The organism is Massilia sp. SYSU DXS3249 (genome assembly GCF_053668055.1).
This window is the reverse complement of record NZ_JBSIPX010000001.1, coordinates 395,189-510,531: the sequence shown is the minus strand read 5'-3', so window position 1 is coordinate 510,531 and position 115,343 is coordinate 395,189. Positions and strand designations below refer to the sequence as shown.

Here is a 115,343-nt window from a genome sequence, read left to right as displayed (position 1 = left end):
GTGTGCGCCCTGCTGGGAGCGCGCCAGCGCGAGCAGCTGGTCGAGCATGGTGCGGGTCCGGTGCAGGCCGTCCGTCAGCGCCAGCATGCGCCGGCGGGCTTCGCCGGGCATGTCGGCCGCCGCCAGGCGCTCGGCCTGGAGGCTCATCGCGGTCAGCGGCGAGCGCAGTTCATGGGCGGCGTCGGCGACGAAGCGGCGCTGCGCCTGCATCGCGCGGTCGACCCGCATCAGCAGGCGATTGATTTCGGCCACAAAAGGCTGGACCTCCTCCGGCAAGCCGGCCGGATCGAGCGGGCTCGCATCGTCGTTTCGGCGCTGGCGCGTCTTCCCGGCGAGCCTGCGCATCGGCCGGAACAGTTGCCGGATCAGGAAACGCACCAGCAGCACCAGCACCGGCGCCAGCAGGGCGAAGGGAATGAGCGAGCGCAGCGCGCTCCTGACCGCGACGGCGTCGCGCACCGTGGTCTGCTGGGCCACCGCGATCCGCACGCCGTCGTTGTCGGTCATGACGAAGACGCGCCAGGACTCGTTGCCGACCGGGACCGTCTGGACGCCGTCCGGCATCCGCTCCGGGAACACCGGCGGCCCTTCCGGCCCGGCGTATCCCGCGGCGCCTGACTCGCCCAGGAAGCGCACGACGATGCGCTCCTCGCGGCCGATGCCCTTGATCCGCTGGCGCGCCGCCAGGGTGATCGGCCGCGACTGGACGCGCCCGATGAGATGGGCGGTCTGGCGCAGCTGCTTGTCCTGCGCGAGGTGGGCGTCGCGCCACGAGGCGAGGAAGGACAGTCCTGCCGTGATCGCGGCAACCGCCACGACGGCGACCGAGATCGAGGCCGACAAGCGGTACTGCAGCGAGGTCGTCATGCCGGCTTCGACACCATCCAGCCGACGCCGCGCACATTCTTGATGGCGCTGCTGCCCAGCTTCCTGCGCAGGGAATGGATCAGGAACTCGACGGCATTGCTCTCGACTTCCTCGTTCCAGCCATAGATGCGGCTTTCGAGGTCGGCGCGCGAGAGGATCGCGCCGGGCCTGACCAGGAGCGCCTGCAGCAAGGCGAATTCGCGTCCTGTCAGGCGCACCGGCTTGCCGTTCGCGCTGGCCTCGTGGGTGGCCGGGTCGAGCGTCACCACCCCGTTCGACAGGACCGGTCCGACGGCCGGCCCCTGGCGCCGGGTCACCGCTCGCATGCGCGCCAGCAGTTCGCTCAGCTGGAAGGGCTTGACGAGATAATCGTCGGCGCCGCCATCGAGCCCGGCGACGCGGTCTTCGGTCGCGTCGCGCGCGCTCAGGAGCAGTACCGGGACCCGCCGTCCGCTCGAGCGGATGCTGCGCAGTACGGCCATGCCGTCCTTCTTCGGCAGGCCGAGGTCGAGCAATACCATTTCATAAGGCAGGCAGGCGAGCGAATGCAGGGCGGCGTCGCCGTCCACGACCCAGTCGACGCCATAGCTCGCATCACGCAGTGCCTGCTGCACGACATTGCCGATCATGTAGTCGTCTTCCACCAGCAGGACACGCATTGCCATCTTTCCTTTTATGTTCGAAGTCGCTGCGCGCCGCCTCATGCACCGCGCCATGTGGTGCCCGGGCACCGTCGAATTTTCCGCAGTGGCGAACTTAGCGGAGGAGACTTAGCTCAGCCTTAGCTCGGACGCAAGGTTCGCTGCCGCCGCTCGCGGCTGTTTCATTTAAGCACAGCCATGCCGGCACTAAGTGTTCGCTAAGTGTCGCTGCCTACCATTGCCGAGCTCGCTGATCCGGCGGATGGTCCTGCCGCCGCCCATCGGGATTCATCGCAACCATGCCGGCCATCCAGCAGTGGCCCGGCACCGCTACCCCGACGCATGAAACTGCTCCTCATTCCTGTCCTGGTCCTGTTTTTCCTTGCCGGCCACCTGTCCTTGGCCCAGGCGGCCGCGACAAGCGGCCAGCGCGCGGCACGGCTGGCCACCCTGCGCTCGAGCGCGGTCGTCATTCTCGATCAGCGGTCCAAGGCGGTCTTGTACCAGAAAAATGCCCATGCCGTCATGCCGATCGCATCGCTGACCAAGCTGATGACGGCGCTGGTCGTCCTCGACGCCCGCCAGGACATGAAGGAAATGTTGACGGTCAGCAGGGCCGATATCGACCGGCTCAAGTACTCGTCCTCGCGCTTGCGGGTAGGCACCCGCTTGTCGCGCGCGGACATGCTCCACCTGGCACTGATGAGTTCGGAAAACCGCGCGGCATCGGCCCTGGGACGCTACTATCCCGGCGGGACCAGGAAATTCGTGGCCGCCATGAACGCCAAGGCACGCGCACTCGGCATGAAGGACACCCGCTACGTCGAACCCACCGGCCTCTCGCGCGACAACGTCTCGACGCCGACCGACCTGGCCAGGCTGGTCGTTGCCGCGGAAAAGAACCCGGTCATCCGGCGCTATTCGACCGACCACCGCTTCGTCATCCGCCAGGGCAAATCGAAGAGTGTCTACCGCAACACGAATCGCCTCACGTCGAGCGCGAACTGGCGCATCCGCCTGCAGAAGACCGGTTACATATCGGAAGCGGGCCGCTGCATGGTGCTGTATGCGATCGTCAGGAAGCGCCCCACGGTGATGGTGTTCCTGGACGCACAGGGGAAATTTTCCCATGCGGCCGACGCCAACAGGGTGCGCTCATGGCTGGCCAGGTTCGGGGCACGGGTGCTGGCGCGGGCCAGGGGCTTGTGATGCGCGCCGGGGTGGCCGTACTGCCCTGCGGCGCCAACGGCCTTGCATCCTCGCGCGGCAAGCTCACAGCGCCGGTGCAGCCATGTCGTGTCGGGCGTGCCCCTGTTGGCAGCGTATCGGCATAAGAGAAATCGGAACAAGTCGAAGCCACGGGGTGCCGTCCTGGCATAAAGTCAGCAAGGGCTTCTTTGTCGGGTACCGCAAGATGAGCGAGGGGTCGATGGCGTATGGCTATTTCGTCAATATGGTAGTGACAGTCGCGACCCGCAGACAAGTCTCGGACCGCTGACGCGCTTCGCCAACCACGAGCGCTTCGACCAGGCTGTTGCCCTGGCCCGTCAATTGATGGCGCACGGTGACGACACGTTACCGCTGGCGACCGCCGGCTCCGCCACCGTCTGGGACTTTCCTGCGGGCCTTGTCCATGCTTCCGCTGCGGCCGGGCACACTCGCGCAGCTGTCCGTTGGGATGTCGCCCAAATGACCGAGGTCGGTCATCACGCCATCGCGATAGAATGGACACGGCAGCCGTGCCGCGCAGGAAAATACCGATACAGCAAGAGGACCGCCATGTACAAGACCGTTCTGGTGTATGCCGACGGGAGTCCCCACCAGCACAGCAGGATACTTGCAGCGGCCCGGCTGATGGTACGTGACACCCCCTCCGGCCATAACCGCCACCGCGAACAGGTCGCTGGTGGCGGCGCCCCGGGGGCCGCTCGAGCGCGCCCGCTGACTCCCGGATCGCACCAGCCTACGACGCCCCGGTGATAATGCATACGGACAAGTGCCCATGTACGCCACCTCCCCGCAAGAAGCCCTCTCGCGCTCCGCTCATCGCCGCCTCCTGTCCGGTGGCGCCGTCACCCTGCTGTTCCTGATCGCCCTGCCCGGTGCAATCGCGCAGGACGCGGGCAGGGACGCCCGGTTCGCTGTCGGGATCGAAGGCGAATTCCGCGCCCGGAGCGAGAAAGCCGCGGAGCGCCGCCTGGCAGACGCCGCCCGTGCCGCGCGCGCCATGTCCGCCACCCCGGCCATCGCCGACCTGCTGACCCGGGCGCGAGGCGTGTACATCGTCCCGGCATACGGCCGCGCCGCCCTCGGCGTAGGCGCCGCTGGCGGCTCCGGCGTGCTGATGGCCCGGCGCGCCGACGGCCAGTGGGGCAACCCCGCTTTCTTTACCATGGGCGGGCTCGGGATCGGACTGCAGGCCGGGGCCGAGGGCGGGCCGGTCGCACTGCTGCTCATGAACCAGAAGGCGGTTGACCGCTTTCGTAAGCGCAACAACTTCTCGCTGGGCGCCGACGCCGGGCTGACCGTCCTCAACTACAGACGCATGGCGGCGGGCTCGACTGCCGGGGACGTGGTCGCCTGGTCTGGCGGCAAGGGTGTGTTCGGCAATGCAGCCACAGTCTCGATCAATGATATCCGCTATAATCGGGACCTGACGCACGCCCATTACGGCAAGCCTGTCTCTGCGCGGCAGGCAATCGACGGCGCCCCATCCGACCGGCGGGCCCACGCCCTCAGGACCGCGCTCGGCGAACGAAGGCAGCCGGCGCGTGCCCACGACAATTAGCAGGATCCGGTACACCGCGGCGATCCGTCGAAGGGCTGCGCCGTTGATTCGCGTCACTCCTTGCTGCGCGCACCTGAACCAAACGGCCACGTTCGACTCCAAACCGATAGGTCGACGAGACTGCGATCCGAAGCGATCCCTTGCGGCGGCCGAGCCAGTGCCTGGCGCCCGCCCGGCAAGCCTGGAGGAGACATGAAAAAGCTGCTTGTGCCTTGCGACGGTTCGGACAATGCATTACACGCCGTGCGCCACGCCGCCAGGGAGGCGGCGGACGCCCAGGCCCAGGTCCATTTGCTGCACGTGGTCGAACCGATGACGCCGGTGATACTGGCCGAAGCGTTCTCCGCACCGCAGCTCGATGATCGCTTCCCTCCCCAGGCGGCGCAGGCGCTGGAACCGGCGGCCAAGATCCTCGTGGAAGCTGGCGTCCCATACACGCTCCATTGCCATTTCGGACTGCCCGCGCCCGAAATCGCCGGCTATGCACACTCCACCGCATGCGACGCGATCATCATGGGAACACGGGGACGAGGCGCGTTGGCAAACCTCATGATCGGGTCGGTGGCCACCCAGGTGGTAAAGCTGGTCGACATCCCCGTCACCCTCGTCAAACAGGCCTGGCCGCCCCGCCGGCAAGACGGGGACGTCACGAAAAAAATACTCGTTCCCATCGACGGGTCGGACAGCGCACTGCGGGCCTTGCGCCACGCCGCCGCGCGAGCGCGCGAGAAACCGGGCGTACGGCTGGAGCTGCTGCACGTGCTCGACCCCACAAGCTCACGGTCGTATGCCAGCCTGTCTCCAGCAGAACTGACACGTCTTGCGCCCGACGAATTCGTACGCGTGCTGGGCCCGGCAAGGGAACTCCTCGATTCCGAAGGTATTCCGTATGAAGTGCACTGCCGCACAGGCGATCCGGGCAGGCAGATTGGGCACCATCTCGCGCAGGCCGGCAGTGCGGCAGTCGTCATGGGCACCCGCGGACTCGGGCTGATGGGCAACCTCGTGATTGGTTCCGTTGCGTCGCAAGTCGTCTATCACGCGCAGGTGCCGGTAACATTGATCAAATGATTGTCGGGAGAGTCCGTGTCGGGCACGACAGACCCGACCACAAGCGGCGTCTGTCGTGCGGCGCCATCCGGTGCCCGTTGCCATCCTGCCTGTGAGGACCCTCATGTTCAAGCGGATACTCGTTCCAACTGACGGATCGGCAGCGTCCACAGCTGCGGTCGACGCGGCAGTTGCTTTGGCGCATGACACCGGCGCCGAGATCGTCGGGTTCCATGCCATTCCCATGCGTCCTCTCTTCAGCCACGTGCTCGGCGTCCTCGCCGCTCCTGGCAACCGGGCCCTGGCGCAGGAGTATCTCGGCTATCTGGAACGGCGCGCGGCCCAGGCGGGCGTCGCCGCCACCGTCGCCACGCCAACCTCGGACGCTCCCTACGAACAGATCATCAAGACCGCCCGCGACCTGCAGTGCGACCTGATCGTCATGGGCTCGCACGGCCGCAGCGGCGCGGCAGCCCTGCTGCTGGGGAGCGAGACGCAAGCGGTACTGACACATAGCGCCATCCCGGTGCTCGTCATCCGGCAACCGGCTGAGCCTGCCGCGCCTGCCGTGCAAAGGGGGCATCCATGAACGAACCCGTCTTCCCGCCCGCCGGCGTGCGCGAGCGCGACGCGAGCCCCTGGCAGGGCACTCGCCGCCGATACCCGGAAACCGAGGTCGAGCGTGCGGCGCTCGACCTGCCGCTGCACGCCTGGCTGGGCCGCTTCACGGGCTACGTCTCGCCAGCAGCGCTCGGCATGGCGTGGTTCGACTGGTGCAGCCACCTGCTGCTCTCCCCCGACAAGCAGGTCGAGCTCGCCACACACGCGGCGACGGCGACGCTGCGCTGGCTGCAGTACTGTGCCGGCGCCGCACTGGCGCACCCCGACGAGCCGGTGGTGCCGCTGGCTCAGGACAAGCGCTTCGTCGACCCGGCCTGGCACCGCTGGCCCTGGAACGTGCTGAGCCAGGGCTTCCTGCTGCAGCAGCAATGGTGGCACCGCGCCACCCGCAGCGTACGCGGCATGTCGGCCCACCACGGCGACGTCGTCACGTTCGTGACGCGCCAACTGCTCGACTGCGCTGCGCCGTCGAACTTCGTCCTGACCAATCCCGTCGTGCTGGAGGCGACCTGGAAACGTGGCGGCATGAACCTCGTCGCGGGCTCATGGCGTGCGGCGCACGACGCCTGGCGGGCTGCAAGCGGCGACGCCGGAACACCGGGCTTTCGTCCCGGCCGCGAAGTGGCGGTCACGCCGGGCCAGGTCGTGCTGCGCAACGAGCTGGCAGAACTGCTGCGCTACGATCCGGTCACGCCGACGGTCCATGCGGTCCCGCTCCTGATCGTGCCTGCATGGATCATGAAGTATTACATCCTCGACCTCTCGCCGCACAATTCGCTGGTGCGCTATCTTGTGGAACATGGCCACAGCGTCTACGTCATCTCCTGGAAAAACCCGGGGCATGGCGACCGAGAGCTGAGCCTGGACGACTATCGCCGGCTCGGGATCATGGACGCGTTGGAGGCCATCGTGCGCGAAACGGGTTCAAACCAGGTAAACGCCTGCGGCTACTGCCTGGGCGGCACCTTGCTCGCCATCGCGGCCGCGGCCATGGCACGCGACCACGACCGGCGCCTGGCCAGCCTGACCCTGCTGGCGGCCCAGGTCGACTTCACCGAACCGGGCGAGCTGTCGCTGTTCATCGACGAAAGCGAAGTCAGTTTCCTGGAAGCGGCGATGTGGAGCCAGGGTTACCTCGACACCCGGCAGATGGCCGGCGCCTTCCAGTTGCTGCGCTCGAACGACCTGATCTGGTCGCGGCGGCTGCGCCACTACCTGCTCGACGTCCCGGACCGGGAGACCGACCTGATGTCCTGGAATGCCGACGCCACCCGCATGCCCTACCGCATGCATTCCGACTACCTGCGCCGCCTGTTCCTGAACAACGACCTGGCAAGCGCCCGTTACCTGGTCGACGGCAAGCCGGTCGCGCTGACCGACATCGGGGCGCCGGTCTTCGCGGTAGGCACGCGCACCGATCACGTCGCGCCCTGGCGCTCGGTGTACAAGATCGGCCTGCTCACCGACACCGAAGTCACCTTCCTCCTGACCTCCGGAGGACACAATGCCGGCGTGGTCGCCGCGCCGGGCACTTCCGGGCGCAGCTACCAGATCGCCACGCAGGCACCCGTGGCGCGCTATATCGATCCCGAGCGCTGGCAGCGGGAGGCGCCACTGCATGACGGAAGCTGGTGGCCGGCCTGGGAGGCGTGGCTGGCGCAGCGGGCGGGCGAGCGGATCGCATCCCGGCGGCCGAGCCCGGGGCTCGAGGCCGCGCCCGGGCGCTACGTGCTGGAGCCTTAGGCTACGGGCGAGCTGATCTGTGCCGCCGCGGCCACGCCACCCATCGGCTCTTCAAGATGCCGGCCGGCGGTAGTCACCTCGCGCCCGGCCCCCTGGAGCGGATACGTTGATCGATGCTATCCAGGCGCTCCTCAAGTGCTTGCGCGCGGCCGGCCGGATTCGCCTGCCCCAACCTCTGTATGAGCGCGGGAAGGTCACGGGGCTTCGCCCAGCGCGGAGGATCGAGACGCGCTACGGCGCAGGCCGAGCCACCCGAAACCGGATGGCATACCGTTGCCAAAATCTGAAACCTGTCGTTGATGCTCAGGGGAACCCAGACAGACCACCCGGGCGGCAGGCTGACCAGCCTGTCGAGATTGACCATGCGGCCGGCAAAATAGACGAATCCATATGGGGTATTGTCCTGGAGCCACCCGCGCCCGACGACGACGCCGTAATTGTTGATCGCCAGGGCAAAGGCCTCGTTGCCGCCCAGCGTACCCACATCGATCATGCGGCCTCCGGAATAGAGAAACCCGCGCCAGTTCGAAATCCCCACGACCTGCCCACGCTCGTTGATGTCGAGGCCCTCGCTGCTGCCGCCTCCGAGCGTGCCGAGATCGGTCATGCGGCCCCTGGCGCTGTCGTAGAGGAATGCGTGCTGGCTCTCGCTGCCGTCGGGATTGCGCCGGGCCGCCTGACCCGTTACCTGTCCGCGGTTATTGATGGCATTCGCCTTGCCGCTGCTTCCGCCGAGGGTGGGGAGCACCTGCAGATCGCCGTTGCGGTAGAGAAAAGGCGAGATCGGCGTCGCGTACTGGCTCTCCGCGACTTCGCCGACGACCCAGCCGCGGTCGTTGATCGCATGCGGGAATACCCAGCCGATGTCGGGTGCTGCGGCACTGATGTTGCGCCATTCGCGGTTGATGTAGGCATAGGCGTTATAGCGGCGTTCCGGCGGTCCGTCGTCTTTCATGGCGACGAAGTCGCCACGATTGTTCATGCCGAACGAACCACCGAAACCGGGAAGGATCCGCACGCCCGTTTCATCGGACCAGGTCGCGATGCGCGGCCCGGTGAGCGTGAAGACCATGCCAACCATATTCCCCGCATTGTTCATGTCGGTGGGGCCGAACTCCTGGGGGATCCAGGTCACGGTATAGATTCGCTCGGCCTGTGCATGCGCATGTGGGCTCAACCCCAGCGACATGGCCAATGCAGCCGAGCCAACCATCCCGAGCAGTTTGCGGCAGATGTTCATGGCCTCCTCCATGCGACGAGGCGTTGGGCGAACATCCACCATAGGTCCCGGCGTCGACCCTCGCTTGATCTGCGTCAAACGGCAGCGAGCCCCGTGCGCGCATGGCATCGCCCTCAGCGCGCGGCGGCGCCAAGGCTGCGCAGCTGTGCACACCAGCGCTCGATGCGCTCCGGCGGCATCGCCCCGGCTCCGCCAATCAGCGTCGCGCGCACCGGACGAATGCCGGCAAATCCCAGGATATTGCGCTCCAGCGATTTCAGGCTGTGGGCACGGTAGAACCAGCGGTACACGGGCGCCGGCATGCCCATGGTAACGACGACACGCGCGCTGCGCCCGCCGAGCAGCCCCGCCCGCAGCGGATTGCTTGTCCGTCGCCAGCGCGAATCCGGGCCGCGCCACCTGTTCGAGGAATCCCTTCAGCAAGGCCGGCATCTCGCCCAGCCACATCGGATAGACAATCAGCAGATGGGATGCCCGCCTGATCGCCTCCTGGGCAGGCACGAGTGCCGGCGGCGGCGCTTGCTGCTGCCATTCGTCCGCGCTCCTCAGCAGCGGAAACGCGAGCTTGCCCGGTGCGACCGCTTCGACCTCGTGGCCGGCATCGCGCGCACCGTCCGCGTAGGCGTCGGCCAGGGCATGGCACAGATGCCGGCCGCCGCAGTCGGGATGGCCCTGAATGATCAGGATGCGGGAACGATGCGGGGCACGAGGCGGCACACGTTGCGGCGCGCCCATCATGCCTCCGCGCCGGAGCGCAGCACGCGCCGCATCGTGACGGAGCCGCTGTCGCCGGATGCCAGCGAAAAGCCGAGCCGGCGCGCCAGCGCATGCATGCGCAGGTTGTCGGCGAGCGCGACACCCACGATCTCGCGCAGGCCGCGGCCCGCGCAATAGGCGATCAGCGCCTCCATCAGGACCGTCCCGAGCCCCTGCCCCTTCAGGTCCGAGCGCACCACGATGGCGAATTCACCGACGATATTGTCGGGATCGGCGACGACTCGCGCCACGCCGAGCGTCTCACTTTCCCCGCCCGCGGTGCAGGTCAGGAGGAAGGCCATCTCGCGGGCGTAATCGATCTGCGTAAAGCGCGCGAGCTGGGCCGGCGACAGCTCGCGCGCGCTGCCGAACATGCGGAAATGCACGTCCTCCGGGGTCAAGGCGCGAAAGAATGCCTGGTGCGCGGGTGCGTCCTCGGGCCGGATCGGGCGCAGGGTGAGCAGGCCCACGTTTGTTTCCACCACGCGTTCGAGCGCGTCCGGATAAGGCAGGATCGCCAGCCGCGCCAGCGGGTCGGGTCCCGCGGCTGGCGACAAGCGCATACGGGCGTCCAGCGCGAGCACTCCTGTGCTGTCGGCCAGCAGCGGGTTGATGTCGAGTTCGCACAGTTCGGGCAGGTCCGCGGCCATCTGGCCGACCCGCACCAGCACGTCGGCGAGCGCGTCAAGGTCGACCGGGGGATGGTCCCGAAAGCCCGCCAGCAGGCGCGCCACGCGCGTGCGCCCGATCATGTCGCGCGCCAGCACCCGGTTCAGCGGCGGCAGGCCGATCGACTGGTCGGCGTTCGCCTCCACCGCGACACCGCCCTGCCCGAACAGCACCACCGGCCCGAATACCGGGTCTGTCGTCAACCCGACGATCAGTTCCAGCGCATGCGGCCGGCGCGCCATCGCCTGCACGGTGAAGCCGGCAAGGCGGGCATTCGGGCGCAGGGCGGCGATGCGTTCGCGCATGCCGCGCAGGGCCGCGCGCAGCGAGGGCTCGTCGCCCAGGTCGAGGACGACGCCGCCCACGTCGGACTTGTGCGACAGGTCGGGAGACAGGATTTTCAGCGCAACCGGATAGCCGATGCGCGCCGCGCCCGCCACGGCCCCGGCTTCGTCAAGCGCGATATCGGTCGCCACCGACGGGATGCCGAAACTGGCAAGCAGGGCCTTGGCGTCCGCTTCCCCGACCGTCCCGCCGCCGTCCGCCAGCAACCGGGCCACGCGTGTGCGCGCGCCGGAGCGGTCCGCCGGGGCCAGCACGCCTGCCGAGGGAACCTGCATCAGCAGCGCCTGGTTGCGCCCGTAATCGACCAGCTGCATCAGCGCGCGCACGGCCTCCTCGGGCGTGTCGAAGACTGGCAGGCCGGCGTCGATACAGAGATTGCGTGCCTGCGCGACGCTCGCGCCGCCAAGCCAGCAGCACAGCACCGGCCGCGATGCGCCACGCAGCAGCGGCAACAGTGCGCGGGCGATCTCGGCGGCCGGCACGATGGCCGTCGGCGCGTGGATCAGCAGCAGCGCATCGGCGTCGTTCGAGGCCAGCAGCGTCTTCAGCACCTCGACATAGCGCTCGGCGGGCGCGTCGCCGATGATGTCGACCGGGTTTCCTCTCGACCAGTTAGGCGGCAGGTGCCGGTCGAGCTGCGCCAGCGTGGCCTCGCCCAGCGATGCGAGCGTTCCGTGCGCGGCAACCAACGCGTCGGTTGCCATGACGCCCGGTCCCCCGCCATTGGTCAGGATCGCCAGCCGTCCGGCGCCGGGGCGCAGGCGCAGGCCATCCCCAAGCACCGCCACCGCATCGAACAGCTCGGCGGTGGTGTGCACCCGCAGCATCCCGGCACGGCGCAGGGCGGCGTCGACCACCAGGTCGGCCGCAGCCAGCGCACCGGTATGGCTGAAGGCTGCGCGCGCCGCCTCGGCCGCCCTGCCCGCCTTGACGATCACGGTGGGCTTGGCGCGCGCCGCGCCGCGCGCCGCCGACATGAACTTGCGCGCCTGGCGGATGCCCTCAGCGTACACGAGGATGGCGTCGGTGCCGCTGTCTCCGGCCAGGTAGTCGAGCAGGTCGCCGAGATCGACATCGCTGGCGTCGCCCAGGGAGATGAACGAGGAAAAACCGATCCTGCGCTCGCGCGCCCAGTCAAGCACCGCCGTCACCATCGCGCCGGACTGTGCGACGAAGGCCAGGCGTCCGGGCAAGGCCGACACCGGCGCGAAGCTTGCGTTCAGGCCGATTCCCGGAACCAGCAGGCCGACACAGTTCGGCCCGAGGATGCGCAGCAGGTGTGGCCGGGCGGCATCGAGCATTGCCTGGCGCAGGCTGGCACCGCCGGGACCGGGGGCGTCCAGCCCGGCGCTGAGCACCACCGCCGCCCGGCACCCGAGCTCTCCGAGCTGGGCAACGATACGGGGCACCGTGGCGGCCGGCGTGCACACCACCGCCAGCCCGGGCGCGCGCGGCAGGCGCTTGACGTCCGCAACCACGTCGATTCCCGACAGCTGGCGGTATTTCGGATTGACCGGCCAGATGGGGCCCGTGAACCCGGCGCTGACGAGGTTGGCCAGCACCGTCGCGCCGACGCTGCCGGGACGCGCACTCGCGCCGACGACCGCCACGGAGCCGGGCGCGAAGAAGTGGCCGAGGTTACGGATGCTCATCTGCTCTCCCTGTCCGGTCCTGACACGCCCGTCAGCCGCCACATGCGGCCCCGAGCGCGGTGATCCGGGAGCCAGAATGGCGCCCGGCACCGATAACAGCCTTGACGCACATCAAATCCACCAGGGTGGGCAAATCGCGCGCCGCGGCGTCATGCAATTTTGATGCGCATCAAGGACTCGAGAGGACGTGGCACCCATTCTAGCAGCGCGCCCATCCGGCGCAAGTGAGGATTTCTACAGGGAGAGTCCCATGTACCAACGCATTCTCGTGCCCACCGACGGTTCCGAACTGGCGACCCTGGCAGCCGATGCCGCGATTGCCTTCGCGCAGGTTTGTCGCAGCGAAATCGTCGCGCTCTCGGTTGCGCCGCCGGAACCGGTAATGATGTCGGCGGAAGGTGCGATTGCGACAAGCAGCCCGCTTGGCGTCGACGTCCTGCTGGAGCAGGCAAGCCAGTATGTCGGGCAGGTTGCCGATGCGGCAGCGAAAGCCGGCGTCAAATGTACGGCGCTGACGGCGTACGGCTATTCGCCCGCCGATGAAATCATCAATGTCGCCGAACGCGAGCACTGCGACCTGATCTTCATTGCCTCGCACGGCCGGCGCGGCCTGAGCCGGCTGATCGCCGGCAGCGTCACGCAACGCGTGCTGGCCTATTCGCCAGTGCCGGTGATGGTCTACCGGGCGCGCCCGTCGCAGGCAACAGGGCCAGGCGCAGACGCATTCGCAGTGGCCGCCGGGGAGGCGCCACATGCTGCGCCGGCGGCATCTGCCGGCCGTGCTCCATGAAGTTACCGGGATCGCGGCTGCACGCCATGAATCTTGTGAATGGCACACTGATCGCGTCATGCCGTGTCCGTACCCCTGTCTATCTGCTTCGGCAAGGCTCCTTCGACGACAGGCTCCCGTTTGACCTACATCAAAGCGGCAAATGACCCGGATCGACAGACTTGCCTGCAGGTGTGAGATGCAGAGTGAGACCGATGCGGTGCCGCCACGCCGCACGGACCTGCGCACTAACCATCCCACCGTCCCGGATTGACACCAACGTGGCCCCATCTACCTAAGCGAGTATGCATGCCGTACAAGACCGTCCTCGTCCATTGCGACCTGTCCATCCATGCACCCGCCCGGATCGCGCTGGCTACCGCGATTTGCGCGGAGCACGGCGCGCACCTGGTCGGCGCGGCATTCACAGGTATTGCGCGTCAGATCTTCCCGGGCGGCTACGACGCCGCGCCAGGCAGCCTGCTGGCCAGCTATGTGGAGCCGCTCCACATGGCTGCCCGGGACGCGCTCGACCGCTTCGAGGAAGTCGCCGGGCGCGCTGGCATTTCCCACCAGTCGCGCCTGATCTGCGACCAGGCCCCTGACGGCCTCGCACTGCTTGCCCGGTTCGCCGACCTGGTGGTCGTCAGCCAGGACGACCCGGACGAGAGCCTGGGCTATCGTCCGGCAGCCGAACGCATGCCCGACTATCTCGTGCTCAACGCCGCGCGGCCGGTACTGGTCGTGCCGCGGCTGGCGCCGCCTGCCGCCTGTCCGCGCCGGATCCTGCTGTGCTGGAACGGCAGCAGGGAGGCGGCGATGGCGATGTCTGCCTCGCTCCCCCTGCTCGAGCGCGCCACCGATGTGATTCTCGCCACCCTCACCCCCACCTTTCCGGGCCCATGTGCCGACGCCGAGGAACTGGACGACGCCCTCGCTTTCCTGGAACGCCACGCTATGCGGGTCGACGTGGTGCTGCGCGATCCGCGCCACGATACGGGGCACGCGATCCTCGACCTGGCCGCCGAACAGGGCTGCGACCTGGTGGTGATGGGATGCTTCGGCCGTTCGCAGTTCCACGAACTCCTCCTGGGCGGCGCGAGCAGGACCGCGCTGCAGGAGGCGGCGCTGCCTGTGCTGATGGCCCGCTAGGACAGGCGCGGATGCAGCCCCCCACGCCGCACACACCGCGCACTGCGCCAACTGAACAGGAGGAGCAAATGGGCAACATGAACGCAGCCGTCTTCACCGGTCCCGGACGGATCGTCCTCGGGCGCAAGCCGATTCCGCGTGCCGGGCCGGGCGAGGCGGTCGTCAAGATCACCATGACGACCATCTGCGGGACCGACGTGCATATCCTGAAAGGCGAGTATCCGGTCGCCGACGGCCTCACGGTCGGGCACGAACCGGTCGGCACGATCGCCGAGCTCGGGGCCGGCGTTACCGGGTACGTGGTCGGACAGCGCGTCGTGGCGGGGGCCATCTGCCCGTGCGGGCAGTGCCACTCCTGCCTCGACGGGCACCAGGCCCAGTGTGGCGGGCACGCCATCGGCGGCTGGCGCCTCGGCAATACGATCGATGGCTGCCAGGCCGAGTATGTCAGGGTACCGTTCGCCATGGCCAACCTGGCGCCGATCCCGGACGAACTGACCGACGAACAGGTGCTGATGTGCCCGGACATCCTGAGCACCGGGTTCGGCGGCGCCGAAAGCGGCGGCATCCGGATCGGCGACAGCGTCGCGGTATTTGCCCAGGGGCCGATCGGGCTGTGCGCCACGGCCGGCGCCCGCCTGCGCGGGGCCTCGCGCATCATCGCGGTCGACCGTGTACCCGAGCGGCTCGCGATGGCCCGCCGCCTGGGCGCCGACCACGTCATCGACTACAGCGAGCGCGACCCGGTAGAGGAAATCCTGCGCCTGACCGGCGGCCTCGGCGTGGACGTCGCAATCGAGGCGCTCGGCACTCAGCAGACCTTCGAGAGTTGCCTGCGCGTCCTGCGCCCCGGAGGCACGCTGTCGAGCCTGGGCGTGTACTCCGGCAAGCTCTCGCTGCCGGTGGACGCATTCGCGGCAGGGCTGGGCGACCACCGGATCGTGACCACCCTGTGCCCCGGAGGCAAGGAGCGCATGCGCAGGCTGATGAACGTGGTGGCATCGGGCCGGCTCGACTTGCAGCCGCTGGTGACCCACCGCTTCCGCCTCGAGCAGATCGAGGATGCCTATGAACTGTTCGCCAACGGGCGCGACGGCGTCCTGAAAGTGGCGATTATTCCCTGAGCCGCGATTCTCACCAATTCTCTCGGCAATTTCCAGCGACTTCCGGCAATTTCCAAGGAAAGGAGCAGCCATGTACAAGACCATTGTCGTTCATGTCGACGAAAGCCCGGCGATGGAAGCGCGCTTGCTGGCCGCCGCCCGGCTCGCCGGGGAACACGGGGCGCACCTGGTGGGCTGCGCCGCCACCGGCATGTCCTGGCCGGCGTACGCGATGCTGGCCGGTTCGATGACGAGGGCGGGAGGCGAGGAATTCGAGTCCTTGCGCGTGCTTGGACATGCGAACCTGGAGCGCTTCTCCCTACGCGCGCGCCAGCTCGGCGTGCAATCGCTGGAGGAGCGCCTGGTAGAAGACGAAAACCGCGACGCGCTGCTGCTGCAGTCGCGTTATGCCGACCTGGTGGTGACCGGCCTGGACGCGGGCGACCAGGCAACTGCACGCGGGCTGCCGCAATACCTTGCGCTGCGCGGCCCGCGGCCGGTGCTCGTGGTGCAGCCCGCGTATGCCGGGGAACCGATCACGGACAGCGTCGTCGTCGGCTGGGACGGCAGCGTGGCCGCCCTGCGCGCCATCGCCGGCGCCCTGCCCCTGCTCGTGCGCGCGGGCACGGTACGGCTCGCGCTGGTCAACCCGGAAAGCGAGGCGGGACTGCACGGCGAAGAGCCGGGCGCCGACATGGCGCGCTACCTGGCGCGCCACGGCGTGCCCGTCGAGGTCCTCGTTGAGCGTACCCGATCGCCTGCCGGGGACGCCCTGCTCGGCCTGGCACGCGGCCACGGGGCAGGCCTGCTCGTCACCGGCGCCTACGGCCACAGCCGTTACCGCGAGATCGTGCTCGGCGGCGTCACGCGCGTCCTGCTCGAACGCGCCGGGGTGCCGGTCCTGTTCGCGCATTAGACCGTTCCAGCATCGATGCCGATGAAAAGCGGTGCGTGCCGGGACTAAGACTGGACCTCCCCGCTGGTCGTCGTCCGATTGATGGCCTGGAGCCTCAGGCGTATCTGCTTTTCCGCTTCGATGACGGCGAATAGCGCCGCGCCAGTTCCAATGATCAGCACGCCCTCCCGGAACGGCACGGATACGGTGGCGAAGATCGCCTGCAGCGGCGGCAGATAGGTGATCGCAAACTGTGCGGCGGTGACGATCGCCACGACCGTCCATACGACTTTCGTGCCCCGTACGGCCTTCCACGTCAGCGACGTACCGTAGATATTCCGGATGAAAAACAGGTGGAAGACTTCCATGACGACCAGCGTGTTGACGGCCAGCGTCTGCGCCAGTTCCACCGGGTAGCCGCGGCTGGCCGCATAAGAAACCATGCCATAGACACCCATCAGGAACAGGATCGATACCAGCACGATATGCCAGACCAGACCTGCGTCCAGCAGCGGCTTGTCGCGCGCGCGCGGCGGGCGGCGCATGGTATTTTCCTCGGTCGGCTCGAATGCCAGTGCGACTCCCAGCGTGATGGCCGTAATCAGATTGATCCAGAGAATCTGCACCGGCGTAACGGGTAAGGTCAATCCGAACAGCAGGGCCACGACGATGGTCAATGCTTCGCCCGCGTTCGTCGGCAGCGTCCAGCTGATCACTTTCTTGATGTTGTCGTACACCGTCCGCCCCTCGCGGACGGCGGCAACGATCGAGGCGAAATTGTCGTCTGCCAGCACCAGGTCGGCGGCTTCCTTGGCCGCTTCGCTGCCTTTTTTGCCCATCGCGATTCCGGCGTCGGCGCGTTTCAGCGCCGGGGCATCGTTGACGCCGTCGCCGGTCATCGCCACGATCATGCCGTGCGCCTGCAAGGCCATCACAAGGCGCAGCTTGTGCTCGGGGCTGGTGCGCGCGAAAACATCGCAATCCAGCGCTGCCTGCCGCAGGCGGACATCGTCCATCCCGTCGAGATTGGCGCCTGTCAGCACCGTATGAGGATTGCGCAGGCCGATCTGCCTGGCGATGGCGGCGGCGGTTCGTGCGTGATCTCCCGTGATCATCTTGACCCGGATGCCAGCCCCGTGGCACTCGGCTACCGCGGCAATGGCTTCCGCACGCGGCGGATCGATCATGCCCACCATGCCAAGCAGCGTCAACGAGCCTGCCAATGCGGCATGTTCCAGCACGGTCTGTTCCGGTTCGACCGCTGCCGCCGCGAAGGCCAGCACGCGCTGTCCCAGCGCGGCGACGCTTTCGGCCTTGTCGTTCCAGTATGCCAGGTCGAGCGGTTCCGACCCGCCATGCGCTTCCCGCTGCTGCCGGCACATGGCGATAATCCGCTCCGGCGCCCCTTTCACGAAAACGAAGGCATGCCCTTCGTGATCGTGGTTCAGCGTCGCCATGAAGCGATGCCTGGCGTCGAACGGAATCACGTCCGTGCGCGTCCACACCGCCTGCAGGCTCCGCGGTTCCACATCCATTTTCCCTGCAAAGGCCAGCAATGCGCCTTCCATCGGGTCGCCCTCCGCATGCCACACGCCCTCCCGTTCGTGCAGGGCCGCGTCGTTGCACAGCGCGGCCGCGCGCCCGAGCTCATCGAGTACCGCATGCTCGGCGGGCGCGACCGGCGTCTCCCCGAGAGTGAGGGCCCCTTTCGGTTCGTACCCGGAGCCTTCGAGCGCGAACACGTGCCGGTGCGTGAGCACGGAAGCGACCATCATCTCGTTCCGTGTGAGGGTCCCGGTCTTGTCGGTGCAGATGACGGACACGGCCCCCAGCGTTTCGATCGCGGGCAGGCGCCGCACGATGGCGTTGCGCCTGGCCATTGCCTGTACGCCGAGCGCGAGCGTGATCGTGAGCACGGCGGGCAGCCCTTCTGGAATGGCGGCGACCGACAGCCCGACGACCGCCATGAACATCTCGGTAAAATCGTGCTTTCCGACGTAGTAGCCATAGACCAGCAGTAAGGCGGCAAGCAGCAGGATGAGGATGGTCAGCCACCTGGCAAAGACGCCCATCTGCGCCACCAGCGGCGTCGTCAACACCTCCACCTGCGAGAGCAGCCCGCTGATGCGCCCGATTTCCGTGTCGGTGCCGGTCGCCACCACGACGCCCCTGCCCTGGCCGCCGGCGACCAGTGTCCCGGAAAAAGCCATGCATGAACGGTCGCCCGGCGCCGCATCAATCGCCACCGGATCCGTGTGCTTCTCGACCGGGACCGATTCGCCGGTGAGGACCGCCTCCTGCACCGACATGCCGTGTGCACTGAGCAGGCGCAAGTCCGCAGGGACTTTATCGCCAGCCTCCAGCAGCACAATGTCGCCGGGGACCAGTTGTTCGCCATCGATGCTGATGCGTTCGCCGAAGCGAACCACGTTGGCATGGGGTGCGAGCATGTGGCCGATGGCGTCCATCGCCCGTTCGGCCTTGCCCTCCTGGATGTACCCGATCATGGCATTGGCGATCACCACCGCCAGGATTACCGCGGAGTCGACCGGGTGGCCGAGTGCCGCCGTGATGACTGCACATCCCAGCAGCACGTAGATCAGGATGTTGTGGAATTGCAGGCGAAAGCGCATCAGGGCGCTGCGCCTTGCCGCCTGCGGCAGCCGGTTCGGGCCGTATGTTTCCAGGCGGGACCGGGCCTCCTCCCGGCTCAGCCCGCTAACGGAGGTTCGTACCTGTGCAAGGGCGCTATCGACTGTCGCATGGTGCCACGCGACGCGCGGCCGGTCCGGATTCTCTCGTTTCACTGCCGCCCTCCGTCATGTGTACGTCGTCGCTGGCGAGGTGGAACCGTTCGGCTGCAAGCTGCGGGAGGCGAGCAGGTTGCGCGTGCCCGACCGTCCTCTCCGCCCGGATCAGCCTCGCGTCGCCGGCAACAAGACCGCGGCCCCATCGATACGCCCGGCGCGCAGGTCCGCCAGCGCTTCGTTGGCAGCCGCCAGCGCGTAGGGAACAACGGTGGTGGCCACCTCGCCGTGTGCCACCTCGCGCAGGAACGCTTCGCCATCGGTACGGGTCAGGTTGGCGACCGAACGCAGGCAGCGCTCGCCCCACAGCAGCCGATAGGGAAACGCCGGGATGTCGCTCATGTGGATCCCGGCGCACACCACGGCAGCGCCCCTGGCGGTGGCCGCCAGCGCGGGTGGGACCAATCCGCCGTCCGGCGCAAACAGGATCGCCGCGTCCAGCAGTGCAGGCGGCGCAGCGTCCGCAGGCCCGGCCCATGCAGCCCCGAGCGACCGGGCAAATACCTGCGAACGGGTGTCGCCGGGCCGCGTGAAGGCGAACACCTCGCGGCCGTGCTTCAGCGCGAGCTGGGTGATGAGGTGAGCCGCAGCGCCGAAACCGTATAGCCCGATCCGGTGCGCCTGTCCCGTCATGGCATAGGCGCGGTAGCCGATCAGGCCGGCGCACAGCAACGGGGCGGCGTGCGCATCGTCGTAGATGTCCGGCAGCGCAAAGCAGTAGCGCTCGTCGGCGAGGGTATATTCGGCAAAGCCGCCATGGCGATCGTAACCGGTGAATACTGGACGGTCGCACAGGTTTTCGCGCCCCGTCACGCAATAGGCGCAGGCGCCGCAGCTGCCGCCGAGCCAGGGCACACCGATCCGTTGTCCCGGGCGGAAACGGCGCGCACGCGGTCCAGCCTCCGCAACCAGGCCGACGATTTCGTGGCCGGGCACGAGCGGCAGCAGGTGCGGCGGCAGGTCGCCGTCGACGATGTGCAGGTCTGTCCGGCAAACGGCGCAGGCCGATACCCGGATCAGGATCTCCTGACCGGACGGCCGGGGAACCGGCAGGCGCGCCGCCCGCAGCGGCCGGCCCGGGCCGTCGAGCACCATTGCAGCCATGGTGCCTGGGCCGGTCATGGCGCGGGTGCATCGGAAAACTCGGGTTTCGATGCTTCCCGCGGGTCGCGCAACACCAGCACCGGAACCGACGACCACGCCAGGACATGCTGGGCCACGCTGCCTGTAAACAGCGTATTCGCGTCGAACGGGCCGTGCGCGCCCATGACGATCAGGTCGCAGCCGTGCTCCTGCGCGGCCCGGACGATCTCGCCGCCCGGCGCCGAGGCGATGGTGGTCAGGGTCTCGCAAGCGACACCGTCGCGCGCTGCGATACGGGCTACCGTCTCGACGTGCGCGGCGGCGGCGCCGAGCGCGCGGCGCAGTTCCGCGTTGGCGTCGGTGGACGCGAGCGCATCCGGCGGCATGGAAAAATGTGGCTGGGCGACCGAGAACGCGACGATGCGGCGGCCCGAGGTGCGCGCCAGCAGCACGGCCATCTGCGCCGCGCGAACGGCCAGGTCCGAGCCGTCGGTCGCGACGAGTATCTTCTCGATCAGCATGGTGCAGCTCCTGTCAACGGATCGAATCGTCGTGGATTGCCTGCCACGATGGCGTTTTACTCCCAAAAAAACGGGAGCGTAACCTTCGGTGAAAGAACACGCTTCAACAGATCGTAGCACGCCATATGCCGCGCGAGCGCGCCGAAGCGGTCTCGCGCATACCCGATCATGCATCATGCCATCGTATGTCCTGTGCCCCCCGGCCACGGTGCGCGAGAGCGGAGGGTTTGACGCACATCAGAAGATTCCCCGGCCGCCCAAAACGCTTGGGTACCCGACCCGTACGTGCGCCCGGCTGATCTACCTCAACCTTTTGCGGTATGCACGGCGCATCCTCAACGCCATACTGACTTCTACAGGATGCCGCCATGAAGCTGCGCAAACACCGTGCCGCACTCTTCCTCGCTGCCGGGCTCGCCTGCCCAACGCTTGCGCTGGCCGAGCCGATCTACTCCCTCACATTCCTGCCGTCCGACTTCACCGCTGTTGATATCAACAACGCCGGACAGATCGTCGGCAATACGCGCAACGAAGCCTGGATCTGGAGCGACGCCGGCATCGTTAACCTGAGCCGGATTGCGCCGGGTATCCAGGCCTTCGCAATCAACAACCGGGGCGAGGTCGCCGGCAGCTTCAGTTCCAGGCTGCCGGACGCGCCGGCCTTTATCTATTCGGGAGGGGAGATTCGCGACATCGGGCGTGTGGCCGGCCTGAGCTTCGCCACACCCCGCGCCATCAATGACCGGGGCCAGGTTGCTGGCACCGCCGGTAATTTTCCTGGCGAAACCTCCCGCGGATTCTTTTACGACGGCACTACCATGACCGCCATCGACACCTTCGGCGGCGAGCAGGGCGATGCTTACGGACTCAACAACAAAGGCACGGTCGTCGGCACCAACAGCCTGGCGCCACTCCCGGACCGCCCGCGCGGCGACCCGCGCGGCTTCGCCTACCGCGACGGCCTGGTGCGCGAGCTCGCGGCGCCGGGCGTCGTCACGTTTTCAGCCGACGACATCAACGATGCGGGCATGATCGTCGGCGGCGCGGAATTCGCCGACGCCGGCGTCCACCCCTACCTGTACAGTGGGGGCGTGTTCGCGAGCCTGGGCGCGCCGGGCGGGACGGCACGCGGCATCAACAATCACGGTGCAATCGTCGGCATCCTGGGCGGGCGCTTCGATTCCGAGCTGTCGCATGCGTTTTTCTACGACGACGGCAGCCTGCGCGACCTGAACGACCTGCTCGTTCCCGAGCCGGGCTGGACGGTCACAGAGGCGGCGGACATCAACGACGCCGGGCAGATCCTCGCCACTGCCTGCTTCGGGTCCACTTCCGACTGCCGCTCCGTACGCCTCGACCTCGTGCCGGCCATTCCGGAGCCGAGCACCGTGGCGATGCTGCTCGGCGGGCTCGCCACCTTGTCCGCCGCGCGCCGGCGGCGCAAGTGACCGGTCCGGGCGGCGTCGCGCGGGGCTGCGACGATGGACGCGCCTGACGGCCCCAGGGAAGCCAGGGGGGCCGAGGGCCGCGGACGACCCGCGGGACCTGGCGCCCGGGAGGGACTGACCCTGGCCGAGGCCGCCCGGCGCCTGGCGGCCGACGGTCCCAACAAGCTCCCTGACGCGGCGCGCCGCGGCTGGGGAGCGATCGTCATCGACGCTGCCCGCGAGCCGATGTTCCTTTTGCTGATCGGCGCCGCCGTACTGTATCTCCTGTTGGGCGAGCCGTACGAGAGCGTTTTCCTGCTGCTGATGGTCGTGCTGCTGCTGGGCATGAGCCTGTACCAGGAGGGGCGCACCGAGCGCGCCTTGCAGGCGCTGCGCGACCTCAGCGCCCCTGGCGCAACGGTCGTCCGCGACGGCAAGCAGCTGCAGATAGCGGCAGCGGAGCTTGTCCGGGGCGACGTGATCAGGCTGGCGGAGGGGGACCGCGTGCCGGCCGACGCCCTCGTGGTCGACACGGGCGGGATGCTGGTCGACGAATCGCTGCTGACGGGGGAGTCGGTACCGGTGGGCAAGCGCGCCGGGGACGAGGCGAGCGCCGCGGCCCCGCCGGGCGGCGAGGTACTGCCCTGGGTGTTTGCCGGTACGCTGGTCGTACAAGGCGAAGCGGTGGCGGTGGTACATGCAACCGGCGTCCACAGCGAGCTCGGTCGCATCGGCGCTGCACTCGGCAACATCAAGCCGCCGGTCGCGCGCCTGCAGCGCGAGACCAGCAACCTGGCGCGGCGCCTGGCGGTGCTCGGGTTCGCGGTCAGCCTGCTGCTCGTCCTCCTGCTCGGGCTGCGAAGCGGAAACTGGCTGCATGCGCTGCTGGCGGGCGTGGCGCTGTCGATGTCGATGCTGCCGGCGGAATTCCCCGTCATCCTGACGGTGTTCCCGGCGATCGGCGCATGGCGCCTCGCACGCCGCCAGGTCCTCACCCGCCGCCTGGCCGCCATCGAGATCCTCGGGTCGACATCGGTCCTGTGCGTGGACAAGACGGGCACGCTGACCGAAAACCGCATGGCGCTGCGCCTGCTGTGGCGCGACGGCGCCAGCCACGACATGCAGCGCGACGGCGACCGTCTGCCATCGGCGCTGCAGGAGCTGCTGGCGGTCGCGCTGCTTGCCAGCCGGCCACAGTCGCCGGACCCGATCGACCAGGCCCTGCACTTGGCCGCCGCACGCTGCGGCGTCGACACCTCGCTGGCGGTCCGCTCCCCGCACCTCGAGCGCGAATACGGCCTGAGCGCCGGGCGCCCTGCCCTGATCAGGATCTGGAGCGACGCCGGTGCAACCCGGGCGGCGGCGAAGGGGGCGCCGGAGACGGTCGCCGCATTCTGCCCGCCGGCCAGGCGCGACGAAGCGCTGCAGGCGGCCTCGGCATTCGCGCGCGAGGGCCTGCGGGTGCTCGCGGTGGCCCAGGCGCGCAACGTGGCGCCGCCATGGCCGGACAATCCGGCGACACTGCCCTACGAACTCCTTGGCCTGGTCGCGCTCGCCGATCCCTTGCGCGCCGATATCCCGGACGCGGTGGCCGAGTGCCGGACCGCGGGCATACGCGTGGTGATGCTCACCGGCGACCATCCCGGCACCGCGCGCGCCATCGCACGCCAGGCCGGGCTTGCCGATGGCAGCGTAGTGACCGGGCCCGAGCTGGCGCAGCTCGATGCACAGGCGCTCGGTGCCAGGCTGGATGGGGTGAACGTGTGCGCCCGGATCGTGCCTGGCCAGAAGCTGGACATCGTGCGCGCACTGCAGGCGCGTGGTGCGGTGGTGGCGATGACCGGCGACGGCGTCAACGACGCGCCGGCCCTGCGCGCCGCGGACGTCGGCGTGGCGATGGGAAAACGCGGCGCCGACGTCGCCCGCGAGGCGGCCGAGCTTACCTTGCTGGACGACCGCTTCGCATCCCTGGTGCAAGCCTTGCGCGCCGGCCGGCGCATCTTCGCGAACATGCGCAAGTCGATGCGCTACGTGGCCGCGGTCCACGTACCGATCGCCGTCATGGCCCTTCTTCCCCCGGTTCTCGGCTGGCCGATCCTGCTCTACCCGCTGCACATCGTGTTTCTCGAAATGGTGATCGACCCGGCCAGCTCGCTGGCGTTCGAGAGCGAGCCCGACGAACCGGACCTGATGCGCCGCCCCCCACGTCCGCATGGCGAAGCGCCGCTGCCGGTGCGCGAGCTGTTGACCTCCCTGCTGGGCGGCCTGTGGGCGGCGGCATTGACCGCCGCCCTGTACTCCCTTGCCGTGAACCGGATCCCGGAACCGGAAGCGCGCGCCACGGCGTTCAGCGCACTCATCCTGTGCAACCTGGCCCTGCTGCTGGTGCACCGCCAGGCCGGCGGCGCGGCCCGCGCCCTGCGCGTGTTCAATCCCCTGTTCCTGGCCATCTGCGCCGGCAGCATCGGCATGCTCGCCGCCGCGCTTTACGTGCCGCTACTGGCCGGCCTGTTCCGCTTCGCGCCGCCGCAGCCCATCTGGCTCGCCGGAGCCGCGCTGCTTGCGCTCGGCATGATGCTCGGCCTGCACATCGCGGCGCGCCGGTGACCCGGCGGACGTGGAGATGCCGGCCCGCCCAACGGCGCCGGCGCACCTCAGCGGTACACCAGCACCGGTATCGCGCTGTGGACGAGAACCTTCTGGGTCTGGCTCCCCAACAGGAGGCCGCGGATACCCTTGCGGCCATGCGAAGCCATCAGGATCAGGTCGCAGCCGTCCCGGCGCGCGGTCTCGATGATCGACTCCCAGGTGCTGCTTCCGCTGGCCTGCTCCAGCCTGCACGGCACCCCCGCGTCCTGGGCGGCCTGCTCGACGTCGGACAGGATCATCCGGGCACGCTCCCCCGCCGCGCGCTCGTATTGCTCGGGCGTCGTCTCGAGCATGTCGGCAGCAATCATGACGGGATCGTATGGCGGAATGACCGTCAGCCCCACGACCTCGGCCCCGTTTTGGCTGGCAAAGCCCACCCCTGCCAGGATGGCCCGCTGCGACGCGGGCGAACCGTCGGTGGGAATCAGGATGCGTTTGAACATGGCAGCTCCTTCGGAAACAGGCGTACGTCGCCCCATTGAAGCGCCGGGCGCCAGCTCCGGCCAGGACAGGGCGCTGGATCAGGATGAAGGCCACGTTCCGCAGAACTTTGATCCATATCAAACCTAACGGGACCGCCGAATAGACTGCCAGGGACCTGCCCGATCCCCGCGCCGCAGCCCGCTTGCGTTCGCACAGTGGCCGCCCTGGCCAACTCCCTAAGCTTGGGAGTGGCGTGTCCTGCCTGGCACGGCTTTCCTTGTCGCATGTTGACGTAGCGCACGAACTGAACAGGAGGAACAAATGCACACCAGAACCGCACCCGCCCCGGGACCGACGGCATTGCTGCAGCGATGGCTGCTGTATCCGCTGATCGCCCTGGCGACCGTCAGCGGCGCCGCCCTCGCCGATCCCAGCCGCCACAAGCCGCCGCGGGCGGCCACCTACCGGGTGATCCAGCTCAGCGCCGATCCCATCATCACCTTCGTCGACATCAACGCCCGGGGCCAGGTGGCATTCACCGAATATAACGAAGGCGTCAAAAGGGCCAGGTTCTACGATGGCACCAGCGTGCGCGACCTCGGCACGCTCGGCGGACCGTCCGCCACGGCGGTCGCCGTGAACGACCTCGGCCAGGTTACGGGCAGCGCGACCCTGGACGCCGCCGGCACCGTCTCCCACGCCTACCGGTGGAGCCGGGCCACGGGCATGGTCGACCTGTTCAGGGGCAGCCCGCGCAACTCGGCCGGCGCCGACATCAACAACCGGGGCGCGGTCGCCGGCATCTTCCGCGGCGGGCCTCTCAGCAACGAGACGCCGTTCGCATTCTTCTGGAGCCCGCGCACCAGCGCCATCAACATCGGCACGCTCCCGCTCGACGTCTTCTCGTTCGCAACCGCCATCAACGATGCCGGAACCGTCGTCGGCTACTCCGGAGGCGACGGCCCCTTCGATTTGCGCGGTTTCCGCTGGACGCGGCAGGAAGGCATCCGCGACATCGGCACCCAGCCCAGCGAATTCACCCTGGCAAGCGACGTCAACGAAGCCGGGCATATCGTCGGCGCCACGCTCTTCGCGCCGAACCAGCAGGTCCACGCCTTCCTGTGGACGCCCCGAACAGGCCCGATCGACCTCGGCACCGGCACCGGCAACCGCTCGACCGCCGTCAAGGTGAACGACAAGGGCATGGTCATCGGCAACGTGCTGGACTTTCCCGTCCTTTTCCATGGCTTCGTGTGGACCCGCGAGACCGGCCTCATCGAGATCGGCGCGGACTTGCCGCTGGTCCAGACTTCCGCGGACGACGTGAACAACCGGGGCCAGGTCGTCGGCAGCTTCGGCGGGCGCGCCTATGTGTGGACGCGCGCGCAGGGCGTCGTCGACCTCAACACCCGCATCGTCGGGGCGCCGGAAGGCCTGGTGCTGCAGGGCGCGCGCGCGATCTCCGAGAATGGCGCGATCGTCGCCAGCGCCAACACCGGGCTGGTCCTGCTGGTGCCGGATGGGGGCGCCGCGCAGGCGCCCGCAGGGGCCCCGGTAGTCGCACCGATCGCGCTGACCGGCACCGCGCGCGTGAATGCGGCGCTCACGTTCTCCGCCGCCTTCACGGACGTCGACCTGCGCGAGACCCACACCGCCACCTGGACATGGGGCGACGGCAGCACGATCCGCGGGACGGTCAGCCAGGGCAAGGGCTGCGGCAACGTGAGCGCCCAGCACGTCTATCGCAAGCCCGGCACCTACACGGTCAGCCTGACGGTCACCGACAGCGCCGGCACGAGCACGACCGTACGGCGCAAGCTGGCGGTCTGCGGCGCGGGCGCCTGCGCGGCGGGCGCAGGCGGGCTTTAGCAGGTTCGTGCCGCCGGCCAGCGCACCGGCAGGCGCGGCGCCTGGCCGCAGGTCACCACCGCGCCTTTGATCTGCATCAAAGACCGACGGCCGCGGCCCGCCCATTCTGGCAGCGCGGCCGCGGCGCGTTCGATCACGGCCGCTCATGGCCTCAGGGAGCGCAACATGTATCGACGCATCGTGGTGGCAAGCGGCGGCTCCGGGCTCGCATCCCGGGCCGCGGCGGCAAGGGTGCAGGCGTGATGGACACCTGCCTGCCCGGGCTCGACACGAAGCTCGCATTCCTGCGCCTGCCCGGCAGCTTCCCCGAAGCCACGTCCCGGGTCGAGGCAAGGGAAACCCACATGTCATGGGTGTTCGTGCTCGACACCCATGTCTACAAACTCAAAAAGCCGGTCCGCTACGACTGCCTGGACTTCCGCACGCTCGCCTCGCGGCGCTTCTTCTGCGGCGAGGAACTGCGCCTGAACCGGCGCCTCGCCCCGGACGTCTACCTCGGTGTCGTCGCCCTGAACCTCGACGGCGAAGGCAAGCTCAACCTCGGCGGGCCCGGACGGACGGTCGACTGGCTGGTCAGGATGCGCCGCCTGCCGGGCGAGCGCATGCTCGATGCGCTGATCCGGGAAGGCGGCCTGCGCGAGGGAGACATCGACCGGATCGCCGCGACGCTTGCCGGGTTTTACGGGCAGCTGCCGCCCGAATCGCCCGAACCGCGCCGCTTTCGCCGGCGCCTGTGCCGGCATATCGAAGAAGACGCGGCCGGGCTGCGCGCTGCCGGCGCCGGCGCCGGCTTGCCGGAGAGCCTGATCGACGCCATCGCGCACGCCCAGCTGGGCGCCGTGGCGCAGTTGCGCGATGTGTTCGACGCCAGGCTGCGCGCCGGCCGGGTGGTCGAGGGCCACGGCGACCTGCGGCCCGAACACGTCTGCCTGGAGGGCGTCGTGACGATCATCGACTGCCTCGAGTTCGCGCGCATCCTGCGCGTGCAGGACATCACCGACGAAATCGCCTACCTAGCGCTCGAATGCGAACGACTCGGCGCCCCGGCCGAGGGCGCGCATCTGCTGGAGTGCTTCGCGCAACGGTCGGGAGACCGGCCGCCCCCTGAACTGGTGAGTTTTTACAAGAGTTACCGCGCCACCTCGCGCGCCCATATCGCGATTCGCCACCTGCTGGAGCCGCAGGCGGACCCGGCGCACTGGACCAGGCGTGCGGCGCAGTACCTGCGGCTGGCCGAGTCGCACCTCGGCGCGGTCGCGGGCGTGCCGGCGCAACCCGGGTTCCGGCCCGTGCAATCCGCAGCGGCTCGGCAAGCGGCACCAACCCCATCGAGGCACGCATGAGCGACATCACCCGCATCGAGACCCCTACGGACTACAGGACGATCCTGCTCCACATCGACAGCACGGCGCAGGCGGTCACGCGCATCGCCTTCGCGTCGCAGCTGGCGCTGCAACACGGCGCCCACCTGGTCGGCGCCGCCTTCACCGGCCTGTCCCGCTTCGTCTACCAGGACGGCAGCGTGGACCTGGCGCGCACGGTGCTGGCGCCCTACATGGATGGGCTTTACCAAAAAGCGGAGCGCGAACTCGACGGGTTCCGCCGGCTCGCCGCGAGGGCAGCCCTCCCCTCCTGCGAGGCCCTGTTCGTGGACGACGAGCCCGGGGCCGGGCTGGCGCTGGCGGCGCGCTATGCCGACCTGGTCGTGCTCGGCCAGCGCGAGCCCGGCACCCCGGCTGCCGCCGCGGGCGACCTCGTGGCCCATGTGCTGCTCACCTGTGCCCGCCCGCTGCTCGTCGTTCCATACGCATACGCCGGCGCCGCAACCGGGAGCCGCGTGCTGCTCGGCTGGAACGGCAGCGTCCAGGCCGTGCGTGCGCTGACCGCCGCCCTGCCCTTCATGCGCCGCGCCGCGAGCGTCACCGTGGCCGTGTTCGGCCCGCAGGACACGCCCGATGACGATGCCCAGACACTTGCCTCGTACCTCGAACGGCACGGCATCGGCGCGTCTTTCGTCCACGAATCGGCGCACCTCGACGTTGGCGAAGGCCTGTTGTCGCTGGCCGCCGACGTGGGCGCGGACCTGCTGGTGATGGGCGGTTACGGTCACGCCAGGCTGCGCGAACTGGTGCTCGGCGGCGCCACGCGGACCGTGCTGCAGGCCATGACGGTTCCCGTCCTGATGGCACATTGAGAGCGCGCGAACCTGGAGGTTTTTTCACACACTCTGAGGCTGGCGGCGCGAAATGGCGGCGGCAAGCACCAGTCCCAACAACAACATCGCGCTTGCGGAGGGCTCCGGCACAGGTGGTACCGGGCTGAGCAGCATCGACCCGTAACAGAAGACACCGGTCCGGTCGCACGAGTGCGACAGGATCTGGCTGCGATCGTTGATTTCGTCGCCCGATTTCAGCAGGAGGTCGGCAGTGGGGTCGATGCGCGTGTTCAGGTCGATCAGTTCGCCGTCCGCGTACAGGAAGGCGCGGTCGTCGGCGACGCCGACGACCTGGCCGACATTGTTGATGTCGTAGCCGAAGCTGGACCCGGCCCCGGGCGTCAGGTCCGTGACCGCGTCGCCGTCCCACAGAAACGCATGGTTCCGTCCCTCCGGAGTCGTGAAGTAGCCGGTCACCCATCCTGCATCGTTGATGGCCTGGCCGAACACCTGCCTGCCTCCGACCCGCGGCAGGTCGATCAGCTTCCCGTCGCGGTACACCGCGGTGCGGTAGCCCCCTTCCGCCGGGAAGTACTCGAGCAGCACGTCGCCCCGTCCGTTCATGTCGCCGGGCATGCTGTTCGGAGGGCCGAAGTCGTCGACGACCCCGTTCCTCAGCACCAGGGCGCGCGAGTCCGGGGTCTGTGCGGCGATGTCGCCGCGGTCGTTGATGTCGCGCGGATCGAGGATGCCGTAGCGCGCCGTCAGGTCCTGCATGCGTCCGTCCGAATACAGGAAGGCGTGATACTCGCCCGAGGCCGTGGTCGATACGCCCACCGCCTCGCCGGCATTGTTCAGGGCGCGGATGCGGGTGATAAAACCGCCCAGGCCGGGGACCGATTCCGACATGGGCCCGCCGTTGATCGACGCCCCTTCATACGGCGTTTCCGGCCCGGCGCTATTGACCGCGTAACGCCCGGCGTCGTTGAGCCCGGTCGCGCGCGAGTACTTGCCGCTTGCCGGCGAGTACGAGAAATATTCCGGCGCCGCGCCGGCAAGGGGCGGCAGGATGACCAGCAGTGCTGCGGCACAGGCGCAGCGCAGGTTCCTGATCTTCATATGGACGTCCTCCATGACAGTGGTCAAAGCCGCGCGCCCGATCGATTCCTGCATGAGGGGTATGCGGGCGGCATAGGAACTCGACGATGCCCGTGCTCCGCTTCAGCCCGCCGAGGGCATGCGCGGCGCGATCCCGAGCCCACGCTCCACTTCGAGCAGGTTGCGCACGGTCGCCAGCAAGGAGTCGGGATTCAGGCTGATCGAGTCGATCCCCTGTTCCACCAGGTAGCGCGCCACCTCGGGATAGTCCGACGGCGCCTGGCCGCAGATGCCCACGTGGCGGCCGTTGCGCCGGGCGCCCGCGACCGCCTGGCGCAGCATCTCAAGCACGCCCGGATCGCGCTCGTCGAAGTCGAAGGCGACGATATCGGAATCGCGGTCCACGCCGAGTACAAGCTGGGTCAGGTCGTTCGAGCCGATCGAAAAGCCGTCGAACAGGCGGGCGAACGCGTCGACCTGGATCACGTTGTTGGGGATCTCGCACATGACGAAGATTTCCAGTCCGCCGGCGCCCTGCCGCAGCCCGTGCGCGGCCATGGCGCGCAGCACGCCGTCGGCTTCCTTCACCCGCCGGCAGAAGGGGATCATCAGGACCAGGTTCGACAGGCCCATGTCCTCCCGCACCCGCCGCATGGCGCGGCACTCCAGCGCGAAGCCTTCGGCATAGGCCGGGTGCGCATAGCGCGACGCCCCGCGAAAGCCGATCATCGGATTCGCCTCGTCCGGTTCGAAGGCGGCGCCGCCAAGCAGGCTGGCGTACTCGTTGGTCTTGAAGTCGGACATGCGGACGATGACGGGCTTCGGGTAAAAGGCCGCCGCGATGGTGCCGACGCCCTCGGACAATTCGCGCACGAAATAGTCGGCGGGCGAGGCATGGCCGCGGGTGACGCGCGCGATCTCCTCGCGCTCGGCCGCGTCCCGCACCTGGTCCGGATGCACCAGCGCCATCGGGTGGATGCGGATGTGTTCGGCGATGATGAATTCCATGCGCGCCAGGCCGACCCCGTCGTTGGGCAGGAAGCGGGTGCGGAAGGCGATGTCCGGGTTGCCCATGTTGACCATCATGCGGGTGCGCGGCATGGGCAGGGCCGCCAGGTCGGTGGTCGTCCTGTGGAACGGCAGGCTGCCGGCGTACACGTGGCCGGTGCTTCCCTCGGCACACGACAGGGTGACCATGTCGCCGGTGCGGATCGTTTCCGTCGCGTTGCCGCAGCCCACCAGCGCCGGCACGCCGGTCTCGCGGGCCACGATCGCAGCGTGGCAGGTGCGCCCGCCCCGGTCCGTCACCACCCCGGCGGCGGTCTTCATGACCGTGCCCCAGTCGGGCATGGTGGTTTCGGCCACCAGGATCTCGCCCGGCCGGAACTGGCCGAGCTGCCCGATGTCCATGATGACCCGTGCCGCGCCGGCCGCGACCTTGCTGCCGACCGCGCGCCCCGACGCCAGCACCGCGGCCCTGCCGTCGAGGTGGTACTCGTCGAGCAGCGTGGCGGAACGGCGCGCGGCCACCGTCTCCGGCCGCGCCTGGACCACGTAGAGCTTGCCGTCGATGCCGTCCTGGGCCCACTCGATGTCCATCGGCACGGGATGTCCCGCACGCATGCTGTAGTGTTCCTCGATCCGCAGCGCGGCCTCGGCCAGCTCGAGCACGGCGTCGTCGTCGAGGCAGAAGCGCTCGCAATCGCCAGGGGCGGTCGGCACGTTGCGCGTGGTGCCGGCGTTCCCCGCCTCCGCGTACACCATCCGCACCTCCTTGCTCCCGAGGCTGCGCCGCAGCACGGTGCGCCGGCCCTCGCGCAGGGCCGGCTTGAACACGTAGAACTCGTCGGTATCGACCGTTCCCTGGACCACGTTCTCCCCCAGCCCCCAGGCGCCGGTCACGAGCACGACGTCGCGAAAGCCGGTTTCGGTATCGAGGGTGAAGATCACGCCGGAACAGGCGAGGTCGGAACGCACCATTTTCATGACGCCCACCGACAGCATCACCTTGAAATGGTCGAAACCGTTCTCGATGCGGTAGACGATCGCGCGCTCCATGAACAGGCTGGCGAAGCAGCGCCGCACGCTGTCGAGCAGGGCCGCTTCGCCGCCGACGTTGAGGTAGGTTTCGTGCTGGCCGGCGAAGCTGGCGGTGGGCAGGTCCTCCGCCGTGGCGGAACTGCGCACGGCCACGGTCAGTCCTTCGCCATACTGTTCGCGCAGCTCGCGCCAGCCTTGCAGGATGCCCTGTTCGATCTCGGGAGGCAGGGGCGCGCCGTAGACGATATCGCGCGCGGCCCTGGCACGCCGCGCGAGATCGGCCACATCGACATGGTCGAGCCCGTCAAGGGCCGCGTGCAGCGCGTCCCACGCGCTGGCGCGGTCCAGGGTTTCCCGGTAGGCCGCGGCAGTCACGGCAAAACCGTTCGGCACGCGCACGCCCTGGGCTCCCAGCTCGCGGACCATTTCGCCGAGGGAAGCGTTCTTTCCGCCCACCAGGGGCACGTCGGCAATTCCCAGCTCTGCGAACCAGGAAATGAACTTGCTGGATGTGTCCATGGCCGCACTCCCCGATCGCAGGCATTGCATCTCGACCGATCGTATCGAAGGAATTCGGCTGCCGCTTAATCTCGCTCAATACTGTCTCACATGAGCGCGAGCCCATGTTGACGGTATGAGTAGACGTCAAGCCAACTTTAGCGTAGAACCCCAGCGTCGATTTGATGCGAATCATGCAGATCCGGCGGCTCCCGGCGCATACTCTCCGTCCTGCTTACGGAGGACCACCATGTACAAGCGCATCCTGGTGCCGACGGATGGGTCGCCCATCTCCCTGCTGGCGGCCGACGCGGCGCTCCAGCTTGCCCGGGCCTGCCGCAGCGAGGTCGTGGCGCTGTCGGTCGCCTTTCCCGAGGCCTACCTGGGCGGTGCCGAACGAGGGCTCGTCAGCGACGCCGGTCCGCAGGCCGACAGGCTGCTGGAGCAGGCCCATGGCCACGCGGCCGCCGTGGCCGCCCGGGTGCAGGCGGCCGGCCTGCCCTGCGAGACGCTCGCGATCTACTCGCTCAGTCCCGGCGAGGCGATCGTCGATACCGCAAGAGGTCGCCACTGCGACCTGATCGTCATGGGCTCGCACGGCATGCGGGGACTCACCAGCGAGATCGCGGGCAGCGTCACCCGGCACGTCCTCGCCTACTCGGCGATCCCGGTCATGGTGCTGCGGCCGCCACGGCACGATGCCGTGGTGACGGATACCCGGACCGGCTTCTGACGCCACGCCATCCGGTGCGGCCAGGGCCTGTGCTATCCGTGCATGCAGTCGCCAGTGCGGTCGGTCGCCACGTCATCGACAGTGCTGCCGCATCATCTCCATGTGCCGTTGGCGCATCTCGGGCGACATGCCTTGCATGTGCCGCTCCATCATCGCGTGCCGCGCCTGTTCGTCCGGCGCGCCCCGCATGTCCCGGTGCATGGCGCACATCGCCTCCTTGTCCATGGGCCGCATGCCGCCACATCCAGCCGGCTTGGCGCCGCCCATCATTCCACAGCCGGGGGCGCCTTGCGTCATGGCTCCGCCCATCCCTCCCTGTGCGGGGGACGTGCCGGCTGAAGCCGGGGTGGCCGCATTGACAGAGGTGCCCGGATGATGCCGGGCATGCTGGCCGCCAGGCGGACTGGCGCAGGCAACAAGCAGGTTCGCCGCGGCCAGCACGGCCATGAAGCGTAACCCGGGGAGAGTGTTGGCTGACATGTTTGCGCTCCTTTTCCAATACTTATTGGGGGTATTCATCCATGCCGTTCGCGATCGGACGGCGCTACCGGCATGCCATGACCCGTCATTCGTGTACCGCGAGGTCGCCTTCCGCGAGCCGCGTCCGGTCCGTTGCCGTCGCGGCAGGCGCCAGCGCGTCCGCCGGCGCCGGGCCGTTATCGTAGTCCACGACCTCGGCGCCGGCGGGACCACCGTGGCTGATGCGCACGCGCATCCGGTCGGCGCCCGCCTGGCCCGTGCCGGCGCCATCGCTCGCTTCGGCCAGGAACCGGTACCCGGCGCGGCCATTGAAGCGCCCTGTTCCTTCCAGGCGCACCACACCGCCATTGCGCGCCGGCGCTCCGACATGGTCGCTCTCGAACCGGAAGGGTCCCGCCAGCCTGAACACCGGCGAGCCGGCGGCCGGGGCGTCCGCCGTACCCGCCCGGGCGGCCGCGAGCGGCGCCCAGAGCACGAAACGCAGCGCCTGCGCGCCGCGCGCCATGCCGCTGCCGCCTTCCCGGCCCAGCGCGCCCTGTCCGCTAATGCTCGGCACCCCGGGTTCGTCGACGTAATAGTGGATGCCCACACGGGTGGCCCGTCCGCCCGAGTCGCGCACCTGCACCGTCATCTGGAACGCACCGGCCTTGCAGAAGCGGTGCTGGAACGTGACCTGGCCGACCCCGCCCGCTTCGCGCACCAGCGGCTGCGGCGAGCGGCAGTTGTCGCTCCAGGCGACGACGGCGCGGTGGACCTCGCTGGGCGAGTTGTCGACGAAACCGACACTGCCGCGGACCGCCTGGCCGACCTCGCCGGTGTTGGACAGGCCGGTGACCGGGCCGAGCACCGGGGCGTCGGTACCGCGCGTGCCGGGGCGCAGCATGACGAGGCCGGCGTTCGACTCGGCCAGGATCGTCCCCGCCTCGTTGATCGCCCTGCCCGACTGCAGCACCAGGCCGGCCGGCGGACGGTGCAGGCGCGTGTTCAGGTCGAGCGGTGCGGCCGTCCAGTCCCAGCGCACCGCGCGCGGACGGGCTCCCGGCCGTTCGACCGAACCGACCATCTGGTTGCGGTTGTTCAGGTCCGTCACGTCGGTCACGATGCCGGGGCCGGTCCTGGGCGTCAGCCATTCCAGGCCGCGCGCGCGCGACCAGCGGAACGCCGAGTGGTCCGTGGAAGGAGCGTTCCGTGCCTGGACGATGCCGGCGATATTTCCCTGGTCGTTCAGGTCGCTCACATACAGGTTGCGCATGTCCGGCGAAGCCAGCGAGGCAATGCCGGAACGGGCATTCCAGAAGAACGCCCGCACCGGGTCGTCCTCGCCGCCGTAGACCTGCCCGGCCGCGTCGCCGCGTTCGTTGAGGAAGCCGGCCGATGCCCAGGTGCCGCCCATCGAGCCGAGCGCGGTCTGCCTCCCCGCCGGGTCCCACAGCACAGCCTGAACCGGTCCCTCTACCGCGACGTCGGCGAAGCCGCCGGCGATGCCGCGATTATTGATCGCATGTGCCGTCGATTGCGACGGCGGACGGGGCAACAGCAGCCGGAGGCGTCCATCCGCATCCCAGCGCGCCGCGATCGTCGAGGTGAGCCTGTCCGACGAACTGCCGACGACCTGGTTGCGGTCATTGATGTCGTACGCAAACGCGCCCAGTCCGGGAAGCAGGCGCAGGCCGCCGGCCAGCGTCCAGCTGAACGCGCGCACGTTGCTGAACGGGCGCGCATCGTCGTTCGTCAGGCCGGTCACCGTGCCGCGGTTGTTCAGGCCCCGGATCAAGGTGAGGTCCAGCGAGGCGAAGTCATGCAACTGGTCGCCGTCGAAATAACTGTTCATCGAGCGGACGAAAGAGGAGAAAGCGGCCTGCCCCTGCTCGTTCAGGTAGGCGCCCAGGTTGTCCGGCGCCAGGTTGATGACGCTGTAGACGCGCGGGGCGGCCGGGCCGCCGTGCCACTGCGCGCCGCCCGGCTGTGCACCCGGCTCCTGCGCGCAGGCCACACCGCCTGACATCATGGCGAGCGGCACCGATAGTGCTGCCAGGACCTGCTTGCGCAGCGCCCGCTTTGGGGTCGAAGGCTGGTTCATGATGCGTTTCCTTCCCATGAAATGCTTACAAGAACTTGCTCGTGCAGGAATGCGGGTGCCCGCCATGCTCATCCCTCGATCAGTTCGGCGATCGACCCGCCCTCGTGGATGCAGCGGATCGCCTGGGCGTACAGGCCGGTGCAACTAAGCACCTCGACCTGGCCGGGGCCGAGGCCCGGCGAGCCGGCGAACGGCCAGGCGGAATCGGAGACGACGAGCCGGTCGAGATGCGCTCCCGCCAGCAGGGCCGGCGCCCCGCCGGTGAACAGGCCATGCGTGACGGCTGCGAACACCCTGCGCGCACCCTGGCCACGGCAGGCGGCCGCCGCCCGGGCCAGCGTGGTGCCGCTGCTGATCAGGTCGTCGACGATGAGCACGTCCCGGTCGCGGACATCGCCGACCAGGAGGGCGCCGCTGACGACGCCGCCGCTGCGGTATTTCTCCGCGATCGCCATGCCCACCGGCCGGCCGAGGGCCCGCTCCAGCCGCCGCCTGATCCCCTCGGCGCGCTTGATGGCGCCCGCATCCGGCGCGACCACGGCAATCTCGCCCTGCGCCAGCTGGGGCGCGAAATGGTCGGCGAAGAGGCCGGCGGTGCTCAGGTTCTCGGCGCCGCAGCGGAAGGCGTTCTGGAACGCGGCCACATTGTGTACGTCGGCCGTCACCACCGCGTCCGTCCCCACCGCTTCGAACAGCGCGGCCACGTAGCGCGTGGAGACCGGGTCGCGCGGCCTGGTCCTGCGGTCCTTGCGCGCGTAGGCGAGATAGGGAACGAGCGCCGTCACGCGCGCGGCGCCGGCATCGACCAGGGCGCCGATGAAGAACAGCAGCCGGCACATCTTGTCGTTGGCACTCTGGCGCGCTTCGCCGAACAGCGAATGCAGGACGAACACGTCGCTGCCGCGCACGCTCGCCAGCGGCCGCGCCTTGTGCTCGCCGTCCTCGAATTCCTGTTCCTCGAGCGGTGCCAGCGCGACGCCGAGCTGCGCGGCCACCCTTTCGCCGAACGCCTGGCTGCTCCCAAGCGCAAACAGCATCGGCGCGCGACCTGCAATGAACGACACGCTTCCTCCGGTGGTTGACCCCGCCCCTGCCGCGGCGGTTCCGGCGAGGGGCTGCGCCGCCGCGCACAGGGGGCTCCGTGTTCGATCTTCCCGCTTCTGCATTGGTTCCTTCACCCTGCCCGCATCGCCTTGCCGAACCGCGCCAGCGATGCGCCGAACAGCACGGTGCCGATGCCCAGCAGCGCCAGGAACGGCCGCCACACTGTCTCCAGCCCGGCGCCGCGGAACAGGATGGCCTGGCTCAGCTCGACGAAATGCGTGGTCGGCGCCAGCAGCATCAACTGGCGCAGCGCATACGGAATGCTCTCGCGCGGCGTATTGGCGCCGGACAGCATATTCAGCGGCAGCAGCACCAGGATCACCAGCATCCCGAACTGGGGCATGCTGCGCGCGGCGGTCGCCATCAGAATGCCCAGCGAGCAGGTGGCGAACAGGTGGGCCAGGGCGCCGGCCAAGAACAGGGCCAGCGAACCCTGCACACCCACGCCGAGCAGCGTGCGCAGGATCGCCAGCAGGGCCACCAGTGCCGCCGCCAGCACCACGACCGCCATCGCCCACAGCTTGGCCAGCATGAGCTCGAGCGGGGACACCGGCATCACCAGCAGGTGCTCGACGGTGCCGTGCTCGCGCTCGCGGATCAGGGCGGCGCCGGTGACGATCACCGACAGCATCGTGATGTTGTTGACGATTTCCATCAGGCCGCCGAACCAGGATGGCGCCAGCGAGGGATTGAAGCGGGCCCGCAGCGCCAGCGTGACCGGCGGCGCCGGCCCGGGGCCGTCCTGCAGGAAGGCGGCCACCTCGCCGAGGACGATCGCGCGGATGTAGCCGCTGCCGGTGAAGGCCTGGCTCATGCGCGTGGCGTCCACGTTCAGCTGCAGCGCGGTCTCGCGGCCGGCGAGCACGCGGCGCTGGAAGCCCGCCGGGATCGCCAGCACGAAGGTGGCCCGGCCCCGGTCCAGCCTGGCGTCGACCTGGTCGATGGCGATCGCTTCGGGCGGCATGAACTGCGGCGGCGCGAAGCCGGCGCGGATGCGCAGCGACAGCGGCGACTGGTCTTCGTCGACGATCGCCAGCGCGGCCCGGCTCAGGGTATCGGGCTGGGCGGTGGCGGCGATGTACACGCCGGCCGTGAAGGTGTAGACGATCAGCACCAGCATCACCGGGTCGCGCAACAGGCTCCACCATTCCTTGATGCCGAGGCGCCAGATTTTGCGGACCGACACGGCTCCCACGCTCAGCGCTCCTGGCGCGGCAGCGCGGCAATCGCCAGGCCCAGGATGGCCGGCATGGCGGCCAGCAGGGCCAGCAAATCCGGGGCCAGGTCGGCGAAGCCGAGCGCCTTGCTGAACACGCCGCGCGCGATGGTCAGCATGTGCGAGGCGGGATAGGCTTCGCCCACTACCCTGCCCGCCCCCTGCAGCGCCGTCACCGGATTGATCAGGCCTGCAAACTGGATGGCCGGCAGCATGGTGCCGATCATGGTGAAGAAGATGGCGCCGATCTGGCTGCGCGTATAACTCGAGGCCAGCAGGCCGATCCCGGTCGAACAGATGCAGTACAACAGGGCCGCCGTCATCAGTGCCGGCACGCTGCCCTTGAGCGGCACGCCGAGCAGGGTCACCGCTCCCAGCGTCATCAGGACGGCGCTGAGCATGGCCAGGGCGACATAGGGCGCTTGCTTGCCGAGCAGGAATTCGCTGCGCCGCAGGGGCGTCACGTACAGGTTGACGATCGACCCCAGCTCCTTTTCGCGCACCACCGCCACCGCCGCCTGCATCGCCGGCAGGTTCAGCAGGAGAATCGCGATGATCGCGGGCACCATCGCCGGCAGGCTGCGCACGTCCGGGTTGTAGCGAAAGCGCGTCTCGACCTCCACGGAAACGCGTTCCTGCGCCGCCGCGGCAAACTCGGGACGGCCGCGCAGCCAGTGCTGGTGCAGGCCTTCCACATAGCTGCCGACGGTCTCCGCGCGGACCGGGTTGGCGCCGTCGATCCAGGCCCCGATCTCGACCGGACGCCCGTGCTCGACCGCGCGTGCGAAGCCGGGCGGGATCTCGAGCGCCAGCGCCAGTTCGCCGGAGCGCATGCGCCGGTCGAGTTCGTCGTAACCGGACAGCGGCGGGCGTTCGACGAAATAGCGCGAGCCGGCCAGGCCGGCCGCATAGTCGCGGCTGAGGACGGTCTGGTCGCGGTCCAGCACGGCGTAGCGCAGGTCTTCGACGTCCATGCCGATGCCGTAGCCGATCACCACCATCAGCACCAGCGAGCCGGCCAGCGCCAGGGCCGCGCGTACCGGGTCGCGCAGCAGTTCCAGGGTTTCGCGCCAGCAACAGGCGGCGCTGCGGCGCAGCCAGCCAGCCTGCGGACCACCGGCCGGGACGCCCGGCTGGACGGCTGGCCAACGCAGCGCATCCGTTCCGACGCCGGCGCTCGCGCCTGCGCCTGCGCCTGCACCATCGGCCTCGCGCAGCCAGGCGATGAAGGCATCCTCGAGGGCGGCCGCACGGCGCTCCTCGCACAGGGCCTGCGGCGTTCCGCTGGCCAGCACCTTGCCCGCGTGCATCAGCGCCACCCGGTCGCAGCGCTCGGCTTCGTTCATGAAGTGGGTCGAGATAAAGATGGTCACGCCGTCGCGGCGCGACAGCAGCAGCATCTGTTCCCAGAAGCGGTCGCGCGCCACCGGGTCCACGCCCGAGGTGGGCTCGTCGAGGATCAGGATCTCGGGTTCGTGTACCAGCGCTACCGCCAGCGACAGGCGCTGGCGCATGCCCAGCGGCAGGCGCGCCGGCAACGCGTCGAGCACCGCCTCCAGGTCGAAGCGGCGCGCCATCGCGGCGCAGCGCTCGAGCGCCCGGGCCTGCGGCAGGTCGAACAGGCGCGCATGCAGCAGCAGGTTCTGGCGCACCGTCAGCTCGCCGTACAGCGAAAACCCCTGCGACATGTAGCCGACGCGCCGGCGCGCCCCGGGGTCGCGGTGCGCCTGCGGCCTGCCGAACAGGCGCGCCTCGCCGCTGCTGGGCGCGAGCAGCCCGGTGAGCATCTTCATGGTGGTGGTCTTGCCGCAACCGTTCGAGCCGATGAAACCGAAGATTTCTCCGCAGCCGATGCTGAAACTCACGTCCTGCACCGCCACGAAGTTGCCGAAGCGGCGCCACAGTCCGCGTGCCTCGATCGCCACGTCGCCAGGGGCGTTCCTGGGCGGCGGGGGCTGTGGCAGCGGCCCCGCGGGCGCCGCGCCGTCGCGCCGCGCGGCCGGCAGCAGCGCCACGAAGGCCTGTTCCAGGCTGGCCGTCCCGGTGCGCGCCAGCAGCTCCCCCGGCGTGCCTTCGGCCAGCACGCGCCCGGCATCGAGTGCGATCAGGCGCTCGAAGCGCCGCGCCTCGTCCATGTAGGCGGTAGCCACCAGCACCGTCAGCCCGGGGCGCTCGTTCCGGAGCGTGGCGATCAGTTCCCAGAACAGGACACGCGCCAGCGGGTCGACACCGGTGGTCGGCTCGTCGAGAATTAATAACTCAGGCTCATGAATCAGGGCGCAGCATAAGCCCAGCTTCTGCTTCATGCCGCCTGACAATTGCCCTGCTGGCCGGTCGAGGAAGGCGGACAGGCCCGTACTGCGTGCCAGCAGGTCGATGCGGTCCCGGCGTCCCTGCGCGTCCTGGCCGAACAGGCGGCCGAAGTACTGCAGGTTTTCCTCGACGCTCAGGGTGGGGTACAGGTTGCGCCCCAGTCCCTGCGGCATGTAGGCGATGCGCGGACAGGCCCGCGCCCGGAACGCGGCGCTGCGCATGTCTCCGCCGAGCACCTCGACCTGCCCCTGCTGGATGCGGCGCGCCCCGGCCAGTACCGCCAGCAGGCTCGACTTGCCGACGCCGTCCGGCCCGATCAGCCCTGTCATGCTGCCGGCTGGCAGAACCAGGTCGACCCGGTCGAGCGCGGTCACGCCGCGGTAGCGCAGGCCGAGGCCGGCAACCCGGGCGGCCGCGGGGAGTTCCGCTTTCATTGCGCGCCCTTCACCGCGCCCTCTTCCACACGGCGTAGTGCCAGTTCGGGCGGCCAGGGCCGGTTCGGGTCGAGCCGCACCCAGGCCACCCCCGGCACGCCCGCCTTCACGTGCCGGGCGTAGCGTTCCAGGATCCTGCGGTCGACTTGCGCCTTGACGCGGAACATCAGCTTCTCCCGTTCGCTGGCCGTCTCGACCGACTTCGGCGTGAACTGGGCCACGCTGGCGACATAGCTGATGGCGGCCGGGACCACGAAATCGGGCGCGGCGTCGAGCTGCAGGCGCACCTCGGCGCCGAGCGCGAGGCGGCCGGCGGCGGCTTCGGGCACGAAAAAGCTCATGTAGACATCGGTCAGGTCGATCAGGTTCAGCACCTTGCCGCCGGCTGGCAGCACTTCACCGGGCTGGGCTACGCGGTACTGGATGCGCCCGGCGCGCGGCGTGCTGAGGATGCCTTCCTGCAATTCGGCGTCGATGCGCGCCAGGGTCGCCGTCGCGGCCGCGACCGCCGAACGCGCCCCGACCACCTGCGCCGCGGCGGCATCGCTTGACGCCTGGGCGGCTTCGCGCTGCGCCTGTGCCGCCGCGAGCGCGGCCGCGCTGGCGTCGACGCGCGCCTGGTCGTCGTCAAGCTCCTGGGCCGCGGCGGCGCCAGCGCCCGCCAGCGTGGCCGAACGCGCCAGGCGGCGCTCGGCGGCGACGAGCTCGCTGCGGCGCTGGACCACCAGCGCTGCGGCCGCGGCCTCGTCGCTGCGACGCATGGCAAGCCCGGCCTGCGCGCCGGCGACGGCATCGCGGGCCTGCTGCAGGCGCGCCGCGGCCTCGTCGCGCCCGGCCAGCAAGGCCGGCAGGTCCATGCGCGCGACAACCTGCCCGGCCTGCGCCAGGTCGCCCTCGTCGACCAGGATCTCGGCGATGCGGCCCGCCTGCTGGGTCGCGATGTCGATTTCGGTGGCCTCGATGCGGCCGTTGCCGCTGATCAGCCCGGGGCCCGGGTCCTCGGGACGCATGCCGCGCCAGCCGAGCGCGGCCCCGAGGCCAAGTAGCGCGACGAGCGCAATCAGCGCAGCAATGCCGTAACGGCGTGACGGTGTCCAGTTCATGGGTTCGCGGGTGTCGTCGTTGGACCGCGAACGGCGCCCGCCCGCTCCCGGTTTCTTTGATCTGGATTAAAGAAAAGGAGCATGCCCTCGCCGATGCTTGGACGCTGCCACACCGCGGCGGGCGCCGGCCGCACAGGTATCCAGCGGGGACACCATGGACATGCACACGCCGTCGAGGATGGCCGCCTGGCGCGGCCTGCTCGAGCCGCTGCCCGGCGCAATGCAGGCCGCCTTTGACGCCGAGGTCGACGCGGGCCTGGCGCGGCTGCTGCCGGTGTTCGGCCCGGTATTCGGCCTGTTCGTCATCCTGTTCGCCGCCTGGGATGCCTGGATCGATACGGCGCATGCCGCCACCACCTTCCGTATCCGCGTCGCCACGGTGCTGCTCGGCGCGCTGGCTTATACCGGCGGGCTGCGCTGGAGCGCGACCTCGCGCTGCGCCTGGCTGTATGCGACGCACGCCGGCGCGATCGTGGTGTGCGCTACCCTGCTCGAAGATGGGCTGGTGCTGGCCCTGCCCGGCATGACCGGTGCCCTGTTCCTGCTCGCGCTGGTCGAGCCGCGCCCGCGCCGCTTCGTGCTGGCCAGCCTGCCGCCGGCGCTGCTGCTGGCGCTGCTGGCGGGAGTGAAGCTGGCGCCGCCCCTGTTTTTCCATATCCTGCTGCTGTACGGCTTGTCGTGGCTGCTGGCCATGGCCGTGGCGCTGGCCACCCTGCACCTGCGGCGGCGCGCCTTCGTCGCCGAGCAGGCGGTGCTGCAGGCGGTACGGCACGACAGCCTCAGCGGCGCCCTGTCGCGCGGCTACGTGACGGAACTGGCGACGCACGACCTGGCCCTTGCCCGGCGCCATGGGCACCCCCTGGCGGTGGCGATGCTCGACATCGACCACTTCAAGCGCGTGAACGACACCTACGGCCACGCCGCCGGCGACCGCGCCCTGTGCGCTATGGTGGCGGCAGCCACGGCAAACCAGCGTGCCAGCGACTACATCGGACGCATCGGCGGCGAAGAATTCGTGTGCGTGATGCCTGAAACCGGGCCGGACGCTGCCGTGGCCTGCGCCGAGCGCATCCGCACCGCGATCGGCGCGCTCAGCCTGCCCACCGACGCAGGGCCGCTGTGCTTTACGGTGAGCGCCGGCGTGGCCGTGCTGGCCCCGGAACACGCAGGCTGGGCCGATCTGCTGCAAGCCGCAGACACGGCCCTCTACGAAGCCAAGAACAGCGGACGTAACCGGACGGTGCTGGCGCGGCAGGCACATGCCGGCGCCGGGGCCATGGCGCCGCCACGGCCGGCCTGAGCGCCGGCGCGGCGCGCCTGCGCGCGCCCTCACACGCCGAGCCGGAACGCTCCGCATTCCGCGCTGCTGTCGGCGAGGATGCCGCTCCAGTCGCGGATGATGCGCCGGTATTCGACGCCGGCGCGGCGGATGCGGCGCTCCATGTCGTACAGGCCGTTCTGGTTCACCTGCCCGCGGTCCTCGCGCAGGTCGATGTCCCAGTCGACCTGATCCGTCAGGCTGTACCAGGTGAAACCGATGACCGGGCAGCCCTCCTGCCGCAGGCGCAGCACGTTGGCCCACTGGCGTTCCAGCCAGAAGGCGGCGTTCAGGTGCTGCATCTGGTTGGTTTCGGTGTGCATCACCGGCAGCCGGTAACGCTCGTGGTACTGGCGCGTCAGGCCGTAGTAGCCGAGCACGTTCGAGCCGCGCGTGCTGCGGTCCGGGAACACCACCTGTTCGCTGCCCTCGTAATAGTCGGTCCCCATCACGCACGGCGGACTGGATGCCGGCGCCATGAAGGCGTCGAAGCGGGCCTGGGGCATGCCGTTCGCCAGCAGGTAGTCGACCATCTCCGGGCTCGGCCTGCGGCCGTAGTTCAGGTCGAGCGACAGGAAGCGGCGCTCGTTCAGGTAGGCCGACCAGGCCGACGCATCCGGATTGTGCGGATGGTAGTAGCGCGTCGTTTCGCTCTGGACAAACCACGGGTCGCAAACGCGGCAGATCGCCTCGCTGGCACGCTGGTTCGCATCCACCAGGTGCGTCAGGGCCGTCACGAAGGCGCGGTCGTCGGCCAATTGCTCGTTCCAGTAGCCGCGCAGTGCCGAGTACTCGGCGGTGACCAGCATTTCGTTGACCGGGGTGTACAGCCAGACCCAGGGGTAGCGGCGGGCGAAGGTGTCCGCGTACTCGGCGAAGTACGCAGGGAAGTCGGGATTCTGGAAGTCGCCCAGCCAGTCGGGCAGGCCGAAGTGGCACAGGTCGGCGATCGGGACGATGCCGAGGCGGCGCAGCTCGGCAAACGTTTCGTCGGCGAAGCTCCAGTCGTAGCGCCCCGGCCCGGTATGGGTGCGGTAGTACGGCGGGCCGTAGCGCAGGCAGCGGATGCCCAGTTCGTGGACCAGGCGGAAGTCCTCGCGCCAGCGCCGGTCGTGTCCGGATGCGGCCATCTGGTCGATCCGGTGCCTGCGGCCCTCGCGCCCCTTGAGTACCGGGGCGCTGTTCTCGATGCCGGTGCAGAACGAGAACGATCGGGTGAGGTTGGATGGCGACAAGGGCTCGCAGAGCCGGCCCGAGGACAAGGGGCTCATCGACGGGTCCCCGGAGCGCAGGGAGTAAGGTGGGGGACCGGCATGGCACATCGCGGCAGGCGCTTCATCATCCTCTCCCGTTCGGCACGCCCTATGGAAGAATTGCGCGCATGTGCGGACAGGATGGCGGGTCGCGCCGCGCGGCGTTTGAGGCGGATCAAAGCTGTCCCGTCAACCCACTGACTGCGCGCACATTGAAATAGAGTCGAGCTTGATCTGCATCAATGACGCGGGCTTGGGCTCGCCCTTATCGTGTCCACAACCCGCCCCGCCCGGGGTCCATGCGCCCCTTGAAGATGAGCCTTTCCGAGATACTGTGCGCCGGCATTGCCGGCGTCCGTCGCCTTCCCGTCGTCCTGCTGGTTCTCATGCATGCGGTCGCCGCAGCCGGCCCGGGCGCGCCCGCCGAAGTTGCGGCGCTCCCGCCCGTGGCGCAGGATGCCCCGGCGCCGCAGGGGCCGGCCGCGGGCCACGCGCGCCTGCCCTGGCTGGCCGCGGACGGCGCCCAGGCGCGGCTGGCGCTGCGCCTGCTCGGCGACGCCGCCGCCCACGGGCTCGATCCCGAACACTACGGCTTCGCGGACCTGGCGCACCGCCTCGACGCTCCGCGCGATGCCGCCGCGGACGCCGCGTTCGAGCGCGATCTCGGCAGCGCGATGGCGCGCTACCTGGCCGACCTGCACGCCGGGCGGACCGCCTCCGCCTACCGTGCGCCGGGCAACGCGCCGGCTCCGTTCGACCCGCACGCCGTCCTGGCGCGCGCGCTGGGCGAGGCGCGCCTGGAACAGGTGGTGGACGCGGCTCCCCCGGCCATTCCGCTGTACCGCAGGGTGATGGCGACCCTGGCGCACTACCGGGAACTGGCGCGCCTGCACCCGTCCTGGCGGGCGTTGCCGGCAGTCTCGGGTGCGGGTGTCGCCGCCGGCGACAGCTACGCGGGCGCGGCACTGCTGCGCGAACGGCTGCGCATCCTGGGCGACCTGGACGCCGACGCAGGCGCTCCCTCGGCCGGCGAGGCGCTTTACACGGCCGGGCTTGCGGCCGGACTGCGGCGTTTCCAGGCGCGCCACGGCCTGCCGGACGATGGCGTGCTCGGCGCGAAAACGCTGGCCGCGCTGGCGGTTCCCCTCCCCCACCGCGTGGACCAGCTCGCGCTGACCCTGGAACGGCTGCGCTGGCTGCCGGCGCTGCCCCCGGGGCGCATCGTCGTGGTGAACCTGCCCGCATACCGCCTCTGGGCATTCGACACCAGGAACGGGCAGCCGGCGGCACCGCTCGACATGCGGGTCATCGTCGGCACCGCGGCGAAGACGCCGACGCCGCTGTTCGTCGGCCAGATGCGCTACCTGGAACTGAACCCCTACTGGAACGTACCTCGCAGCATTACGCTGGGCGAGATCCTGCCAAAACTGGCGCGCAACCCTGCTTACCTCAGGCAAAACGACATGGAACTGGTAGCGGCCGCCGGCAAGGCGCTCCCGACGGGCGACGCGGCGGCCGCGCTGCGTTCCGGCAAGGCCAGGCTGCGTCAGCGGCCGGGCGCGCGGAACGTGCTTGGCGGCGTGAAATTCGCCATGCCGAATCCGATGAACATCTACCTGCACTCGACCTCGTCGAAGGAACCGTTCGACCGCACCCGGCGCGACCTGAGCCACGGCTGCATCCGCGTCGAGCGCCCGATCGAACTGGCGCAGTTCGTGCTGGCCGATCCGGACAACTGGGACACGGCACGTATCGAGGCTGCCATAGGCAGCGGAAAGACGCGCACCTTGCAGTTGCCTGAAACGCTCCCGGTAGTACTGTTCTATGCAACTGCCGTCACCGACAGGCAGGGCCGCGCCCTGTTTGCCGACGACATTTATGGGCAGGACCCGCCGCTGCTCCGCGCGCTGCATGCCCCCTGAGCAGGGACGCTGGCGTTCACGTCTGCTATCGACCTGGCAGCAACGTAGCCATTACAAGACGCTTCACAAGCATTCGGGCGTTTTTCCGGCCGCCGACGTTCCGCATTTGACCTTCGCCAGCAGCAGGCTGATTCAGCGATCTTAAGCTGGATGCGGCACGACTAGCATGTTTTCTCACATGCCAGGTTGACGAGGCGCATTAAATGACAGGAGGAACAAATGCAAACAATTACAGAAGCAGGACCGACGCGCGGCGGGCGCTGGGGCAGCCTGGCGATCGGCCCGCTCGTGGCCCTGGCCGTCATTGCCGCGCTGCCTGCGGTGCAGGCCTCGGCAGGAACGGGTCCGGCGCCAGGCGTCTACAATGTCATCCCCCTGTCCGACGACCCCTTGGCCTTCGGCGTCGACATCAACCGCAAGGGGCAAGTGGCATTTACCGAGTTCTTCCCGCAGCCCGAACCCGGCGTCGACCGCGGCAGGTTTTTCGATGGCTACAAGATTCATACGCTCGGTACGCTCGGCGGCAACAACACGCGCACCAGCGCCGTCAATGACCTGGGACAGGTGACTGGCTTTTCGGATACCAATATCTTCGTCACACCCGGCGGCTTGGTTTATTCTCACGCCTTCCGTTGGAGCAAGGAGAAGGGACTCGTCGACCTCACGCCCGGCAGGGAATTCTTTTCCTTCGGCTCGGACATCAATAACAAGGGCGCGGTCGCGGGCATAGCCAGGGGCAACGCGGCGCTCTGGAGCCCGAACAATACCCTCTTTGAGTTCGGCCCGCCTTTTGGCGACGCATCCTTCGCAACGGCGCTCAACGACAGCGGCACCCTCGTGGGGTGGTCGCAGGCGGGCCCGGGATTCCTGCCCTCCCGCTGGACCCGGGCAACCGGCAGACTGCCGATCCCGGGGCTCCTCGAGAGCCCTACCGCGCAAGCTTCCGATATCAATAACGCCGGCTACATCGTCGGCCGTGCGCCGTTCCGGCTGGAAAACCCTGGCGATGCGTTCGGCGTCGACCACGCGTTCCTGTGGACGCCGACGGCAGGAACCATCGACCTTGGCACCGGCAGCGGGACCGCGTCGAGTGCTGACCGGATTAACGAAAGGGGCACCGTCATCGGACAGGTCACCGGGCCGGGGTTCCGGCGAGGTTTCGTCTGGACGCACGGGAGCGGGCTGATCGAAATCGGCAGGCTTGATGGCGCCAACTCCATCGCCTTTGACCTGAACAACCTTGGCCAGGTGGTCGGAAGCATCGGCGGCGCCATCACGGGAGGGAACGTCGGCGAGCGCGCGTTCGTATGGACGCGGGCGAGCGGCGCCATCGATCTCAATACCCGTGTGCGCAATGTGCCGCACGGCCTGGTCTTGCGGCGTGCAGTGGCGATCTCCGACAACGGTTCCATTGTCGCGAACACCAACACGGGACTGGTCCTGCTCACTACCCAGGCGGCCTCGAACCTGCGCCCGCTAGTCGGACCGATCAAGATAACCGGCAAGCTGCGCGCCCCCGCCACGCTCACTTTCACCGCTTTTTTCACCGATGCCGACCCGCATGACAGGCATACGGCCACCTGGGATTTTGGTGAGGGCAGCACGCAGGCAGGCACGGTGAACGAGAAGAACGGCAGCGGCAGCGTGACTGGCCAGCACACCTACCAGAACGAAGGCGAATTCACGATCACCCTGACGGTAACCGACTCACGCGGCAAGCGCACCACGATCAGGCTGGGTATCGACGTGCTTCCGGCCGGTCCTTGCACCTGCGGCCGCGGCACGTTCACGTCGCCGCCGGGCGCATCGGGCGCATCGGGAGTCCTGGCAACCCAACCCGGGCTCGCCACCTTCGCTTTCTCGTCAAGTGCCGGCAAGGGCAGCGTCCGCTTCGATACTGGAGGGTTGCACTTGCGTAGCACCCAGGCGACGCCGGAGGGCCGGAATGGACAGGTACGGTATCGGGGCAGCGGCATCCTCAACGGCGCGCGTGGCTACCAGTTCCTGCTGACCGCGACCAGATCGCCGGACGGTACGGATCGGGTCGGGGTGCGGATCTGGCACCGCGATCCGCGATCGGGAGCAAATGTCGTCGACTACGACAACATGCGCAACCGGGTTGGTGCCGACGCGGCAGGAAGCATCGTCGAGGAAGACGGCGTTTCGGCTGGGGCCGAGTGATTGCCGCACGCGGGCGGCTGATGCTGCCCGCGTAGCACCGGCAGGGGAGGATCGGCAGCGCTCTGGACCGACGACCGGGGCATGGTCATCGGCAATGTCAACAAGCTGCCCGCACCTTTTCGCAGCTGCGCCTTGTGGCCGAAGCCTGTGCGAACACCATCGTCGGGCGCGCACGCCTGATCCAGATCAACTCATGTACTGGCGCCCAGCGCACTCTCGACAAAAATCAACTCATCGGGGTGCTGCCATGAATATCCGTCAATATACAATCGCACTGTCCCTGCTTTCGGCGCTGGGCGTTCCCGCGCTGGCGCTGGCCGATCCCGCGCCGACCAATCCGTCTTACTCGGTCACCTTCCTGCCGCTCGGCTTCGCCGCCTTCGACATGAACAACGCCGGTACCATCGTCGGCAGAACGCAGGAGAACGAGTCGTGGATCTGGTCCGACAGCGGCATCGTCAATCTGAGCCGCCTCAGGCCGGGCATCGAGGCGACGGCGATCAACAATCGCGGCGAAGTGGCCGGCGCCTTCAGCTTCGCCGACTCGCCCGCCTTCATCTATTCTGACGGGCAGATCCGCGACATCGGACGCCCGGCCGGCTACAACTACGCCATTCCCCATGCGATCAACGACCGGGGCGAGGTCGCCGGCACCGCCGGCAACTTTCCTGGCGATACCTCGCGCGCCTTCTTCTACAGCGGCGGCACGATGACCGCGCTCCCCACCTTCGGCGGCGACCAGGGCGATGCCTGGGGCCTGAACAACAAGGGCCAGGTCGTGGGAGAAACCGCGCTGCCGGCGCAGGACACCCCGCGTGGGGACCCGCGTGCCTTCCTCTACCAGGACGGGGTCTTGCGCCAGTTGTTCGCGCCCGGCGGCGAAGTGCTGGGCACCGTGTATGACATCAACGATGCCGGCGCCATCGCGCTCAGTCCGATCGGCCGGGCACGCGGCATCAACAACGACGGCGACGTCGTGGGCATCGTGAGCCAGCCGAATTCCGACCTGACGCACGCCTTCCTGTATGCCGGCGGCATCACGGCCGACCTGAACGACCTGATCGTCCCCGAACCCGGCTGGACGATCACCGAGGCCGAGGACATCAACGACGTGGGCCAGATCGTCGGCAAGGCGTGTTCCGGATCGACGTCGAACTGCCGCGCGGTCCGGCTCGACCTCGTACCCGCGATTCCGGAGCCGGCCGGCCTGGCCATGCTGCTGGGCGGCCTGGCCAGCCTGGCGGCGTTCCGGCGCCGGCGCGATTGATCGCTCCCTCCGCCTCGCCGGGAATTACCCTGTCTCGCTTCCCCTGCGGTGGCGTTGCTGGTCGTGTACGGGAACCCGAACGCCACCGCCCGCAAGGCGCTGGACAGCTCAACGCTACCCACATGACGCTGTTCGATCTGGGAGCACGACTCCAATCGCAGTGCGGCCTTGGCAAGGGCAGTACGCGCGTGGTCGCCTGCGATGCGCTCGTCGTTGGCATGGGTGCGGGCGACTGTCAGCTCGTTCTCGAGCTGCACTGTCCTTCCTTCCGCGGCAGCCCTTTCGGACGCGGCTTGTGCCAGCTGCACCCGCAGAGCATCTACCTCGGGCGAAAGCCGCTCGTTATCGCCGGCCAGGCTGCCACCCTCCTGCCTGCATTCGATCAGCTCATCGGCGATTTTCTCGCGCGCCGGGACCAGTAGAGGATGAAAAAACCCGCCGTCCTATCAAGACGGCGGGTGTGTTGATCCCAGTTGACGACCACGGACTATGCTTCCGTGGAGACGGTTGGATTCATCATCACGACAAGTAGCTCATCCACTGGTGCGACTCGCGTACGCTTCCCAGCGCGCTAGTTATCGAGACGTATGGGCGACAAGCTCCACTATTGTCCAGCAGCGTCCAAGGAGATTTCCCATACTTTTCCCAGACAATGCAAAAAGGGCCTGCAACGCATGGTTGCAAGCCCTTGATTTTCCAACGAATTCTGGTGGGAAGTGCAAGTTTCGAACTTGCGACCCCTGCAGTGTGAATGCAGTGCTCTACCCCTGAGCTAACCTCCCTGACAACGAGGCGTATTATGCCAAATACTTTCTCTACCGTCAAACTTTAGGCGAATAATTTCTCCATACGCATTCGCCCTTCACTCCCTTGTCGAGTCCGGCCAGCACATCCTCATGCGTCGCCAGCTCCTCGGCGCTGGCGGCGACGACGACGATCTCGCCCAGCGGCACTGCGTCGAGCAGCACGCCGTCGTTCGACGTTTCCTCTTCGACGTCCATCGACAGCGAGTTCTGGCCGCGCGTCATGGCCAGGTAGACGTCGGCCAGCAGCTCCGAGTCGAGCAGCGCGCCGTGCAGCTTGCGGTGGGCGTTCGAGACGCCGTAGCGATCGCACAGGGCGTCCAGCGAGTTGCGCTTGCCGGGGTGCATTTCCTTGGCGTTGACCAGGGTGTCGATCACGCCGCTGCAATGTTCGACGAAGGGCGGCAGGCCGAGGCGCGTGAATTCGTGGTTCAGGAAGCCGAGGTCGAAGGGGGCGTTGTGGATGATGAGCTCGGCGCCCTGGACGTAGGCGCGCAAGTCGTCGACGATTTCGTGGAACTTCGGCTTGTCGCTCAGGAACTCGGTGGTCAGGCCGTGCACCGCGAGCGCGGCCTCGTCGGACTCGCGCTCGGGGTTGATGTAGACGTGAAAATTGTTGCCGGTCAGCGTACGGTTGAGCAGTTCGACGCAGCCGATTTCGATGACGCGGTCGCCGGTTCGTGGGTTCAGGCCGGTGGTTTCGGTATCGAGGACAATCTGGCGCATGGGGGTTATTAGTGCTGAGCTATTGAATTAAGGCAAGCCAGCAGTATAGCGCATGCTCCCGCAGATTAACGACGCACGGTGGCAACACCCCGGTTCGCCAGCACGTCCGCGCGCTCGTTGCCCGGGTGGCCATTATGGCCGCGCACCCAACGCCATTCGACGGCGTGCTGCTGCTGGGCCAGGTCGAGCGCCTTCCACAGGTCGTCGTTCTTGACCGGCTCCTTGGCCGCCGTTTTCCAGCCGCGCGCCTTCCAGCCGTGGATCCATTCGGAAATGCCCTTCTGGACGTACTGGCTGTCGGTGTGCAGCACGACTTCGCAGGGGCGGTTGAGCGTGTTGAGCGCTTCGATCACCGCCTTCAGCTCCATGCGGTTGTTGGTCGTGTTCAGTTCCCCGCCAAAAATTTCCTTCTCGTGAGCGTCGGCAACCAGCAGCGCGCCCCATCCGCCCGCACCGGGGTTGCCCTTGCAGGCGCCATCGGTAAAAATTTCCACTTTCGTCATGCCGCCTGGTCTTTCCTTTGGTTCGTTATTTTTGAATCTATTCGCGATTCGTTGCCGGCACCGCTTGCGGCGCCCGGCTCGACTTCTTGTTCCACGCCGGCCCGATCAGGTGCATGCCTTTCACGCGCTTGACGGCATGCACGACATACACCGCGCCGAGATAAGGCCACCAGCGCTGCCCGGCCGCTTCCATGCCGGAAAAACGGTTGATCCACTGGGCGGTGCGAAATGGTGGCGCGTAGCAGCCGAAATGGCTGCGCGTCGGGCCAAGATTCAACAATTTTAACCAGTCTTTCATGCGGGGCATAGAGATGAATTCGCCTGCCGCCGGCAGGTAGCCGCTGCGCGTGACCTTGCCGATACCCTGGCGCATGCCCCACAGGCTGGCCGGATTGAAGCCGCAGATGATGACCTGGCCTTCCGGAATCAGGACGCGCTCGACCTCGCGCAGCACCTGGTGCGGCTCGGCGGCGAACTCGAGCACGTGCGGCAGGACGACCAGGTCCAGGCTTTGCGAGGCGAAGGGCAGCTCGGCAAAATCGAGAGCCACGGCGATCTGCTTGCCGCTGGCGGCGAACTCGAGCTCGTCGAAGGTGGAGGTGCGCGTGGCCGCCTGCCACTTGTTCGGCATGCGGTTCGCGGCCAGGGCGTCGATCTGCGGCACGCCGATCTGCACCGCGTTGTAGCCGAAGATGTCGGCCGTGAGCTCGTCGAGGCAGGCTTGCTCGAAGGCGCGCACGTAGGCGCCTGCCGGCGAAAGCAGCCATTCGTCGAGCGCTATAATGGATTTTTCGGATGCAGCGCTATCCATGACCACCCTCTTTTCGCAAAACCATGACCAACTTGCCAGATGGCGCGTACCCGGCTGACGCCATGCCAGCCGCAGCCCATGATAGAACACATAAGGATTTGAGTGTCCTGACCGTGCCTGCGTTCAAGGATAATTACCTTTGGCTGATCCATGACGGTGTGCACGCCGCGGCGGTCGACCCCGGCGACAGCGCGCCCATCCTCGCCGCCCTGGACGAACATGGCCTGACCCTCACCGCCATTTTACTCACCCACCACCATGCTGACCACATTGGTGGCGTGCCCGGGCTGCTGGCGCGCTTTCCGGTGCCGGTGTACGGGCCGAAGAACGACCGGATCGAGGCCGTGACCCATCCCCTGTCCGAGGGCGAGCGCGTCAAGGTGCCCGGGCTGGCGCTCGAGCTCGACGTGCTGGACGCGCCGGGGCACACGCTCGGCCACATCGCCTATGTGCGGGCGACGCCGGGACTGCACTGGCTGTTCTGCGGCGATACCCTGTTCGCCGGCGGCTGCGGGCGGCTGTTCGAAGGCACGCCCGCGCAGATGGCCGATTCCCTCGGCAAGCTGGCGGCCCTGCCCGAGGATACGGAAGTGTATTGCGCGCACGAGTACACGCTGTCGAACCTGCGGTTTGCCCAGGCTGTCGACGCGGGGAACGCCGCGCTGGCCTTGCGGATGCGCGACGAGGAAGCCAAGCGGGCTGCCGGGCTGCCGACGGTGCCCTCCAGCATCGGGCTGGAGCGCAGGACGAATCCGTTTTTGCGCTACCGGGAGCCGGCGATCGTGGGGGCGCTGGTGGCGGCCGGGAAGTTGGACGAGGGGGCGACGGCGGTGCAGGCGTTTGCGGCTTTGCGGGAGTGGAAGAACGTGTTTTGATGGGGCGGGGGCTGGAACGCCTTTGCCGATGATCCTGCGGTGAAAACGCGTGGACTCGGGAGTCCACCCTACGTTTGCGCCGCAGCGACGCAGGGTGGACGGCTCAACCGCACGTACAGAACTATCGTGCCCCTCCGCGCCGTCCACGCGTTCAACGAACGCATGACACGACGCGGGACCAACGGGGTTCAGATCTCTTCGTAGAGCGGCAGCGTCAGGAATTCCGCGAACTGTTCTGACGTCGACATTTCCTCGAAAATTTCCGCAGCGCGGGCGTAGCTCGGGTTGTCGCCGTTCGGGGCGGCGGCTTTTGCGTTTGCCAGTTCTTCCGGGATCATGGCACGCACCATCTCGGCCGTGACCTTGCGGCCGTCCTCGAGCACGCCCTTCGGTGAGCGGATCCATTGCCAGACCTGGGAACGGCTGATCTCGGCGGTGGCGGCGTCTTCCATCAGGTTGTGGATCGGCACGCAGCCGTTGCCGGCCAGCCAGGCGCCGAGGTAGTGGATGCCGACGTTGATGTTGTAGCGCAGGCCCTCTTCCGTGATCGGGGTTTCCGGCTTGAAGTCGAGCAGTTGCTCGGCGGTGACCTCGACGTCCGGGCGCTGCTTGTCGATCTGGTTCGGGCGGTCGCCGAGCACCTTGGTGAATTCGGTCATCGCCAGCTCGACCAGGCCCGGGTGGGCGACCCAGCCGCCGTCGTAGCCATCGGTGGCGTCACGCGCCTTGTCGTTGCGCACGCCGGCCATGGCAGTCTCGTTCTTCGCCGGATCGTTCTTGATCGGGATCAGCGCCGCCATGCCGCCGATCGCCGGCGCGCCGCGCTTATGGCAGGTCTTGAGCAGGAGCAAGGCATAGGCGCGCATGAAAGGCGCCGTCATCGTCACCTTGGCGCGGTCGGCCAGGCAGAAGTCCTTGTCCAGCTTGAACTTCTTGATGCAGGAGAAGATGTAATCCCAGCGACCCGCGTTCAGGCCGGCGCTGTGTTCGCGCAGCTCGTACAGGATCTCGTCCATCTCGAAGGCGGCGACGATGGTTTCGATCAGCACGGTCGCCTTGATCGTGCCGCGCGGCAGGCCGAGCGCCTCTTGCGTCGCGATGAAGATGTCGTTCCAGAGGCGGGCCTCGAGGTGCGATTCCATCTTCGGCAGGTAGAAGTAGGGGCCGGCGCCGCGCGCCAGCTGCTCCTTGGCGTTGTGGAACATGAACAGGGCGAAGTCGAAGATGCCGCCGGAAACGCGCTTGCCGTCCACCAGCACGTGCTTTTCGTCGAGGTGCCAGCCGCGCGGGCGCACGACCAGGGTCGCGACCTTGTCGTTCAGCTGGTAGCGCTTGCCGTTCTGCTCGAGCGAAATGGTGCGGCGCACGGCGTCGCGCATGTTGATCTGGCCGGTGATCTGGTTGTCCCAGTTCGGTGCGTTCGAATCCTCGAAGTCGGTCATGTAGCTGTCCGCACCCGAGTTCAGGGCGTTGATGACCATCTTGCGCTCGACCGGGCCGGTGATCTCGACGCGGCGGCATTCCAGCGCCTGCGGGATCGGCGCGATCTTCCAGTCCCCCTCGCGGATGTGGCGGGTCTCGGGCAGGAAGTCCGGACGCTCGCCGGCGTCGATGCGGCGCGCGCGCTCGACGCGAGCGGCCAGCAATTCCTGGCGGCGCGGCTCGAACTGGCGGGTCAGCTGCGCGACCAGGTCCAGTGCTTCGGGCGTCAGGATCTGCTCGAAACCGGGCTTGATCTCGCCGCGGATGTCCATTCCTGCGGGGGTGGCGATGGTCATGGCATTACTCCTTCTAGGTTGGTATGCGTGCGCTCAACGCCAGCGCGGCCTGCGACTTGGCGTTTGTCATATCATCAAGTATATTCAACAAAAAGCTTCGAAACGATACATTTACTCACTTTATCTGTGCATATTTGTCACAGATGGAAGGCAAGGATTGGGCAAGTTCAGGGAAATGGCGACCTTCGTCGAGGTCGTGGCACGGGGCAGCCTGTCGGCCGCCGCGCGCGCGGAAGGGATCGCACCGGCGATGATCGGGCGCCGGCTCGACGCGCTCGAGGGCCGGCTGGGCGTCAAGCTGCTGCAGCGTACGACACGGCGGCTGGCGCTCACCGACGAGGGCGCCGCCTACCTGGAGGATTGCCAGCGCATCCTGGCCGAGATCGAGGAAGCGGAAAGCGCCGTGGCCGCGCGCAGCGGCCATGCCAAGGGACATTTGCTGGTGTCGGCGCCGGCCGGCTTCGGGCGCCAGCACGTCGCACCCCTGCTGCCTTCTTTCCTGGCCGAACATCGGGAGGTGACGGTCAACCTGAATCTGAACGACCGCATCGTGGACGTGGTCGGCGAAGGCGTCGACGTCGCAATCCGCATCGCCAGCCTGTCGGACTCGAACCTGGTGGGCGTGAAGCTGGCGGACAACGCCCGCGTGGTAGTGGCCTCCCCCGCCTACCTGAAGCGCCACGGCAGCCCGCAAACCCTTGAGGACCTGATGCGCCACAACTGCCTCGCGATCAGCAGCGAAGGCAGCCAGCGCGGCTGGACTTTCCGCGACGGCGGCAAAACCGTGACGCTGAAAGTGCCCGGAAATATGGTCTGCAACGACGGCGAAGTGCTGCACGACTGGGCGCTGGCCGGACGCGGCCTGGCCTGGCGTTCGATGTGGGAAGTGGGTCCGCAAATTGCGGCGGGAAGACTGGTGACGGTGCTCGACCATTATGCGGCGCCGGGCAACGATATCCATGCAGTATTTGCCCAAAGGCGTCACCTGCCCTTGCGGATTCGTGCGTTCGTCGATTTTCTCAGAAGAGCTTATGCAGAGCGGCTATATCGCGTCTAGCAAAGCCAGCATGGCCGCTTTGTCCGGCGCACTTGCATATTTGAAAGCAGCAATCAACAAAGAGCGGAAACGCATAGTACAGACAAAAAAAATCCCCGGCATGCCGAGGATTTTTTCATCGTAACCTAGACGCTTACAGCGGCTGGATGTTCGATGCTTGTTTGCCCTTAGGACCCGAGGTCACGTCGAACGAGACGCGCTGGTTCTCTTGCAGGGACTTGAAGCCTTGGCTCTGGATTGCCGAGAAGTGCGCGAACAGATCTTCGCCGCCTTCATCAGGGGTGATGAAGCCGAAGCCCTTCGAGTCATTGAACCATTTAACGATGCCAGTTGCCATTACAATTTCCTATTTCAGTTAAGTGGGCTTACGCCCGTTTATGATCGTTTGAAGAAGCAAGAAAGAAATGACAGACAGACTGCACTACTAGCTCGAACCCAACGATCCCGTATTATACCGAATAAAACAGATTGCAAACGGTTTTCGCAAAATAAAAGTGCGGACCGCTTAACAATGCTCTAAACCAATGCTAGAAACCAACTTCGCGCGGCTTGATTTTGAATCGGCAGTAAGGAGAATATAGGGCATGGCCAAAGCGGATGTTTGCGCTGGATCAAACGGTCCGGCGCAATACTTTTGGTTCAGGGCAACAGCGAGAAAGCGGCGCTGTGATACGCGGGCGGGGGGCCTTCCAGGCCGGCGCGCACGAATTCCTCGAGCGCGGCCAGCCAGGCGCGCCAGTCGTCCTCGCTCACGCTCTCGAAAGCCCGCAGCACGCGCAGGCGCTGCTCGAGGGCGCGCGCGCCCTGCCCCAGCTCGCGAAAGCCGAAGGTCACCGCGGCGCCGGCCAGCGTGTGCAGGAGCGTCTGCAGCTCGCGCACCTGCTGCTGCGCGGGCTGGGCCGGCACGAAGCCGGCCTGGGCCGCCCGGATGCGTTCCAGCGTGGCCGGCAGGCCGTCGCGGAAGGCCTGGTTGGCCTGGGTCAGCCGGCTGAAGAAGCCTGCGTCGACGCCCGTCACTTGGTGCCGAAGATGCGGTCGCCGGCGTCGCCCAGGCCCGGCACGATGTAGGCGTGCTCGTTCAGGTGCGAGTCGAGCGAGGCCACGTAGAGCTTCACGTTCGGGTGCGCGTCGTGGAAGACCTTGACGCCTTCGGGCGCGGCCACCAGGGCCAGGAAGATGATGTGCTCGTCCGGCACGCCGCGCTTTTTCAGCACGTCGACCGCATGCACCGCCGAGTTGCCGGTGGCGACCATCGGGTCGCACAGGATGAAGGTGCGCTCCGAGGTATCCGGCAGGCGCACCAGGTATTCGACCGGCTCGTGGGTGTCCGGGTCGCGGAACACGCCGATGTGGCCGACGCGCGCCGACGGCACCAGTTCCAGCAGGCCGTCGCTCATGCCGATGCCGGCGCGCAGGATCGGCACGATGGCCAGCTTCTTGCCCGCGATGACAGGCGCGTCGATCGTGACCAGCGGCGTCTGGATCGGGCGCGTGGTCAGCGGCAGGTCGCGCGTGATCTCGTAGCCCATCAGCAGCGTGATTTCCTTGAGCAGCTCGCGGAAGGTACGCGTCGACGTGTCGTGCTCGCGCATGTGCGACAGCTTGTGCTGGATCAGCGGGTGGTTCAGGATGTAGAGGCTGGGGAAGCGCGGGTCTTGTTTCATGGTCGACATGTGGTGTGTTCTTGGGTTGGTGCTCGTAACCTGCCATTATCCCAGTCGCGGGTCGATTTGTCCCGCCCCGCTTGTAGAAAATTCATCCTAAAGCACCAGCGCCCGCGCCAGGATGGCCTCGACATCGATCCCCGCGGGCAGCCGGCCGAAAGCGCCGCCCACGTCCTGGGCGACGCGCGACGCGAGGAAGGCCTCGGCGACGAAAGGCGGCGCATGCTGCAGCAGGGTCGCGCCCTGCACCGCGGTCACCAGCCGCTCGGCCAGCCGGCGCGCGCCGGATTCGTCCGCGCCGGCGAGCTCGCGCCCCAGCTGCGCGGCATAGCGCGCGAAGCGCTCGTCGAGGGCGGCGGCCGGGGCCAGCTCGGCCTCGAGGGCCGCGCGTGCGCCATCTGGCGACTTGCCGAGCGCGCGCAGCACGTCCAGGCACATCACGTTGCCCGAGCCTTCCCAGATCGAGTTGACCGGGAACTCGCGGTACAGGCGCGCCAGCGGGCCGTCCTCGACATAGCCGTTGCCGCCCATGACTTCCATCGCCTCCGCGCCGAAGGCCGGGCCGCGCTTGCACAGCCAGTACTTGCCGGCCGGGGTCAGAATGCGCCCCAGCAGGTTCTCCATCGGGTCGTCGGGACGGTCGAAGCAGCGCGCCAGGCGCAGCGCGAAAGCGGTCGCCGCTTCCGATTCGAGGGCGAGGTCGGCCAGCACGTTCTGCATCAGCGGCTGCCGGGCGAGGGGCTTGCCGAAGGCGGCGCGTCCGCGCGCATGGTGCAGCGCGTGGCAAAGGGCGGCGCGCATGATGCCTGCCGTCCCGACCACGCAGTCGAGCCGGGTGTGGCTGCCCATCTCGAGGATGGTCGGGATGCCGCGCCCCGCTTCGCCGACCAGCCAGCCGGCGGCGCCGCAGAATTCGACCTCGGACGAAGCGTTCGAGCGGTTGCCGAGCTTGTCCTTCAGGCGCTGCACGCGGATCGCATTGCGCGTGCCGTCGGGCAGGAAGCGCGGCACGAAAAAGCACGACAAGCCCGCACTTCCGCCCTCGTCGGTCTGGGCCAGGATCAGGTGGGCGTCCGATTGCGGCGCCGAGAAGAACCACTTGTGGCCGACGATCCGCCACGCGCCCTCGCCCTCTTCCCCAAAGCGGCTGCTCGCCTCGCCCGGGGCGATGGGGGTGGCGCGCGTGGTGTTGGCGCGCACGTCGGTGCCGCCCTGCTTCTCGGTCATGCCCATGCCGATCAGGGCGCCGCGCTTCTGCTGGACTGGCAGCGAGCGCGGGTCGTACTCGTTCGAGAGGATCTTCGGCAGCCAGCGTTCGCCCAGCGCCCCGGCCCGGCGCAGCGCCGGCACCGAGGCGTAGGTCATCGTCACCGGGCACTGGGCGCCGTTCTCGACCTGGCCGAACAGCAGGTAGGCGGCGGCGCGCGCGACCTGGGCGCCCGGACGCGGCTCGGCCCAGGGCCTGCTGTGCGCGCCGGCGCCGATCATGAGGGCCATCAGTTCGTGCCAGGCCGGATGGAATTCGACTTCGTCGATGCGGCGTCCGCCGCGGTCGAACGCGGCCAGGCGCGGTCCGTTGGCGTTGGCCAGGCGCGCCAGGTCGAGCACTTCGAAGCGGCCTAGCCGTGCGCCGAGCGCGCCCAGCTCGCCGGCGGCCCAGCCTGCGCCTTCGCGCACCAGGGCTTCGCCCAGGGCCGGGTCGCAGGTGTACAGGTTGACGTCCCCGAACGGCGGCGCCTGGTTGAAAACTTCATGGGTGTCGAACTGGTTCATGGCGTCTCCCGGCCTAGCGATGCTACAGATAAACATTAACAATGTTGCGTTAAAGTATCATTCTTTGTGGAAATACTTACCCGGCGCTCCGGCAATCGGCGACAATGTCAGACTGGGACTACAGCGCACGTTAGCGATCCGTCAAGAGGCTAGCGTAAAGCGCGGGTTCCGGCAAGGCGCCACTGCTGTAACGCAAAGGAAGCGTAAATGGCGCCCGCACAGGAAACAGAGGCCGGGATTTTTAATTCCTGCCGGAATTTTTAAGTGATACAGTCACAGGTGGTTTGTTAAACTCGCGCAGTTCCACCCCTTGGGGTGCCAGCAATAAGGCAGATATTCCAACAATGCGCTCCAGTTCCGCCGCCGTGTCGATCGACCCGCCGCGCCAGCCACAGGCAGGTAGCGGCCTCGACAGCCTGATGGAGGCGGCCGGCGATGCCGTATTCCAGCTCGCACCCTCCGGCCAGATCCGCGCCGCGAGCCGGCGCGCCCTGCGTCTCACCGGACTCGACCTGCCGCTCGACGGCACGCCGCTGGCCGCGCTGGTGGCCGACCAGGACGCCCCAGCGCTGCGCACGGCCATCGTCGAAGCCCTCGCGACCGACGAACCGCTTCTCATCCGGGTGCGCCTGCGCTGCGCCGGACACCAACCTTCCGCCGAACTGCGCCCTTTCGAATTGCGCATCACTGCCGGCGGCGACGGCCTGCTGTTCGTGGTCGGGCGCGACACGAGCGCGCAGCACGCCACCGAAGAGCGGCTGCGCCACATGGCCACGCACGACGCCCTCACCGAGCTGCCGAACCGCCTGCTGCTGGCCGACCGCGTACGCATGGTGGTGGCCAATGCGCGCCGCTCGGGCCAGGGTTTCGCGGTTGCCACCGTCGGCCTGGACGGCTTCAAGAAGGTCAACGACGGCCTCGGGCACCAGGTCGGCGACACGGTCCTGCGCCAGGCGGCGGCGCGCCTGCGCAAGGTGCTGCGCGACAGCGACACGCTGGCGCGTCCGGGCGGCGACGAATTCGTCGCGGTCCTGCCGGGCACCGTGACCGACGCCCAGATCAGGCTCGTCACCGGACGCCTGCTGGCGGCCCTGCAGTCGCCCTTCGAGGTCGACGGCCACACGATCTATCTCGGGGCCTCGATCGGCGTCGCCCTCTATCCCCAGCACGCCGAAGACGACAACGGCCTGCTGGCCCTGGCCGAGGCGGCCCTGGCGCGCGCCAAGGAAACCGGCAAGGGGCGCGCTGTGGTCTACAGCGTGCGCGCCGAAGGCCCGCCCCAGCACGACATCTCGCTCGAGGCGGCCATGTTCAGCGCAGTGCGCGAGGGCGAGTTCCTGCTCTACTACCAGCCCATCGTCGACGCCCGCACCCGCCTGATCGAGGGCTTCGAAACCCTGATGCGCTGGAAGCACCCGACGCTGGGCATGGTCCCGCCGGTACGCTTCATCCCGATCGCCGAAACCAATGGCCTGATCAACATGCTCGGCGCCTGGGCCCTGAAGGCGGCCTGCGCCCAGCTGCGCCAGTTCGAGGAAGCGGCCGGGCGCGAACTCTACATCTCGGTGAACATCAGCCCGCGCCAGTTCCGCAACGATAAATTCCTCGAGGTGCTCGACCAGGCGCTGGCCCTCTCCGAGCTGCCCGGCGCCAAGCTGGTGCTCGAAATCACCGAAGGCACGCTGATGGTCGACCCGCAGCACGCCGAGACCATCCTCACCCGCATGGCCGAGCGCGGCGCGCGCATCGCGATCGACGACTTCGGCACCGGCTATTCGTCGCTGGCCTACCTGAAGCGCTTCCCGATTTCGGTGCTGAAGGTCGACCGCGCCTTCGTCAAGGACCTCCCGGGCGCGCCCAAGGAAGCGGCGATCTGCAGCGCCGTGCTCGACATGGCGCGCCACCTCGACCTCGCGGTGGTGGCCGAAGGCGTCGAGACCGAAGACCAGCTCGACTGGCTGCGCCAGCGCGACTGCCGCTACGTGCAGGGCTACCTGACCGGCAAGCCGATGCCGGCCCACGTCGCGCTGGCCGCCCTGCACGACAACCATTACACGGCATTGCTGCCGCCAGACCTGCACCCGACTCGCCGCACTACACCATGACGCTCCCAGCCTCCAGACCCGCCCCCGCTCCGGCCAGCGCCGACGCCACCCTCGCCCTCCTGTGGGAGCGCATCCGGCGCCAGGGCGACATGCCGGGCTTCACGCGCGCGATCAACGCCATCCTGGCCTCGATGCGCGGCGAGGACGAGCGCGAATTCTCGATGACGCAGACGGTCCTGTCGGATCCCGTCCTCACCCAGAAGGTTCTGCGCCTGGCCAACAGCGGCATGTACTCGGCCTTCGGCCAGCGCATCAACACCGTGTCGAAAGCCGTGCTGGTGCTCGGTACCGAAGCCATCGGCCACCTGGCGCTGGGCCTGAAGCTGATCGAGGAGATCTCGAAGAGCACGCCCGATTCGGCGCATGCCCACGTCGAGATGGAAAAGGCGGTGCTGGCCGGGATGGTGGCGCAGCAGGTCGCCGCCAGCGCCGCCACCCGCGACCCGGAAGAAGCCGTGGTCTGCTCGATCCTGCATTCGCTGGGGCGCATGATGGTGACCTTCTACCTGCCCGAGCACTGGACGGCGCTGCAGGCCGCCGCCGGCCCCGGCAACGAAGGCGCGGCCGCGCCCCGCCTGCTCGGCCTGTCGCTGGAAGCCCTGGGACGCGCCACCGCCGAGCACTGGGGGCTGCCGGACAACCTGGTGGCCGGCATGCGCACGCTCGAACCGGGCGAGCGGACCGAGGGCTTCGGCCACGAGGACTGGCTGGCAGCGCTGGGCACGATGGCGACCCGCTGCGCCGACTCGCTCTGGGACGACGACGAAGCCGGCGCCGCCGAAGTGGCCGCACTGGCTGCCGCCTTCGCGCCGATGCTGGGCGTCGAGCCGGAAAACATCATCGGCGCCATCGAGCGCGCCAAAGCCGGCGCCGCGGCCGACCTGACGCTCGCGCCGCTGGCCAACCCGGTCGAGAAGCGCGCGAAGGTGGACGAGGTCACGCGCAAGCGCGCCGCCGGCAACCGCGTCCTGATGAGCGGCGTGGCCGACATGCGCGACGCCGGCGGGGTGAATCCGGGCCAGATGATGTCGATGGCCCTCGAGACCATCCACCAGGGCCTGTCGTTCACGCGCACCTTCGCCTTCCTGCGCAACCGGCGCGAGGGCAAGTACCTGGCCAAGATGGGCTTCGGCGCCGGCACCCGCGCCCTGCTGCCGAACCTGGTCTTCGACGACGCCTACGAGGCCGACGTGTTCCATGCGGCGCTCGCCAGCGACCGCGTGATCTTCATCGAAAACGCGCTCGACCCGAAGTTTTCGAACAAGCTGCCGGGATGGTGGAAGGGCACGTTGTCGGAAGCGCGCAGTTTCGTGGTGGTGCCGCTCTGCCTGAACGGGCAGCCGGTCGGCTTCCTCTACGGCGACTGGGACGACGGCGCCCCGGTGGCGAACCTGAGCCAGACCGAATTCTCGCTGCTCAACGACCTGCGCACCCTGGTGGTGCGCACCGTCGAGCGGCGTGCCGGCGTCGACCTGGCCGCCGTCGGCAGGGCCTGATCGACAGTCACAATCCCGTAAAGCCCGATTACCGCAGCTTCGGCGTGTCGACCTGCACGTCGCCGCACTGGGCGCGGTGCATCAGCGCGTGGTCGATCAGCACCAGGGCCAGCATCGCCTCCGCGATCGGCGTCGCGCGGATGCCCACGCAGGGGTCGTGGCGGCCGAAGGTTTCCACCGTGGCCGGCGCGCCCGCCTTGTCGATCGAGCGGCGCGGCACCCGGATCGAGGAGGTCGGCTTGATCGCCAGCGAGACCGTGATGTCCTGGCCGGTCGAGATCCCGCCCAGCACCCCGCCGGCCTGGTTGCCCACAAAACCCCCGGGCGTCAGCTCGTCGCCGTGTTCCGAACCCTTCTGCGCCACCGAGGCGAATCCCGCGCCGATCTCGACGCCCTTCACCGCATTAATTCCCATCATCGCGTAGGCGATGTCGGCGTCGAGCTTGTCGTAGATCGGCTGGCCCCAGCCCACCGGCACGCCGGTGGCGACGACGTCGATGCGCGCGCCGATCGAGTCGCCGGCGCGGCGCAGCTCGTCCATGTAGGCCTCCATCCGCGCCAGCAGCGCGGCGTCATCGGTGGCGGCGAAGAAGGGGTTGTTGGCGACGTGCTCCCAGCCGCCGAAGGGGATGGCGATCTCGCCCAGCTGGCGCATGCAGCCGGCAAAGCCGACCCCGTGGCGCTCGCGCAGCCATTTCTTCGCCACCGCGCCGGCGCCGACCACGGGCGCGGTCAGGCGCGCCGAGGACCGCCCGCCGCCGCGCGGGTCGCGCACGCCGTACTTGTGCCAATAGGTGTAGTCGGCGTGGCCGGGACGGAAGGTCTCGACGATGTTGCCGTAGTCCTTGCTGCGCTGGTCCTCGTTCGGGATCAGCAGCGCGATCGGGGTGCCGGTGGTGACTCCCTCGTACACGCCGGACAGGATCTGCACGCGGTCCGCTTCCTGGCGCTGGGTGACGTGGCGCGAGGTGCCGGGCTTGCGCCGGTCGAGCTCGGGCTGGATGTCCGCTTCGCTCAGCGCCAGGCCCGGCGGGCAGCCGTCGATGACGCAGCCGATCGCGGGGCCGTGCGACTCGCCGAAGGTGGTAACGGAAAACAGCTTGCCGAATGAATTGCCGGACATGGTAGCGAAAAGGGAAGTGGCGAAAAGACCATTCTACCAGCGCGGGGCGGCGCCGGCAGGGGCGGCCAAAAAGTGGACCCGGCGATGCCGCCGTGCGACGCGGCCGGTCATTTTTTTGCCGTACGGCAATATTTCCCCGCTCAAGTTCATAATGTCCGCTATACTGCCCCCGGTACGAAATGCAGAGCCCATGCCTGGAGACGCAATAACAATGCCCGCATCGATGACGCCGGGAGTCGGTGCCGACCCGCACGACGACCTGGTTTTCCTGGACGAAGCGCCGACGGTGTCAGTCACGCCTACGCTCTCCCTGCGCCCGGCCTGGCGGGTCCTGATCGTGGATGACGATGCCGACGTGCACTCCACCACCACCTTCGCCCTCTCCGGCCTCGACGTCCAGGGACGCCCCCTCGAATTCCTGCATGCCCGCTCGAGCATGGAAGCGCGCGCGCTGCTGGCCGAAGAATCAGATATCGCCGTGGTCCTGCTCGACGTCGTCATGGAGCAGCCCGACGCCGGCCTGCACCTGGTGCGCCACATCCGCGACACGCTCGGCATGCTCGAGGTGCGCATCATCCTGCGCACGGGCCAGCCCGGCTACGCGCCCGAGATGGACGCCGTGCGCGACCTCGACATCAACGATTACCGCACCAAGTCCGAACTGACCCGTACCAAGCTGTACACGACCGTGGCCGCCGCCGTGCGCTGCTACCAGCAGCTGCGCGCGCTGAGCGTGGGCCGCGCCGGACTCGAGCGCATCGTCCACGCGGGGGCCGGGTTCATGACCCTGCAGTGCCCGCGCGAGGTGGCGCGCTCGGTGCTGGTGCAGGCGGCCGCCCTGCTCGGCCAGCCGGCCGACGGCGTGCTGTGCACGCGCGAGCGCGGCCAGCTGCGCGTGCTCGGCGGCGAAGGCAGCGGCCGCGACCTCGAAGGCGGCCCGCCCGAAGTCCACGTCGACACCCGCATCGCGGCCAGCCTGCGGCGCGCCTTCGACGAGCGCTCGCTCAGTTTCGGGCCCGGCTGCCTGGCGCTCTACTTCCCCGGCAAGTCCGGACGCGATTTCGCGGCGGCGATCCCGCTGCTGCATCCCGTGAGCGAAGGCGCGCGCCGCCTGCTGCGGGTCTTCGCCAGCGTGGTCGCCGTCGGGCTGGACAACCTGGAACTGGTCGGGCGCCTGAACGACGCCGCCTTCTTCGATCGCCTGACGCGCCTGCCGAACCGCACCCGCCTGGTGGAGGAGCTCGACAAAGTGGTGGCGGCAGCCCCTGCCGGCAGCCGCAATGCCATCCTGACCCTGGTCGACCTCGACCACTTCGCCGAATCGAACGACGCCCTCGGCCATGGCTTCGGCGACCTGCTGCTGGTCGCCGTCGCCCAGCGCCTGCAGGCCCGGCTCGACCCGCGCCTGCATCTGGCACGCATCGGCGGCGACACCTTCGCCGTGCTCGGCGACGGCGCGCTCAACACCCCGGAAGCAATCCACGCCCTGTTCGAGGCGCCCTTCGCCATCGACGGCCAGGACGTGCAGGTATCGAGCACGCTCGGCATGGTGAAGCTCAATGAACACGACGCCAGCGGCGCCGATGCGCTGAAGGACGCCGACATCGCGCTCAAGCGGGCGAAATCCCAGCAGCGCGGCGGCCACTTCTATTTTTCGCGCGGGATGGGCGTCGAGATCCGCGAACGGGTGCGCATGATGCATGCGCTGCGCGGCGGCCTGGAACGCGGCGAACTGTTCCTGGCGTACCAGCCCCAGGTCGACCTAGCCACCCACAAGCCCTTCGGCGCCGAGGCGCTGCTGCGCTGGCGCACCGCGGACGGGCAAATGATCCCGCCCGACCGCTTCATCCCGATCGCCGAATACTCGGGCCTGATCGTCGAGATCGGCGCCTGGGTGCTGCGCCAGGCCTGCGCCGAGCTGATGCGCATCCGCGCGGCCGGCTACCTGGACTTCACGATGTCGGTCAACGTCTCGCAGGCCCAGTTCCGCCATCCGCAGTTCGTGGAGCTGCTGTGCGGCGCGTTGGCGGCGACCGGCGCGCCGGCCAAATACCTCGAGCTGGAAATCACCGAATCGATGGCGATGGAGGAACCGCAGCAGCTGGTCGAGATGCTGGCGCAAATCAAGCGTACCGGGGTCTCGATCGCGATCGACGACTTCGGCACCGGCTTCTCCTCGCTCTCGCACCTGCAGCGCCTGAACGTGGACCGGCTCAAGATCGACCGCACTTTCGTCACCGAGATCACGGGCTCGGCACGCGGCAGCAGCATTGCGGAAATGGTGATCCAGCTCGGACGCAACCTGGGGCTGTCGGTGATCGCCGAGGGCGTCGAGGACGAGCGCCAGGCGCAGATCCTGCACGCGCTCGGCTGCCCGCTGGCGCAAGGCTACCTGTTCGCGCGGCCGATGTCGCCGCAGGCGATGCTGGAGTGGCTGGGTGGGCAGAAGCTGGAGCGCGCGGCGTAAAACCCAGAGCAAACCCGTAGGGTGGGCACCCCGTGCCCACGCGGAAGCTTGCGTCATGTTGGCGTTTCAGACGCGTCACGATAGCGCTTTACGGTATCGCTTCGGTTTACAGCGATGCGGCGCGTGATCGCTCTGAATGAGCGTACCACTGCGCTGCGTTCCGCGTGGGCACGGGGTCCCCACCCTACCGGTCACGCGCGTGCGTGACCTTCAATCCTCCGCCGCTTCCTGCTCCGCCGGCCAGTCCCGGATATACGCCTTCAGCATGCGGTTCTCGAAGCTCTGCGCTTCCAGCACGGCGCGCGCGACGTCGTAGAAGGAGATCACGCCGAGCAGGGTCTTGGCGTCCATGACCGGCAGGTAGCGCGCGTGCTTTTCCAGCATCATGCGGCGCACTTCGTTGACTTCGGTTTCGGGGGTGACCGTGATCGGGCTGTCGTCCATGTGCTTGCGCACGGTGCCGGCGCCGAGGGCGCCGCCGTTGGCGTGCAGCACCTTGATCACTTCGCGGAAAGTCAGCATCCCGACCAGGTCGCCGTACTCCATGACCACCAGCGAGCCGATGTCCTTCTCGGACATGGTGTTGACCGCGTCCGCCAGCAGCGTCTCCGGGGTCACCGTATAAAGGATGTTGCCTTTCACCTGCAGGATTTCCGAAACTTTCATATTGGCCACCCCGGCGTCAGTTAATGTATTCACTAGTAATTTCTTTAGCTAAGTCTTTGTCTAAGGCATAACACGAATGTAGCCTAAGCCTAGCAGAAAATCCAGATTCACAGGGCGAACAGCCCCAGGTCCGCCCCAGAATGATGCGCATTCGTCAATAAGAGTGCTACGATGCCGCCCATCGTTCTTTCCTTGATGAGTACACCATGAGCGGTCCACGATATCCCGGCTTCGACACGCTGTCGCTGCACGCGGGCGCCACGCCCGATCCGAGCACCGGCGCACGCGCCACGCCCATCCATTTCACGTCCTCGTTCGCCTTCCGCGACTCCGACCACGCCGCCTCGCTGTTCAACATGGAGCGCAGCGGGCACGTGTATTCGCGCATCTCGAACCCGACCAATGCCGTGCTGGAAGAACGCATCGCGGCCCTGGAAGGCGGCGTGGCCGGCATCGCCACCGCCAGCGGCCAGGCGGCCATGCACCTGGGCCTGACGACCATCGCCGGCGCGGGATCGCACATCGTGGCCTCGAGGGCGCTCTACGGCGGCTCGCACAACCTGCTGGCCTACACCCTGAAGCGCTTCGGCATCGAGACGACCTTCGTCGACCCGCGCGACCTCGACGCCTGGCGCGCCGCAATCCGTCCCGACACCAAAGTGCTGTTCGGCGAAACCCTGGGCAACCCGGGCCTGGACGTGCTCGACATCCCGCGCATCGCCGCGCTGGCCCACGAGCACGACCTGCCGCTGATGGTGGACGCCACCTTCACCACGCCCTACCTGATGCGCCCTTTCGACCTCGGCGCCGACCTGGTGTTCCACTCGGCCACCAAGTTCCTGTGCGGGCACGGCACGGCGATCGGCGGCCTGCTGGTCGACGGCGGGACCTTCGACTGGCAGCGGGCGTATGAGCGCACCGGCCGCTTCGCCGAACTGTGCACCCCGTACGAAGGTTTCCACGGCATGGTGTTTACCGAGGAGTCGACCGTCGGCGCCTTTGCCCTGCGCGCGCGGCGCGAGGGCTTGCGCGACTTCGGCGCCGTCATGAGCCCGCACAACGCCTTCGCCGTGCTGCAGGGGATCGAGACCCTGGGCCTGCGCATGGACCGGCATGTGGCCAACACCCGCCGCGTGATCGAGTTCCTGCTCGCCAATCCGGCGGTCGAATCGGTGTCCTACCCCGAACTCGAGAGCCATCCCGACCACGCGCTGGCGAAGACCCTGCTGCCGAAAGGCTGTGGCGCCGTCTTCAGCTTCGTCCTGAAGGGCGGGCGCGCGGCCGGCCGCCGCTTCGTCGATGCGTTGAAAGTGTTCTCGCACCTGGCCAATGTAGGCGACGCCAAGTCGCTCGTCATCCACCCGGCCTCGACGACGCACTTCCGGGTGCCGGCCGAGCAGCTGGCGGCCTCCGGCATCACGGAGGGCACGATGCGCCTGTCGGTCGGCCTGGAAGACGCCGACGACCTGATCGAAGACCTGGCGCGCGCGCTGAAACTGTCGCAGAAAGGAGCCTGACCATGATCGTGGAACTCGACGGCAAGCCCGCGTACTGCTACAGCGGCGGCAAGCCCTTCGACCGGGAACTGCCGACGGTCGTGTTCATCCACGGCGCCCAGAACGACCATTCCGTGTGGGCCCTGCAGTCGCGCTGGTTCGCCCACCACGGCTACGGCGTGCTGGCGGTCGACCTGCCGGGCCACGGACGCAGCGCAGGCCCGGCGCTGGCCAGCGTCGAAGCCATGGCCGACTGGCTGCTGGCGGTGCTGGACGCGGCCGGCGTACGGCACGCCATGCTGGCCGGGCACAGCATGGGGTCGCTGATCGCGCTGGAGGCCAGCCACCGCGCACCGCAGCGGGTGCGGGCATTGGCCCTGCTCGGCACCACCTACCCGATGAAGGTCTCGGACGCCCTGCTCGCCACCGCGCGCGACGACGAGGCGGCGGCGATCGACATGGTCAACATCTGGTCGCACTCGACGCTCGCGCACAAGCCTTCGAGCCCGGCGCCCGGCTTCTCGGTGATGGGCGGCGCCAAGCGCCTGATGGCGCGCATGTCGGCCATCAATCCGGAACAGCTCTTCTACACGGATTTCTCGGCCTGCAACGCCTACGCGAACGGCGAGCTTGCCGCCGCAGCGGTACGCTGCCCGGTGCTGTTCATCTTCGGCAGGCAGGACATGATGACCCCGCCGCGCTCGACCAAGCTGCTGACCGGGGCGATCGCCCACGGCAAGCTGGTGCAGGTCGACGCCGGCCATTCCCTGATGAGCGAACAGCCGGACGCGGTGCTCGATGCGCTGGCCGGCTTCGCGGCCACACTCGACTGACCAGGAGGCTCGATCATGACCTTCGCCGAGTTCTATCCCTGGTACCTGACCCAGCACGCCGACCGCCGCTGCCGCCGCGCCCACTTCATCGGCACCTCGGGCGCGATCCTGGCGCTGGCCACGGCCGTCCTCAGCATGAACGCCTGGTGGATCCTGGGGGCCCTGCTGTTCGGCTACGGCGGCGCCTGGATCGGGCATTTCTTCTACGAGCACAACCGGCCGGCGACCTTCGCACAACCGTGGCTGTCGTTCAAGGCGGACTGGGTGATGTACTGGCAGATGTTGACGGGGAAGCTGAGCTGGTAAGTTGTCCTGTGGACCGCGTGGGCACAAGTGCCCGGTGAAGCCGTGGTCGAGGCCATTGGCCTCACCCACCCCTACAAATACTTCAACCCTCCGAGAAATACCGGCTGATCGGCCGGTCCAGCCCCTGCGCTACCGCGCCCTCGACCTGCTGCGCCAGCGCCTGCGTGTCCAGCGACAGCGGCGACCCCGCCACCTGCCGCGCCGCCGGCGCCAGCGCCGCCCGGGCGCCGCCGAACACGAACAGCCGGTAGACGTCGGCCACGCTCAGCTTGTCGGGGTCGGCCAGCAGCACCCAGGCCTCGACGGCCGCGCCTTTGAGCATACCCGGCGCCGTCTCGGCCTGCACCCGCCCGACCCAGCCGGCGCCCGCCATCTGTTCCAGCAGCAGCCCCAGTTCGTCGTAACCGATGCGCGTATGCGCGCGGATCGCCCCCAGCGGCACCAGCGCGGAACCAGTGGCGTGGGCGCCGCCGTGCAATACCTTGAGCACGGCCATCGCGTCGATGAAGACGCCGCCCGGCGCCGGCACGTGCCACCAGCGTTCGTATTTGACGGTCGGCAGCGCCGCCGCCAGCACCGCGCCCAGCAGCGTGATCAGCCAGGACAGGTACATCCACAGCAGGAACAGCGGCAGCGCCGCCAGCGCGCCGTAGATGATGGCGTAAGTCGGGAACTGGCGGATGAAGAGCGCGAACAGGCGCTTGGCCAGCTCGAAGGCGATGGCCGCCGCCAGCGCGCCCCAGAGCGCGTCGCGCCAGTCGACCGGGCGGTTCGGCACCGCCACGTAGAGCAGCGTGTAGGCGCCGGTGGTGAGCGCGAGCGAGGCCAGCGTGGAGATCACCGTGCCCAGCAGCGGCACCGCTTTCGTCATGCCGCCGGTGGCCGTGAAGAGCTGCGCGGTGAACGAGAGCGAGAGCCCGAACAGCAGCGGGCCGAGCGTGATCAGGGCCCAGTAGACCAGCATGCGCTGCATGAGCGGGCGCGGCCGGCGCACGCGCCAGATCTGGTTGAAGACGCGCTCGATCATGCCCATCATGGTGGTCGAGGTGACGAACAGCAGCACCGCGCCCAGCAGGGACAGGCCCTTGGCCTTGTCGGCGAACTGGGTCAGGTTCGAGATGATGGTGTTCGAGATCGCCTTCGGCATCAGGGCCTGGGCGAAATACGTTTCCAGCGCCGTGCGGAGCTGACCGAAAATCGGAAACGTGGTAAAAATGGCCAGCACAATCGTCAACAAGGGCACCAGCGCGAGGGTGGTGGTGAAGGTCAGGCTGCCGGCCACTTGCGGCAACTTTTCCTCGCGCAGGCGGCGCCGTGCGAAGCGCACCAGGTCGCGCGCCTCGCCCAGCGTCAGGCCGCGCACGCGCTCGGCGCCGAGGGTGAACATCTCACCTGTGGAACGCGAAATCGCGTTCACCGTTTTTGAAAGCATGTTGTCGTTCGATTCGCCCAGGGGCATTCGTTTGAGTAATGCAGCTTGAGCAATATGCTTGAGCGATATATGAAGCAAAGCATTCTATAATACCAACGATGAATCCGACCCTGACCATTCTTGTTCTGTATTACTCGCGCCATGGCGCCACCCGCAAACTGGCCGAGCTGATCGCGCAAGGCATCGAGAGCGTGCCCGGCGCCGAGGCGCGCCTGCGTACCGTGCCGGCCGTCTCGACCGTGACCGAAGCGACCCAGCCCGCCATTCCCGACGGCGGCGCTCCCTATGTCGAGCTGCAAGACCTGGCCGAATGCGCAGGACTGGCGCTGGGTTCGCCCACGCGCTTCGGCAACATGGCGGCGGCGATGAAATACTTCCTCGACGGCACCGCGGCCGAATGGCTGTCCGGCACCCTGTCCGGCAAGCCCGCGGTCGTGTTCGCTTCCACCGGCAGCCTGCACGGCGGCCAGGAAGCGACCCTGCTGTCGATGATGATTCCGCTGCTGCACCACGGCATGATGGTGATGGGCCTGCCCTACACCCATCCGGAACTGATGAACACGGCCAGCGGCGGCAGCCCCTACGGCGCCACCCACTGGGCCGGGATCGACGGCGACAAGCCGGTCACGGAAGACGAAAAGCGCCTGGCGATCGCACTCGGGCGCCGCGTCGCCGAGGCGGCTGCGAAGCTGCGCTTACCACTGCATGGAACACGCTGATGCAAACCCCGAAGCTCTTTCTTGGTGGCGCCATCGCCAGCCTCGTATGGCTGACCGGCTGGCTGGTGGCCTGGGAAATGTGGATCGCCCCGCTGCACCCCGGCGGTTCCCTGCTCGCGCTCAAGGCCCTGCCGCTGCTCGTTCCGCTGCGCGGCGTGATCAAGCGCGACCTCTACACGCTGCAATGGTCGTCGATGGTCATCCTCATCTACTTCGCCGAAGGCGTGGTGCGTGCCTGGAGCGACCGCGAGGAACTGTCGCGCTTCATGGCGATGGGCGAAGTGGTGCTGGTCTGCGTGTATTTCGCCTGCGCCCTGCTCTACCTGCGTCCGTATAAAAAAGCCGCGCAAAAGCTCGCCAAGGAATTGCTCGACAAGGTGAAAGTGCCGCATGACTGAGGACGCATGACTGATGAATTCCTCGGGCGCTGCCGCGGCATCGTCGGCGCGTCCTGGGTGCTGGCGGACGAGCCGGCGATGGCGCCCTACCTCACCGACTGGCGCGGCCGCTTCACCGGGCGGGCGCTGGCCGTGCTGCTGCCGGCCGACACGGCCCAGGTCGCGCAACTGGTCGCGGCCTGCGCACAGGCGCGGGTGCCGATCGTGCCGCAGGGCGGGCGCACCGGCCTCGTGCTGGGCAGCGTGCCCGACGCCAGCGGCACCGCGGTCGTGCTCTCGCTGCGGCGCATGAACCGCATCCTCGAGGTCGACGCCACCAACCGCACCATCCTGGTGCAGGCCGGCGCCATCCTGCAGGACATCCAGGACGCCGCCGCCGCCGCCGGCCTGCTGTTCCCGCTCTCGCTGGCCGCCGAGGGCAGCTGCACCATCGGCGGCAACCTGTCGACGAATGCCGGCGGCACCGCCGTGCTCCGCTACGGCAATACGCGCGAACTCTGCCTCGGGCTGGAAGTGGTCACGCCCCAGGGCGACATCTGGGACGGCCTGCGGGCGCTGCGCAAGGACAACACCGGCTATGCGCTGCGCGAACTCTTCGTCGGCGCCGAAGGCACGCTGGGCGTCATCACCGCGGCCGTGCTGAAGCTCTACCCGCAGCCCAAAGCCTCCACCACTGCCCTGGTGGCGATGGATTCGCCGGCCAGCGCGCTGTCGCTGCTGTCGCTGATGCAGGACGTGTGCGGCTCCAGCCTGACCGCCTACGAACTGATGTCGGATTACTGCCTGCGCCTGGTGGCGGCCCACTTCCCGCACCTGCCGCGTCCTTTCGCGGGCACCCATGCCCAGTACGCCTTGCTCGAAGTGTCGAGCAGCGAATCCGAAGAGCACGCGATCCGGCTGCTGGAGTCCGGCATCGAAGCGGCCCTCGAAGGAGGCCTGGCCATCGACGCCGTGGTCGCCATGTCGAGCGCGCAGTCGGGCGGCCTGTGGCAGCTGCGCGAGCACATCCCGCTGGCCCAGGCCAGCGCCGGCAAGAACATCAAGCACGACGTCTCGCTGCCGATCTCGCGCATCGCCGACTTCATCGCCACCACCGACGCGCGCCTGGGCGAGGCCTTTCCCGGCTGCCAGGTAGTCTGCTTCGGCCACCTCGGCGACGGCAACCTGCACTACAACGTGGCGCCGATGGACGGCGTCGCACACGACGCCTTCCTTGCCAACCAGGGCGCGATCAACCGCATCGTCCACGACAGCGTGGCCGCATTCGAGGGATCGATCTCGGCCGAACACGGCATCGGCGCCCTCAAGCGCGAAGACTTGCAGCGCTACAAGGACCCGGTCGAACTGAACATGATGCGTGCCATCAAGACCGCCCTCGACCCGCTCGGCATCATGAACCCCGGCAAAATCCTGTGAACGGGGAGAGACTATGGGACGGATCATGGTGGTGATGGCGGCATGCCTGCTGGCGGGAAACGCGGCGGCGCAGACGGTCTATAAATGCACGGTGGACGGCAAGGTCAGCTATGGCGAGCAGCCCTGCGCGCGGGGCTCGACCTCGGCGCTGGCGGTGCCGCCCGCGCCCGCCGATGCAGCCGCCGCCGCGGCACGCCTGGAGCGCGACAAGGCGCGGCTGGCCGAGCTGCAGCAGGGCCGCGCCGCGCGGATCCAGGCGGAAGAGCGCGACGGGGCGCGTGCCGCCCGCGCCGCGCAGCAGCAGCGCCAGAAGTGCGAGCGCCTGCGCCTGAAGCAGAAATGGGCCCTTGATGATGTCGCACGCTCGGGACGGGAGGCGCCGGACGCGGCGCGCCTGAAAGCACAACGGCAGGCGGAGGCGCTGGCGGTGGAATGTCCGGCCTGAAGGTCCTGTCGCGCTGGCTGCTGCTCGGGGAATGGCGCGCCCATCCCGTGCGCGCCGTGCTGGCCGTGGCGGCGATCGCCGTCGGCGTGGCGATGGGTTTCGCCATCCACCTGATCAACGCCGCCGCCTTCAACGAATTCTCAGCGGCCGTGAAAAGCCTGTCCGGCCAGGCCGACGTCCAGGTGCTCGGGCGCGAGGCGACCTTCGACGAGACCATCTACCCGGTCCTCGCGCAATACGAAGGCGTGGCCCTGGCTTCGCCGGTGCTCGAGGTGCAGGCCGCCGTCCCCTCGGCCAGGGGCTCGCTGCGCCTGGTCGGCATCGACCCGCTGAGGGCCGGCTACATCGCGCCCGACCTGCTGGGCGTGCCCGCCGAGGGACGGGGCGCCGACGTGCTGGGCGATGACACCGTCTTCCTGTCGCCGGCAGCGCAAAGCTGGCTCAATCTGAACGACGCACCTCTGGTGCTGCGGGTCGGCACGAACGACCTTGCGCTGCGGGTGGCCGGCCCGGTGGCGCGCGCGAGGCCCGGCCAGCGCTTCGGCGTGATGGACATCGGCGCCCTCCAATGGCGTTTTGGCCAGCTGGGACGCCTGTCGCGCGTCGACCTCAAATTGCGCGACGGCGTCAACCGCGCCGGGTTCGAGCAAGCCCTCACCGCCGACCTCGAACGGCGCTTCCCGGGCCGCTTCCGCATCCAGCAGCCCAACGACAGCGAGCAGGAAAGCCGGAACAATAACCTCAGCCGCGCCTACCGCGTCAACCTCACCGTGCTGGCCCTGGTCGCCCTGTTCACCGGCGCCTTCCTCGTGTTCTCGACCCAGGCGCTGTCGGTGATGCGCCGGCGCAGCCAGTTCGCCCTGCTGCGCGTGCTCGGCGTGGAGCGCCGCCAGCTGCTGCGCCAGGTGCTGATCGAAGGCGCCAGCCTGGGCGTGATCGGCTCGCTGCTGGGCGTGGCCGGCGGCTACGCATTGGCGGCCCTGGCCCTGCGCTTCTTCGGCGGCGACCTCGGCGCCGGCTACTTCCCGGGCATCCGGCCACAGGTCGTGTTCACGCCGGTCGCGGCCATCGTCTTCTTCGCGCTCGGCCTCGGGGTCGCGCTGCTGGGCTGCCTGGCGCCGGCGCTGGAAGCGGCGCGCGCCCGGCCGGCCGTCGCGCTCAAGTCCGGCAACGACGAGGCAGCCTTGTCGCGCCTGGCGCGCGTCTGGCCCTCGCTCGTGTGCCTGCTGCTGGCCGGGGCGTTTGCCTTCGCGCCGCCGGTGTTCGAGCTGCCGCTGTTCGGCTATGTCGCCATCGCCCTGCTGCTGATCGGCGGCATCGGCCTGATGCCGCGCCTGGCGTCCGCCACCTTCCGCCTGCTGAACCGGCCGCTCCTGCGCAACCCCACAGCGCCGCCCGTGCTCGCGCTGACGTTGGCGAGACTGGCCAACGCCCCCGGCCAGGCCTCGATCGCGCTGGGCGGCGTGCTGGCCAGCTTCAGCCTGATGGTCGCGATGGGGATCATGGTGGCCAGCTTCCGGATTTCGGTGGACGACTGGATGCGCCACATCCTGCCGGCCGACCTGTACGTGCGCACGGCGTCCGGCGGCAGTTCCGGCTTCTTCGGCAAGCCGGAACAGGCAGCGATCCTGCGCGCGGCCGGCGGCAATCCTGTTCAATTCCTGCGCACCCGCCCGATTTCGCTCGAAGCCAGCCGCCCGGACGTGGTGCTGATCGCGCGCGACATCGATGCCGCCGATCCCGGCCGCCTGCTGTTCCTGGTCGGCGAATCGGCGCCGATTCCGGCGGGCGCTCGCCCGGCCTGGGTGTCGGAAGCCATGCTCGACCTCTATGGCGCCCAGGTCGGCAAGACGATAGCCCTGCCGCTGGGCGGGCGCCCTGCGCCCTTCTTCATCGCCGGCGTCTGGCGCGACTACGCCAACCAGTCCGGCTCGGTCGTGGTGCGCCTATCTGACTACCGCGCCCTGACGGGTCTCGATGAAGTCACCGATGCCGCGATCTATGCCGGCGGCGATGCAAGCGTGGACGGCATCGAGCGCGCGTTGCGCACGCTGCCCTTCGGGCCGGCCCTGCAGCTGGCGCGGCCCGGCGAAATCCGGGCCATGAGCCTGCAGATCTTCGACCGCAGCTTCGCGGTCACTTACCTGCTGGAGGCGATCGCCATCGTCATCGGCCTGTCGGGCGTGGCCGCCACCTTCTCGGCGCAGACGCTGGCGCGGGCGAAGGAGTTCGGCATGCTGCGCCACGTCGGCGTCACGCGGCGCCAGGTGCTGGGCATCCTCGCCTGCGAGGGCGGGCTGCTCACGCTGCTCGGCGTGGCCTGCGGCTTCGCGCTTGGGCTGGTCATCAGCCTGATCCTGGTGTTCGTGGTGAACCCGCAGTCCTTCCACTGGACCATGGGGCTGCACCTGCCCTGGGGACTGCTGGCCACGGTGGCTTCGGTGCTGGTGGCGGCCTCGGTCGCGACGGCGCTGGTGTCGGGGCGTTTCGCATTGTCGGGCGGGCCGGTGCGCGCCGTGAGGGAGGATTGGTAATGCGTGTCGTCGCACTCATGCTGCTGTTGATGGCCAGGCTGTGCTTCGCGGCGCCGCCCGCGTTCGCCCCTGTCAAACCTGTGCAGTCCCTCAGCTTCCCGGCCGACTTCGGCGCCCATCCGGAATTCCGCACCGAATGGTGGTACGTCACCGGCTGGCTCAAGACTGCCGACGGCAAGCCGCTCGGCTTCCAGGTGACCTTCTTCCGCAGCCGCACCGAGCACGACACGGCCAACCCGAGCGCCTTTGCCCCGCACCAGCTGGTGATCGGCCATGCGGCGGTGTCCGACCAGGCGCACGGCCGCTTGGTACATGCCGAGCGCAGCGCGCGCGAGGGCTTCGGCCTGGCCTGGGCGAAAGCCGGCGACACCGACCTGAAACTCGACGACTGGCGGATGACGCGCGCGCCCGACGGCAGCTACCGGGTGAGCGTGCGCTCGAATGAGCTGACGCTGGACCTGTCGCTCGTGCCCACCCAGCCGACCCTGGTCCAGGGCGAAAACGGCTATTCGCGCAAAGGGCCGGCGCCGCAGCACGCCAGCTATTACTACAGCCAGCCGCACCTGAAGGTCAGCGGCACGGCCGGCCGCACGGGCGCCGCCGGCGTGGTGACCGGCAGCGCCTGGCTCGACCACGAATGGTCGAGCGAAGCCCTGCAGCCCGAGGCCAGCGGCTGGGACTGGGTCGGCGCCAACCTCGACGACGGATCGGCGCTGATGGCTTTCCAGATCAGGCGCAAGGACGGTGGTAAACTATGGGCGCACGCGACGGTGCGCGACCGCGAGGGCAAGGTGACGCGCTACGCACCGGAGCAGGTCGGTTTCACCCCGCAGGCGCGGTGGAAGTCGCCGCGCACGAATGCCGAATACCCGGTTGCCACCACCATCACCACCGGGAACACGCGCTGGCAGATCGCCCCGCTGCAGGAGGACCAGGAGCTCGACTCGCGCCGCTCGACCGGCGCCGTCTACTGGGAGGGCGCGGTGACGGTGGCGCGCGACGGCAAGCCGGCGGGCCGCGGCTACCTCGAGATGACGGGCTATGTGCGGCCGATGAAACTTTGAACGCCGTATTGAACACAGAGACAGAACAACAACAAGCGACACGATGACGAAGCAATCCAGCAGCACCGAATCTCCTGCCGCGGCGCGGGTTCCCGCCAAGGGCAGCCTGGCGGCGTTCAAGGGCCTGCTGCCCTTCTTGACCCCCTACCGGCGCCAGTTCGTCCTGGCCGGCATCGCCCTGCTGTTCGCGGCCGGCGCCACGCTGGCCATCCCTGCCGCCTTCAAGCAGATGATCGACCTCGGCTTCGGCAACGCAGCTGGCGGCGGCCAGGGCATCCGCCACATCGACAGCGCCTTCCTGGCCCTGTTCGCCGTCGCCACCGTGCTCGGCCTGGCGACCGCCGCGCGCTTCTACATGGTGTCCTGGCTGGGCGAGCGCGTCACGGCCGACATCCGCGGCGCCGTCTACCGCCACGTGGTCCAGCAGAGTCCCGAATTCTTCGAGACCACCCAGACCGGCGAAGTCTTGTCGCGCCTGACCACCGACACCACGCTGATCCAGACCGTGGTCGGCACCAGCATCTCGCTGGCCCTGCGCAACACCCTGCTCTTCCTCGGTGGCCTGGTGATGCTGTTCGTGACCAGCGCCAAGCTCACCGCCATCATCCTCGCCCTGCTGGTGGCCGTGATCGTGCCGATCGTGCTGTTCGGGCGCCGCGTGCGCAAGCTCTCGCGCGACTCCCAGGACCGCATCGCCGACGCCTCGGCCCTGGCCGGCGAAATCCTGAACGCCATGCCCACCGTGCAGGCCTATACCCACGAGACCATCGAGGCCGAGCGCTTCGGCGCGACCGTGGAGGGCGCCTTCCGCGCCGCCATGCAGCGCATCCGCGCGCGCGCCCTGCTGACGATGCTGGCCATCGTGCTGGTGTTCGGCACCATCGTCTTCGTGCTGTGGCTCGGCGCGCACGCCGTGCTGGCGGGCAGCATGACGAGCGGCGACCTGGGCCAGTTCATCCTCTACGCGGCCATCGTCGCCGGTTCCATCGGCGCCCTCTCCGAGGTGATGGGCGAGGCCCAGCGCGCGGCCGGCGCCACCGAGCGCCTGCTGGAACTGCTGGCCGCCCGCGCCGACATCCGCAATCCGGCGCATCCGCGCCCGCTGCCGGTGCGCTCCTCGAACGGGGCCGCGCTCGCCCTGCAGGACGTGACCTTCGCTTATCCATCTCGCCAGGATACGGCCGCGCTGTCGCACGTGTCGCTGGCGATCCGCCCCGGCGAGACGGTGGCCGTGGTCGGCCCGTCGGGCGCCGGCAAGACCACCCTGTTCCAGCTGCTGCTGCGCTACTACGACCCGCAGGCCGGCGCCATCACCCTGGACGGCGTCGACATCCGCGACCTCGACCTCCACACGCTGCGCGGCGCGATCGGCATCGTGCCCCAGGACACGGTCATCTTCTCGGCCGACGCGATGGAAAACATCCGCTACGGCCGCCCGGAAGCGAGCGACGAGGAAGTCATCGCCGCCGCCCGGATGGCGGCCGCCCACGAATTCATCGAGCGCCTGCCGCAGGGCTACCGCTCCTTCCTGGGCGAGCGCGGCGTGCGCCTGTCGGGCGGCCAGCGCCAGCGCATCGCGATCGCGCGCGCCCTGCTCAAGAATCCGCCGCTGCTGCTGCTCGACGAAGCCACCAGCGCCCTCGACGCCGAATCGGAACGCCTGGTGCAGGGCGCGCTGGAGGCGGCGATGGTCGGCCGCACTACCGTCATCATCGCCCACCGCCTCGCCACCGTGCAGCGCGCCGACCGCATCGTGGTGATGGAAGACGGGCGCATCGTGGAAACCGGGACCCATGCCTCGCTGGTGGCGATGGGGGGCATGTACGCCAACCTGGCGGCGCTGCAATTCCACCACATGCATGTTGAACATCCGGCGTCGGGTGTTGCAAGTTGACACTAAGAAAGTGATGGTTTTGGCAAATTATTGTTGATTTGCGTCAATACCCGAATATGATGTTTGGTATTGCCATCTCTTTCCGTTTGCCATGTCGAACCACAAATATCACCCTGCCAACTGGAGCGTGGGCACGAAGATCAGTGCCTTCACCTTTACTTTGGTCGGCGCCATCATTGCCGCGCTCGTTCTGACGATCAGCTTCACCACGGCGAACCTGCTCGAGGACCGTGCTACCCGGAACATGGAAAACGAGCTGCACGGCGTGATCAACACCGTCGAGCTGTTCAACAAGACGGTGTCGAGCGAGGCGGTCAGCTTCGGCCGCATCTTCCGCTCCGGCTTCGGCGGCGACTTCGAGCTCGACGAAGCGGTCACGGTCGACATCGGCGGCAAGCAGGTCCCGACCCTGAAGCACGACGGCACGGTCCTCAACCTCGACTTCAGCGCCCCCGACAAGTTCAGCCTGGAGACCGGCGGCAACGCCACCATCTTCGCCGCCACCGGCGAGGACTTCGTGCGCGTTACCACCTCGGTGAAAAAGGAAAACGGCGAGCGCGCCGTCGGCACGCAGCTCGACCGCGCCAGCCCGGCCTATGCGGCCCTGCGCGAGGGCAAGACCTACGTCGGTCTCGTCAAGCTGTTCGGCAAGAACTTCATCACCCAGTACGAGCCGGTCCGCAACGGCGCCGGCAAGGTCGTCGGCGCCCTGTATGTCGGCGTCGACATCACCCCGGACCTGGCCCTGCTGAAGGACCGCATCCGCGCCATCAAGGTCGGCGAGACCGGCTACTTCTACGTCCTGAACTCCGCACCGGGCAAGCAGTACGGCGAGCTGATCGTGCACCCGAAGCGCGAGGGCGACAACATCCTCGACAGCCGCGCCGCCGACGGCCGCCCCTTCATCAAGGAGATCCTCGAAAAGCAGACCGGTTCGATCGCCTACGACTGGCAGAATCCGGACGAGCGCGCCGCGCGCGAGAAGATCGTCGCCTTCGCCCCGATCAAGGGCTGGAACTGGGTGGTCGCGGGCGGCACCTACCGCGACGAAATCACGGCTGAAGCCAGCGCCCTGCGCAACCGCTACTTCCTGTTCGGCCTGATCGCACTGGCCAGCTTCGCCGCCGCCCTGTACGCCTTTGTCCGCGTCTCGGTGACCCGCCCCCTGGCCGCGGCGCGCGACGCCGCCATCCGCATCGCCGACGGCGACCTGACGGTGCGCATCGAGCGCCGCCACAACGACGAGATCGGCCTGCTGGCCGACGCCATGAACGGCATCAGCCGCAAGCTGTCGGCGGTGGTCGGCAAGGTGCGCGAGGGTGCCGAACAGATCGCGACGGCCTCGAACCAGATCTCGTCGGGCAACCTCGACCTGTGCGCCCGCACCGAGCAGCAGGCCGGCAGCCTGGCCAGCACCGCGTCCTCGATGGGCGAACTGACCGACACCGTGCGCCGCAACGCCGACCACGCGCGCCAGGCCAATTCGCTGGCCGTGAACGCCTCCGGCATCGCCCAGGAAGGCGGCAGCATGGTCGCGCAGGTAGTCGACACCATGGAATCGATCCAGCAGTCCTCGCGCAAGATCTCGGACATCACCGGCGTCATCGACGGCATCGCCTTCCAGACCAACATCCTCGCGCTGAACGCCGCCGTGGAAGCGGCGCGCGCCGGCGAACAGGGACGCGGCTTCGCGGTCGTCGCCACCGAGGTGCGCAACCTGGCCCAGCGCAGCGCCGCCGCGGCCAAGGAAATCAAGGGCCTGATCGCCGCCTCCAGCCTGGAAGTCGACGCCGGCAGCAAGCTGGTATCGCAGGCCGGCCTGACGATGAACGAAGTGCTCGCCAGCGTCGGCCGGGTCACCAGCATCATGGCCGACATCACCGCCGCCAGCGCCGAGCAGAGCAAGGGCATCGAACAGGTCAACCGCGCGATGGGCGACATGGACGAGACTACCCAGCACAACGCTTCGCTGGTCGAAGAAGCCAGCGCGGCGGCGCAGGCGATGCAGGACCAGGCGGCGGAGCTGGCGCGGGCGGTGAGGTTGTTCAGGCTGGATGAGGCGGTGCGGGGCGAAACGCGTCCGGCGCTGACTCACGGCTGAACGCCCGTGGGGTGGGCACCCCGTGCCCACCCCAACTGCGCCCACTTCGGTGTAGAGTGACAGCCCCAACCAAGGAGCCAAACTTGACCGACGCCGAACTCATCCGCCGCTGCCACACCGTCTTCCCCGGCCACCGTGCCCGCACGCCTGCCGAGACCTTCGCCGCCATGGCCGCCTGGTGCGAGGAGCACGGCGTCGAACACGACGTCTACGGCAGCGGGGACCTGATCCAGGGCTTCGAGGACAAGGTCGCGCGGGTGCTCGGCTGCGAGGCGGCCGTGTTCTGCATCAGCGGCACCATGACCCAGGTAACGGCGCTCCGCCTGGCGGCGCAGGACCGAGGCGGCCTGCCGGTCGCCCTGCACCCGACCTCGCACATCTTCGTCCACGAACGCTCGAACTACCAGCTGCTCGGCCACTTCGACGCGCTGCAGGTGGGCGACCGCAACCGCCCGTGGACGGCGGCCGACCTGGAAGCCGTGCCGGACCGCCTGGGCGCGATCGGCCTCGAAATCCCGATGCGCGAAATCGGCGGCCAGGTGCCGGGCTGGGACGAGCTGGAAGCGATCAAGCGCCATGCGAAAGCCCGCGGCGCCCACCTGCACATGGATGGCGCGCGCCTGTGGGAAGCGGCCGCCGGCTACGGCCGCAGCGTGGCCGAGATCGTCGCCGGTTTCGACTCCGTCTACGTCTCGCTGTACAAGGGCATCGGCGGCCTCGGCGGCGCCATGCTGGCCGGCAGCCGCGAATTCGTCGAGCGCGCCGCGCAGTGGTTCCGGCGCCAGGGCGGCAACCTGGTGCACCGCTCGCCCTACATCGTCGCGGCAAGCATGCAGTTCGACGCGCGCCTGGCCGCCATGCCCGACTACTTCCGCCGCACCCAGTTCCTCTACGAGGCCCTGCGCCGGCACCCGCGCATCCGCGTCAACCCGGCCGCGCCGGCCGCCAACATGCTGCACGTGCACCTGCCCGTGAGCCCCGAGCGAGCGCTGGCGATCCGCACCGAGCTGGCCGAACGCCACGGCATCTGGATGTTCAACCGCATCTCGAGCAGCGTGCTGCCGGATACCAGCTACTTCGAGCTCTACGTGGGCGACAACCTGCTCGATATGCCGGACGCAAGCGTACACGCCGGACTGGAATTGCTCGCCTTGCTTCTTGCGGCCCCGGGCGATGTATCGTAAGGTGTCGGGCAATTTCCGACCTAAAGAAGCCGATGCAACAATATACCGATCTCGTCCGTACCATCCTCGACACTGGCAGCTGGCAGGAGAACCGCACCGGGGTACGCACCCTGCGTGCTCCTGGCGCGATGATGCGTTTCGATCTGCAGCAAGGCTTCCCCGCAGTGACGACCAAGAAACTGGCCTTCAAATCCGTGGTCGGCGAACTTGTCGGATTCCTGCGTGCGACGCGCAGCGCAGCCATGTTCCGCGAACTCGGCTGCAAGGTGTGGGATCAGAACGCCAATGAAAACCAGGCGTGGCTGAACAATCCCTACCGCATGGGCACCGACGACCTGGGGCCGGTTTATGGCGTGCAGTGGCGCTCGTGGCCGGCGTACAAGATGATCGATACGGAGCACGGCGCGCAGATATCGGATGCATTGGCGCGCGGCTACAGCCTGATTTCCGTGACCCAGCATGAGGGCAGGAACAAGGTCTTGCTCTACAAGGCGATCGACCAGTTGCGCGAATGCCTCGATGCGATCATGGACGACCCGGACAGCCGCCGCATCCTGTTCCACGGCTGGAACTGCGCCGACCTCGATGCGGTCGCGCTGCCTTCCTGCCACCTGCTCTACCAATTCTTGCCAAACAAAACAACCCGTGAAATTTCGTTGTGCCTGTACTTGCGCAGCAATGACATCGGGCTCGGCGCGCCTTTCAACATGGCGGAAGCCGCCGCCCTGCTGCACCTGGTTGGCCGCCTCACCGGCTACACGCCACGCTGGTTCAGCTATTTCATCGGCGATGCGCATATCTACGAGAACCAGCTCGACATGCTGAACGAGCAGCTCAAGCGCGAACCGTTCGCACCGCCGACCCTGCAGATCGCCGACCGCATCCCTGCTTTCGCGGAGACGGGCCGCTATGAGCCGGAATGGCTGGAGCGTGTCGAGCCCGGCGATTTCAGCCTGCTTGGTTACCGCCACCACCCGCCCCTTACTGCCGCCATGGCGGTTTGAACCCGCCCACCCCGGCACAGCTCAGAGCCGGCCTTCCAGGTACGACAGCCAGTGATCGGGGTGATAGGGATCGACGATCCGCTGCAAGGCCTTTTCGCCATACAGGTGGTCGAATGCGCCGAGACCGGTCCCGACTGCCAGGCCGGCGGCGGGGTCGGCAATCAGGCCGCCGATCACGGTCGACACGCTGGTGACCACGCCGAATTTCAGCCACCCGGCCCAGGCGTGCTGCGAAGGCAGCTTGTGTCCGGCTTCGATATAGGCCTGCCGGACATCCATCCCCCGGCATACATTGCCCGACAGCCAATGCCGCAACTCCGCCGCCTCCTCGCTCAGGACAATGTCGATGAAGCGGTCCACGTCCTCCTCGAACCTGTCGTACGCGGGACGGAGCAACGGCAAGCCACGGATATCGTGCAACTTCTCGACCGCTTCGATGGCCTCGCGTTCGGCAGCGTCCGGTGCGACCGGACCGGGGCGCTTTTTGGCAGGGAACACGATCTCCAGCAAGACCGGCAGCTCTTTGTCGAACTGAAGGTCCAGGACGCCGGCGCCGGCCAGGTCGTTCACGCGACCCAGACCCGATTGCAGCCCGACGAGCCGGTCCCTTGGACTGCTGAACAAGCTCGATGGCGGGATCAGGTGCGCATAGCCGGGCCGTGCGGCGACGTGCATGAACTCGTCCACTGCCTCGTCGCGGATACGGGTCCAACGTGTAAAATCGTCGAGCGCCCCTACCAGCAGATGTTCGTCGATTGCGCCTACCAGGGCAGGAATATCGTCGTCCGGACGAGGGAAGACGGGCCGCAACGAGTCAAGGTAGCGGCCGCGGTCAAACGTCCTCGTGCCGCCGCCTGCGGCCAGCCTTGCGGTCATCTCGGGGCAGAACAACAGGCGCCCCGCCTTCACCAGCCTTAGCAACTGGCTCGACGAGAAGTCGGCCAGCATGCGTTCGAATACCATCTGGTTCAGGGGGAGGACGAGCTGCTCGTAGACGAGCAGCGGATTCAACACCGCCAGCGCAGGCGTCGTGATGAAGACAATGTCGCCGGCAAGGCCGAGCCGCGTCGGCAACGATACGGGCGTATGGGGCGTCATGGCAAGCTCGGTAGTTTTTATACTGTAACTATACGTTGCAGACTAAGCGAGCACAACAGAATCGTTTGCGCACGCCTGGGTGCCGGCCCGAGCGTTACTTTTTTTCACGGCCTTGTATGGAAATTGGAAGAATCGAAGCACTTGCTTCGCGCGGCGCTCATGACGCGCTGCCGGTGGCGACTGAACGCCTCGTCCTGATGGCCGGCCTCGGCATTGCGGGAGACATCCATGCCCTCGCGTCCTCGCCGCGGCAGCTCCTGCTGGCGAGCGGGCGCGTCTACCGCGACCTCGCGCTGCCGCGCCATGCCCTCCGAGAAAATGTGCTGCTTGGCGCCGAGACCGCCGAGCTCTCGTCCGGCACGGTCCTGCAGCTCGGCAGCGAGGTCACCCTCCGGCTCATGTTCCAGTGCGAGGCCTGCGGTGCGCTCGACGAGCATCGGCCGGGCCTGTCGGGCAGGATCGGTGCGCGCCGCGGCATGCTGGCGCGGGTGGTGTCCGGCGGCGTCGTCCGAACCGGCGACCCGGTGCGCGACCTGGGCGTGCGCCTGCCGGCCTGGCCGGAGGACTGGCGCGAGCGCGTCCGCAAGGTGCTCGACGCGGTGCCGGCGGGCTGCGTGCTCGAGTACCGACAGCTGGCGCGGCTGGCCGGCATCCAGGCCAGCTATTGCCGCGCCTTTCCCCGTGTGATTGCCAAACTCGGCGGCGAGTATGCTGCCCGGGCCGTGTCTTCGCAATCGACGTCGCCGCTGGTGCGCTGGTCCGGCGAGGGACTGTTCGACCTGGCCACTTGACACCACAGCCCCGGGGCGACACCATCTGCCGACTTTCAGTACAAGGACCACCGTATGCGCTTCCCTACCCCAATTCACTTCCACCGCCCGCGAGGCGCACGATGAGCCTGACCCTCGTCGTCGCCATCGACGCCCAGCGCGGCATCGGCGTGAACAACCAGCTGCCCTGGCACCTGCCGGAAGACTTGGCCCACTTCAAGCGCGTCACGCTCGGCCGGCCGATGATCATGGGCCGCAAGACCTTCGACTCGATCGGGCGCCCGCTGCCGGGGCGGCGTAATATCGTCGTCACCCGCAATCCCGAATGGCGGCACGAGGGCGTGGAGGCGGTGACTTCGCTGGAGGCGGCCATCGCGCTCGTCGGCGATCAGGAGGCCAGCATCATCGGCGGGGCGCAGATCTTCGAGGCCGCGCTGCCGCTGGCGGACCGGATGATCGTGACCGAGATCGACCATGTGTGCGCGTGCGATACCTTCTTTCCGGAGATCGACCCGGGGATGTGGGTGGAGACGGCGCGTGAGCAGCATCGGTCGGAGAGCAACGGGTTCGATTATGCGTATGTGACCTACGTGCGCAACACCTGACCTGCCCCCTGCGGGTCTGCTCGGCCTCCGCCTCCGCTAGAGTGCGCCATGCACGAGCACATGTGGTTACCCTAATAAAAAAATGTTCACCGGACAGCGGAATTTCTGCGAAAATCCGCTTCTTATTTTTCGGTGCCGTGCGCGGCAGGCCGCCTGAACGAGGCATGGCTTGTCCCCACGGCGCTTCGCATTGGAGCTGTCAATGAAATTTCGTTTCCCCATCATCATTATTGACGAGGACTTCCGTTCCGAGAACACCTCGGGCCTCGGCATCCGCGCCCTCGCCGCCGCGATGGAAAAGGAAGGCATGGAGGTGCTGGGCCTGACCAGCTACGGCGACCTGTCGTCCTTCGCGCAGCAGCAGTCGCGCGCCTCGGCCTTCGTGCTGTCGATCGACGATGAGGAATTCGGCGGCGGCTCGCTCGAGGAAACCGACCAGGCGCTGGCCGGCCTGCGCTCCTTCGTGCAGGAGATCCGCCACAAGAACGCCAACATCCCGATCTACATCTACGGCGAAACGCGCACCTCGCGCCACATCCCGAACGACATCCTGAAGGAGCTGCACGGCTTCATCCACATGTTCGAGGACACGCCGGAATTCGTCGCGCGCCACATCATCCGCGAAGCAAAGGCCTACCTCGACAGCCTGGCGCCGCCCTTCTTCCGCGCGCTGGTGAACTACGCCTACGACGGCTCCTACTCCTGGCACTGCCCGGGCCACTCGGGCGGCGTCGCCTTCCTGAAGTCGCCGATCGGCCAGATGTTCCACCAGTTCTTCGGCGAGAACATGCTGCGCGCCGACGTCTGCAACGCGGTCGAGGAACTGGGCCAGTTATTGGATCATACGGGCCCGGTCGCCAAGTCCGAGCGCAACGCCGCGCGCATCTACGGCGCCGACCACTGCTACTTCGTCACCAACGGCACCTCGACCTCGAACAAGATGGTCTGGCACAGCACCGTCGCGCCAGGCGACATCGTCGTCGTCGACCGCAACTGCCACAAGTCGATCCTGCACTCGATCATCATGTGCGGCGCGATCCCCGTGTTCCTGATGCCGACCCGGAACAACCTCGGCATCATCGGCCCGATCCCGCTGGAAGAGTTCACGCCCGAGTCGATCGCCCGCAAGATCGAGGCCAATCCCTTCGCCCGCGAAGCCAAGGACAAGAAGCCGCGCATCCTCACCATCACGCAATCGACCTACGACGGCGTGGTCTACAACGTCGAGACCCTGCGCGAAATGCTGGACGGGAAAATCGAGACCCTGCACTTCGACGAAGCCTGGCTGCCGCACGCGACCTTCCACGACTTCTACAAGAACATGCACGCGATCGGCCGCGACCGCCCGCGCGCCAAGGAGTCGATGATTTTCTCGACCCAGTCGACGCACAAGCTGCTGGCCGGCCTGTCGCAGGCTTCGCAGGTGCTCGTGCGCGAATCGGAATCGGTCAAGCTCGACCAGGACGCCTTCAACGAAGCCTTCCTGATGCACACCTCGACCTCGCCGCAGTACTCGATCATCGCCTCCTGCGACGTCGCCGCGGCCATGATGGAAGCGCCGGGCGGCACCGCCCTGGTCGAGGAATCGATCCTCGAAGCGCTGGACTTCCGCCGCGCCATGAAGAAGGTCGACCAGGAATTCGGCGAGGACTGGTGGTTCAAGGTCTGGGGCCCGGACGTCGAATCCGAAGAAGGCATCGGCACCCAGGAAGACTGGATGATCCGCGCCGAGGACGACTGGCACGGCTTCGGCAAGCTGGCGCCGGGCTTCAACATGCTCGACCCGATCAAGTCGACCGTCGTTACCCCCGGCCTGTCGCTGGACGGCCAGTTCGGCGAGACCGGCATCCCGGCCTCGATCGTGACCAAGTACCTGGCCGAGCACGGCGTCATCATCGAGAAGTGCGGCCTGTACTCCTTCTTCATCATGTTCACCATCGGCATCACCAAGGGCCGCTGGAACACGCTGGTGACGGCGCTGCAGCAGTTCAAGGACGACTACGACCGCAACAAGCCGATGTGGCAGGTGATGCCGCAGTTCGCCGCGGCCAACCCGCGCTACGAGAACCGCGGCCTGCGCGACCTGTGCACGCAGATCCACACTTTCTACAAGCAGTACGACGTGGCGCGCCTGACGACCGAGATGTACCTCTCGGACATGGTGCCGTCGATGAAGCCGTCGGACGCCTTCGCCAAGATGGCGCGCCGCGACATCGAGCGCGTGGCCATCGAGGACCTGGAAGGCCGCACCACGGCCATCCTGCTGACGCCTTACCCGCCGGGGATTCCGCTCCTGATCCCGGGCGAGCGCTTCAACAAGACCATCGTCGACTACCTGCGCTTCGCACGCGACTTCAACGAGCGCTTCCCGGGCTTCGAGACCGACGTGCATGGCCTCGTCAAGCGCGAGGTGGACGGCAAGCGCGATTACTTCGTCGATTGCGTGAAGCAGGACTGATCGTCATTGACGCGATGTGAAAAGAGGAGCCGCAAGGCTCCTCTTTTTGTAGGTGCTTATTCTTGTCTTTGTAGCGTGGACGGTGCCCGCCTCACGAGCTGCACATCCCCCCGACAGAGTCACCCACCCTGACGGGCCTTCAGCGGCGTTTCAGCTCGACGATCGGTGCCGGTACGGCGACCGCGCCCTTGTCGATCTCCGCCCTCGCCTGCACGATCACGCTCCGCGCCGCCGTCAGGCCGAGCGTGCCCATCACCATGGCCACGAACAGGTCCGGCAGGCCGCTGCCGGCCTGCCATACCCCGAGCGCGGCCAGCAGGACGGCCACGTTGCCGATCATGTCGTTGCGCGTGCACAGCCAGACCGAGCGCATGTTGGCGTCGCCGTTGCGGAAGGCGAACAGGAGCACGGCCACCAGGCCGTTGGCGGCGAGCGCGGCGAGGCCGATGGCGCCCATGGTCCCGGCTTCGGGCACGGTGCCCGCCGCCAGGTGCCAGAGCGCCGTGCCGATCACGAACACGCCGTAGCCGCCCATGGTCGCGCCCTTCACCAGCGCCGTGCGCGAGCGCCAGATCGGTGCCAGGCCGAGCACGAACAGGGAGATGCCGTAGTTGGCCGCGTCGCCGAAGAAGTCGACCGCGTCGGCCAGCAGCGAGACGGAACCGGCCGCCCAGCCGCCCACCAGCTCGACGCCGAACATCAACAGGTTGACGAACAACGCGATCCAGAGCACACGCCGGTAGCGCGGATCGACCGGCGGCTTGTCGCTTGGGCAGCCGCCGCTGCAGCAATCTGCCATGTCAGCCTCCGCCAGAAATGATTCAGTTAATGGTGCCTGCCGCGAAAAACCGTATCAGGTCTTCGGCAGCGTCACGCCGTGCTGGCCCTGGTACTTGCCGCCACGGTCCTTGTACGAAGTCTCGCACACTTCGTCGCTCTCGAAGAACAGCACCTGGGCGCAGCCCTCGCCGGCGTAGATCTTCGCGGGCAATGGGGTCGTGTTCGAGAACTCCAGCGTCACATAACCTTCCCATTCCGGTTCGAACGGGGTGACGTTGACGATGATGCCGCAGCGCGCATAGGTCGACTTGCCGAGGCAGATGGTCAGCACGTTGCGCGGGATGCGGAAGTATTCCATGGTGCGCGCCAGCGCAAAGGAATTCGGCGGGATGATGCAGACGTCGCTCTTGATATCGACAAACGATTTCTCGTCGAAGTTCTTCGGGTCGACGATGGTGCTGTTGATGTTGGTGAACACCTTGAATTCGTCCGCGCAGCGGATGTCGTAGCCGTACGACGAGGTGCCATAGGAAATGATGCGGCGTCCTTCCTGTTCGCGCACCTGGCCGGGCTCGAAAGGCTCGATCATGCCGGTTTCCTGCGCCATGCGGCGGATCCATTTATCGCTCTTGATGCTCATCGCTGGGTTCTTTCATGTAAAGCTGGCAATCCTGCAATTTTACGCGAAAAGCGGCGCGCGGCCCCAAGTCGATGATGCATCCTTTCTCCTCGCTTCAGGCCGGCTGCCCCTGGCGCCTGCGCGGCAACGGACGCTGCACCAGCATCCGCCCTATCATCTCGTGCGTCAGCTGGGCCGCGCGCGCCGGGTGTTCCATCGGATACAGGTGGCTGCCTTCCGTCATGACGAAGTGCTCGCGCACCAGCTTGCGGGTCGAGGCCAGGCCGGCCTGGCGCAGCTCTTCCGAGCGGGTGGCGCCGATGAAGCCGACCGGCACCGGGAAGTCGCGCCGGATGATCTCGCCCAGGTGGTGCGGCAGCGAGTTGTAGATCAGGGTTTCGACGCCGCGGTCGAAGCGCAGCTGCACGCCTTCCGGGTGCGGCTTCAGGCCGACGTCGAGGTAGTCGTCCAGCACGCCCGGCGCCCAGGCGGCGAAGATGTCCTTCGAGATGAAATGCTGGTAGGCGGCCGCCCGGTCCGGCCACACGTTGCGGCGCCGTTCGGAAAAGCGCGCCGGCGAAAAGCGCGAGCCCTTGCCCAGCAGTTTCACGAGGCGCCAGGCCACCGCGCGCCAGCCCGCCACTACCGGCGAATCGAGCATCACCACGCAATGCGCCAGCTCCGGCCGGCGCGCGGCGGCCATCGTGCTGAGCATGCCGCCGAGCGAATGGCCGACCAGGATCGCAGGCCGTCCATACCCTTCGAGCTGGGCAATCAGCTCGTCCACCAGGCCGCTCCAGCCGTCGCCGACGGGAAAGCGCGGATCGTGCCCGACCATGTCGGTGGTGTGCACCTCGTAATGGGCGCGCAGGCCGTCGAGCAATTGGCGGTAGGTGCCGGAAGGGAAACTGTTTCCGTGGCAAAAGTGCAGCAGGGGTTTGGACATCGGGCGCGGGGCATTCGGAAGACGGGCTTCGATTGTAACGGCGGAACAACAATGCCGTATCCCGCGCGCATGTTGTTTAGAGGGAAACGCCTATAGTCAGCGTCGCCACATAACCGCCCACCATGTCGCCGCTCATGCTTGCCATTTGCAAGGCCGTGCCGTCGCTGAAGACATTGTCCGTGGCATAGCTGATGCGCGCCAGGTTGCGCACGCTGGTCGCGTAGCCGCTGGCCGTGTACACCTCGTTCAGGGTCGCCAGCGGGAAGGTGAGCTGCGAGGTCTTGATGCGGTTGGCGGCGCTTGTGGCCTTCGCGAGCGTCGGGTAGACCTCGAAGTGCACGTGCGGCATGCGGCCGTCGTAGCATCCCGGGAAGACCGTGACGAAGCTGACATAGCCGTCGGCGTCGGCCTCCTGCACCCCGCGCAGGTAGTTTTCGCCCGCGACGCTGGCGGAGTACATCGAATAATTGCCGTCGCGGTCGCAATGCCAGAGGTAGACGGTGGCGCCGGGGGCGACGGCGCAATTGTCCGCGACGTTGACGATTTTCAGCCGGATCGTCAGCGGGACGCCCATCGCGACACCCCAGGCCCCGGCCACGCTCCAGCGGATGTCGCTGCGCACGATGCCCGACAGGGCCAGCGCGTTGGCGAGCTTGCCGTTGCTGCTGTTGGTGCCGTCGGCCGGGTACGGGCCGCCGGTTTCTTCCGGGATGAGCGAGCAGCCTGTGGTGCTGCCGGTGCTGCCGGTGCTGCCGGCGCTGGACGCCAGCGCGCCGGAGGCGGTGACGGTGGCATCGCTGCCCGCCATGCCCGAGCCGCCGCAGCTCGCGAGCGGGACGGCGGCGGCGCCGGCGAAGAGCCAGCGCAGGGCTTGGCGACGGTTGGCCGTGGCCGACAGCAGCTTGTCGAGGTCGGTCGCCAGGTTTCCGTGAGGATGGTGCTCAGTAGTCATGATGCTTCGCCTGTCGCTGTTTGGAAAGCAGGTATTCTTCAACGGCATCGTGTAAATCGGCGTCAAGCCGATGTAAATCCGCGTAAGGGCGCCCTGTCCGCCGGCTTGTAAAGATGGGTAAAGGGCTCCCTGCTCCTGTCCCGCCGCGAAAACCCTTTGCTATGATCGCGGCCATGAACCACGTACTGCTGATAGACGACGACACCGAGCTCGTCGGCATGTTGTCCGAATACCTCGAACAGGAAGGCTTCGCCGTCGCCTGCGCCCACGATGGGGTGACGGGCAGCCGCGAGGCCCTGAGCGGGCGCTACGCGATCGCCATCCTCGACGTCATGATGCCGGCCCTGAACGGCATCGAGACCCTGCGCAGCATCCGCGCCCAGAGCAAGATCCCGGTGCTGATGCTGACCGGCCGCGGCGACGACGCCGACCGCATCCTCGGCCTGGAACTGGGCGCCGACGATTACGTCACCAAGCCCTGCACCCCGCGCGAACTGACCGCCCGCGTGCGCGCCATCCTGCGCCGCACCCAGGGCGCCCAGCCGGACGGCGGCGCCGGCGTCATGCATGCGGTCGGCAAGCTGCTGGTCATGCCGGAACAGCGCCGCGCCACCTGGGACGGCGCCACCCTGGAACTGACCAGTACCGAATTCAACCTGCTCGAAGTGCTGGCGCGCCATGCCGGGCGCCCGGTCAGCAAGGGCGAACTGTCGGAACAGGGCCTGGGCCGGCCGCTTGCCCGCTTCGACCGCAACATCGACGTCCACCTGAGCAGCCTGCGCCACAAGCTGGGCACGCTCGACGACGGGCGCTCCCCCCTGCAGACCGTGTACCGGCTCGGCTACCAGCTGATCCGCAACTAGCGATGGCACGCGCTGCGCGAAGGCCGACGGGCCGCCTCTTCTGGAAATTCTTCCTGTCGATCCTGCTGGCCCAGATCGCCGCCGCCGCCGGCATCGGCAGCGTGTTCTGGCTGCGCGAGCAGGCGCGCGTGACGACCACGGCGAGCGCCCTCGCCGTCGGCCCGCCGGCCGGCTTCCTGCTCGACTCGGCCACCGTCGCCCTGAAATACGGCGGCCTGCCGGCACTGCGCGAACTGGTCGGCCACATGCACCTGCATACCGTTTACATCGTCGACCCGGGCGGGCGCGACCTGTTGGGGCGCAAGGTCACCCCCGCCATGCTCGAGCAGGCGCAGCGCGAACTGAAGACCGAGCGGCCGTATCGCCCGGTGCGCATGCTGGGCGCCCCCGATGGCCGCCAATGGCTGGCCTTCGTGCCTGCGCGTGCGCGCAGCGGCGCCGGCAAGGCGACGGTCGCCGGGGCGCCCTCGGAGCCCGGCAAGGCATCAAACCCGGCCTACCCGCCCGCCGGCGAACTTGCCCGCTTCGGAGGAACGCCCCCCGGACGCGGAGCGCAGCCGGGCGCCGGTTTCGGCGACGGCCCGCCCGGTCCTTTCGCCCCCGGCTGGGAGCTGGGCAGGCCGATCCCCCTGCTGGCGAGCGTGCTGGTCAGCCTGCTGTTCGCCTTCCTCCTCGCCTGGTATTTCTCGCGCCCGATCCGCGCCCTGCGCAGCGCCTTCGAGGCCGCGGCCGCCGGCGACCTGGCGCCGCGCTTCGGCGACAGGGCTGCCGGCGGCGACGAACTGAACGACCTGGGACGCGACTTCGACCGCATGAGCGGCCAGCTGCGCGCCCTGATGGATGGCCAGCGCCGCCTGCTGCACGACGTCTCGCACGAACTGCGCTCACCCCTGGCGCGCCTGCAGGCCGCCATCGGCCTGGCGCACCAGCAGCCGGACAAGATCGGCACCTCGCTGGCGCGCATCGAGCGCGAGAGCGAGCGCATGGACAAGCTGGTGGGCGAGCTGCTGACCCTGTCGCGCCTGGAGGCGAATCCCGACCTGCCGAAGGACGAACTGGTCGACATGCAGGAACTCATCGACGGCATCGCCCAGGACGCGCGCTTCGAAGTGGGGGCGCAGGACGCTGCGGATGGAGCGCAGTGCGCCGGCATCGAGGTCGAGACGACGGGCGAGGTGCCGGCCCAGGTGCGCGGCGCGCCCGACCTGCTGTGGCGCGCGATCGAGAACGTGGTGCGCAATGCAGTTAAACACGGCGTGAAGCACGGCGGCGGAGGCGGCGGCGGCGTCGAGGTCAAGCTGCGCACCGACGCGCGCGCGGTCTGCATCGACGTCTTCGATCGCGGTCCCGGCATCGAGGAGAGCGACCTGCCCACCATCTTCCGCCCCTTCTTCCGCTCGAACCCGGCGACCAACAACGTCGACGGCCATGGCCTCGGGCTGGCGATTGCCGAACGCGTGATCCGCGCGCACGGCGGCACCATTTCGGCCTGCAACCGCGACGGCGGCGGGCTGCACGTGGCGATCACCCTGCCCCTGGCGCGCTTGTAAACTGACCAGGAGCGCGCGCTAACGGTTGTGCCAGTAACGCGGGTGTTCGCTGCGGTATTCGCGCACCGTGATCTCCCGGCCGAACGTGAAGCTGATCGCGCCCGATTCGTCGGTGCGCAGGCGGCGGATGCCGAGCGCGCCGTAGCGCTCCCAGACCTCCCGCTTGGGGTGCCTGTAACGATTGCGATGCCCGACCTGGAAAACGCCGATCTTGGGCTGCACGGCCGCAAGGAAGGCCGGCGTAGACGAGGTGCCGCTGCCGTGGTGAGGCACCAGCAGGACGTCAGCGCGCAACGCCTGCGGCGCATCCCGTACCAGCCGGGCTTCCTGGGCCGCCTCGATGTCGGCCGCCAGCAGGATCGCACGGCCGGCGCGCGAGATCCGCAGCACGCAGCTCCGCGCATTCGGTTTCAGGCCGGGATCGTCGTAACTGGCATCGGTCGGCTGCACCATGTCGAACAGCACGCCGTCCCACTCCCAGCGCTGGCCCGCCACGCAGCGGCGATGCTGCTTCGCGCCCTTCACGACGGGATGGGCCGGGCCCAGCGAACTGGCCACCCATCCGACATCGAGCGCTGCCAGCAGGCTCGTTGCGCCGCCGACGTGGTCGCTGTCGCTGTGGGTAACGACCAGCCCATCGAGCCGCTTGATCCCGCGCGCGCGCAGGTAAGGCAGCAGCACGCGGGTGCCGCCGTCCTGCCCCGGCGCGTATTGCGGGCCGGTGTCGTAGAGCAGCCGGTGTCCGTGGGTCTCGACCAGCAGCGCCATGCCCTGGCCGATGTCGAAGGCGGTGACCGTGAAGCTGCCGGGTGCGGGCGTCGCCGGCAGCAGCAGGAACAGGGGCAACCAGGTGGCGGCGCCCGCCCAGCGGTGCGGCCAGCCGCGCGGCGCCAGCATCCAGGCCGTGCCGGCCAGCGCCAGTGCGAACAGCCAGGGCGGCGGCGCGGGCGCGCTCCAGACGGCAGCAGGCAGCGCCGCCAGCCATCCGAGCAGCGCGGCCAGCGACGCGATGGCGAAGTGGGCGGCCCACAGCACCGGCTGCGAGAGCGGCACCGGCAGCAGGCTGCCCAGCAGCGCCAACGGCGTCACGACAAAGCTCACCACGGGAATCGCCAGCGCATTCGCCAGCGGCCCGACGACCGACACCTGGGAGAACAGCAGCAGCGTCAGCGGCACCAGGCCGAGGGTGACCGCATACTGGGTGCGTGCGGCCAGCTTGAACGCGCCGCGCCACCCATTTTCCTCGCGGCCTATCCGTCCCAGGCCCGCGTACAGGATTGCCGCGACCGCGCCGAACGACAGCCAGAAGCCCGGCCACAGCACGGCCCAGGGATCGATCAGCACGACCAGGCCGAGCGCGAGGCACAGGATGTGCGACACACTGGCGAGGCGCCCGGTCCAGAGGGCCAGCGCCACTACGGCCAGCATGTACAGCGTGCGCTGGGCCGGCACGCCGAAGCCGGCCAGCAGCACGTACAGCAGCGCGCCGCCGGCCCCGGCGAGCGCGGCCACCTTCTGCGCCGGCAGCACCAGCGGCCAGGCGCCCGCCGTGAAGCCCGAGCGGCGCCACAGGCCGGACGCGGCGAAGGCGCACAAGCCTGCGATCATCGTGATGTGCAGCCCGGAGATCGCCACCAGGTGGCTCACGCCGGTGCGGTTGAAGACGTCCCAGTCCGACTGGGCGATGCCGCGCTGGTCGCCGACGACGAGCGCGGCGATGACGCCTGCGTAGGGCTCGCCCGCGAGCGCTCTCTCGATGCGCTCGCGCAGCAGGTAGCGGCCGCGTTCGACGAGGTTCCCGGGCGTGGCGACGAAATCGTCGAGCCGCCGGTTGACTCCACCCGTGCCGCCCGCGCGCACGTAGCCGGTGGCGCGCACGCCCTGCCCCAGCAGCCAGGCTTCGTAGTCGAAGCCGTACGGATTCGCATTCCCGTGCGGCCGCTGCAGGCGCACCGTCAGGCGCCAGCGCTCGCCGGGCCGCAGCAGCCGCCCGTCGACGTCGCCGCGGTACCAGGACAGGGCCAGCTTGGTCGGAACGCTCGCCGCGCCCGCCGGCACGGTGTCGACCCTGAAATGGAAGCGCTGCCCCTGGCCGAAATCGTGCGGCAGGTTGTCGACCGTGCCGACGATGTCGATGTCGCGGCCCTCGTCGGCCTGCTCGAGTTGCGAGGAGAGCGCAGCGTGGGCGAGGATGGCGGACCAGCAGAAGCCGAGCAGCGCGCCTGAGACGGCCGCGCATGGCGGTTTGCGGGATAGGAGCAGCAGCATGAGCGCGGCCAGTGCGCAGGCGAGGATCCGCCAGGCGTCGGCCAGCGTGGCGCTGGTCTGCAACAGGGCTGCGCCGGCAACGAAGCCGAGGATGGCGGAGCGCATCGATCGTTAAGCGCTATGCCTTGCGGGCCGGCGGCGTTAGTTTGCGTGCGCTCTGCCTGGACGGGGTTACAGGCCGGGACCGGATGCTGGACAAGATTCGGTCCCAGAGCGCCGTGGCCGCGTCCTGGGACAAGGATGAAGAAACCGGGCCGTTCTCGCCTTTTCCCGTATACATCTTGAAAACGACGTGGGGAACGCGAACGTCGTCTTCCGTCCCGGCGACCTCCCACCAGAAGGTGTGAACGACGGTATCGCTCCGCTCGACGACCCGTGTGACTACCTCGTCGCCCAGGATACCTCCGATCGTCCGCGGAGCTGCCCGCAACTTGGTGACGCGTGTCTTTTCGGCCGATGTCAATCCTGCCGCTGTTTCCATTGTTCTTTCGAGTAAACCTTGGCTGGCTGGCTTGTTGCCCGCCGCCAGAATGGCCATGAATGCGATGTCGGGATGGCTCGGCAGCCGGGCAAACATCATGACTTGTTCGCCTTGATCGGCGCTTAGCGGATCGCGAAACCAGGCACGGTGGACGCAAAACCCGGGTTCTGTAGGCACCCGGTTGTCCGGGTTGGGCACCAGCTTGGCGACCAACCTTCTCAGGTTGTCGATCTGGCCGGGGTCGTAATGGTCTGCCGACAGCTCAAAGCTCATTCCTTGGCCATGGACGAGTGCTTCGATTGCGACGTTTTCGTCCCGGTAGCGTTCCAGTTCCAGGCCGTTTGCCTGGGTGCCTTCCCTGACCGTCTGGCTGTGTACGAAAATCTTCCCTATGACACCGTTGTCTGTCTTCACTTCGCTGACCGATACGAGGTTCTTGTCTCCCGCGAACTGGTCAGGTGTATTCCGCAGCCTCGCTTCGCGCAGGCCCAGGCGCGCCTTGAAGGCAGCTTCCGGCTCGTCGAATGAAGAGATGTCGAAGCCATCGACACGTGGCTGTGCCAATTCCAGCCGCGCTTCGTCCGGCATATCGATCAGGAACCTGCCCATGCATACCGGCGTCATTTTCCTGGTGATTCGCGCCACCTCGTCCCTGTCGCGACGATCCGCCTCCTCCTTGCGCAGCTGTCCCATAACCAAGGCCGCCGCGACACCGGCGACGGCGCTCACAGCCAGCATTGACGCCGACCAGTTCCAGGCCTGCCGCTTCACGTTTGCTCCGAATCGTTGCTGCCTTGCGCGGCCGCCTGGGCTAACCGCACCAGGTGCCACGCACCGCGCCGCTCGATCGACTTGGCAGCGTTCCCGGAGCGGACGAAACCGCCGGGCGGGAGCGCAAACGGCACTGGCGGCAGCAGGCTGCCTTGGGCACACCAGCGTGTGACGTCGAGCGGCCCCGGGTCCTCGCGAAGCCACCATCCGCTTTGCGGGCAGCGCTCGCCAGCCCAGGCGTAGGCGCCGAGCGAAGTTGGCTGCGGTTCGGCGGCGACAGGCTTTGGCGGCTGCGCCGGGCGTAAGCGGATGCTGGACGATATTTTGTCCCACAGTGCCGTGGCTGCCTCTCGGGACAGCGACGAGGGCACCGGTCCCCTGCTGCTCTTTCCGGTATCCATCTTAAAGGAGAGGTGCGGAATAAAGACATTGTCTGCCGTCCCATTGACCTCCCACCAAAAGCTGTAGACGATCGATTCGTTTTCCTCGTCGAACCGCTGCGCCACCTCGTCTCCGACCAATCCACCGATGCTTCTCCGGCCAGTTCGCAGACTAGCGATACGCGCTTTCTCGGCCAGCGACAGCCGCCCGTGCGATTCTGCGTTTCGTTCATGAAGCCCTTTCTCTTCAGGTTTCGCTCCCGCCAGCAGAATCAAGGAAAAATCGATATCGGGATGGCTCGGCAACCGGGCGGACATCATGACGCGCTCGTGCTGCGCTGCCCTGAGCGGATCCCGAAAAAAAGCCCGGTCAATGCAGAAGCCGGGTTCCGTAGGGGGTTTGTTGGTAGGGTTCGGTACGGCCTGGGAGACCAGCTTGATCAGGTTTCCTACCCGGTCAGGACGATAATCGTCGGCGGAGAGATCGATGCTGACGCCATGGCCGTGCACAAGGGCCTCGATTGCAATACCTTCGTAGCGGTAGCGTTCCAGCTCCAAACCCCTGGCGCGCGTGCCTTCGGTCACAGTCCGACCGTGCACGAAAAGCTTTCCCGTCAGGCCGCTCTCAGTGGCGATGTCCCTCGCCACTTCCAGGTTCTTGTCGCCGCCGGGCCGGTCCGGCCTGGCCCTGATCTCGGCCTCTCGCCGCGCCAGGCGCGCCTTGAACTCATCGACAGGTTCGTCGAAAGCGGCAATCTCCAGACCGTGGATGCGGCCCTGGGTCAGCTCCACCTGCGCTTCGTCGGGCAGGTAAATCAGAAATCTGCCGACGCAAACCGTCTTCATCTTTGCCGTCACGCGCGACACCTGCTGCCTGTCCTGGCGCGCCTGCCGCTCGTCGTGGATCTGTGCGCCGGCCCAGGTCGCGACGACACCTGTCATCGTGACGGCAGCGAGCACCTTCGCCAGCTTAGGCTGTATAAGCCGCTTCACGTAGGCTCCGCGCTGTTGCCAGCTGCTTGCGCGGGCGCGTCGGCCAAGCGCACCAGACGCCACGCACCGCGCCGCTCGATCGACTTGGCCGCGTTCCCCGAGCGGCCGAAACCGCCGGGCGGGAGCGCAAACGTCGCTGGCGGCAGTAGGCTGCCCTGGGCAAACCAGCGCGTGCCGTCCAGTGCCCTCGGGTCCTCGCAAAGCCACCAGCCGCTGGCCGGGCATGGCAGCCCGGTCGCAGCGAAGCTCCCGACCGGCACACCTTGCTGCTCCATCACGCCCGGGCCGGAACCATCCGACGTGATGCTGGCCGCCGCCACCGGCGTCGCCTGGGCCAGCGGCAGGGACGGCGGTACCCGCTTGCGGCCGCGCTTGTCGACCAGCTTCCACGACGTCTGGGTCTTCGATTCGAAGCTCGGCTGCACGCCGCGCAGCTTCTCCCAGAGGGTTTGCGGAGGCAGCAGCAAGGCCTGGGGCATGCGGTCGCCCTTCCTGATGTACTGGCGCTGGCCACCCAGCACGCCGATACCGTTGCCGCCGTCGCTGCACTGCCACCAGCCGCTTTGCGGGCAGCGCTCGCCAGCCCAAGCGTAGGCGCCGAGTGGCGTCGGCGGTGGGTCCGCATCAACGATTTTTAGCGGCGCAACCGGCCTCAAGCGGATGCTGGACGAGATTTTGTCCCACAAGGTGAGCGCCGCGGCCTCCGACATCGATGTGGGAACAGGTCCATTGTCGCTCTTGCCTGTGTTCATTTTAAAAACGAGGTGAGGAACAAAAACGTCGTCTTCAGTCCCGTTCACTTCCCACCAGAAACTGTAGACGCGCGCGTCGTTATCCTCGATAGCGCCTCTGACAAGCTCATCTCCAAGAATTCCGCCAATTGTGCGTGGAGCCGCTCGCAATTTGGAAATGCGTACCCTTTCGATCAGCGGTGCCTGTTCATCCGCTGCCGAATCTCTCTCGAGAAGACCTTCTTCGTCAGGCTTGAGCCCTGCCGCCAGAATAAGTACGAACTCGATATCGGGGTGGCTCGGCAGACGGGCGAACATCATCACCCGCTCATTTTGGTCGGCCTTCAACGGATCTCGGACATAAGCGCGGTCGACGCAAAATCCCGGTTCCGTCGGGCCTTTATTTTCAGGATTGGGGACGAGCTGAGCGACAAGCTTGGAGAGGTTCTCTATTCGCTCGGGGGAATAACTGTCGGCCACGAGATCAACGCTGGTGCCGGAAGCGTGCACAAGCGCCTCGACAGCAATACCCTCGTAGCGATAGCGCTCCAGTTCCAAGCCGTTCGCAGCCGTACCTTCGCTCACTGTTCGGCCGTGCACGAATATTTTGCCGACCATGCCGCTACCATTCTTGACCTGCTTCACCGACTCGAGATTACGGTCTCCACCGAGCCGGTCAGGCTTGGCTTTTAGCTGCGCCTCACGCGCTGCAAGGCGTTTCTGGAATTGCTCTCCGGATTCGTTGATGGTAGCGATGTCAAAGCCGTGAATGCGCGCCTGCGCCAATTCAACCTGGGCCTCTTCGGGCATGTCGATCAAGAACCGCCCAACGCACACCGTTTTCATCTTCTCGGTCATTCGTGCCACCTCGTGTTCGTCGCGACGTGCTGTTTCATGTTTATTCATGACCTCGCCTACAGCCCAGGTCGCCGCCACCCCCGCGATAACGATCCCGGCCAGCAGCTTTGCCAGCCTGTTCTGGGCCCACCGTTTCACGAAATCTCCTGGACAAGCTTAACGATCAGGCGGAGCGTTAACAGCAGCATGTCGTCGTTCTTATAGGCTTCCTGATGGTCGTAGCCCCGGGTTGCGAACGCTTGCTTCACTTTACTGGCTACCCCAGCACCAGACTGAAACGGGACCGTTCCATCGCCTCTTGCATCCTGTCCTTCTGGTGCAAAGTGCAGTTCCGTCTTACCTTCGACCAACACACGGCGTTGGCCGTCAAAGGTATGGCCCAGTAATTGCGCGCTGGTGACGTTTCCGGGAGTAAGCGTGCCGGGGGACCCTGCCTCTTGCCTGGCAGTCCATCGCACCTGCGAGTACGACTGCTCGTCCTGGTCGTCCCCGTAAAAAGCATATGTATTGGGATGGTAGTAATCCCCTAATGCACGGTGAAAGTTCTCTGCGGTCGCAATCGCTGACTTGACTGCGTTTTCTACCCCCCCGGGAGTTTCCCGATACTTTTGGGCTGGATCCACCAGGGATGGGTCTATCAAGCGATACCACGACTTCAAGTCCCTGTATAAATCGTACGGATTCGGTGTTCGCGCGTTTGGAAGGTGCAGATAATCCGTCACCACCTGCTTGCGCTGGACAACTCCGTCCTTTGCACCGTATTTCGGCGCCTGAGGTGCGCCAATGGATTTCATCACCCGGACATGTAACCAGGGGTGCGGGTAAAGGTGGTTCGGCAGTAATTCAAGCGCTCCCGGTGATGTAGCAAGGACGGGCGTTGTTTTCGCAGCTGTTTCGCCGAGGATCTTGGCGACTCTGGAGGCCTTGAAGTTCTGCGCCGGGTGGTTACTTGGGCTTGACACCTCCGTTCCGCACGCGATCCGGCGGTAGGCAACCGGAGCTCCCAGCGCAGGCATGACACCGTGGATGACGCCGGCGATCTTGTCCGGGATACGCTTCGCGCACGCCCTTGCTACGAGTCCCCCCATCGAGTGAGTCACCAGAATCACCTTGTCGCAGCGCCGTTTTGTTTTTGTCCAGTACTCAATGATGCTGTGAATGCGCTTCTCAAGCCGCTGCGACGATTTCTCGCAATCTTCGAGCCAGTTGTAGCCGACTGAATAAATCGGAAAGTAATGTCGCGCGTGTATCTCAAGCTGGCGTTCCGTCAGCGGCGCGAATTCACGCAAGCCCCATCTGCGAGGATCGCAGGCCATTACATCTTTCCAGTGCTTCCTGATAAAGCGCTTCTTATCCGGGCCCTCGGATCCAAAAGTTTGGTTCAAGCGTGTTTGTAACGCATAGAGCAATGCGCCGTACGACTCGGCGTGAACCTCGCCCCAGCCGAGTTGGCGTACTTCGCTTTCGGTTAACACATATCCGTCGTCCGAGTCTGGTATGAAGACCGGTCCGCTATCGTCCACTTCCAGGGTGGCGGGCTCCAATAGCATTTGACGGTCTTTTGCCGACATTCGGCCCCAGTCGGACGAGGCAAGCCAGCCTTCGTGTGCGCCGTTGGGCGGACGCCAAGCTGGCTGACCAGGTGCGGCCTTCTCGTTTCGTTCGCTCTTTTCGTTGTTTTTCCCACCTGATCCCGGCTTACGCTTGGCACGCAGATTGGTCCCCATGATGCCCGGTACGACGATGACCGGAATCACATGATTGGGAGGCATGAGCCCCTCTCCGCGGAGCTTATGTTCTGTCGAAGACATGAATGAACGTGCCTCCCATCCCCCATTGGCTAGGGGAATGAGCGGCGGCAGTGGCCGTGTCGATTCACTCATGAACGCTGTTACCCATCACCGGCGTCAAGGAAGCAGCTCGAACCGCACCGGCCCCAGCGCGGCGCTCTGTACCAGCGCGGTGCGGCCATCCTCGTCGCTGACGCCGTCGATCGTGCTGCCGTCCTCCAGGTGGGCGATGTAACGCTGGTTGGGTATCGGTTCGCGCGTCTGCAGGTGGCGCAGGACGAGGCGCTCGTCGGCGCGGATCTTCGAGGCGGCGAAGTCGAGGGTCGACGGGGTGCCGCCGCCGGGGCCGGCGTGGGCGATGTCGCTGGCTTTTACGACGTGCTGGCCGCTGCTCTGCTGGACGATGCTGCCGTCCGCCCATTCCGTCTGCGCGCCTTTCGAGACGATCCGTACCAGCGGCGCCTCGATGTGGATGGCCTCCGACGAGATCAGGCTGATGCGGCCGGAGGACTTGACCTCGACGCCGCCCTGATGGGCCTCGATCGCCACGTTGCCGCGCCCGGCCACCAGCTTGATGCCGAGCGCCTGCGCGAAGGCGCTGATCGAGCGCGCGGCGCGCACGAAGACGTTGCGGCCGGCGGCAGCCTCCAGATCGCCGCCGCTGACCAGGTCGACCTTTTTCTCGGATCCCAGCGCCACGCTGTCGTTACTGGCCAACACGATGCCGGCCGGCGCGGTGACGGCGACCATCGGGGCAGCCCCGCCGCCTGCGCCGGGGGCGACGTTGGTGCCGGCGTCCCATCCCTTGAGCTTGTCGACCAGTTCGGCCAGGCGCGCGCTGCTCTCTTCGTCGCCGGCGTGCTCCGCCGCCAGCCGGGCCATCTCGTCCGCCACGCTCTGCATCAGCGCCGCCAGGCCGACAAGTCCGGCGCGCGCGAGCTGGGTTCCCTCGCCGGCCGGCGATGCCTCGGCCGAGACCAGCACCCCTTCCCGGCCGCGGATGGCAACGGCGCGCTCGCTGCGCAGTTCGGCGCCTTCTCCGCGCGGGGCGGCGGCGCCGTCGGCGCGCGGGCGGGTGAGCCAGCCCAGGTTCAACTGCGATTGGGCGTGGTCGCTGGCCAGCTGGGCGCTGATTTCGCCGCGCGTGTCGTCGAAGCGCATCTGGTTGGCGCGGCGGCCGCCGATCTCGCGGCTGCGCAGGCCCGACAGGTAGCGGTTGCCCGGCAGTTCGCCGTCCGGGCTGAGCGCGGGCGGCATGGCGCGGCTGTTGAACAGCTGGGACAGGACGATCGGCCGGTCGGGGTCGCCGCCGAGGAAGGCGACCAGCACCTCGGTGCCGACGCGCGGCAGGCCGAGGGCGCCGCATTGCTGGTGGCTGCCCGGGCCGTTGCCGGCCCAGTTCGAGGCGACGCGTACCCAGGCCGAATCAGCCGGCGCGCCGGATGCGCCGGCGCCGTTCGCGTGGCCGTGGTCGGCCGGGCGCATGCCGGGAAAGCGGATCTTCACCCGTCCCAGCGCGTCGCAATGCACCTCCTCGTTTTCCGGGCCGACGACGATCGCGCTTTGCAGCTGCGGATGCGGCAGGTCGACGCGCGGATCGTAGGCGGGAACGAAAGGCACCCCGCGCCGCACGGCCGTGAAGCGCACCTGCACGTGGGCGTCCGGCTTCGCATGTGCGGCACTGGCTTGCCATCCGTTGCGGGCAAGGAGGCGCTCGATCCGGGCCGACAGGTCGCCCGGCAGGTTGTTGGTCACGCTCGCATGCAGCTCTGTGATCACGAACTGGCGCTCGGCCGGCAGGTGGGTGTCGATCTCCGGATGGCCGGCCAGTGAGAAGTACTGCCCGGCGCAGAAGTCGCGCACGCTGCCTTCGCCGTGGAAGCACTTCGCTTCGAACTCGTGGCGGTGCATGCGCAACTGGCCGAGGCGCCAGTGGTCTTCAAAATCGTTGCCCGCGTGCGGCGCTTCGACCAGGTAGTCGTCGAGGCTGGCGGCGAATCCGCTGCCCAGGTTGCCCTGGTCGCTCCCGGCGCGGGTGGTGGCGGCCATGAAGTGGGCGCCGCCCGGGTTCTTGTAGTCCCAGCTGTGGCGGGTGGTGCTGCCCGGCTGGAGGCTGCGCGCGCCGCCCCAGGAGGTGATGGTGTCGCGCTCTTCGGTCGCGTCATCGCGGTGGTAGCGCACCGTGCCCGCCGCGTTCTCCGGCAGGTTGGCGGCGTCGGCGAACAGCACCAGCGTGTGGGCCGGGATGCGGTCGTGGGCGGCGTCGATGCTGCTGGTGCGGCTGCGGCCGGCGCGGATGGTCCACGAGATGCCGCGGCGGCGCAGCAGGCGGCGCACGAATGCGGCGTCCGACTCGTTGTACTGCATGGTCTGCTCGCGCCGCGGATAACGCTCGATGTCGAGCAGCGGATCGATCTCGTACTCGAAGGCGCCGGCCAGAGTGGTGTTCGCGTGGCGCCATTCGTCGAACAGCACCTGCACGATATCGAGTTCGTTCAGCTGGCGGAAGATGCGGCTGTTGACGCGCTTTTCCATGATCGAGAGCGCATCACGCAGCACCAGCTGGTAGGTGGCGAGGCCGCCGTCGCTGTCGCCGGAACGCGCTTCGGTGACGATGCCGCAGATGCTGCGCAGGCCGCCCCGGTCGAGCACGACCTGCACTTCGGCCGGCAGCGCGATCAGCTCCTTGAGCGGCAGGGCCGGGTCGCTCGCCACGCAGGCCACCCGGTATTCGATACCGCCGCACACCGCCTCAACGCCGCTGACGCGTTGTGGGAGAAGCACATCGTCGAGGAGTCCATCGGCATGGGCGAGTCGCAGGCGGAGGACGCGGTGCGCGGTGCTCAGTGACTGCTCGTGCTGCAGCACGCGGAGGAACTCGCTCGCGCTATCCAATTTCGTCTCCCAGGCCGAAAAAGCCATGGTCGCACGAACCCGACATTACCAAGTTGCGGTCTGTCATCGCTTCCGGGGTCAAACGGACTGAACTTTTACGCTCGCCGGCCGCTCCGCTGTATGCATGAACAGTCGAGGCTGGCAGAGGCGGATGGTTCCGGGACCCCCGTGCGATTTATGCGAGCAGCGCCTCTAATCGCGGGATAGCCGCGACCGAACTGCGCCACGCCGCCGCGCGCACCTCGTCCTCGCCCAGTCCGCGCAACTGCGCCAGCGCCGCGCCGATCGCCGGCAGCTGTTCAGGGCTGTTGCGTACCGGGTGCACCCAGCTCGGTGCGATGTCGGGCGCATCGGTCTCCAGCACGATCCGATCGAGCGGCAGGCCGGTGGCCAGGCGCCGGATCTGCAGCGCGCGCGTGAAGGTCATGGCGCCGCCGAACCCGAGGTGCATGCCGAGCTTGATGAAGGTGTTCGCCTGCTGCTCGCTGCCGTTGAAGGCATGCGCAATGCCCCCTGGCGGCGTCACCTGGCGCAGGTGTTTCAGGACCTGGTCCTGCGAGCGCCGGACATGGGTCAGCACGGGCAGGCCGAAGTCACGCGCGATGCGCAACTGCTCCCGGAAGAAGCGCTCCTGCTTCTCGCGCATGGCCGGCTCGCACAGCAGCGGGATGAAGAAATCGAGGCCGATCTCGCCGATGGCGACGAAGCGCGGATCGCCCATCGCCGCCTCCACCTGGCGGCGCAGCACGGCCAGGTCTTCGTCGCGCGCCTGCGGTACGTAAATCGGATGGATGCCGAGTGCATAGCTGGCGTTCGGGACGCTGTGCGCCAGCTGCGCGACAGCGTCGAAATTGCCGCGCTCGACCGCCGGGATCACGATCATCGACACCCCCGCCGCCCCGGCGCGCGCGGCGATGCCGGGCGCATCCTGCCCGAACTCGTGCGCGTCCAGGTGGCAGTGGGTGTCGATCCAGCCCAAGCTCAGGCCTCCATCGGCTGCAGCCCGTGTTCGGTCAGGCGCAGGGCGCGGTCGCAGCGGCGCGCCAGTTCCATGTCGTGGGTGACGATGACGAACGCGGTGCCGAGGGTGCGCGAGAGTTCGAGCATCAGGTCGAAGATGGTGAGCGCGGTCGTGTGGTCGAGGTTGCCGGTCGGCTCGTCGGCCAGCACGCATGCGGGCTGGGTGACCAGGGCGCGCGCCAGGGCCACGCGCTGGCGCTCGCCTCCCGACAATTCGCCCGGCCGGTGCACGACCCGCTTGCCGAGGCCCACGCGCTCCAGGATCGCCTGCGCCTTGACCACGGCCGCCGCATGCTTTTCGCGCCGGATCATCAGCGGCATGGCGACGTTGTCGAGCGCCGAGAACTCGGGCAGCAGGTGGTGGAACTGGTAGACGAAGCCGAGCGAGGAGTTGCGCAGGTCGCCGCGCCGGGTTTCCGAGAGGGTGGCGAAGTCCTGGCCGAGCAGGGTCACCGAGCCGGTGGTCGGCGTGTCCAGGCCGCCGAGCAGGTGCAGCAGCGTCGACTTGCCCGAACCGGAGGCGCCGACGATGGCCACGCGCTCCCCGCGCGCAATCGCGAAATCGATCTGCTCGAGCACCTGGACCTGGTAGTCGCCCTGCTTGAAGGTCTTGCCGAGGCCGCGGCAGGCCAATACCGGCGCCGTCCCCGTAGTCGCGTCGTACTTCATCGTCTCGTTCATCGTCTCGCTTTTCATCGTCTCACTCATAGCGCAGCGCCTCCGCCGGCTTCACGCGCGAAGCCGACCAGCTCGGGTAGAGCGTGGCGGCAAAGGCCAGCAGCACCGCGATGCTGCCGATTCTGGCGACGTCGGGCCAGCGCAGGTCCGACGGCACGGCGGTGAATTGGTAAATATCCTTGGACAAGAACTGCACTCCCAACAGGTTTTCAATGAATGGAACGATCACGTCGATGTTCAGCGCGACCAGCACGCCGCCGCCCACGCCCAGCGCCGTGCCGAGCAGGCCGGCGACCGCGCCCTGCACCATGAAGATCTTCATGATCGACGCCGGCGAGGCGCCCAGGGTGCGCAGGATGGCGATGTCGGGCTGCTTGTCGGTCACCGTCATCACCAGCGTCGAGACGAGGTTGAAGGCGGCCACCGTCACGATCAGGGTGAGGATGATGAACATCATCTTCTTCTCGGTCTGTACGGCGCCGAACCAGACCGCGTTGAGCTTGGACCAGTCGCGCATCACGAGATCGCCCGTCATCGACTTCTCCAGCTCCACCGCCACCTGGGGGGCGGCGTGCATGTCGGCCACGCGCAGGCGCAGGCCGGCGGGCGCGGACAGGCGCTCCATCTTTTGTGCGTCCTCGAGGCCGATGAAGGCCAGGCTGGCGTCGAACTCCATGTGGCCTGATTCGAAAATGCCGGAGACGGTGAACGAGCGCATGCGCGGCAGCATGCCGGCCGGGGTGGTCTGCGCCTGGGCCAGCAGCATGGTGACCTTGTCGCCCACCTGCACGTTCAGGCCCGCCGCCAGCGCGTAGCCGAGCACGATGTTGAAGCTCCCGGGGGCCAACGAATCGAAACTGCCCTGGCGCATGGTGTTGGCGATATCGGATACCTTGCGCTCGGCGTCCGGCAGCACGCCGCGGATGGTCACCGGGCGCATGGCGCCGTTCTTTTGCAGCAGACCCTGCGACTCGACGAAGGGCGCGGCGCCGAGCACGTTCGGGTTGCGCAGCGCCTCGACCTCGAGCTCGCGCCACTGCGGCATGTCGCCGCGCGCGTCGAACACCTCGATATGGGCCAGCACCGAGAGCATGCGGTCGGTGACCTGCTTCTGGAAGCCGTTCATCACCGACAGCACGATGATCAGGGCCGCGACGCCGAGGCCGATCCCGGCCACCGAGATGAGCGAGATGAAGGAAATGAAGCCGCTGCGCCCGCTGCCCTTGCCTGCGCGGGTGTAGCGCAGGCCGACCAGCCATTCGAAGGGCAATCTGTGGATGATGCTCATGGTGTGCTGTTTCTCGTCTCGACTGTCAGGGATGGGGCTGCGGCGCGCCCCGTCATTCGTAGCGCAGGGCTTCGGCCGGCTTCACGCGCGCGGCCGCCCAGCTCGGGTAGATGGTGGCGACAAAAGCCAGCAGCACCGCCACCCCGCCGATGGTCGCCACGTCCGGCCAGCGCAGCTCGGACGGCATCTCGCTGATCAGGTAGATTTCCTTGGACAGGAACTGGACTCCGAGCACGCGCTCGATGAAGGGCACGATGACATCGACATTGAGCGCCACCGCGACGCCCAGCGCCACCCCTAACGCGGCGCCCAGCACCCCGACCAGCGTTCCCTGCACCATGAAGATCTTCATGATCGAACGCGGCGAGGCGCCCAGGGTGCGCAGGATGGCGATGTCGGCCTGCTTGTCCTTCACCGTCATCACCAGGGTCGAGACCAGGTTGAAGGCGGCCACCGCGATGATCAGGGTCAGGATGATGAACATCATGCGCTTTTGCGAGCCGACAGCGGCGAACCAGATGGTGTTCACCTGCGACCAGTCGCGCAGCACCAGTTCTTCCGGCATGTCGCGGCGCAGTTCCGAGGCCACGCGCGGCGCCTGGTGCAGGTCGCGCAGGCGCAGGCGCACGCCCACCGGGCCGGCCACCTGGGCGGCCTGCGCGGCGTCGTCAATGTGGGCAAAGACGAGCCCGGAATCGAATTCGTAATGGCCGGCCTCGAAGATGCCGGAGACGACGAAAGACAGGGTGCGCGGCATCGTGGCCGCATTCGGGGAGGCTGCGCCGGGCTCGCCGCCCGCCATCAGCATGGCCAGGCGGTCGCCCACCTTGACGTCGAGCGCGGCGGCCAGGGCGCTGCCCAGCACCACGTTCATCGAACCCGGGGTCAGCGACGCGAGGCTGCCCTGCTTCATCTGGCCCGCCACGTCGGACACCCTGCTTTCCGCATCGGGAAGGACGCCGCGCATCAGCACCGGCTTCATCACGCCGTCGCGCAGCAGCATGCCCTGGGCTTCGACGAAGGGCGCGGCGGCCGCCACTTCCGGGTTGCGCTTCGCTTGCCGCTCGACCGCGCGCCAGTCCGGCATGCTGCCGCGCACGTCGAAGATCTCGACGTGGGCCAGCACCGACAGCATGCGGTCGGTGACTTCCTTCTGGAAGCCGTTCATCACCGACAGCACGACGATCAGGGCCGCCACGCCGAGCGCGATGCCGGCCACGGAGATGAGCGAGATGAAGGAAATGAAGCGGTTGCGTCCGCTGCGCTTGCCGGCGCGCGTGTAGCGCAGGCCGACCAGCCATTCGAACGGCAGGGTGTGGACAATACTCATGAAGCTCCGGTTGCAAACGATGACGCCGTGGCCGGCAAGCGCCTGCCACGATATGGCCTTCCGTGTTTTCAAATTTTCAAAATTCTAACACCTCGGGCGTGCGGGCAACAGAACGCGGCAGCAGTGCGGCGCACCGTAGCGTGGTGTGGCGCGGGCGGCACTCATGCATCGCGCATCGTGGGCATGTCCCTCATCCACGGCCCGGATGCCCTACAATCACGGTATGGCCCACATCACGCTCGTCCTGCCCTTCGCCCTCCCCGTTCCCGAATTCGCCCCCGACCTCGTGCGCGCCCTCGCACCCGACGCGCCGGCCCTGGCCGCCCTGCTCTCGCGCACCAGCGAGCACGCGCGGGTCGCGGCCGACGACACGGTGCGTGCGCTGCCGCACGAGCAGTGGCTGGCGCGCGCGCTCGGCCTGGCCAAGGCGGGCCGCCCCGCACTGGCGGTGGCCGCGATGCGCGGGCGCGGCATTGCCGCCGATGCGGGCACCTGGTTCATCGTCAACCCGGCCCACATCGAGATCGCCCGCACCCACCTGCTGATGGCGGACCTGCGCAACCTGCGCCTCTCCGAAGCGGACAGCCGCGCGCTGTTCGAGGCGGCACTGCCGTATGTCGAGGAAGCCGGCCACGCGCTGGTGTACGGCGACGCCCAGACCTGGTTCATGCGCGCCGACGACTGGGCAAGCCTGGACACCGCCACGCCCGACGCCGCGGTCGGCATGGACCTGACCGACTGGATGCCGGCCGGTAAACAGGCGGCCGCCTTCCGGCGCCTGCAGAACGAAGTGCAGATCCTGTGGCACAGCCACCCGGTCAACGCCGAGCGCGAAGCACGCCGCCTGGCGCCGGTGAACGCCTTCTGGCTGTGGGGCGCCGCCCAGGCAGGCAGTGCACGCCCGCCAGCCCCTCGTCTGGCCGCCTTCGACGCCGCGCCCTGGGTCGACGCGCTGGCCGACGCCCATCCGCAAGACCTGCCCGCCTTCGTCGACAGCCTGGAACACGACACCATCCTGGTCTGCGGCAGCGCTGCGGCGCCGGCCATCGGCGCCGACTGGGGCGGCTGGATCGCGCAGATGGGACAGCTTGAAGCTGCGCTGTTCGCACCCATCTTGCATGCACTCACAAAAGGAAACGGCGGGAATGGCCGCGTGCGCAGCGTCAGCCTGGTGCTGAGCCACCGCGACGCCCATACCGCCTGCACCACCAACGCCATGGCGCAACGCAAGTTCTGGCGCCGCCCGACCCTGGACCGACTGCTTTGAAAACCCGAATTTCCACGCGCCCCTGCCCCTTCCGCCAGTCCGAAATGCTGCGCCAGGGCGGCGTGCACCCCGTCCTGGCCCGCGTCTATGCCTCGCGCGGCCTGACCGACCCGCGCGAACTGGCCAGCGAACTGGCCGCCCTCGTGCCGCCCAGCGGCCTGCGCCACATCGACGCGGCCGCCGTGTTCCTGGCCGATTCGATCCAGGGCGGCAAGAAGATGACGATCGTCGCCGACTATGACTGCGATGGCGCGACCGCCTGCGCCGTCGCCCTGCGTGGCCTGCGCGCGATGGGCGCGAACGTCGGCTATATCGTGCCGAACCGTTTCGAGTACGGCTACGGTCTGACGCCCGAAATCGTCGAGCTGACCGCGCGCGAGACGGCGCCCGACGTCATCATCACGGTCGACAACGGCATCGCCAGCATCGACGGCGTGCTGGAGGCGAACCGGCGCGGGATCGAGGTCGTCGTCACCGACCACCACCTGCCGGGCGACGCCCTGCCGCCGGCGCGAGTGATCGTCAACCCGAACCAGCCGGAGTGCGGCTTCCCGAGCAAGCACCTGGCCGGCGTCGGCGTCGTCTTCTATGTGCTGCTGGCCCTGCGCGCCGAACTGCGCCGGCGCGGCGTGTTCGATGCGCAGACCCAGCCCAAGCTCGACAACCTGCTCGACCTGGTCGCCCTCGGCACCGTGGCCGACGTAGTGAAACTCGACGCCAACAACCGCATCCTGGTCGCGCAAGGCATCAAGCGCATGCGCGCCGGGCGCATGCATGCGGGCGTGGCCGCGCTGTTTCGGGTCGCCGGGCGCCAGGCGCGCTGCGCTTCTCCCTTCGACCTCGGTTTCGCCCTCGGCCCCCGCCTGAACGCCGCCGGCCGGCTGGAAGACATGTCGCTCGGGATCGAATGCCTGACCACCGACGACGAGGGCCGCGCCTGGGCCATCGCTCAGCAGCTCAACGAAATCAACCTGAAGCGCCGCGAGATCGAGGCCGAGATGCAGGACACGGCCCTGCTGCACCTGGACGCCTTCGAGCCCAGCGACAGCAGCACCATCGCCGTCTTCGACGAGGGCTGGCACCAGGGCGTGATCGGCATCGTCGCCTCGCGCCTGAAAGAGAAATTCTTCCGCCCGACGATCACCTTCGCGCCGGGCGGGCCTGGCCTGATCAAGGGTTCGGGACGCTCGATCCCGGGCTTTCACATGCGCGACGCGCTGGACCTGGTCTCGAAGCGGGTGCCTGGCCTGATCGACAAGTTCGGCGGCCACGCGATGGCGGCCGGGCTGACCATCCGGCATGAATCCTTCGACGCGTTTTCGCAGGCCTTCGAGGCGGTCGGGCGCGCCTGGCTGACCCAGGCACAGCTCGAGCGCGTGATCGAAACCGACGGGCCGCTCGAGGACGAGTTCTACTGCACCTCCTTCATCGAGCTGATGGACGGCCAGGTCTGGGGCCAGGGTTTCGCGCCGCCGGTGTTCTGCGACGAATTCCGCGTGCTGAGCCAGCGCATCCTGAAGGAAAAGCACCTCAAGCTGCTGCTCGAGAAGAATGGCCGCCGCTACGACGCGATCTGGTTCGGCCACACCGACGGCCTCGGCGACCGGGCGCGGGTGGCGTTCAGGCTGGATGCGAACGAGTACAACGGCGTAACCAAAGTGCAGTTGTTGGTGGAGCACGCCGAACCGGCGTGATGGGTGTTCGTCGGCGCATCGCTCCGGTCAAGGGCGGCAATCGCAGCCCTTGTCGAACACCACCCGCCAGGTCCCCGGCCCCTCCAGCCGCCACACCGAATTGAAGCGCCCGACCTGCTTGCCCGCCGCGTCCCTGACCGGCCCGCTGCTGAAAGCCAGCGTGCCGGAGGCCAGCACCTCGACTTCGTCCGGTTCCCAGGAAAACGGCGCCTGCGGCTTGTCGAAATAGACGCGCCAGCCCGTGGCGACCGCGTCCTTGCCGCGCAGCGAACCCGCCGGGCTCATGAAGACGGCCTCGCGCGAGAGGAAATTCGTGAAGGCCTCGAAATCGCGCTTTGCCATCGTGGCGGCGAAATCCCGCTCGGCCTGCATCACCTGTTGCCGCAACTCGCCCGGGCTCACGCGCGAACCGCGTGCCAAGCCCAGCGCCGCCGCACCAACGGCCATCGCCACCACCAGAAGAAGACCCGCCGAGTGCCACCGCATGGAATAACCTTTTCCTTTTAGCAATTCGGCACCGATTCTGGCATGCGCCCGCCAGCTTGACAACTATCAGTTGCGTCGGGTACGGAAACGGAGTATAAATACTCCAGAACCGGAGGAACTATGAATCTTGCTTATGCTTATCCGCGCAGCCGTTTCGAACCCGCGGTGCTGGTCGACCTCAGTTCCCGGGCCGAGCGCGAACGCCTGTCGAAGGCCGCCCTGACCGGCTTTTTCCGGCTGGCCGCCGCCTGGCAACTGCGCGACGACGATGCCCGCGAGCTGCTCGGCGGCTTGTCCGCGTCCTCCTTCTACGACTGGAAGAAGAACCCGGACCGGGTGCTCGAAGTCGACCGCATCACCCGCATTTCCTACCTGCTCGGCATCTACAAGGCGCTGCACATCCTGTACGGCGACAAGCTCGCCGACGAGTGGGTGCAACTGCCCAACACCAACGTCATCTTCGGCGGCCGCACGCCGCTGGCCTGCATGCTGGGCGGCGGGCTGCTGGCCATGCAGACGGTGCGCAAGCTGCTCGACGCGCGCCGCGGAGGCCTCTGACCTTGGCGCCCGTTCCCAAACTGACGAGCCTGCGCCAGTTCGATACCTGCCGCCTGATCCCCTCGCGCTTCGCCGACCTCGAGGATTCGGTGCTGGCGCCGCTGGCCGAGGACGACGCCTCCCTGCGCGACCTGTTCGACCTCGACAACGCGACCAACGAGCGCCTGCGCGGCGAGACCGGCTTGCTGCCGGGCATCGGCGTCGACGAACTCGTGTTCGGCGTGCCGCAGTTCCGTATCATCAATGCCGCCTACACCTACGCCCGCCCGGAAGGCA

At 67.8% G+C, this 115,343-nt stretch carries 92 protein-coding genes and 1 tRNA gene (2 of these 93 running past the window's edge); 47 read left to right on the top strand and 46 right to left on the bottom strand.

From position 1 onward, the window contains the following. Both ACWCIA_RS02215 and ACWCIA_RS02210 read right to left on the bottom strand, forming a co-directional pair. Positions 1–867, bottom strand: the 5' portion of a protein-coding gene (locus ACWCIA_RS02215) for an ATP-binding protein (protein WP_454160528.1). 495 nt of this gene lie to the left of the window's left edge; only the first 867 of its 1,362 coding nucleotides appear in the window; the start codon lies at positions 865–867; its stop codon lies off the left edge, out of view. Then, entirely contained in the window at positions 864–1,526 is a 663-nt protein-coding gene (locus ACWCIA_RS02210) for a response regulator (protein ID WP_454160527.1), read from the bottom strand. Before ACWCIA_RS02210 ends, ACWCIA_RS02215 begins: the two co-directional genes overlap by 4 nt. Before the next feature lie 324 nt (positions 1,527–1,850). Here ACWCIA_RS02210 and pbpG point away from each other — a divergent pair, with 324 nt between their 5' ends. From pbpG to ACWCIA_RS02185, 5 genes are all read left to right on the top strand, one after another. After that, positions 1,851–2,717 carry a D-alanyl-D-alanine endopeptidase gene (gene pbpG / locus ACWCIA_RS02205; protein ID WP_454160526.1) on the top strand — a complete coding sequence of 289 codons (867 nt, stop codon included), beginning with the start codon at positions 1,851–1,853 and terminating at the stop codon, positions 2,715–2,717. A 793-nt stretch (positions 2,718–3,510) separates the two neighbouring features. Further along, positions 3,511–4,296 carry a lipid-binding SYLF domain-containing protein gene (locus ACWCIA_RS02200; RefSeq protein ID WP_454160525.1) on the top strand — a complete coding sequence of 262 codons (786 nt, stop codon included), beginning with the start codon at positions 3,511–3,513 and terminating at the stop codon, positions 4,294–4,296. A 192-nt stretch (positions 4,297–4,488) separates the two neighbouring features. Beyond that, complete coding sequence (locus ACWCIA_RS02195; RefSeq protein WP_454160524.1) at positions 4,489–5,367, top strand: universal stress protein; 879 nt, start codon at positions 4,489–4,491, stop codon at positions 5,365–5,367. 103 nt (positions 5,368–5,470) lie between these two features. Then, positions 5,471–5,935, top strand: coding sequence for a universal stress protein (locus ACWCIA_RS02190; protein WP_454160522.1), 465 nt, complete (start codon positions 5,471–5,473; stop codon positions 5,933–5,935). Beyond that, positions 5,932–7,710 carry a PHA/PHB synthase family protein gene (locus ACWCIA_RS02185; protein WP_454160520.1) on the top strand — a complete coding sequence of 593 codons (1,779 nt, stop codon included), beginning with the start codon at positions 5,932–5,934 and terminating at the stop codon, positions 7,708–7,710. The genes ACWCIA_RS02190 and ACWCIA_RS02185 overlap by 4 nt, the downstream gene beginning before the upstream one ends. Before the next feature lie 73 nt (positions 7,711–7,783). On the opposite strand, the gene ACWCIA_RS02180 is transcribed toward ACWCIA_RS02185, so the two are convergent. Both ACWCIA_RS02180 and ACWCIA_RS02175 read right to left on the bottom strand, forming a co-directional pair. Further along, a complete protein-coding gene (locus tag ACWCIA_RS02180) occupies positions 7,784–9,688 on the bottom strand; it encodes an NAD(P)H-dependent oxidoreductase (RefSeq protein ID WP_454160518.1) in 1,905 nt (634 codons plus the stop codon). Further along, complete coding sequence (locus ACWCIA_RS02175) at positions 9,685–12,372, bottom strand: bifunctional acetate--CoA ligase family protein/GNAT family N-acetyltransferase (RefSeq protein ID WP_454160516.1); 2,688 nt, start codon at positions 12,370–12,372, stop codon at positions 9,685–9,687. Before ACWCIA_RS02175 ends, ACWCIA_RS02180 begins: the two co-directional genes overlap by 4 nt. A 250-nt stretch (positions 12,373–12,622) precedes the next feature. Between ACWCIA_RS02175 and ACWCIA_RS02170 the strand changes: the two genes are divergently transcribed. The 4 genes from ACWCIA_RS02170 (at position 12,623) to ACWCIA_RS02155 (ending at position 16,312) form a co-directional block, all read left to right on the top strand. Continuing rightward, complete coding sequence (locus tag ACWCIA_RS02170; protein ID WP_454160514.1) at positions 12,623–13,162, top strand: universal stress protein; 540 nt, start codon at positions 12,623–12,625, stop codon at positions 13,160–13,162. Positions 13,163–13,450: 288 nt separating this feature from the next. Next, on the top strand, positions 13,451–14,293 hold the full coding sequence (locus ACWCIA_RS02165; protein ID WP_454160512.1) for a universal stress protein: 843 nt from the start codon (positions 13,451–13,453) through the stop codon (positions 14,291–14,293). 68 nt (positions 14,294–14,361) lie between these two features. Next, positions 14,362–15,417: an NAD(P)-dependent alcohol dehydrogenase gene (locus ACWCIA_RS02160; RefSeq protein WP_454160510.1), complete on the top strand. Its 1,056-nt coding sequence runs from the start codon at positions 14,362–14,364 to the stop codon at positions 15,415–15,417. 70 nt (positions 15,418–15,487) lie between these two features. Further along, a complete protein-coding gene (locus tag ACWCIA_RS02155; protein WP_454160508.1) occupies positions 15,488–16,312 on the top strand; it encodes a universal stress protein in 825 nt (274 codons plus the stop codon). Positions 16,313–16,356: 44 nt separating this feature from the next. On the opposite strand, the gene ACWCIA_RS02150 is transcribed toward ACWCIA_RS02155, so the two are convergent. From ACWCIA_RS02150 to ACWCIA_RS02140, 3 genes are all read right to left on the bottom strand, one after another. Further along, positions 16,357–19,098 carry a cation-transporting P-type ATPase gene (locus tag ACWCIA_RS02150; protein ID WP_454160506.1) on the bottom strand — a complete coding sequence of 914 codons (2,742 nt, stop codon included), beginning with the start codon at positions 19,096–19,098 and terminating at the stop codon, positions 16,357–16,359. 108 nt (positions 19,099–19,206) lie between these two features. Further along, on the bottom strand, positions 19,207–20,202 hold the full coding sequence (locus ACWCIA_RS02145) for a zinc-binding alcohol dehydrogenase family protein (protein ID WP_454160579.1): 996 nt from the start codon (positions 20,200–20,202) through the stop codon (positions 19,207–19,209). A 14-nt stretch (positions 20,203–20,216) separates the two neighbouring features. After that, positions 20,217–20,702, bottom strand: coding sequence for a universal stress protein (locus ACWCIA_RS02140; RefSeq protein ID WP_454160504.1), 486 nt, complete (start codon positions 20,700–20,702; stop codon positions 20,217–20,219). Positions 20,703–21,070: 368 nt separating this feature from the next. Between ACWCIA_RS02140 and ACWCIA_RS02135 the strand changes: the two genes are divergently transcribed. Together ACWCIA_RS02135 and ACWCIA_RS02130 are read left to right on the top strand one after the other, a co-directional pair. Then, positions 21,071–22,150, top strand: a complete 1,080-nt coding sequence (locus ACWCIA_RS02135) for a PEP-CTERM sorting domain-containing protein (protein WP_454160502.1) — start codon at positions 21,071–21,073, stop codon at positions 22,148–22,150. A 33-nt stretch (positions 22,151–22,183) separates the two neighbouring features. After that, a complete protein-coding gene (locus ACWCIA_RS02130) occupies positions 22,184–24,736 on the top strand; it encodes a cation-translocating P-type ATPase (RefSeq protein WP_454160500.1) in 2,553 nt (850 codons plus the stop codon). A gap of 47 nt (positions 24,737–24,783) precedes the next feature. On the opposite strand, the gene ACWCIA_RS02125 is transcribed toward ACWCIA_RS02130, so the two are convergent. Continuing rightward, entirely contained in the window at positions 24,784–25,221 is a 438-nt protein-coding gene (locus ACWCIA_RS02125) for a universal stress protein (protein WP_454160498.1), read from the bottom strand. Between the two features lie 301 nt (positions 25,222–25,522). On the opposite strand from ACWCIA_RS02125, the gene ACWCIA_RS02120 reads away from it, so the two are divergent. Then, complete coding sequence (locus ACWCIA_RS02120) at positions 25,523–27,070, top strand: PKD domain-containing protein (protein WP_454160496.1); 1,548 nt, start codon at positions 25,523–25,525, stop codon at positions 27,068–27,070. Here the strand turns inward: ACWCIA_RS02120 and ACWCIA_RS02115 are convergent. Next, complete coding sequence (locus ACWCIA_RS02115) at positions 27,067–27,207, bottom strand: hypothetical protein (protein WP_454160494.1); 141 nt, start codon at positions 27,205–27,207, stop codon at positions 27,067–27,069. The two genes, ACWCIA_RS02120 and ACWCIA_RS02115, sit on opposite strands and share 4 nt — an antisense overlap. Positions 27,208–27,312: 105 nt before the next feature. Here ACWCIA_RS02115 and ACWCIA_RS02110 point away from each other — a divergent pair, with 105 nt between their 5' ends. Both ACWCIA_RS02110 and ACWCIA_RS02105 read left to right on the top strand, forming a co-directional pair. After that, positions 27,313–28,413, top strand: a complete 1,101-nt coding sequence (locus tag ACWCIA_RS02110) for a hypothetical protein (RefSeq protein WP_454160492.1) — start codon at positions 27,313–27,315, stop codon at positions 28,411–28,413. After that, positions 28,410–29,264 carry a universal stress protein gene (locus ACWCIA_RS02105; protein WP_454160491.1) on the top strand — a complete coding sequence of 285 codons (855 nt, stop codon included), beginning with the start codon at positions 28,410–28,412 and terminating at the stop codon, positions 29,262–29,264. Before ACWCIA_RS02110 ends, ACWCIA_RS02105 begins: the two co-directional genes overlap by 4 nt. 24 nt (positions 29,265–29,288) lie before the next feature. Here ACWCIA_RS02105 and ACWCIA_RS02100 read toward each other — a convergent pair whose 3' ends face one another. Together ACWCIA_RS02100 and ppsA are read right to left on the bottom strand one after the other, a co-directional pair. Beyond that, positions 29,289–30,344: a PEP-CTERM sorting domain-containing protein gene (locus ACWCIA_RS02100; protein WP_454160489.1), complete on the bottom strand. Its 1,056-nt coding sequence runs from the start codon at positions 30,342–30,344 to the stop codon at positions 29,289–29,291. A gap of 102 nt (positions 30,345–30,446) precedes the next feature. Then, entirely contained in the window at positions 30,447–32,882 is a 2,436-nt protein-coding gene (gene ppsA / locus ACWCIA_RS02095; RefSeq protein WP_454160487.1) for a phosphoenolpyruvate synthase, read from the bottom strand. Between the two features lie 229 nt (positions 32,883–33,111). Between ppsA and ACWCIA_RS02090 the strand changes: the two genes are divergently transcribed. Then, a complete protein-coding gene (locus ACWCIA_RS02090) occupies positions 33,112–33,594 on the top strand; it encodes a universal stress protein (RefSeq protein WP_454160485.1) in 483 nt (160 codons plus the stop codon). A 72-nt stretch (positions 33,595–33,666) separates the two neighbouring features. Here the strand turns inward: ACWCIA_RS02090 and ACWCIA_RS02085 are convergent, their stop codons facing one another. The 6 genes from ACWCIA_RS02085 to ACWCIA_RS02060 form a co-directional block, all read right to left on the bottom strand. Continuing rightward, positions 33,667–34,074, bottom strand: coding sequence for a hypothetical protein (locus tag ACWCIA_RS02085; protein ID WP_454160483.1), 408 nt, complete (start codon positions 34,072–34,074; stop codon positions 33,667–33,669). A gap of 85 nt (positions 34,075–34,159) precedes the next feature. After that, a complete protein-coding gene (locus ACWCIA_RS02080; protein ID WP_454160481.1) occupies positions 34,160–36,154 on the bottom strand; it encodes a hypothetical protein in 1,995 nt (664 codons plus the stop codon). 68 nt (positions 36,155–36,222) lie between these two features. Beyond that, a complete protein-coding gene (locus tag ACWCIA_RS02075; protein WP_454160577.1) occupies positions 36,223–37,191 on the bottom strand; it encodes a ribose-phosphate diphosphokinase in 969 nt (322 codons plus the stop codon). Between the two features lie 137 nt (positions 37,192–37,328). Continuing rightward, positions 37,329–38,453 carry an ABC transporter permease gene (locus ACWCIA_RS02070; RefSeq protein ID WP_454160479.1) on the bottom strand — a complete coding sequence of 375 codons (1,125 nt, stop codon included), beginning with the start codon at positions 38,451–38,453 and terminating at the stop codon, positions 37,329–37,331. A gap of 2 nt (positions 38,454–38,455) precedes the next feature. Further along, on the bottom strand, positions 38,456–41,221 hold the full coding sequence (rbbA, locus tag ACWCIA_RS02065; RefSeq protein WP_454160477.1) for a ribosome-associated ATPase/putative transporter RbbA: 2,766 nt from the start codon (positions 41,219–41,221) through the stop codon (positions 38,456–38,458). Further along, entirely contained in the window at positions 41,218–42,324 is a 1,107-nt protein-coding gene (locus tag ACWCIA_RS02060) for an HlyD family secretion protein (RefSeq protein WP_454160475.1), read from the bottom strand. The genes rbbA and ACWCIA_RS02060 overlap by 4 nt, the downstream gene beginning before the upstream one ends. 154 nt (positions 42,325–42,478) lie before the next feature. Between ACWCIA_RS02060 and ACWCIA_RS02055 the strand changes: the two genes are divergently transcribed. Beyond that, positions 42,479–43,624: a GGDEF domain-containing protein gene (locus ACWCIA_RS02055; protein ID WP_454160474.1), complete on the top strand. Its 1,146-nt coding sequence runs from the start codon at positions 42,479–42,481 to the stop codon at positions 43,622–43,624. Positions 43,625–43,653: 29 nt separating this feature from the next. Here ACWCIA_RS02055 and ACWCIA_RS02050 read toward each other — a convergent pair whose 3' ends face one another. Further along, the gene (locus tag ACWCIA_RS02050; protein ID WP_454160472.1) at positions 43,654–44,913 is read right to left on the bottom strand and encodes a family 1 glycosylhydrolase; all 1,260 of its coding nucleotides are present in this window, start codon (positions 44,911–44,913) and stop codon (positions 43,654–43,656) included. A 296-nt stretch (positions 44,914–45,209) separates the two neighbouring features. Between ACWCIA_RS02050 and ACWCIA_RS02045 the strand changes: the two genes are divergently transcribed. The 4 genes from ACWCIA_RS02045 (at position 45,210) to ACWCIA_RS02030 (ending at position 50,687) form a co-directional block, all read left to right on the top strand. Next, a complete protein-coding gene (locus tag ACWCIA_RS02045) occupies positions 45,210–46,817 on the top strand; it encodes a L,D-transpeptidase family protein (RefSeq protein WP_454160470.1) in 1,608 nt (535 codons plus the stop codon). Positions 46,818–47,036: 219 nt separating this feature from the next. Then, positions 47,037–48,998: a PKD domain-containing protein gene (locus ACWCIA_RS02040; RefSeq protein ID WP_454160468.1), complete on the top strand. Its 1,962-nt coding sequence runs from the start codon at positions 47,037–47,039 to the stop codon at positions 48,996–48,998. 247 nt (positions 48,999–49,245) lie between these two features. Beyond that, positions 49,246–50,265, top strand: a complete 1,020-nt coding sequence (locus tag ACWCIA_RS02035) for a DUF3466 family protein (RefSeq protein ID WP_454160466.1) — start codon at positions 49,246–49,248, stop codon at positions 50,263–50,265. Positions 50,266–50,387: 122 nt separating this feature from the next. Further along, positions 50,388–50,687, top strand: coding sequence for a hypothetical protein (locus tag ACWCIA_RS02030; protein ID WP_454160464.1), 300 nt, complete (start codon positions 50,388–50,390; stop codon positions 50,685–50,687). Between the two features lie 285 nt (positions 50,688–50,972). On the opposite strand, the gene ACWCIA_RS02025 is transcribed toward ACWCIA_RS02030, so the two are convergent. The 4 genes from ACWCIA_RS02025 to ACWCIA_RS02010 all read right to left on the bottom strand — a co-directional run bounded on the left by ACWCIA_RS02025 (position 50,973) and on the right by ACWCIA_RS02010 (position 53,108). Next, positions 50,973–51,047, bottom strand: a tRNA-Val gene (locus tag ACWCIA_RS02025). Between the two features lie 39 nt (positions 51,048–51,086). After that, entirely contained in the window at positions 51,087–51,794 is a 708-nt protein-coding gene (dnaQ, locus tag ACWCIA_RS02020; protein ID WP_454160462.1) for a DNA polymerase III subunit epsilon, read from the bottom strand. Positions 51,795–51,859: 65 nt separating this feature from the next. Next, positions 51,860–52,297 (bottom strand): ribonuclease HI, encoded by a 438-nt coding sequence (gene rnhA, locus ACWCIA_RS02015; protein ID WP_454160460.1) that lies wholly within the window; start codon positions 52,295–52,297, stop codon positions 51,860–51,862. 37 nt (positions 52,298–52,334) lie between these two features. After that, positions 52,335–53,108: a class I SAM-dependent methyltransferase gene (locus ACWCIA_RS02010; RefSeq protein WP_454160458.1), complete on the bottom strand. Its 774-nt coding sequence runs from the start codon at positions 53,106–53,108 to the stop codon at positions 52,335–52,337. A gap of 62 nt (positions 53,109–53,170) precedes the next feature. Here ACWCIA_RS02010 and gloB point away from each other — a divergent pair, with 62 nt between their 5' ends. After that, positions 53,171–53,983, top strand: coding sequence for a hydroxyacylglutathione hydrolase (gloB, locus tag ACWCIA_RS02005; RefSeq protein WP_454160575.1), 813 nt, complete (start codon positions 53,171–53,173; stop codon positions 53,981–53,983). A 188-nt stretch (positions 53,984–54,171) separates the two neighbouring features. On the opposite strand, the gene aceB is transcribed toward gloB, so the two are convergent. Continuing rightward, positions 54,172–55,761, bottom strand: a complete 1,590-nt coding sequence (gene aceB, locus ACWCIA_RS02000; RefSeq protein ID WP_454160456.1) for a malate synthase A — start codon at positions 55,759–55,761, stop codon at positions 54,172–54,174. Positions 55,762–55,918: 157 nt separating this feature from the next. Here aceB and ACWCIA_RS01995 point away from each other — a divergent pair, with 157 nt between their 5' ends. Next, entirely contained in the window at positions 55,919–56,818 is a 900-nt protein-coding gene (locus ACWCIA_RS01995; protein ID WP_454160454.1) for a LysR family transcriptional regulator, read from the top strand. A 133-nt stretch (positions 56,819–56,951) separates the two neighbouring features. On the opposite strand, the gene ACWCIA_RS01990 is transcribed toward ACWCIA_RS01995, so the two are convergent. The 4 genes from ACWCIA_RS01990 to ACWCIA_RS01975 all read right to left on the bottom strand — a co-directional run bounded on the left by ACWCIA_RS01990 (position 56,952) and on the right by ACWCIA_RS01975 (position 60,255). After that, positions 56,952–57,155, bottom strand: coding sequence for a cold-shock protein (locus tag ACWCIA_RS01990; RefSeq protein WP_036166698.1), 204 nt, complete (start codon positions 57,153–57,155; stop codon positions 56,952–56,954). Between the two features lie 302 nt (positions 57,156–57,457). Continuing rightward, positions 57,458–57,835, bottom strand: coding sequence for an Hpt domain-containing protein (locus ACWCIA_RS01985; protein ID WP_454160452.1), 378 nt, complete (start codon positions 57,833–57,835; stop codon positions 57,458–57,460). Beyond that, positions 57,832–58,482, bottom strand: coding sequence for a uracil phosphoribosyltransferase (upp, locus tag ACWCIA_RS01980; protein WP_454160573.1), 651 nt, complete (start codon positions 58,480–58,482; stop codon positions 57,832–57,834). Before upp ends, ACWCIA_RS01985 begins: the two co-directional genes overlap by 4 nt. 96 nt (positions 58,483–58,578) lie before the next feature. Further along, entirely contained in the window at positions 58,579–60,255 is a 1,677-nt protein-coding gene (locus tag ACWCIA_RS01975) for an isovaleryl-CoA dehydrogenase (RefSeq protein WP_454160450.1), read from the bottom strand. 344 nt (positions 60,256–60,599) lie between these two features. Here ACWCIA_RS01975 and ACWCIA_RS01970 point away from each other — a divergent pair, with 344 nt between their 5' ends. Further along, complete coding sequence (locus tag ACWCIA_RS01970; RefSeq protein WP_454160448.1) at positions 60,600–62,360, top strand: putative bifunctional diguanylate cyclase/phosphodiesterase; 1,761 nt, start codon at positions 60,600–60,602, stop codon at positions 62,358–62,360. Further along, positions 62,357–63,856: an HDOD domain-containing protein gene (locus ACWCIA_RS01965; RefSeq protein ID WP_454160446.1), complete on the top strand. Its 1,500-nt coding sequence runs from the start codon at positions 62,357–62,359 to the stop codon at positions 63,854–63,856. Before ACWCIA_RS01970 ends, ACWCIA_RS01965 begins: the two co-directional genes overlap by 4 nt. A 28-nt stretch (positions 63,857–63,884) precedes the next feature. On the opposite strand, the gene aroC is transcribed toward ACWCIA_RS01965, so the two are convergent. Then, positions 63,885–64,979, bottom strand: coding sequence for a chorismate synthase (gene aroC, locus ACWCIA_RS01960; RefSeq protein WP_454160444.1), 1,095 nt, complete (start codon positions 64,977–64,979; stop codon positions 63,885–63,887). A 211-nt stretch (positions 64,980–65,190) separates the two neighbouring features. On the opposite strand from aroC, the gene ACWCIA_RS01955 reads away from it, so the two are divergent. Then, the gene (locus ACWCIA_RS01955) at positions 65,191–67,446 is read left to right on the top strand and encodes an EAL domain-containing response regulator (protein ID WP_454160441.1); all 2,256 of its coding nucleotides are present in this window, start codon (positions 65,191–65,193) and stop codon (positions 67,444–67,446) included. Between the two features lie 210 nt (positions 67,447–67,656). Here the strand turns inward: ACWCIA_RS01955 and ACWCIA_RS01950 are convergent, their stop codons facing one another. After that, positions 67,657–68,112 (bottom strand): CBS domain-containing protein, encoded by a 456-nt coding sequence (locus tag ACWCIA_RS01950; protein WP_454160439.1) that lies wholly within the window; start codon positions 68,110–68,112, stop codon positions 67,657–67,659. A gap of 206 nt (positions 68,113–68,318) precedes the next feature. Here ACWCIA_RS01950 and ACWCIA_RS01945 point away from each other — a divergent pair, with 206 nt between their 5' ends. Genes ACWCIA_RS01945 through ACWCIA_RS01935 form a run of 3 tightly spaced genes read left to right on the top strand, consistent with a single transcriptional unit; the run spans position 68,319 to position 70,747 of the window. Continuing rightward, entirely contained in the window at positions 68,319–69,629 is a 1,311-nt protein-coding gene (locus tag ACWCIA_RS01945) for an O-acetylhomoserine aminocarboxypropyltransferase (protein WP_454160437.1), read from the top strand. Positions 69,630–69,631: 2 nt separating this feature from the next. Beyond that, complete coding sequence (locus ACWCIA_RS01940; RefSeq protein ID WP_454160435.1) at positions 69,632–70,441, top strand: alpha/beta fold hydrolase; 810 nt, start codon at positions 69,632–69,634, stop codon at positions 70,439–70,441. A 15-nt stretch (positions 70,442–70,456) separates the two neighbouring features. Further along, the gene (locus ACWCIA_RS01935) at positions 70,457–70,747 is read left to right on the top strand and encodes an Mpo1-like protein (protein WP_454160433.1); all 291 of its coding nucleotides are present in this window, start codon (positions 70,457–70,459) and stop codon (positions 70,745–70,747) included. An 82-nt stretch (positions 70,748–70,829) separates the two neighbouring features. Here the strand turns inward: ACWCIA_RS01935 and ACWCIA_RS01930 are convergent, their stop codons facing one another. Then, the gene (locus ACWCIA_RS01930; RefSeq protein WP_454160431.1) at positions 70,830–72,179 is read right to left on the bottom strand and encodes a YihY family inner membrane protein; all 1,350 of its coding nucleotides are present in this window, start codon (positions 72,177–72,179) and stop codon (positions 70,830–70,832) included. A gap of 98 nt (positions 72,180–72,277) precedes the next feature. On the opposite strand from ACWCIA_RS01930, the gene wrbA reads away from it, so the two are divergent. The 10 genes from wrbA to ACWCIA_RS01880 all read left to right on the top strand — a co-directional run bounded on the left by wrbA (position 72,278) and on the right by ACWCIA_RS01880 (position 84,938). Next, positions 72,278–72,898 carry an NAD(P)H:quinone oxidoreductase gene (gene wrbA, locus ACWCIA_RS01925; protein ID WP_454160429.1) on the top strand — a complete coding sequence of 207 codons (621 nt, stop codon included), beginning with the start codon at positions 72,278–72,280 and terminating at the stop codon, positions 72,896–72,898. Further along, the gene (locus ACWCIA_RS01920; protein ID WP_454160427.1) at positions 72,898–73,296 is read left to right on the top strand and encodes a DUF2069 domain-containing protein; all 399 of its coding nucleotides are present in this window, start codon (positions 72,898–72,900) and stop codon (positions 73,294–73,296) included. The genes wrbA and ACWCIA_RS01920 overlap by 1 nt, the downstream gene beginning before the upstream one ends. Before the next feature lie 6 nt (positions 73,297–73,302). Continuing rightward, entirely contained in the window at positions 73,303–74,712 is a 1,410-nt protein-coding gene (locus ACWCIA_RS01915; RefSeq protein WP_454160425.1) for an FAD-binding oxidoreductase, read from the top strand. Positions 74,713–74,725: 13 nt separating this feature from the next. Continuing rightward, positions 74,726–75,157 carry a DUF4124 domain-containing protein gene (locus ACWCIA_RS01910; protein ID WP_454160423.1) on the top strand — a complete coding sequence of 144 codons (432 nt, stop codon included), beginning with the start codon at positions 74,726–74,728 and terminating at the stop codon, positions 75,155–75,157. Beyond that, on the top strand, positions 75,145–77,691 hold the full coding sequence (locus tag ACWCIA_RS01905) for an FtsX-like permease family protein (RefSeq protein ID WP_454160421.1): 2,547 nt from the start codon (positions 75,145–75,147) through the stop codon (positions 77,689–77,691). Before ACWCIA_RS01910 ends, ACWCIA_RS01905 begins: the two co-directional genes overlap by 13 nt. Continuing rightward, positions 77,691–78,755: a lipocalin-like domain-containing protein gene (locus ACWCIA_RS01900; protein ID WP_454160419.1), complete on the top strand. Its 1,065-nt coding sequence runs from the start codon at positions 77,691–77,693 to the stop codon at positions 78,753–78,755. Before ACWCIA_RS01905 ends, ACWCIA_RS01900 begins: the two co-directional genes overlap by 1 nt. A gap of 43 nt (positions 78,756–78,798) precedes the next feature. Next, positions 78,799–80,649, top strand: a complete 1,851-nt coding sequence (locus ACWCIA_RS01895) for an ABC transporter transmembrane domain-containing protein (protein WP_454160417.1) — start codon at positions 78,799–78,801, stop codon at positions 80,647–80,649. 91 nt (positions 80,650–80,740) lie between these two features. Continuing rightward, positions 80,741–82,750: a methyl-accepting chemotaxis protein gene (locus ACWCIA_RS01890; protein ID WP_454160416.1), complete on the top strand. Its 2,010-nt coding sequence runs from the start codon at positions 80,741–80,743 to the stop codon at positions 82,748–82,750. Between the two features lie 83 nt (positions 82,751–82,833). Then, positions 82,834–83,934 (top strand): threonine aldolase family protein, encoded by a 1,101-nt coding sequence (locus ACWCIA_RS01885; RefSeq protein WP_454160414.1) that lies wholly within the window; start codon positions 82,834–82,836, stop codon positions 83,932–83,934. A gap of 32 nt (positions 83,935–83,966) precedes the next feature. Beyond that, positions 83,967–84,938, top strand: coding sequence for a thymidylate synthase (locus ACWCIA_RS01880; protein WP_454160413.1), 972 nt, complete (start codon positions 83,967–83,969; stop codon positions 84,936–84,938). Between the two features lie 21 nt (positions 84,939–84,959). Here the strand turns inward: ACWCIA_RS01880 and ACWCIA_RS01875 are convergent, their stop codons facing one another. Then, positions 84,960–86,036 carry a hypothetical protein gene (locus tag ACWCIA_RS01875; protein WP_454160411.1) on the bottom strand — a complete coding sequence of 359 codons (1,077 nt, stop codon included), beginning with the start codon at positions 86,034–86,036 and terminating at the stop codon, positions 84,960–84,962. Between the two features lie 116 nt (positions 86,037–86,152). Here ACWCIA_RS01875 and ACWCIA_RS01870 point away from each other — a divergent pair, with 116 nt between their 5' ends. The 3 genes from ACWCIA_RS01870 (at position 86,153) to ACWCIA_RS01860 (ending at position 89,869) form a co-directional block, all read left to right on the top strand. Beyond that, a complete protein-coding gene (locus tag ACWCIA_RS01870) occupies positions 86,153–86,827 on the top strand; it encodes an MOSC domain-containing protein (protein ID WP_454160409.1) in 675 nt (224 codons plus the stop codon). Positions 86,828–86,928: 101 nt separating this feature from the next. Further along, positions 86,929–87,411: a dihydrofolate reductase gene (locus ACWCIA_RS01865; protein WP_454160407.1), complete on the top strand. Its 483-nt coding sequence runs from the start codon at positions 86,929–86,931 to the stop codon at positions 87,409–87,411. Between the two features lie 202 nt (positions 87,412–87,613). Further along, positions 87,614–89,869, top strand: a complete 2,256-nt coding sequence (locus ACWCIA_RS01860) for an Orn/Lys/Arg family decarboxylase (protein WP_454160406.1) — start codon at positions 87,614–87,616, stop codon at positions 89,867–89,869. A 139-nt stretch (positions 89,870–90,008) separates the two neighbouring features. On the opposite strand, the gene ACWCIA_RS01855 is transcribed toward ACWCIA_RS01860, so the two are convergent. From ACWCIA_RS01855 to ACWCIA_RS01840, 4 genes are all read right to left on the bottom strand, one after another. Further along, positions 90,009–90,668, bottom strand: coding sequence for a cation transporter (locus tag ACWCIA_RS01855; protein ID WP_454160404.1), 660 nt, complete (start codon positions 90,666–90,668; stop codon positions 90,009–90,011). 54 nt (positions 90,669–90,722) lie between these two features. Further along, positions 90,723–91,289 (bottom strand): dCTP deaminase, encoded by a 567-nt coding sequence (gene dcd, locus ACWCIA_RS01850; RefSeq protein ID WP_379745298.1) that lies wholly within the window; start codon positions 91,287–91,289, stop codon positions 90,723–90,725. A 94-nt stretch (positions 91,290–91,383) separates the two neighbouring features. After that, positions 91,384–92,214, bottom strand: a complete 831-nt coding sequence (locus tag ACWCIA_RS01845; RefSeq protein WP_454160401.1) for an alpha/beta hydrolase — start codon at positions 92,212–92,214, stop codon at positions 91,384–91,386. 76 nt (positions 92,215–92,290) lie between these two features. Next, positions 92,291–93,166 carry an intradiol ring-cleavage dioxygenase gene (locus tag ACWCIA_RS01840; protein ID WP_454160399.1) on the bottom strand — a complete coding sequence of 292 codons (876 nt, stop codon included), beginning with the start codon at positions 93,164–93,166 and terminating at the stop codon, positions 92,291–92,293. 173 nt (positions 93,167–93,339) lie between these two features. On the opposite strand from ACWCIA_RS01840, the gene ACWCIA_RS01835 reads away from it, so the two are divergent. Continuing rightward, a complete protein-coding gene (locus ACWCIA_RS01835) occupies positions 93,340–94,029 on the top strand; it encodes a response regulator (protein WP_454160397.1) in 690 nt (229 codons plus the stop codon). A gap of 2 nt (positions 94,030–94,031) precedes the next feature. Continuing rightward, positions 94,032–95,579: an ATP-binding protein gene (locus ACWCIA_RS01830; protein ID WP_454160395.1), complete on the top strand. Its 1,548-nt coding sequence runs from the start codon at positions 94,032–94,034 to the stop codon at positions 95,577–95,579. 18 nt (positions 95,580–95,597) lie between these two features. On the opposite strand, the gene ACWCIA_RS01825 is transcribed toward ACWCIA_RS01830, so the two are convergent. The 10 genes from ACWCIA_RS01825 to ACWCIA_RS01780 all read right to left on the bottom strand — a co-directional run bounded on the left by ACWCIA_RS01825 (position 95,598) and on the right by ACWCIA_RS01780 (position 111,062). Further along, entirely contained in the window at positions 95,598–97,952 is a 2,355-nt protein-coding gene (locus tag ACWCIA_RS01825) for a DNA internalization-related competence protein ComEC/Rec2 (protein ID WP_454160394.1), read from the bottom strand. Between the two features lie 13 nt (positions 97,953–97,965). After that, positions 97,966–99,099: a T6SS immunity protein Tli4 family protein gene (locus ACWCIA_RS01820; protein WP_454160392.1), complete on the bottom strand. Its 1,134-nt coding sequence runs from the start codon at positions 99,097–99,099 to the stop codon at positions 97,966–97,968. Next, on the bottom strand, positions 99,096–100,472 hold the full coding sequence (locus ACWCIA_RS01815) for a T6SS immunity protein Tli4 family protein (RefSeq protein ID WP_454160390.1): 1,377 nt from the start codon (positions 100,470–100,472) through the stop codon (positions 99,096–99,098). Before ACWCIA_RS01815 ends, ACWCIA_RS01820 begins: the two co-directional genes overlap by 4 nt. Then, the gene (locus ACWCIA_RS01810) at positions 100,469–102,199 is read right to left on the bottom strand and encodes a T6SS immunity protein Tli4 family protein (RefSeq protein ID WP_454160388.1); all 1,731 of its coding nucleotides are present in this window, start codon (positions 102,197–102,199) and stop codon (positions 100,469–100,471) included. Before ACWCIA_RS01810 ends, ACWCIA_RS01815 begins: the two co-directional genes overlap by 4 nt. Beyond that, on the bottom strand, positions 102,196–103,833 hold the full coding sequence (locus tag ACWCIA_RS01805) for an esterase/lipase family protein (RefSeq protein WP_454160386.1): 1,638 nt from the start codon (positions 103,831–103,833) through the stop codon (positions 102,196–102,198). The genes ACWCIA_RS01810 and ACWCIA_RS01805 overlap by 4 nt, the downstream gene beginning before the upstream one ends. A gap of 135 nt (positions 103,834–103,968) precedes the next feature. Continuing rightward, positions 103,969–106,635: a type VI secretion system Vgr family protein gene (locus ACWCIA_RS01800; RefSeq protein WP_454160384.1), complete on the bottom strand. Its 2,667-nt coding sequence runs from the start codon at positions 106,633–106,635 to the stop codon at positions 103,969–103,971. A gap of 286 nt (positions 106,636–106,921) precedes the next feature. Continuing rightward, entirely contained in the window at positions 106,922–107,725 is an 804-nt protein-coding gene (locus ACWCIA_RS01795) for a TatD family hydrolase (protein ID WP_454160382.1), read from the bottom strand. Positions 107,726–107,727: 2 nt separating this feature from the next. After that, the gene (lolD, locus tag ACWCIA_RS01790) at positions 107,728–108,462 is read right to left on the bottom strand and encodes a lipoprotein-releasing ABC transporter ATP-binding protein LolD (protein ID WP_454160380.1); all 735 of its coding nucleotides are present in this window, start codon (positions 108,460–108,462) and stop codon (positions 107,728–107,730) included. Between the two features lie 4 nt (positions 108,463–108,466). Further along, positions 108,467–109,732, bottom strand: coding sequence for a lipoprotein-releasing ABC transporter permease subunit (locus tag ACWCIA_RS01785; RefSeq protein WP_454160379.1), 1,266 nt, complete (start codon positions 109,730–109,732; stop codon positions 108,467–108,469). A gap of 52 nt (positions 109,733–109,784) precedes the next feature. Continuing rightward, positions 109,785–111,062, bottom strand: a complete 1,278-nt coding sequence (locus ACWCIA_RS01780; RefSeq protein WP_454160377.1) for a lipoprotein-releasing ABC transporter permease subunit — start codon at positions 111,060–111,062, stop codon at positions 109,785–109,787. Positions 111,063–111,285: 223 nt separating this feature from the next. Here ACWCIA_RS01780 and ACWCIA_RS01775 point away from each other — a divergent pair, with 223 nt between their 5' ends. Then, a complete protein-coding gene (locus tag ACWCIA_RS01775; protein WP_454160375.1) occupies positions 111,286–112,329 on the top strand; it encodes a hypothetical protein in 1,044 nt (347 codons plus the stop codon). 44 nt (positions 112,330–112,373) lie between these two features. Further along, on the top strand, positions 112,374–114,023 hold the full coding sequence (gene recJ / locus ACWCIA_RS01770) for a single-stranded-DNA-specific exonuclease RecJ (RefSeq protein WP_454160571.1): 1,650 nt from the start codon (positions 112,374–112,376) through the stop codon (positions 114,021–114,023). Positions 114,024–114,050: 27 nt separating this feature from the next. Here recJ and ACWCIA_RS01765 read toward each other — a convergent pair whose 3' ends face one another. After that, positions 114,051–114,509, bottom strand: coding sequence for a YybH family protein (locus ACWCIA_RS01765; protein ID WP_454160373.1), 459 nt, complete (start codon positions 114,507–114,509; stop codon positions 114,051–114,053). A gap of 120 nt (positions 114,510–114,629) precedes the next feature. On the opposite strand from ACWCIA_RS01765, the gene ACWCIA_RS01760 reads away from it, so the two are divergent. Continuing rightward, a complete protein-coding gene (locus tag ACWCIA_RS01760) occupies positions 114,630–115,067 on the top strand; it encodes an antitoxin Xre/MbcA/ParS toxin-binding domain-containing protein (RefSeq protein ID WP_454160371.1) in 438 nt (145 codons plus the stop codon). 2 nt (positions 115,068–115,069) lie between these two features. Then, positions 115,070–115,343 carry the 5' end (the start) of an RES family NAD+ phosphorylase gene (locus tag ACWCIA_RS01755; protein WP_454160369.1) on the top strand. The gene runs 410 nt beyond the window's last position, so 274 of the gene's 684 nt are visible here — the first part of the coding sequence; it begins with the start codon at positions 115,070–115,072; the stop codon falls past the right edge of the window.

Bases quoted from the DNA above. Each gene is read 5' to 3' on its own strand.
- ACWCIA_RS02210 (WP_454160527.1), bottom strand. From the start codon at position 1,526: ATGCGTGTCCTGCTGGTGGAAGACGACTACATGATCGGCAATGTCGTG.
- pbpG (WP_454160526.1), top strand. From the start codon at position 1,851: ATGAAACTGCTCCTCATTCCTGTCCTGGTCCTGTTTTTCCTTGCCGGC.
- ACWCIA_RS02200 (WP_454160525.1), top strand. From the start codon at position 3,511: ATGTACGCCACCTCCCCGCAAGAAGCCCTCTCGCGCTCCGCTCATCGC.
- ACWCIA_RS02195 (WP_454160524.1), top strand. From the start codon at position 4,489: ATGAAAAAGCTGCTTGTGCCTTGCGACGGTTCGGACAATGCATTACAC.
- ACWCIA_RS02190 (WP_454160522.1), top strand. From the start codon at position 5,471: ATGTTCAAGCGGATACTCGTTCCAACTGACGGATCGGCAGCGTCCACA.
- ACWCIA_RS02185 (WP_454160520.1), top strand. From the start codon at position 5,932: ATGAACGAACCCGTCTTCCCGCCCGCCGGCGTGCGCGAGCGCGACGCG.
- ACWCIA_RS02180 (WP_454160518.1), bottom strand. From the start codon at position 9,688: ATGATGGGCGCGCCGCAACGTGTGCCGCCTCGTGCCCCGCATCGTTCC.
- ACWCIA_RS02175 (WP_454160516.1), bottom strand. From the start codon at position 12,372: ATGAGCATCCGTAACCTCGGCCACTTCTTCGCGCCCGGCTCCGTGGCG.
- ACWCIA_RS02170 (WP_454160514.1), top strand. From the start codon at position 12,623: ATGTACCAACGCATTCTCGTGCCCACCGACGGTTCCGAACTGGCGACC.
- ACWCIA_RS02165 (WP_454160512.1), top strand. From the start codon at position 13,451: ATGCCGTACAAGACCGTCCTCGTCCATTGCGACCTGTCCATCCATGCA.
- ACWCIA_RS02160 (WP_454160510.1), top strand. From the start codon at position 14,362: ATGGGCAACATGAACGCAGCCGTCTTCACCGGTCCCGGACGGATCGTC.
- ACWCIA_RS02155 (WP_454160508.1), top strand. From the start codon at position 15,488: ATGTACAAGACCATTGTCGTTCATGTCGACGAAAGCCCGGCGATGGAA.
- ACWCIA_RS02145 (WP_454160579.1), bottom strand. From the start codon at position 20,202: ATGGCTGCAATGGTGCTCGACGGCCCGGGCCGGCCGCTGCGGGCGGCG.
- ACWCIA_RS02140 (WP_454160504.1), bottom strand. From the start codon at position 20,702: ATGCTGATCGAGAAGATACTCGTCGCGACCGACGGCTCGGACCTGGCC.
- ACWCIA_RS02135 (WP_454160502.1), top strand. From the start codon at position 21,071: ATGAAGCTGCGCAAACACCGTGCCGCACTCTTCCTCGCTGCCGGGCTC.
- ACWCIA_RS02130 (WP_454160500.1), top strand. From the start codon at position 22,184: ATGGACGCGCCTGACGGCCCCAGGGAAGCCAGGGGGGCCGAGGGCCGC.
- ACWCIA_RS02125 (WP_454160498.1), bottom strand. From the start codon at position 25,221: ATGTTCAAACGCATCCTGATTCCCACCGACGGTTCGCCCGCGTCGCAG.
- ACWCIA_RS02120 (WP_454160496.1), top strand. From the start codon at position 25,523: ATGCACACCAGAACCGCACCCGCCCCGGGACCGACGGCATTGCTGCAG.
- ACWCIA_RS02110 (WP_454160492.1), top strand. From the start codon at position 27,313: ATGGACACCTGCCTGCCCGGGCTCGACACGAAGCTCGCATTCCTGCGC.
- ACWCIA_RS02105 (WP_454160491.1), top strand. From the start codon at position 28,410: ATGAGCGACATCACCCGCATCGAGACCCCTACGGACTACAGGACGATC.
- ACWCIA_RS02100 (WP_454160489.1), bottom strand. From the start codon at position 30,344: ATGAAGATCAGGAACCTGCGCTGCGCCTGTGCCGCAGCACTGCTGGTC.
- ppsA (WP_454160487.1), bottom strand. From the start codon at position 32,882: ATGGACACATCCAGCAAGTTCATTTCCTGGTTCGCAGAGCTGGGAATT.
- ACWCIA_RS02090 (WP_454160485.1), top strand. From the start codon at position 33,112: ATGTACAAGCGCATCCTGGTGCCGACGGATGGGTCGCCCATCTCCCTG.
- ACWCIA_RS02085 (WP_454160483.1), bottom strand. From the start codon at position 34,074: ATGTCAGCCAACACTCTCCCCGGGTTACGCTTCATGGCCGTGCTGGCC.
- ACWCIA_RS02080 (WP_454160481.1), bottom strand. From the start codon at position 36,154: ATGAACCAGCCTTCGACCCCAAAGCGGGCGCTGCGCAAGCAGGTCCTG.
- ACWCIA_RS02075 (WP_454160577.1), bottom strand. From the start codon at position 37,191: ATGCTGTTTGCGCTTGGGAGCAGCCAGGCGTTCGGCGAAAGGGTGGCC.
- rbbA (WP_454160477.1), bottom strand. From the start codon at position 41,221: ATGAAAGCGGAACTCCCCGCGGCCGCCCGGGTTGCCGGCCTCGGCCTG.
- ACWCIA_RS02060 (WP_454160475.1), bottom strand. From the start codon at position 42,324: ATGAACTGGACACCGTCACGCCGTTACGGCATTGCTGCGCTGATTGCG.
- ACWCIA_RS02055 (WP_454160474.1), top strand. From the start codon at position 42,479: ATGGACATGCACACGCCGTCGAGGATGGCCGCCTGGCGCGGCCTGCTC.
- ACWCIA_RS02050 (WP_454160472.1), bottom strand. From the start codon at position 44,913: ATGAGCCCCTTGTCCTCGGGCCGGCTCTGCGAGCCCTTGTCGCCATCC.
- ACWCIA_RS02045 (WP_454160470.1), top strand. From the start codon at position 45,210: ATGAGCCTTTCCGAGATACTGTGCGCCGGCATTGCCGGCGTCCGTCGC.
- ACWCIA_RS02040 (WP_454160468.1), top strand. From the start codon at position 47,037: ATGCAAACAATTACAGAAGCAGGACCGACGCGCGGCGGGCGCTGGGGC.
- ACWCIA_RS02035 (WP_454160466.1), top strand. From the start codon at position 49,246: ATGAATATCCGTCAATATACAATCGCACTGTCCCTGCTTTCGGCGCTG.
- ACWCIA_RS02030 (WP_454160464.1), top strand. From the start codon at position 50,388: ATGACGCTGTTCGATCTGGGAGCACGACTCCAATCGCAGTGCGGCCTT.
- dnaQ (WP_454160462.1), bottom strand. From the start codon at position 51,794: ATGCGCCAGATTGTCCTCGATACCGAAACCACCGGCCTGAACCCACGA.
- rnhA (WP_454160460.1), bottom strand. From the start codon at position 52,297: ATGACGAAAGTGGAAATTTTTACCGATGGCGCCTGCAAGGGCAACCCC.
- ACWCIA_RS02010 (WP_454160458.1), bottom strand. From the start codon at position 53,108: ATGGATAGCGCTGCATCCGAAAAATCCATTATAGCGCTCGACGAATGG.
- gloB (WP_454160575.1), top strand. From the start codon at position 53,171: ATGCCAGCCGCAGCCCATGATAGAACACATAAGGATTTGAGTGTCCTG.
- aceB (WP_454160456.1), bottom strand. From the start codon at position 55,761: ATGACCATCGCCACCCCCGCAGGAATGGACATCCGCGGCGAGATCAAG.
- ACWCIA_RS01990 (WP_036166698.1), bottom strand. From the start codon at position 57,155: ATGGCAACTGGCATCGTTAAATGGTTCAATGACTCGAAGGGCTTCGGC.
- upp (WP_454160573.1), bottom strand. From the start codon at position 58,482: ATGAAACAAGACCCGCGCTTCCCCAGCCTCTACATCCTGAACCACCCG.
- ACWCIA_RS01975 (WP_454160450.1), bottom strand. From the start codon at position 60,255: ATGAACCAGTTCGACACCCATGAAGTTTTCAACCAGGCGCCGCCGTTC.
- ACWCIA_RS01970 (WP_454160448.1), top strand. From the start codon at position 60,600: ATGCGCTCCAGTTCCGCCGCCGTGTCGATCGACCCGCCGCGCCAGCCA.
- ACWCIA_RS01965 (WP_454160446.1), top strand. From the start codon at position 62,357: ATGACGCTCCCAGCCTCCAGACCCGCCCCCGCTCCGGCCAGCGCCGAC.
- aroC (WP_454160444.1), bottom strand. From the start codon at position 64,979: ATGTCCGGCAATTCATTCGGCAAGCTGTTTTCCGTTACCACCTTCGGC.
- ACWCIA_RS01955 (WP_454160441.1), top strand. From the start codon at position 65,191: ATGCCCGCATCGATGACGCCGGGAGTCGGTGCCGACCCGCACGACGAC.
- ACWCIA_RS01950 (WP_454160439.1), bottom strand. From the start codon at position 68,112: ATGAAAGTTTCGGAAATCCTGCAGGTGAAAGGCAACATCCTTTATACG.
- ACWCIA_RS01945 (WP_454160437.1), top strand. From the start codon at position 68,319: ATGAGCGGTCCACGATATCCCGGCTTCGACACGCTGTCGCTGCACGCG.
- ACWCIA_RS01940 (WP_454160435.1), top strand. From the start codon at position 69,632: ATGATCGTGGAACTCGACGGCAAGCCCGCGTACTGCTACAGCGGCGGC.
- ACWCIA_RS01935 (WP_454160433.1), top strand. From the start codon at position 70,457: ATGACCTTCGCCGAGTTCTATCCCTGGTACCTGACCCAGCACGCCGAC.
- ACWCIA_RS01930 (WP_454160431.1), bottom strand. From the start codon at position 72,179: ATGCTTTCAAAAACGGTGAACGCGATTTCGCGTTCCACAGGTGAGATG.
- wrbA (WP_454160429.1), top strand. From the start codon at position 72,278: ATGAATCCGACCCTGACCATTCTTGTTCTGTATTACTCGCGCCATGGC.
- ACWCIA_RS01920 (WP_454160427.1), top strand. From the start codon at position 72,898: ATGCAAACCCCGAAGCTCTTTCTTGGTGGCGCCATCGCCAGCCTCGTA.
- ACWCIA_RS01915 (WP_454160425.1), top strand. From the start codon at position 73,303: ATGACTGATGAATTCCTCGGGCGCTGCCGCGGCATCGTCGGCGCGTCC.
- ACWCIA_RS01910 (WP_454160423.1), top strand. From the start codon at position 74,726: ATGGGACGGATCATGGTGGTGATGGCGGCATGCCTGCTGGCGGGAAAC.
- ACWCIA_RS01905 (WP_454160421.1), top strand. From the start codon at position 75,145: ATGTCCGGCCTGAAGGTCCTGTCGCGCTGGCTGCTGCTCGGGGAATGG.
- ACWCIA_RS01900 (WP_454160419.1), top strand. From the start codon at position 77,691: ATGCGTGTCGTCGCACTCATGCTGCTGTTGATGGCCAGGCTGTGCTTC.
- ACWCIA_RS01895 (WP_454160417.1), top strand. From the start codon at position 78,799: ATGACGAAGCAATCCAGCAGCACCGAATCTCCTGCCGCGGCGCGGGTT.
- ACWCIA_RS01890 (WP_454160416.1), top strand. From the start codon at position 80,741: ATGTCGAACCACAAATATCACCCTGCCAACTGGAGCGTGGGCACGAAG.
- ACWCIA_RS01880 (WP_454160413.1), top strand. From the start codon at position 83,967: ATGCAACAATATACCGATCTCGTCCGTACCATCCTCGACACTGGCAGC.
- ACWCIA_RS01875 (WP_454160411.1), bottom strand. From the start codon at position 86,036: ATGACGCCCCATACGCCCGTATCGTTGCCGACGCGGCTCGGCCTTGCC.
- ACWCIA_RS01870 (WP_454160409.1), top strand. From the start codon at position 86,153: ATGGAAATTGGAAGAATCGAAGCACTTGCTTCGCGCGGCGCTCATGAC.
- ACWCIA_RS01865 (WP_454160407.1), top strand. From the start codon at position 86,929: ATGAGCCTGACCCTCGTCGTCGCCATCGACGCCCAGCGCGGCATCGGC.
- ACWCIA_RS01860 (WP_454160406.1), top strand. From the start codon at position 87,614: ATGAAATTTCGTTTCCCCATCATCATTATTGACGAGGACTTCCGTTCC.
- ACWCIA_RS01855 (WP_454160404.1), bottom strand. From the start codon at position 90,668: ATGGCAGATTGCTGCAGCGGCGGCTGCCCAAGCGACAAGCCGCCGGTC.
- dcd (WP_379745298.1), bottom strand. From the start codon at position 91,289: ATGAGCATCAAGAGCGATAAATGGATCCGCCGCATGGCGCAGGAAACC.
- ACWCIA_RS01845 (WP_454160401.1), bottom strand. From the start codon at position 92,214: ATGTCCAAACCCCTGCTGCACTTTTGCCACGGAAACAGTTTCCCTTCC.
- ACWCIA_RS01840 (WP_454160399.1), bottom strand. From the start codon at position 93,166: ATGACTACTGAGCACCATCCTCACGGAAACCTGGCGACCGACCTCGAC.
- ACWCIA_RS01835 (WP_454160397.1), top strand. From the start codon at position 93,340: ATGAACCACGTACTGCTGATAGACGACGACACCGAGCTCGTCGGCATG.
- ACWCIA_RS01830 (WP_454160395.1), top strand. From the start codon at position 94,032: ATGGCACGCGCTGCGCGAAGGCCGACGGGCCGCCTCTTCTGGAAATTC.
- ACWCIA_RS01825 (WP_454160394.1), bottom strand. From the start codon at position 97,952: ATGCGCTCCGCCATCCTCGGCTTCGTTGCCGGCGCAGCCCTGTTGCAG.
- ACWCIA_RS01805 (WP_454160386.1), bottom strand. From the start codon at position 103,833: ATGCCTCCCAATCATGTGATTCCGGTCATCGTCGTACCGGGCATCATG.
- lolD (WP_454160380.1), bottom strand. From the start codon at position 108,462: ATGAAAAGCGAGACGATGAACGAGACGATGAAGTACGACGCGACTACG.
- ACWCIA_RS01785 (WP_454160379.1), bottom strand. From the start codon at position 109,732: ATGAGCATCATCCACAGATTGCCCTTCGAATGGCTGGTCGGCCTGCGC.
- ACWCIA_RS01780 (WP_454160377.1), bottom strand. From the start codon at position 111,062: ATGAGTATTGTCCACACCCTGCCGTTCGAATGGCTGGTCGGCCTGCGC.
- ACWCIA_RS01775 (WP_454160375.1), top strand. From the start codon at position 111,286: ATGGCCCACATCACGCTCGTCCTGCCCTTCGCCCTCCCCGTTCCCGAA.
- recJ (WP_454160571.1), top strand. From the start codon at position 112,374: ATGCTGCGCCAGGGCGGCGTGCACCCCGTCCTGGCCCGCGTCTATGCC.
- ACWCIA_RS01765 (WP_454160373.1), bottom strand. From the start codon at position 114,509: ATGCGGTGGCACTCGGCGGGTCTTCTTCTGGTGGTGGCGATGGCCGTT.
- ACWCIA_RS01760 (WP_454160371.1), top strand. From the start codon at position 114,630: ATGAATCTTGCTTATGCTTATCCGCGCAGCCGTTTCGAACCCGCGGTG.